This is a genomic window from Arthrobacter subterraneus (genome assembly GCF_900099735.1).
In the GTDB taxonomy this organism is placed as follows: domain Bacteria; phylum Actinomycetota; class Actinomycetes; order Actinomycetales; family Micrococcaceae; genus Arthrobacter_D; species Arthrobacter_D subterraneus.
Map to the genome: position 1 here is coordinate 57,182 of NZ_FNDT01000002.1, position 115,343 is coordinate 172,524.

Below are 115,343 nucleotides of genomic sequence, written 5' to 3' on the forward strand. Positions count from 1 at the left end.
CTGGCTGGCTCCGGTCCAGGTCCGCGCCATCCCGGTGGCGGACGCCTTCAATGACTACCTGTTCGACGTTGTGGACAAGCTCAAGGCAGAGGGCATCCGTGCGGAGGTCGACATCACGTCCGACCGCTTCCCGAAGAAGATCCGCACCGCCAGCAAGGAGAAGGTGCCCTTCGTCCTGATTGCCGGCGGTGACGACGCCGACGCCGGTGCCGTGTCCTTCCGCTTCCGGGACGGAAGCCAGGAGAACCAGGTCCCGGTCGACGAAGCCGTGAAGCGGATTGTCGAAGCCGTCCGCAACCGGGAACAGTAGGGGCAGATGCAGGACGACGCAGGAGCTGTCGGGCAGCATCACAGCGATGGGGACGTCACGGACGGCTTTGAGCTGGCCGGTGTGCCCGACGCCTTCCAGCGACTGTGGACACCGCATCGGCTCGCGTACATCAAAGGCGGGCAGGGGCAGTTCAACAAGCAGGAGGACTGCCCCTTCTGTACGGCGCCCGGACGGTCCGATGACGAGTCGCTCATCGTCCACCGGGGCCGGAGCGCCTACGTTGTCCTGAACCTGTTCCCCTACAATCCCGGGCACCTGCTGGTGTGTCCGTACCGCCATGTGCCTGACTACACCGACATCACCCGTGAGGAGACCGTCGAGATCGCGCACCTGACACAGACCGCAATGCATGCGCTGCGCAGCGTCGCACGGCCCACCGGCTTCAACCTCGGTATGAACCAGGGCGTCACCGGCGGAGCCGGAATCGCCGCCCACCTGCACCAGCATGTGGTGCCGCGGTGGAGCGGGGACGGAAACTTCTTCCCGATCATCGCGCAGACGAAGGCCGTGACGCAGACCCTCGGCGAGGTGCGGTCGCAGCTTGCAGCGGCGTGGGATGAAGCTGCCTCGACAAGCTCGGAGGCGGGTCATGCTGAATAAGTACGCGCGGTCCTTCTTCACGTCGCTGTTCACGCCCCTGGCAACGCTGCTCCTGAGGTGGAAGGTGTCGCCTGACGCAGTCACCGTGGTCGGAACCCTCGGTGTGGCCGGCGGTGCGCTCGTGTTCTACCCCCTGGGGGAGCTGTTTTGGGGCACCGTCTTCATCACGCTGTTTGTCTTCTCTGACGTGGTGGACGGCATCATGGCGCGGATCCAGGGCCGTAGCGGATCGTGGGGGAGTTTCCTCGACTCCACCCTTGACCGGATTGCGGACGGCGCGCTCTTTGCCGGCGTCGCCATCTGGTTTTTCCTGGGCGGCAACAACAGCGCAATCGCGATTGCCGCTCTGGCCTGCCTGGTGCTTGGGATGATCGTTTCCTATGCGCGGGCCAAGGCGGAGTCGCTCGGCTTCACCGCAAACGTAGGCATTGCGGAACGGGCCGAGCGCCTCGTCTCGGTGCTGACCGTGACCGGTCTGACCGGACTGGGACTTCCGGAGGTTGTGCTGCTGGCCGTCCTGATCCTGCTGGCGCTGGCCAGTGTCATCACGATCGTCCAGCGCGTCATGACGGTGCGGGTACAGGCCGCAGCACCCTGAGCATTCTCCCCGATCCGTCGCGGCTGTCCGGCTGCACAACCGCAGCCAGGTGATGTTCAGTCGCTGACCGGTGTTTCGGCCGTTCCGGCGGGCTATCATTGATTGTCATCTTTATCTCTACCCGAGGGGCCAAACTGTGTCCACTGTTGAAGAAGCTTCCACCACGGCGCCCGTGACCGGCAGCAGCCGCGTCAAGCGCGGGATGGCGGAAATGCTCAAGGGCGGCGTCATCATGGATGTTGTCACCGCGGAGCAGGCCCGCATCGCCGAGGATGCCGGCGCTGTCGCCGTCATGGCGCTTGAGCGCGTCCCCGCCGACATCCGCGCCCAGGGCGGGGTCTCACGGATGTCCGATCCCGACATGATCGACAGCATCATCGAGGCTGTCTCCATTCCCGTCATGGCCAAGGCGCGCATCGGCCACTTTGTGGAGGCGCAGGTCCTGCAGTCCCTCGGAGTTGATTACATCGATGAGTCAGAGGTGCTGACACCTGCGGACTTCACCAACCACATCGACAAGTGGAAGTTCACCGTTCCCTTTGTCTGCGGTGCCACCAATCTCGGTGAGGCACTGCGCCGCATCAATGAGGGCGCGGCCATGATCCGCTCCAAGGGTGAGGCCGGAACCGGAGATGTTTCCAACGCCACCATGCACATGCGCAAGATCCGCGCGGAGATCGCCCGGCTGAGCTCCATGCCCGAGGACGAGCTGTACGTTGCAGCCAAGGAGCTGCAGGCACCGTACGAGCTCGTGAAGGAAGTTGCCGCGGCCGGCACGCTGCCGGTTGTGCTGTTCACCGCCGGCGGCATCGCCACCCCAGCGGATGCCGCAATGATGATGCAGCTGGGCGCCGACGGCGTCTTCGTCGGTTCAGGCATCTTCAAGTCCGGCAACCCGGCAGAGCGTGCCGCAGCGATCGTCAAGGCCACCACGTTCCACGATGATCCGGACATGATCGCCAAGGTCTCCCGCGGCCTGGGCGAAGCAATGGTCGGAATCAACGTCGACGACATCCCCCAGCCGCACCGCCTCGCCGAGCGCGGCTGGTAATACCGCCTGCGGCAAGTCACTACAGCGAAGGGCCGGACATTGCGTCCGGCCCTTCCCCATCGGCGCGCCGTCCGCCAGGGCGCCTTCTGACAGCGGTTGTCCTTCGGCGCTAGGCTGGCCGGGTGAGCGGTCGCAGCGCACAAGCCATCCGGGCCGCAGCACTCGCGGTGCTGCTGCTGACATCCGGATGTTCGGGCTCTGAAACCAGCCCGCCGCCGGCGGAATCGGCGAGCGGCCGCCCAGTTCCGTCGCTGTCGCCCACACCGTCGTCCAGTCCGGCCGCCCCGACGGCCGATCCACTTGATTCACCGTCCCCGGCGACAGCCCGCCCATCGCTCAGCGTGGTGCTCACCGGAGACCTGCTGCTCCATGAAGGACTGTGGGAACAGGCTGCGCTCGACGGCGGCGGCAACCCTGACTTCGGGCCCATGCTCGCAGCGCAGGCCGAGTATGTGACCCCCGCAGACCTCGCCGTCTGCCACCTGGAAACGCCGCTGGCAGAGCCCGGCGGGCCGTTTTCCGGGTATCCCGCGTTCAACGTTCCTCCGCAGATTGCCGAGGCCGTCGCGGCGCTCGGCTACGACGCGTGCACCACCGCGAGCAACCACACACTCGACGCCGGCACCACTGGGCTCAACCGCACCCTTGACACGCTCGACAGCTCCGGGCTGGGACACACCGGCTCCTACCGCACGCAGGCGGAAGCAGCTGAGCCTCTCATCATGGATACGGGCAAGGCCAGGGTCGCGGTGATCACGGGCACCTATGCGCTCAACGGGGTTGTGCCGGAGTTCGGCTGGCAGGTGGATCAGCTGGATCCGGCGGCGATGATCGCCAGGGCGGATGCAGCTCGTGCGGCGGACGCCGACGTCGTACTGGCTGCGGTGCACGCCGGCGACGAGTACGCCGACTACGCCAATGCCCAACAGCAGGACGTTGCACACGCGCTGGTGGACAGCGGCCGGTTCGACCTGGTCTACGGACACCACAGCCACTCGGTGCTGCCCATCGAGAAGTACAACGGTGTGTGGATTGTCTATGGTCTCGGCAACACCATTGCCGCCCACCTGACCCCGGATATCCGCAACACTGAGGGCCTCCTTGTCCAGGCGGATTTCCGGCAGAAGGACGACGGCGGCTGGGAGGTCGGTGAGCTTCGCTGGCTCCCTGCCACCTGGAACGGGCCGGGACACCGCTGGTGCCCGGTGGCGGGCTTCAACCTTGAGCGGATGGCCGCGGCGGAAGTCTCCTGCGTCTCCGCCGCGGAGGATGCCGCAAGCCGCGCCCGGACCAAGGCGACGGTCGAGTCGATGGGCGCGGCTGAGGCGGACGCCGTCGAGTGGCCGGGGGAGTGAAACCGGTCAGGGCAGCGTGAGCCACCAGGTATGTCCTCGGCCGATGAGCTCAAAGCCGCGGCGCAGGTATAGCTTGTAACCCTCCGGCGTGGCATTCAGCGCCAGTTCCTCGGCCCCGGCCGCAGCAGCCTGGCGTGCCACCGCGGACAGCAGTGCCGTCCCCACTCCCTGGCGCCGGAATGCAGCCTGCACCTCCATATTGAAGATCCCTCCCAGCGCACGGGGGTTGTCTATTCCGTCGTAGAACGAATACGCGGCGCCCGCCAGGCCGCCCTCCTTGCGGGCAACCGCGTGCCATGCGCGCACGGGCTCCTCGCGGGCAACGGCCAGTTCCGCTGCCGGCGGCCCCGAATACTCAGGCACCTCAACCGTGACGGTGGCGCAACCGGGATCGTATCCGGTGACGGAGCCTACCGCCGCGCTCATCCACCACGGCTGCCACCCCGGCTCAAACCCGAAGCCGGTGAGCTCCTGCGCGCGGACGGCGCCGTTCAGCCAGACGCCGACGGTCCGGGCGCCCAGCCGGACACCCTCGGCGAGACCCGGGCGCAGTCCTGCCGCGGAAATGGACGTAGGGAACATCAGCATCAGCTCACTGCGCGCAGGCAGCCAGATCCAGTCGCATTCGTGGGTGGAGAAAGTACGGCCGCCGGTTGCCTGCGCAAGAGCGGCGAACCAGGCCCGCTGCAGCCGCTGGCAACCGGCGATGGTGGTCATGACTGGTCGGCCAGGCCGCGCCGCTCGAGCAGCGGTTCGAGGCGCGCGGCGCGTCCGCGGAAGGAAGCGAAAGCCTGGAGCGGGTCCACACTGTATCCGCGGGAGAGCAGTTCGCGGCGGAAGTGCTCCCCGTTTTCGCGGGTGAGCCCGCCCGACTCCCTGAACCATTCCACGCTGTCCGCGTCCAGGACCTCGCTCCAGATGTAGGCGTAATAGGCCGCAGCGTAGCCGCCGGCGAAAATGTGTTTGAAGTAGCCCGTCCGGTAGCGCGGGGGCACCGGCGCATAGTCCACCCCGGCGTCGTGCAGTGCCTGATTCTCGAAGGCTGGCGGGTCCTCGACGGCGGCCCCGGGAGGCAGCTCATGCCAGGCCAGGTCGAGCAGGGCCGCACCGAGGTATTCGGTGGTGGCGAATCCCTCACCCCACTGCCGGGCGGCGACGAGCCTGTCGATTGTCTCCTGGGGAAGCGGTTCACCGGTCTGGTGGTGCCGCGCGTAGTTGCTCACCACTTCGGGCCAGAGCATCCACATCTCGTTGACCTGCGAGGGATACTCCACGAAGTCCCGCGGCACGCTGGTGCCGGAGAACAGCGGGTAGGTCACGTTGGAGAAAAGCCCATGCAGCGCATGCCCGAATTCATGGAAGGTGGTGCGGACCTCGTCGAAGGTCAGGAGGGTGGGTTCACCGGCCGGCGGCCGGGAGATGTTCAGGTTGTTGACGACCACCGCCTGTGTCCCCGCGAGCCGTGACTGCTCCACGAAGGAGTTCATCCACGCGCCGCCGTTCTTGGTCTCGCGTGTGTAGTAATCGCCGAGGAACAGCCCGAGCCCGGTACCGTCCTCCTCACGGACCTCCCAGACACGCACCTCCGGATGGTAGCCCTGCAGGTCGCTTCGCTCGTGGAAGGTCAGGCCATACAGCTTGTTCGCCGCGAAGAAGACCCCGTCCTGCAGCACCCGGTCCAGTTCGAAATACGGGCGCAGCGCAGCGAGGTCAACGTCATACTTCTCCGCCCGGACCTTCCCGGAGTAGTACGGCCAGTCCCAGGCCTCGATCGGGTGGCCGGCCGCTTCCTCAAGCTGGCGGGCCTCTGCACGGGCGTTCCGGACGGCAGGCTTCGCCAGGCGGCCCAGCAGGTCGTGGATGGCGTCCAGTGACGGGGCAGTCTGATCATCTGTGGCGAGTTCCGCATGGTTGGCGAAACCAAGCAGCGCTGCCCGCTCGGCGCGCAGCGCGGCCATGCGGGCGGCAACGCCGACGGTGTTGTTCTCGTTGTCCCGGAATCCGCGGTTGATGGAGGCCTCGTGCAGGCGACGGCGGGTTTCCCGGTTGGCCAGGGACTCCAGCGCCGGTTGTGACGTCGGCAGGATGAGGGTAAGGAGGTATTTCCCGGGATGGCCGGCAGCCTCTGCGGCCCCTGCGGCGGAGGCGATGTCGTCAGCGGACAGACCCTCGAGTTCGGACTCGTCGTCGAGCAGGAGCGCGGAGGCGTTCGTGTCCCGGAGCAGGCGCTGGCTGAACTCGGTGCCCAGGCGGGACAGTTCCCCGTTCAGGTCGCGCAACCGCTGCTGTGCGGCGTCGTCAAGCTGGGCCCCGGCGCGGATGAAGCGCTGCCGGTATTCCGCGGCGAGGCGGGCTGACTCGGCATCGAGTCCGGAGACCTCCACCGCGCTCACCCTTTCGAAGAGCGCCTTGTTGAGATAGATGTTGTCCTCATGGGAGGCCAGGCGCGGCGCAATCTCCTTCTCCACCGCCTGAATGCCTTCGGTGGAGTGTGCCGACGAGTTGTTGTGGAACACCAGGGCAACCCGGCGGAGGCCCTGACCGGCGCGCTCCATTGCCAGGATCGTATTCTCGAAGGACGCGGGATCCGGATTCGAGACGATCGCTTCGATATCAGCCAGGTGCTCGTCAATGCCGCTGTCGAATGCCGGCAGGAAGTCCTCCTCGCCGATCTGCCCGAAGGGCGGCAACTGGTACGGCAGCGTGCTCGGTGCAAGAAAAGGGTTGCTCATGGAAACCAACCTTGGCATAACGCCGCGCACGGCGACGGAAGGCAAGGCCGTGTGCAGGCGTGTTGCCGGCGCCGGCTCACCTATCATGGAGTGTCATCATCAAGGGGAGGTTGCTGTGTCTGCACGTTCGCTGATTCGAGGCAGGTGGGCGGCGATGTTCCTGGCGCTGGCGTTTGCCTGCTCCGGCTGCGTAGGCGTCGGTGAGGGCCGCACCACCGGTGGTGCAGAACCAACGACGACGGCGGCACCTGCCTCATCGGCTCCGGCCACCTCTGCGGCGCCGGAACCAACACCGGAACCGAGCCCTGAACCGACGCCGGGCAAGGGGCCCGACTGTCCCACCGACCGGTGCTTCTCCCTTCTGGCCTCCGGTGACCTGCTGGTGCACCCGCAGCTGTGGGACCAGGCCGCGGTCGACGCGCAGCAATCCGGCAACGGATCCCTCGACTTTGAACCGCTTCTGGCGGGGCAGCGCCCGTACATCGAGGCGAGCGACCTGGCGATCTGCCACATGGAGACGCCGGTGGCCACCCCGGAAGGGCCCTTCAGTGGTTACCCGCAGTTCAACGTTCCGCCGCAGATCCTCGATGGTGCGAAGGCTGTGGGTTACCAGGCGTGCACCACGGCCAGCAACCACACGATCGACGCCGGGACCGAGGGGCTGGTACGCACCCTGGATACCCTCGACCGGCTCGGGCTTGAGCACACCGGCTCCTACCGCACGGAGGCCGAAGCCCAGGAACTGATGATCCTCGAGACGCCCGCTGCCCGGGTTGCGGTCATCGAAGCCACCTACGGACTGAACGGGCTGATCCCCGACTTTCCCTGGCAGGTGGACATTCTCGACGGGCCGGCCATGATCGCGAAGGCGGAACGCGCCCGCGAGGAGGGCGCCGACGTCGTGATTGCAGCCATCCACGCCGGGGACGAGTACGCGTCGCTGCCCAACCAGCAGCAGATCGACCTGGCCCATGCGCTGGCGGACAGCGGCGCCGTGGACTTCATCTACGGCCACCACACGCACTCCGTGCTGCCCATCGAGTTTTACAACGACACCTGGATTGTCTACGGGCTGGGGAACGGCGTCACCGAGTTGTCCCCGGTGTATGACGTCAACAACGAGGGGCTGACCATCCGGGCGCAGTTCGCCGCCGATGAATCGGGGCAGTGGTCGGTCAGCGACCTCGCCTGGGTGCCCTCGGTGATTGTCCGTGACCCCTACCGCTGGTGTTCCCTGGCGCCGGATAGGGAACCCGGCTCATGCTCGACCCCGGAACATGAGGCGGCGGTCAAGGCCCGCACGCTGGCAACGGTGGAAGCCTATGGTGCGTCCGACGACGGCGCCCACCAGTGGCTGGTGTCCGAGGAGGACTAGGGAAGGCTCAGCGCACAGTCAGCGCGGGCGCGCTGCGGCGTGCCGCCGGGCGAGTTCCGCGATGCTGTCATCGATCGTCCCCGGCTCAAAGGAACCGTATTTCCGGGTGACTGCCTCACGGATCAGGAAGTCGGCGATCGCCGGGTTCTTGGGGAGCAGGGAGCCGTGCAGGTAGCTGGCCACAATGTTGAGGTGCCGTGCTCCCTCATGGTCCTCTTTCGCATTGTTGCCCTCTCCCTTGGAGACGGTGGCGAGCGGCCGAACATCCGGGCCGAGGAAAGTCTGGCCGCTGTGGTTCTCGTAACCGTGGATGTCGCCGAACTCCTCGCTGCGGGCCACCACGTTGCCGATCAGCCGTGCATCCCCGCCGTGGGTCTCGATGTCCAGGATTCCGATTCCGGGGATCACCGTGCCGTCGTGGGTCTTGAAGAACCTGCCGAACAGCTGGTAGAGCCCGCAGATCGCGAGCATCGGCGTGCCGTCCTCGGCGAGGGCACGCAGGCGTGCCGCGTTGGACTGCAGGTCCTGCTGGATCACCACCTGCCCGCTGTCCTGACCTCCGCCGCCGATCAGGATGTCGACGTCCGCCGGGAAGTCATCACCGGCGTTGTGCTCGAGGATGACGGCGTCATAGCCGTGCCAGGCAAGGCGCTGCTTCAGCACCAGCACGTTGCCCCAGTCCCCGTAGATGTTCATGTCCCGCGGATAGAGCTGCAGGATGCGCACGGTGCCTTTGCTCGCGGCGGCGTCGGGGCTCATGAGACCACCTTCACGTCGGTAATTCTGGACAGGTCCCTGCGGATGGCGAGCATCGCAGTGTAGGTGCAGAAGATCCGCTTGGGTTGGCCCGCGGAACTGCGAATGAAGGTGTGCAGGGCTGATCCGGTGTCCGGGTCGATCTCCCGGGCCGCGACGTCGTCATACTGCAGGCGCAACGCCATGTCATAGGCCCGGACGCCGCTGACCATGTTCACCCCGCCGTTCTTCAGGCTGTCGAAGTCAACGTCCCAGAGCCAGGACATGTCCCTGCCGTCGGCGTAATTGTCATTGATGGCGATCATCGTGGCGTATCCGGCGGCGTCGAAAGACTTCAGTCCCAGCCTGAATCCGCTCGGATTCTTCACCAGGACAAGCTCCAGCGGCTGACCGTCCACTACCAGCGACTCACCGCGGCCGAACGCCGGCTCAACCGCCGCAAGCGATCGGAGCAGAGCCTCGCGGTTGGCGTGCCCGCCCAGGATGATCCGCGCCATGGCCAGCGCTGCGGCGGCATTGAAGATGTTGTAGACCCCGCGGAGGCTCAGTTCCACGGTGCTCGATTCGCCGTCCATCAGGAACCTGGCGGTGTTCGAATTCACGGACTCAAGCACGACGTCGGCAGGCAGGCTTGAGGCGGGTGCCGTTCCGGTGGCGCCGCGCAGGTCATCGTCGCTGGGGAAGGTGTCCCGAAGGGATTCGTCCAGTCCGAAATAGGCAACCGAGGCAGTGCGGACCGATGATGCGATGGAGGCGACCCGCGGGTCTTCCCGGTTGAGTACAACAGTCCCGGTGGTCTTCACGGCGATCTGTTCAAGCAGCCGCGTGGTCTTGTCGATCTCGCCGAACCGGTCAAGCTGGTCCCTGAGGACGTTCAGCAGGAGGCAGTGGTTGGGCGGAACCAGATTGACGAAGTGCACAGCGTGCGCCTCGTCGAGTTCGAGGACCGCAACGTCGGCGTCCAGCCGCCCGCGCCAGTTGACCTCGCCGAGGAGCGCGGCGGCAACGCCGCGGGTGAAGTTGCTGCCGGTCCGGTTCGTGAAAACCCTCAGGCCCTGGCCCTCCAGGAGTTCGACCACCATTTTGGTGGTGGTGGTTTTCCCGTTGGTGCCGCTGACGACGATGACGCCGTGCGGCAGGTTCCGCAGGGCCCTTGCCATGAATCCGGGATCAATGCGTTCAACCACGAGTCCGGGGAACGCGGAACCACCGCCGCGCAGGCGGGAGAGCGCCCGCACTGCTTTGCCGAGGGGCACGCTTACACCAGACAGACCAGACATGGGGTCTAACTTATCGCGATTTGATTGCGGTGCCGCTATGGCTGCGGGGGAGGCTCCGCGGTGCACCCCGGACCAGGCCGATTCGGTAGGAAGGCCCTGCGCCAAACTAGAATGGGCCGGTGACTTCCACCATTCCTGATCAGAACCCGGCCGTGCGCGTGGGCGTCCTGGCGGTTCAGGGCGACGTACGCGAACACATCCGGGTGATCGAATCCCTGGGGGGCAAGGCCTCTCCCGTGCGTCGTCCCAGTGAGCTCGACGCGGTTGAGGGGCTGATCATTCCGGGCGGCGAATCGACCACCATGGACAAGCTGACGCGTGCCTTCGACCTCGCCGAACCCCTCCGCGAACGTATCCGCGACGGATTTCCGGTGTACGGGTCCTGTGCCGGGATGATCATGCTCGCCGACACCATTGCGGATCCGTCCGTGGACCTGCAGGGTAACCCGCAGCAGACGCTTGGCGGGCTGGACATCGTGGTGCGCCGCAATGCATTCGGGCGGCAGCGCGAGTCCTTCGAAACCGATCTTGCATTTGCGGAGCTTCCCGGGGGCGGGCCGGACGTCCACGCGGTGTTCATCCGCGCGCCGTGGGTGGAGAAGGTGGGCGAGTCGGTGAAGGTCCTCGCCCAGGTCGACGCGCCGGATACGCCGCCGGCCGAACACGGCGTCGGGCGCTCCACCGCGGGGCCGGTCGCTAGAATTGTTGCAGTTCGTTCAGGAAACCTGCTGGCCACCAGCTTCCATCCGGAAGTGACCGGTGAGCACCGCATCCATGAGCTTTTTCTCACGATGATCGCAAAAAGAAGGGCAGAGCATGTCGGGGCACTCTAAATGGGCTACCACCAAACACAAGAAGGCCGTGATTGATGCCAAACGCGCAAAGTCCTTCGCCAAGCTGATCAAGAACATCGAGGTGGCCGCCCGGGCAGGGGGTGCGGACATGTCCGGCAACCCCGCCCTGGAACTGGCAGTCCAGAAGGCCAAGAAGACCTCGGTGCCCAATGACAACATCGACCGCGCCATCAAGCGCGGCGCCGGGCTCACCGGCGAGGTGGTCGACTACTCGGAGATCATCTATGAAGCACGCGGTCCGCAGGGTTCCGCGCTGCTTATCGAATGTCTCACCGACAACAAGAACCGTGCGGCCTCCGAGGTCCGGGTGGCGATCACCCGTAACGGCGGAACGGTAGCCGACCCGGGGTCGGTGGCCTACCTGTTCGCCCGCAAGGGCGTTGTCTCGCTCCCGAAGAACGATCTGTCGGAAGATGACGTCCTGATGGCGGTCCTCGACGCAGGCGCCGAAGAGGTCAAGGAGTCCGGGGACAGCTTCGACGTACACTCCGAACCCACGGACCTGCGCGCGGTTGTCGCAGGCCTTGAGGAAGCCGGCATCGAATACGAGACCGACGAGGTTGAATTTGTACCCTCGATGCAGGTGGAACTCGACGCGGATGCCGCCCGCAAGTTCCTCAAGCTGGTGGACGCTCTCGAGGAACTGGATGACGTGCAGAACGTGTACTCGAACGCCGAGCTGAGCGAGGACGTCAGGGCGCAGTTGGAGAGCGACGATTAGTCCGGCTGCCGGCGCGCCCGGCGGATCCCCGTGACCCTGCGTGTCATGGGGGTCGACCCCGGCCTCACCCGCTGCGGGCTGGCCGTGGTGGACGTCGAACCCAACCGCCGCGCAACCCTGGTGGCCGTCGGCGTGGTGGGGACGCCGGCGGACCACAGCCTGGACCGGCGGCTCCTGATGATCGCGGAGTCGGTGGACGCCTGGCTGGACCTCCACACTCCGGCGGTCCTCGCCGTCGAACGTGTCTTCAGCCAGCTCAATGTGAGCACCGTGATGGGGACGGCGCAGGCATCGGGAGTGGTGATCGCGGCCGCCGCGCGCCGGGGGATCCCGGTTGCACTCCACACACCTACGGAGGTCAAGGCGGCGGTGACCGGAAACGGCCAGTCGGACAAGGCGGCGGTGACCAAGATGGTCACGAAGATCCTCAGGCTCACCACCGCGCCCACCCCGGCCGACGCCGCCGACGCCCTGGCACTGGCCATCACCCACGCCTGGCGCACCGGATCCTCCGCTTCGGTACGGACCCAGGGCGGCACCGGGCAGACAGCAGCGCAGCGGCTCTGGGCGGACGCGGAAGCCAAAGCCCGACGACGCCGGTAACCGCCCGCTCGTGGGCGCCCGGTCCGGTGATCCAGCGGACACGGTGTGGCGGGCACGGAATTGTCGGGTACACGCCGTACGCTGATTCGTAGATATGTTCGGTGATATTCCCTTCGATCCTCAGCCCCTGGAGCCCAGCGCATGATCAGTTCACTGACCGGCACAGTCAGCCATGTCGGCCTGCACTCGGCCGTTCTCGACGTCAACGGTTTCGGTATGCAGGTGCAGGCCACGCCGCAGACGCTGTCCACCCTCCGCGCGGGCAACCAGGCCAGGGTTTTCACGTCGATGATCGTCCGTGAGGACTCCATGACACTGTTCGGGTTCACTGATCCCGAAGAGCGCGAAGTGTTCGAGACGCTTCTCGGAGTCAGCGGCGTGGGCCCGCGGCTGGCCCTTGCTGTCCTCGCGGTGCACCCGCCCGCCGCCATTCGTGTCGCAGCGTCGTCGGGGGACGACAAGGCGTTCAGCAAAGTGCCGGGTATCGGTCCCAAGGGCGCGCGCCGCATCGTGCTCGAGCTTGCCGACAAGCTCGTTCCGCTGGAATCAGACACACCGGGAACCGCAGCGGATGCCTGGCAGTCGCAGGTTCTCGCCGCGATGATGGGCCTTGGGTGGTCGGAGAAAGACGCCGGCAGCGCCATCGAGGCGGCGGTGAAGGAATCGCCCGAGGTTGCTGCCGCCGGTGACGTCGGGTCGATTCTCAAACTGACCCTTAGACGTCTGGGCCAGGACGGTGCACGCAGCTCGGCCCGGGCATCGGTGAACTGATGGCGGCGGATCAGGAACAGCCGCTGGTCTCGGCGGCAGTCGACCCTGAGGACAGGGCCGTAGAAGCAGCCCTGCGGCCGAAGAACCTTGATGACTTCGTTGGTCAGGCCCGGGTGCGGCGCCAGCTGTCCCTGGTGCTCGAAGCCTCGCGGATGCGCGGCCGGAGCGCCGACCACGTGCTCCTTTCCGGTCCGCCGGGACTTGGAAAAACCACCCTGGCGATGATCATCGCCGCGGAAATGAACGCCCCCCTGCGCATCAGTTCGGGGCCGGCAATCCAGCACGCAGGAGACCTCGCTGCGATTCTCTCCTCCCTCACCGAAGGGGAAGTGCTGTTCCTCGATGAGATCCACCGCATGTCACGTCCGGCGGAGGAAATGCTCTACATGGCGATGGAAGACTTCCGCGTCGACATCATCGTGGGCAAGGGGCCCGGTGCCACCGCCATCCCGCTGGATCTTCCGCCGTTCACCCTGGTCGGGGCGACAACCCGCGCGGGTCTGCTTCCCGGACCGTTGCGTGATCGCTTCGGCTTCACCGGGCACCTTGAGTTCTACTCAACGGGCGAACTCGAGCTGGTGCTCCGGCGGTCGGCCATGATGATGGACATGCGTGTCAATTCGGCCGCGTTCGCGGAAGTGGCCGGCCGGTCCAGGGGCACCCCGAGAATAGCCAACCGGTTGCTGCGGCGTGTCCGTGACTGGGCGCTGGTGCACGGGGTGGACGTCATCGACGCCAGGTGCGCCGGCTCGGCGCTGGACATGTACGAGGTGGACGCAAAAGGGCTCGACCGGCTGGACCGCGCCGTGCTCACCGCACTGGTCACAAAGTTCAACGGGGGGCCGGTGGGTCTGTCCACGCTCGCTATTGCCGTGGGGGAGGAGCCCGAGACCGTTGAGACAGTGGCCGAGCCGTACCTGGTGCGGGAGGGGATGCTTGGCAGGACCCCCCGCGGGCGGATCGCGACCGCGGCTGCGTGGGAGCATCTGGGTCTCGTCATGCCTCCCACCGTCGCCGCAGCCATGCCGGAAGACCTCTTCTCCGTCTATCAGGATGATTCTTCCTCCGGGCTGGAAGATAGCCGCCGAAGCGAAACGGAATGGAGCAGTCGGGAAGGCTGATGCGAAAATCGGGTCCCGTTCCGGCGTAGACTGATATGGCGTGTGGCACACTTCTGCCCGGCCGCGCCAAACCAATATAGGAACGGATCTTCTCTGTGCTCGCAAATGTAGTTGCCCAAACCACTCAGACAACGGGCGGCGGCTTCGACGTCTTCAGCCTTCTTCTCCCGCTGGCCCTGGCCTTCCTGATCTTCACGATGTTCCGCAAGCAGCGGAAGATGAAGCAGCAGGTTGCCGAGCAGCGCACACAGATGGTTCCCGGTACCGAAGTCATGACCAACTTCGGTCTGTTCGGCACCATCGTTTCCCTCGACGAGGACAACAACAAGGCCCTCCTGGAAATCTCACCCGGTGTCACCGCCACCGTTCATACCCAGGCGTTGAGCAAGGTAGTCTCGCCGGAGCCGGTTGCCGAGGAGCAGCCGATTGCTGGAGACAGCGGACACACTGTCCCTGACGACGCCTCATCGCTTACCGACCCGCAGGCGTCTGCCGACCGTCCGCTTCGCGAGGAGACTCCTGAAGAGAGCGTCGACCGGCTGAACCGGGAAAACTCCCGTGACCGGAACGACAAAGACCAGTAGCCTGCGCTTCGGCCCTGTTCTGACGGTCAGCAAGTCTCACGTTTCAACACCCTAAGGATTCACGCACCATGGCACGAACCGGCCCGGGCTCCGCCGCGAAAAGAACACTCGTATGGCTCGGAGTAGTCTTTGCACTGCTCGCCCTGCTGCTCGGCGGCGGCTCGCTGTGGAGCACCGCGAGCTGGGCTCCGAAGCTCGCCCTTGACCTTGAGGGCGGAACCCAGATGATCCTCTCGCCGCAGGTGCAGGGCGGCGGCGAGGAGATCACCCCCGAGCAGCTCGACCAGGCGGTCGAAATCATCCGGCAGCGAGTCGACGGCAGCGGAGTTGCCGAGGCTGAGATCAGCACCCAGTCGGGTCAGAATGTGATTGTCGCCCTCCCGGGAATCCCGGAACCGGAGACCCGGGAACTGATCCAGGCGTCGGCGCAGATGGAATTCCGGCCGGTCCTCTTCGGTGGTCCCGGACTCGCACCCGCAGCCGAGACGCCCACACCGGAGGACCAGCTCCCCACACCGAGCGCCGAGCCCACGGACGCCAGTGACCCCAACTGGATCACGGCCGAGTTGCTGCAGGAATTCGAGTCCACCGACTGCACCAGCCCGGAAGCCCTGCAGCCCGCGGTGGAACCTGCACCGGCCGACCAGCCGATGATCGCCTGCGAGCCGGACACCCAGGGGAAGTACATTCTCGGACCCGTCGAGGTCCGCGGTACGGACATCGAGTCCGCCGATTACGGCATGGCACGCAGCGCCCAGGGCCAGACCCTGAATGAATGGGTCGTGAACATCGACTTCAACGACGCAGGTACGGAGACCTTCCGTGGGGTGACCGAACGGTTGTTCGCCATCGGATCGGGCGATCCGAGGAACCAGTTCGCCATCGTGCTCGACGGCGTGATCGTCTCGGCGCCGACCACAAATGCTGTGATCCCCGACGGCCGTCCGCAGATCAGCGGCAGCTTCACCGAGGAATCGGCTGCCGCGCTGGCGGAGCAGCTGAAGTACGGTGCTCTTCCGATCAGCTTCGAGATCCAGAGCGAACAGCAGATCTCCGCCACTCTCGGTGCCGACCAGCTGCGCCTCGGCCTGATCGCCGGCGTGATCGGTTTGGTCCTCGTCGCGGTGTACTCGCTGTTCCAGTACCGCATGCTGGGCCTGGTGACCATCGCCTCCCTTGTGGTGGCCGGCGGGCTCACCTATCTGGCGATCTGCATCCTTGGCTGGACGGAAAACTACCGTCTGTCCCTTGCCGGCGTGGCGGGCCTGATCGTCGCGATCGGCCAGACAGCGGACTCCTTCATTGTCTACTTCGAGCGCATCCGGGATGAGCTCCGTGACGGGCGCGGCCTCGTATCGGCTGTCGAGAACGGCTGGCGACGAGCAAAGCGGACCGTTCTGGCCTCGAAGGCAATGAACCTTCTCGCCGCCGTCGTGCTGTATTTCGTGGCGGTAGGCAATGTGCGCGGTTTCGCCTTCACGCTGGGCCTGACAGCAATTGCGGACCTTGTGGTGGTATTCCTGTTCACCCATCCCATGATGCGTCTGCTCGCGATGACCCGGTTCTTCGGTGAAGGGCACCGGTGGTCCGGACTTGACCCCACCCGCCTTGGCGCGCTCCCGCTGTACCGCGGTGCAGGGAAGGTGCGGCACAAGCCGGTGGAGCGGCCCGCGGTTGAGCTGCGCGGCCGGAACAAGGCTGCCGGCCGTGAGGCGGAACGGCGGATGACCATCGCCGAACGGCGCCTGGCCGAACAACGGAAAGCCGCCGAAGAACAAAAGGCTGAAGAACAAAAGACCGTCGGAGCCCAGGCCCGCGGATCCAAGGAAGGAGACAACCGATGAGCCGTTTCAGTTTCGCCGAATTCGGAAATGAACTGTATTCCGGCAAGCGGTCCTACCCCTTCGTGGGCAAGAGCAACCTGTGGTTCGCCATTGCAGGTGCCGCAATTCTGCTCTCACTCCTCATCCCGGTCATCAAGGGTGGGTTCAACCTCGGCATCGACTTCCGCGGCGGCTCCGAATTCACCGTGTCCAATGTCGAGGACACGGACATTGCAGCCGGCGAGCAGGCTGTCACCAACGTAGTGCCGGAAGCAGTGCCCCGGGTGACCAACATCGCTCCTGAGACCATGCGGATCCAGACCGAGCGCCTGAGCGACGATGAGACGCTGAACGTGCGCGATGCGCTCATCGGCGCCTACGGTGTCACCGAGGAGGATGTCACCTCGAACTTCGTCGGACCGACCTGGGGTGAAGACGTCAGCCGCCAGGCCATTATCGGCCTGATCGTTTTCGTGGTGCTTGCCGCTGCACTGATGGCGCTCTACTTCCGCACCTGGAAGATGTCCGTTGCCGCAATGGCAGCGCTGGTGGTTGTCATGATCACCTCCGCCGGTATCTACTCGCTCAGTGACTTCGAGGTGACGCCCTCGGCGGTGATCGGCTTTCTCACCATTCTGAGTTATTCCCTGTATGACACCGTTGTGGTGTTCGACAAGGTCCGGGAAAACACCGCGGATCTGGACGTCTCCAGTAAACGGACCTTCGGCGAACAGGTGAACCTTGCGGTCAACCAGACGCTGGTCCGGTCGATCAACACCTCGGTGGTCGCCGTGCTGCCCGTTGCGGCGATCCTCTTCATCGGGGCAATGCTCCTTGGCGCAGGAACCCTGAGGGACCTCTCACTGGCCCTCTTCGTCGGAATCATCATCGGTACGGTGGCCACCGTCTTCATCGCTGCTCCGATGTACGCGAGGCTGCGGATGAATGAGCCGGACATACGGAAGCAGGAGAAGCGCGTGCTGCACCGCCGGGCTCTCGAAGCCAAGGAAGCAGAGGGCATCCCAGCCCAGTAGTTCGCCGGCGTCAGCGCCGTTGAGCAGCAGGGAACGGCCCGGCACGGTAAGTGCCGGGCCGTTGTGCATCCTGGGCCCGGCGCCGGGAGTACCGCGCGCACGAACTGCCGTCAAACATGCGCGGACGGCTTCACTGGCGGATAAACTTGGAGAGTCAACCAGGTGTGTGGCATGTTGTACCCTTACCCGTCCCGGTGGGGTTGGTAGGAACTGCAACGGAAGTGGGGTTTTGGGTGGCTGAAGCCAGTGGTCCCGGACGCCCGTCCGGGACCGGACCATCGTCGGCAGCGGGCATTGAACCGCGCGTGCAGCATGCCCGCGCGGCCGCTCCTGTCCAGGCGCCGCCGGCTCCTGCCGAAGGGCCTACCGCTCCCGGCCGCCGGGAGCGGACCCGTGCGCGCCTGGCCCGCCTTGCGGGCCGCGGCGCCGCCGACTATTCGCCCATTCTGGAACCGTTGCTGCGCACGGTACGCGCCAACAACCCCAAAGAGGACCTGGAATTCATCAAGCGCGCCTATGAGGTAGCGGAGCGAAGCCATGAAGGACAGAAACGCAAGAGCGGCGATCCGTACATCACCCACCCTGTCGCGGTAGCCACCATTCTGGCCGAGCTCGGCATGACCGGGACAACGCTCGCCGCCGCACTCCTCCACGACACCGTCGAGGACACCAGCTGCACGCTGGAGGACATCCGCCGCGACTTCGGCCAGGAAGTCGCCATGCTGGTGGACGGCGTCACCAAACTGGACAAGGTGTCCTTCGGGGACGCCGCACAGGCTGAGACGGTCCGGAAGATGGTCGTCGCAATGGCGAAGGACATCCGCGTCCTCGTCATCAAGCTGGCAGACCGGCTGCACAATGCCCGGACATGGCGCTTTGTCTCACCGGAGTCCTCAGCCCGCAAGGCGCGGGAAACCCTTGAGATCTTCGCACCGCTGGCACACCGACTCGGTATGAACACCATCAAGTGGGAGTTGGAGGATCTCTCCTTCGCGGCGCTCCACCCGAAGGTTTATGAAGAGATCGTCCGGATGGTCGGTGACCGCACCCCTGAGCGGGAAAAGCACCTCAACCTCGTTCGGGACCAGATCGGAGAGGATCTGCGCTCGGTGAAGATCAAGGCGACCATCACCGGGCGGCCGAAGCATTATTACTCGATCTACCAGAAGATGATCGTCCGGGGCAAAGACTTCGACGACATCCATGACCTGATGGGCGTGCGGGTCCTCGTTGATTCGGTACGCGACTGTTACGCGACCCTTGGCCAGCTGCACGCGCGGTGGAACCCCCTGCCCGGCAGGTTCAAGGATTACATCGCCATGCCCAAGTTCAACATGTACCAGTCGCTGCACACCACGGTCATCGGACCCGGCGGACGGCCGGTTGAAATCCAGATCCGGACCCATGACATGCACCGGCGTGCGGAATACGGTGTCGCTGCCCACTGGAAGTACAAGAACCAGGGTGGAGCGGGAACCAGCGGAGCCCCTGACAACAGCGACATGGGCTGGCTGCGCAGTCTGGTGGACTGGCAGCAGGAGACGTCGGATCCGGACGAGTTCCTCGACTCCCTCCGCTTCGAGATCAATGCCAGGGAAGTCTTCGTGTTCACGCCGAAGGGCGAGGTGATGGCGCTGCCTGCCGGCTCCACGCCGGTGGACTTCGCCTACGCCGTTCACACGGAAGTGGGCCACCGGACCATCGGCGCCAGGGTCAACGGCAAACTCGTTCCGCTCAACAGCGAGCTGAACCACGGTGACTGGGTGGAGATCTTCACCTCCAAGGCGGAGGGCGCCGGGCCGAGCCAGGACTGGCAGGGATTCGTCAAGAGCCCCCGTGCGCGCAACAAGATCCGGCAGTGGTTCACCAAGGAACGCCGCGAAGAGGCAATCGAGAAGGGCAAGGACCAGCTGACGCGCACCATGCGGAAGCAGAACCTTCCCCTGCAGCGCATGATGACGCACGATGCGCTCATGGCGGTGGCGCAGGAGCTCCGCCACGCGGACATCTCGGCGCTGTATGCCGCAGTGGGTGACGGCCACACCTCCGCCCAGAACGTCATCGAGCACCTTGTCGCACTCATGGGCGGTCATGCCGGGGCTGAGGACGACATCGCCGAGGCGACCGTTGCAACGCAGCCGCGGCGTCCCAAGTTCTCCGACTCGGGCGTAACCGTGCGCGGTGTCGGGGATGTGTGGGTCAAGCTGGCACGCTGCTGCACGCCGGTCCCTCCGGACCCGATTGTGGGCTTCGTAACGCGTGGGTCCGGTGTCTCGGTCCACCGGAACGACTGCCGAAATGTTCAGGAACTGCGGGACCAGCCGGACCGCATAGTCGACGTCGAATGGGCTCCCACCCAGTCGAGTGTTTTCCTGGTGGAAATCCAGGTCGAGGCGCTGGACCGCAAGAGCCTGCTCTCGGACGTCACTCGGGTGCTCTCCGAAAACCACGTGAACATCCTGGCCGCAAGCGTGAACACGTCGACGGACCGGGTGGCGATGTCGCGGTTCGCCTTTGAAATGGGTGACCCGAAGTACCTCAGCCACATTCTGAGTGCGGTACGGCGCATCGACGGGGTCTTCGACGTGTACCGCACCACCGGCTCACAGCGGCGGCTCTAGCGGCCGGTCCGCATGGCCTCCCGCAACCGGGCCAGGGCGCGAGCCTTGCCCGGCACGCGGGCTGCGTGCTCCAGCGACAGCACCACGAGGTGCAGCGGGCAGCGGAGTTCCGGCGCCGCAGCGATGTTCCTCAGCGCGTCCACCGCCCAGGAATCCTGTCCGTGGATTGCGACGTCGAGAGCCGTCCGCAGGGGCGAAGTCACTTCCACTCCTCCGATGGTGGAGAGATCACACGGTCCCAGGGTGACCTGGTGCATGACGGCCGGGCCGGACAGGGGAAGCGCAGTGGTCCGACGCCGGTGGTCGGTGACCAGGCTGACCACGGACGGAGCAGGAGCACACCCGTAAACCCAGGCGGCGGTCTGCCGGGCGAGCGCCACCCGCCGGTGCAGTGACCTCGGGACAGCGTTGAGCGCCGACTGGGCTCGGATGGCCGGAGTGGTCGGCTGGTCGGTGCGCACATAGGATTCCCCGCACACATGGACCATCAGGCCGTCGAGGCGCATTGCCTGAAGCTCAACGTGGCTGAAGATGGTTCCGCCGTGGAACAGGACTCCACCGGTGGAGTTGATGGCAAGGTTGCGGCGGGCACTCGGCTGCCCCTGCGCGGTGGATCCTTGCGTGGCTGGCATGCGTCAAGCTTCCCCAATGCGCCGGCAAAGGGAAAGTCCCGGCCGGCCCGTTGTGGATAACGGGCCGGCCGGGACTCACCTTCACACGGCTACGACGCGGGGGAACACGTTGGCGCTAGGAGAAGTCCTGTGCGGATTTCTGCAGCATGTCCAACCACTGCCTGCGTGCTTCCAGCGCCTCCCGCGCGGCGGAAATCCGGCGGGCGTCTCCGTTTTTCTCCGCGGCGGCGAGATCATCCTCGAGGGAGGCGATAGTACTCTCGAGCTGGCTGAGCGCGCTGTTGGTGCGTGCCTTGGTCTCGGGGTTGGTGCGCTGCCAGTGCTCCTGCTCGGCCGCCTGCACAGCGTCTTCAACCTCGCGCAGCCGCGCCTCAACTCGTCCCATGTCAGCCCTGGGGACCTTTCCGGCGTCTTCCCAGCGGTCGCGGATGGACTGCAGCGCCTTCCGGGCGGCAGCGACGTCCTTGACCGGCAGGAGCTGACGCGCTTCAGCGAGGAGGGCTTCCTTCACCACGAGGTTGGCTCCGTACTCCTCGTCGATGGCCTCGTTCGCCGCCTTGCGGGCAGCGAAGAACCTGTCCTGGGCGGCCCGGAACCGGGCCCACAGGGCGTCGTCATCCTTGCGGCTTGCGCGCTTGGAGGCTTTCCACTCGTCCATGAGCCGGCGGTATTCTGCAGCTGTATGCCCCCAGTCGGTGGAGGTGGAAAGTTCCTCCGCACGGCTGATGAGAGCTTCCTTGGCGCGCTTCGCGTCGGCGTTCTCGTTGTCGAGCTGCGAGAAGAAGGCCCTGCGGTGGCGGTCAAAGACGGTGCGGGCGGAGCGGAACCTCTTCCACAGCGCATCCTCCGTGCCGCGGCCCAGCCGCATGCCGGACTTCTGTGCGTTTTTCCACTGCTCGAACAGCTCGTTCATGCGGTTGCTGCTGGCTTTCCACTGCACGGTGGACGGATCCCGGCCGGCAATCTCCTCAGCTTCCGCCACAATTGCCTCACGTGCTTCCAGTTCCCGGGCCCGCGCGGCGTCCTGCTCCGACTTCTCGGCAGACTCAAGTTCCGCGATGTGCGTTGTCAGTGCATCCAGCCTCGCCTCCAGCGCCCGGACGTCCCCGACCATCTTGCGCTCGGCAACCTGTTCAGCGAGATGCGCTGCCGTCTTCCGCATGTCCGTGGTCGGTGCCTTGGCCTGGACCCGCTGCTCAAGCAGCGTGATCTGGCCTGCGACGTCGTCGTACTTGCGCACAAAGTAACCGAGCGCTTCCTCGCGGGAGGCATCCGGATACTGACCGACGGGAAACTCCTCCCCGTCGACGAGCAGGAACACATGCCCGTCTTCCTCCACCCGGGCAAATTTCTCTGCCTCCTCCAGGGGAGTGGAGTGGATCGGGGGAGCGGCGACAACCGCTGCAGCCGCCGGACCGCTGGGCCGGGGAGCCATGGCGGCCGGTGTGGGACGGGGCCGAGCCGCCTTGGCGGGTGTCGGAGCCGGGGCTGCAGGCAACGGGTCGGCTGCAGGCTGCGCCGGGGCCGGGGCGGGGGCCGGGGTGGAGGCAGTGGCAGGGGCCGGGGTGGCAGACTCCTGTTCCGTGGCCTCCCCGGAGGCAGGCGGCTCCGCGACGGTGTCCGGTGGGACGGTCCCGGCTGTGTCGGTTGCAGGCGTTTCGTCGGATTTCTGACTGTTTGTCACCGCTAGAAGTCTTTCGCTCGATGGACGGCGCTAACGGCCGTATCCCGTTTATTTACTGCAGGGTTAATGAGTCTATCGTCACAGGCGTGGCCGGGGTTCCGTCCTCGCTGCCGCCTTCCACACCGGCTTCGGCGACCTGCCGGACAACGTCCAGGCCGGAAGTCACCGAACCCATGATGGTGTACCCGCCGGTGTTCTGTGGAATCTGCGACTCCTTGTAGACGATGAAGAACTGCGTGCCGTTGCTGTCGGTGCTCGCGCCGCGCGCCACAGCGATTGCCCCCGCGGGGTAAACGCCGTCCTCCGGAGTGTTCTCCACGGGCCCCCACTGGTAGGCCGGGTCACCCGCGCCGTCCCCGTTGAGCGATCCGCACTGCAGTACCCCCATGGTCTCGGCCGTGGTGAGCCGGTGGCACGTCTTGCCCTCGAAGAAACCGTCCTCGGCGAGTGAGGTGAACACGGCGACAGCCTGCGGCGCCGCCGTTCCGTCAAGCTCCACGCCGATATCCCCGGCGCTGGTGGCAAGCATGCCCGTGAAGACCTTCCCCTCCGCGATGGAGGGATCCGGGATGTTCGCGCCGTTGGGTGCCGGTTCCGCTTCAGCGCTCTCGGCAACACCTGGTGCATCCTCCAGGGCGGCCATCTCGGCGGCCGTCGGATTGGAGCTGAACCAGAAGACCTGGAGTGCGACGGCGAGAGCCAGGACCGCTGCTGCCGCACCGCCAGCAATGGTGCTGTCCTTCCGGCGTCGGCTTTCCTGTGCGCGCTTCAGTTCGCGCTTCGCCTCGATCTGGCTGATATGGCGGCGCATTTCGCGTCCGCGCCGGTCAACGGCCACGGAACCTCCTGTGTCCGACGGTGGATCTGGGCGCTGCCCAGATATATCCGGGCACGCGCCCGGCCGGTTAGCAACGGCCTGACGCGTTCCCCTAAAATGAGTGCCGCAGACAGTGTAGGCACAGTGCGCTCCCGCCTCACGCTTCACCGCAGGATCCCCGGCCGACCGGTGGGGACACAAGCGATTCCAAGGAGAGTTCCTTACATGGCACGAAAGTCCTCGCTGTCCGGGTTTCCCGAATGGCTGCCTCAGGAGCGCCTCGTGGAGCTGCACGTCCTGGATACGCTGCGGCGTACCTTCGAGCTTCACGGATTCTCCAGCGTGGAGACGCGTGCCGTTGAAACGGTTGGCCAGCTGCTGCGCAAGGGCGAAATCGACAAGGAGGTCTATGCCGTATCGCGGCTGCAGGATGAGGACGCCGGAGCGGCCGGTGACGATGCCCTCGCGCTCCACTTCGACCTCACGGTTCCCTTTGCGCGTTATGTGGTCGAGAATGCGGGCCACCTTGCCTTCCCGTTCCGCCGCTACCAGATCCAGAAGGTCTGGCGCGGTGAACGCCCCCAGGAGGGCCGTGCCCGCGAGTTCACCCAGGCCGACATCGATGTGGTCGGTGACGGATCCCTGCCGTTCCGCTATGACGTTGAGCTGGCGCTGGTCATCGCGGAGGCGCTCGGCGCCCTGCCCATTCCCGAGTTCCAGCTGCGCATCAACAACCGGAAACTCGCGGAGGGGTTCTACCGCGGCATCGGCCTGACCGACACCCCGGGGGTGCTGCGCAGCATCGACAAGCTGGAGAAGATCGGTGCCGGGAAGGTTGCGGAACTCCTGAAGTCGGAACTCGGTGCCACCGACGAGCAGGCCCGCTCAGCCCTGAGCCTCGCAGCGATCCGCACCGAAGACACCTCGTTCGTGGAACAGGTGCGTGCACTCGGAGTGTCGGATCCGCTGCTGGACGAGGGCCTGGCCGAGCTCGAGCAGGTCATCGCCGAGGCAGTCAGGCGGGTGCCCGGGAGGGTTATCGCGGACCTCAGCATCGCCCGCGGCCTGGACTACTACACCGGAACCGTCTACGAGACTGTGCTCGTGGGCCACGAGTCCCTCGGGTCCATCTGCTCCGGAGGCCGCTACGACGCGCTGGCGAGCAAGGGCAACCGGACCTTCCCCGGCGTCGGGCTTTCCATCGGGGTCACACGCCTGGTGACGCGCATCCTGAACCAGGATTTCGCAGCGGCGTCCCGTCAGGTTCCGACGGCGGTGCTGGTCACCCTCGCCGATGACGATTCCTGGTCCGCCGCACAGGACGTCGCTGCCGCCCTGCGCGGCCGCGGCATCCCGGTGGAGGTGGCCGCCTCGGCGGAAAAGTTCGGAAAGCAGATCAAGTTCGCCGACCGCCGCGGCATCCCGTTTGTCTGGTTCACCTCAGCGGACGGGACGCACGAGGTCAAGGACATCCGGTCCGGCGAGCAGGTCCCTGCCGATCCGCTGTCCTGGAACCCGCCGGCGGGCGACCGGTGGCCGGCGGTTCTCCCGCGGGCCTGAACCGTCCCCGCTAGGTCTGGTGCCGGCGTCGTCGCATCAGCACTGCGGCGGCACGGCCAAGCAGTCCGACCAGAAGGATGGCCGTCATGGTCAGCACCGACTGGACCGGAAGGGTGAACGCGAGCACCAGGCACCCGACCAGGCCGAGAACATTCAGTGCCCGCGGCGCGTACCAGGGACGCGAAGACAGCGTGAGCGCTGAGAGGTTGGCCACCGCGTAATAGAGCAGAACGCCGAAGCTGGAGAAGCCCACTACAGTCAGGATGTCGGTTCCGAGCAGCAGCGCAATCACGACGACGGCGGTCGCCAGTTCAGCGACGAACGGCGTGGCGCGGCGAGCCGACACCGAGCTGAACGCACGCGGCAGGTCGCCTTCGCGCGCCATTGCGAGCGTGGTGCGGGCGATCCCGCTAATCAGGGCGAGTAACGCGCCGAGACTCGCCAGGGCAGCGGCAATCGAAACGGCAAGGAGTGGGACCGAGTCGTCGCTCAGGAACACCTCGGTCAGGGGAGCCGACGAGGCCGCGAGCTTCTCCGGGCCCACCGCCCGAAGCAGACCGACTGCGAGCAGCGTGTACAGCGCGAGCGTGAACCCCAAAGCGCTGAAGACGGCGCGCGGGATGTTGCGCGCGGGCTCGCGCACCTCCTCGCCCATCGTGGCAATGCGCGCATACCCGGCGAAAGCGAAGAACATCAGCCCTGCGGCCTGCAGGACGCCGGTGGGACCGGCAGGGGAGGCACCGCCGTCGTCTGTGGATTGCGCGAAGGCGACCACGATGACAAACGCGAGCACCGGCACCACCAGCGAAACGATGATCCGCGTCATCATGGCGGTACGCGTGATTCCCAGCAGGTTCACCACGGTGAGCGCCACCACCGCTGCGACTCCCGCAGCTTTTTCGAAGCCGGGGGCAGCGTAGAGTCCGAAAGTGAGCGCCATCGCCGCGCACGATGCGGCCTTGCCGGTGATGAAACTCCAGCCGGCGAGGAAACCGGGCCATTCACCGAGCTGGCGCCTGCCGTAGGTATAGGTACCGCCGCTGACCGGGTGCACTGCCGCCAGCTGGGCGGATGCGGCGGCGTTGGCGTAGGCAACCGCCGCGGCAAGGGCGACGGCGAGGGGCAGGAGGGATCCGGCCGCGGCAGCCGCAGGGGAGAAGACCACAAAGACACCGGCCCCGATCATCGAACCGATGCCGACCGTTGTGGCGTCGAACCCGCCCAGTTGTCTGTTCAGCGCCTGCGGCATGCGCGGGTCCCCGTCCCGTGAATGGTGTGGCCGGGAGTGCAACTCATCCGGCGGTAAACTCGAACCTAGCGATTCAATTCAGCGATCTAATCCACTGATCCTAACCACACCGGAAGGAATGCTGTGCTGCGCACACATGACCTTGGTTCCCTGCGGACCGGGCACATCGGACAAACCGTTACTCTTGCCGGATGGGTGGCCCGCCGTCGTGATCACGGTGGCGTGGCCTTCCTGGATCTGCGTGACGCCTCGGGCGTGGCCCAGGTGGTGGTCCGGGAAGAGGACGTGTTCGCTTCCCTGCGCAACGAGTACGTGCTGCAGATTACCGGCACCGTCGAAAAGCGGCCCGAGGGCAATGAGAACCCCGCACTTGCCTCCGGTGAAATCGAGGTCATCGCCGAGCAGGTGACCATCCTCAACACCTCCGATCCGCTGCCCTTCCAGATCGATGAGCACGTAGAGGTCGGGGAGGAAGCACGCCTGAAGCACCGCTACCTCGACCTCCGCCGTCCCGCCCCGAACGCAAACCTCCGCCTGCGCTCCGAAGCGAACCGCGTGGCCCGTGAGCTGCTGCACGGAGACGGGTTCGTCGAGATCGAAACCCCTACGCTCACCCGCTCCACCCCTGAGGGCGCCCGCGACTTCCTGGTCCCGGCCCGGCTGGCGCCCGGCTCCTGGTATGCCCTACCGCAGTCCCCGCAGCTCTTCAAGCAGCTGCTGCAGGTGGGCGGGTTCGAAAAGTACTACCAGATCGCGCGCTGCTACCGCGACGAGGACTTCCGGGCAGACCGCCAGCCCGAGTTCACGCAGTTGGACATCGAGGCCAGCTTCGTTGAGCAGGACGACATCATCGCGCTCGGCGAGGCGCTGGTGAAGGCACTGTGGAAGCTGATCGACGTCGAGATCCCTACGCCTATCCAGCGGATGACCTATGCCGACGCCATGGCCCGCTACGGCTCGGACAAGCCGGACCTGCGCTTCGGCCTCGAGCTCACCGAACTGACCGAATACTTCAGGGACACCGGCTTCGGTGTCTTCAAGGCGCCGTACGTGGGCGCGGTAGTCATGCCCGGCGGAGCCTCCCAGCCGCGCCGTCAGCTTGACGCCTGGCAGGAATGGGCCAAGCAGCGCGGCGCGAAGGGCCTGGCGTACGTCCTCATCGACGACGACGGCAGCCTGCGCGGTCCGGTGGCCAAGAACCTGACGGACTCCGAACGGGACGGTCTGGCCGCTGCCGTAGGCGCGAAGCCGGGCGACTGCATTTTCTTCGCTGCGGGCGAGAAGTCTCCATCCCGTGCGCTGCTGGGTGCCGCCCGGGTGGAAATCGGTCACCGGACCGGGCTCATCGATCCGGAGGCGTGGGCCTTCGTGTGGGTTGTGGACGCACCCATGTTCGAGCCCGCGTCGGTCGCTGTCGCGGCAGGCGACGTTGCCGTGGGAACCGGCGCCTGGACGGCCGTGCACCACGCCTTCACCTCCCCGAAGCCGGAGTTCCTTGACTCCTTCGACACGGATCCGGGCAGCGCGCTGGCCTACGCCTATGACATCGTCTGCAACGGCAACGAGATCGGTGGCGGCTCGATCCGTATCCACCGCCGTGACGTGCAGGAGCGGGTCTTCGCGGTCATGGGGATCAGCCCCGAGGACGCGCAGGAGAAATTCGGCTTCCTGCTGGAGGGCTTCAAGTACGGCGCACCTCCCCACGGCGGAATCGCCTTCGGCTGGGACCGCGTGGTCGCACTCCTCGCGGGCAGCGATTCCATTCGCGACGTCATCGCCTTCCCCAAGTCCGGCGGTGGTTACGATCCGCTCACCGCGGCTCCGGCTCCGATTACGCCGCAGCAGCGCAAGGAAGCCGGCGTCGATGCAAAGCCCGAGACCAGGGCCGCTGCCAGGGCCGAGCCGAAGGCGGAAGCCAGGGTCTAGCCACCGTCGGTCGGGTGCCCGGAGAGGGAAATGCAGGTGCGGTTCCCGCGCTATCCGAGTACTCAACGGTGGGCGCCCCGTGTTACGGACGCTTTCGGGTGCGCAGAAAAGTTGTGGAAGAATAAGCGTCGTACAACGTGCTCCGGGGTCGGTGTAATTCCGAACCGGCGGTTATAGTCCGCGACCCGCGCGCTGCCCCTGCGGCAGCAAGCGGTTGAACCGGTGAAATTCCGGTACCGACAGTTAAAGTCTGGATGGGAGAAGCGCGTGCAGCTTTGGCTGTGCCCTGTCGTCGGCGTCCTGCGCGCCCTTGGCAGTGCCGGCCCTTCCTGTCGATCCCCCGGAGCCCTAGAGCCAGGTGAGGGATACGACATGGGATTTTCTGCCGGAGCTTCCGGGTGGAGGCTGCCATGACCGGCGCCAGCCAGCCCTTGACCGCGCAGGAAATGATGGCGATGGAGCACGCGCTGCTCCTTGCCGGGCAGGGTGTGCGCGGCGCCAATCCGCTGGTGGGCGCCGTGATTCTCGACGACGACGGCGCCATGGTCGCCTCCGGTGCGCACCTGGGTGCCGGGACGGATCACGCAGAAGTGGCCGCCCTGAAAAACGCGGTCCAACAGGGCATCGACCCGGCCGGCTGCACGATGGTGGTCACCCTTGAGCCCTGCAACCACACCGGGCGTACCGCACCCTGCACCGAAGCGCTCCTGGCGGCTGGAATCTCCCGCGTTGTCTATGCGGCAGCTGACCCCAACCCCGAAGCAGCCGGAGGCGCCGCGCGGCTGGCCGGTCAGGGTATCGACGTCGCAGGCGGCCTCCTGGCCGATGCCGCCACTGAACTGAACCGCCGCTGGCTTGCCGCCGTCCGTGCCCGGCGTCCCTTCGTCACCGTCAAGGTCGCCCAGAGCCTCGACGCGCAGTCCGCCGCGGCTGACGGTTCCAGCCAATGGATCACCGGCCCGCACGCCCGCGCGGACGGACACTCGATCCGCGCCCGGGTCGATGCCGTCCTGGTGGGTACCGGCACGGTGCTGGCCGACAATCCGCGCCTCACCGCCCGGGCTCTTGACGGTGCCGACGCCGCCCGCCAACCGCTGCGCGTCGCCGTCGGGCTCCGCGATGTGCCGGCCGATGCCGCCATGCGCGGCGACCGGTTTGTGCACCTGTCGACCCACGATCCCGTTGCCGCCCTCGATGACCTGTACCGCAGGGGAGTCCGGCATGTCCTGATCGAGGGCGGACCGCAGCTGGTGGGCGTCTTCCTCATGGCGGATCTTGCCGATGAGCTTTTCGCCTACGTTGCGCCGATGCTTCTCGGCACCGGTGTGCCCGCGTTCCAGCGACTCGGCGTGGCCACACTCGCCGACGCTCACGTGTGGCGCCTCGATCCGGATGGCGCGGCGGCCGTCACCCAGCTCGGAGACGACGTCCGTCTCCATTTCAAGCCCATTGCGCCGGCCCCGGCGCACGTCGAGAAAGGCCATTGAGTGTTTACAGGAATAGTTGCCGGACGGGGTACCGTGACGTCCCTGCAGCGCTCCGCTGACGGTGACAGCGCGGTGCTGGTGTTCGACGCCGGAGCCACCGGATCCGGACTGGAGCCCGGCGGGTCCATTGCCGTGGACGGCGTGTGCCTGACTGCCACCACCATCCACGGCACCAGCATCAGTGTTGATGTGATGGGGGAGACCCTCGTCCGTACAACGATCGGGCGGCTGGAAGAGGGCGGATCAGTGAACCTTGAACGCTGCGTCCCGGCCGCGGGCCGGCTCGACGGCCACGTTGTGCAGGGCCACGTGGACGGGGTCGGAACGCTCCTTGAGCGCGAGGACCTCGGCTCCTGGGAGCGCCTCCGGTTCAGCGTCCCCGTACCGCTGGACCGGTATGCCGCGGAGAAGGGCTCCGTCGCCGTGGACGGCGTCTCACTCACCGTGACCGCCGTCAGCCAGCCGGGTGCGTCCGAGCCCTGGTTCGAGGTCGGGCTCATTCCGACCACCCTGTCGGAAACGGGCCTCGGAGCAAAGAGCATCGGGGATCCGGTGAATCTCGAGATGGACGTCCTGGCCAAGTACGCTGAGCGGCTCCTCTCGTTCGCCGGACACGGGCGCGCACAGCAGGGAGCGGGCGTATGAGCCTTGATGGTAACGCCCAGGCGGCCGGGGAACAGGGCGGTATAGCGCTGGACATCCGGCTGGACCCGGTGGAGGCGGCTGTCGAGGCCATGGCGGCGGGACGCGCCGTCGTCGTCGTCGACGACGCCAACCGTGAAAATGAAGGCGACATCATCTTCGCCGCCCAGTTCGCCACTGCCGAGCTGACCGGGTGGACCATCCGGTACACCTCCGGCGTGCTCTGTGTACCGGTGACCGGGGAAACCGCTGACCGGCTGGCGCTGCCGGCCATGGTACTCAACAACCAGGATTCGAAGCAGACCGCCTACACCGTCTCCTGTGATGCGGCGGTCGGCGTGAGCACTGGAATCAGCGCGGCGGACAGGGCATTGACCGCGCGCGTGCTCGCCTCCGCGTCTTCCACCCCGTCCGATCTCACCCGGCCGGGCCACATGTTCCCGCTCCGGGCGGTGGACGGCGGGGTGCGGGAGCGGCGGGGACACACCGAAGCCGCGATCGACCTCTGCCGGCTGGCCGGCGTCGAGCCGGCTGCCGTCATTGCCGAGGTCACCCACGACGACGGCGGCATGATGCGCCTGCCCGCGTTGCGGGAATTCGCCACCCGCTTCCAGGCGCCGCTGATTTCGATCGAGGACCTCGCGGCCTATCTGGCTGCGAGGGAAACCGGAGCTGCGGAATGAGTGCGGTGGTTGGCGGCCCGGTGGTCAGCATCCCGACGGCATTCGGATCCTTCCGCGCGCAGGCCTGGGTGGACACGGCGTCCGGTGTGGAGCACCTGACCATGTCCTCACCGGGCACCAACGTTGCCGACGGCGCACCGCTGGTCCGGATGCATTCGGAGTGCCTCACCGGCGATGTGTTCGGCTCCTACCGCTGTGATTGCGGTGAGCAGCTGGAACAGGCCCTCGGACTGATCCAGGAGCAGGGCGGAACGGTGGTCTACCTGCGCGGGCAGGAGGGCCGCGGAATCGGGCTCGCAAACAAGCTGCGGGCCTACGCACTGCAGGAAAACGGCGCCGACACGGTGGAGGCGAACGAGCAGCTGGGACTGCCCGTCGACGCGCGGGACTACCAGGCCGCAGCCGAGATCCTCACGCACCTGGGAATCACGACGGTCCGGCTCCTGAGCAACAACCCGGTAAAGCGCGAGCATCTTGAGCGGTACGGCATCGCCGTGGAATCGATGGTTCCCTCCGAGATTCCGTCGCGGCTGGAGAACCAGCACTATCTTGAGACCAAACGCGACCGCCTCAACCACCAGCTGTCCCACCTCGAGGAGCGGTTCCACCAGCGCCCCCAGGAAAAGATCGTCCAGCAGAGCTGACGCCTGCTCTTCCAATTCCCGAATATCCCTACCGAAGGAGAACCATGGCCGGACACGGCGCGCCCACCATCGACATCAGCGGCATCGGCCGCGAGCAGCCGCTCCGGCTCGCCGTCATCGCGGCCAGCTGGCACACCGCCATCATGGACGGACTGCTCGACGGCGCCCGCCGGGCGGCAGCGGACGCCGGCGTCGAACCCGATGTGATCCGGGTTCCCGGCAGCTTTGAGCTTCCGGTCGCTGCAGCGCGGCTGGCACCGCACTATGACGCCGTCGTCGCGCTCGGTGTGGTCATCCGGGGCGGAACGCCCCACTTCGAGTACGTGTGCCAGGCCGCGACGTCGGGACTCACGGACGTCAGCGTCCGCACCGGCGTGCCGGTGGGCTTCGGTGTGCTGACCTGCGATACGGAAGACCAGGGCCTGGACCGCGCGGGGCTGGCAGGATCCAGCGAGGACAAGGGCTACGAGGCCACAGCCGCCGCGCTGGCCACGGCATCCGTGCTGGCGCCGTGGAACCGGTGACCGTGCGGCCGTGCAGCATAGAGATTCGTCACACACAATGGGCGCGATACGGCGGATCCCGTGCAACCCAGTAACCTTGACAGAGTGAAATCCTTCGACACCCTGTTCGCTGAGCTGAGCGAGAAAGCTGCCGCCCGCCCGGCCGGGTCCCGCACCGTGGCCGAACTGGAGTCAGGCGTGCACGGCATCGGCAAGAAGGTGGTCGAGGAGGCCGCCGAGGTGTGGATGGCTGCGGAGTATGAGTCCAATGAGGCGGCCGCCGAGGAAATTTCCCAGCTGCTGTACCACCTTCAGGTGATGATGATCGCCAAGGGGCTCACGCTGGAGGACGTCTACAAGCATCTGTAGCCGCGCGCCCGGATCCCGGGAACAATCCACGCGCGGCACGCCGCCAGCCTAAGGAAACCCTCCTCATGCAAGGAAACCCATGCTTCGAGTAGCAGTCCCCAACAAAGGATCCCTGTCAGAATCCGCCTCCGCCATGCTCAGCGAGGCGGGATACCGCCAGCGCCGCGACACCCGCGAACTGGTGATGGTGGATCCGGAAAATGAAATCGAATTCTTCTTCCTGCGCCCGCGCGACATCGCGGTGTACGTCGGCTCCGGAACGCTCGACGTCGGAATCACCGGCCGTGACCTCTTCCTCGACGCCCAGGTGGACGCCGAGGAACTCCTTCCCCTCGGCTTCGGAGCGTCAACCTTCCGGTTCGCCGGGCCGGTAGGGCACTTCGCCTCCGTCGCCGAGCTCGAGGGACGCCGGCTGGCCACCAGCTACGACGGACTGCTGCGCGCGTTCCTGGCCGAAGAGGGCGTCGCGGCGACAGTGGTGCGCCTCGACGGTGCGGTGGAATCGTCAGTACGGCTCGGCGTCGCCGACGCAATCGCCGACGTCGTGGAGACCGGCAATACGCTCAAGGCCGCCGGCATGGAGATCTTCGGCGATCCGATCCTGCGCAGCGAAGCGGTCCTGATCGGTCGCCGCGGGTCCGCTCCGGCAGGGCTCGACATCCTGATGCGCCGCCTCCAGGGAGTGCTCGTGGCGCGCCAGTACGTCCTGCTCGACTATGACATCCGCAAGGAACTGGTCGACCAGGCCGCCGCCCTGACACCCGGCCTCGAATCGCCCACCATCTCACCGCTGCGCGACTCCGAGTGGGTGGCGGTGCGGTCCATGGTGAAGCGCAACAGCACCAACCGGATCATGGATGAGCTCTATGACCTCGGCGCCCGTGCCATTTTGGTCAGCACCATCCACGCGTGCCGGATCTAGGGCGGGTCAACCAATGAGTGTGGCAATCCGCGTGATTCCCTGCCTCGACGTCGATGCGGGCCGTGTGGTCAAGGGCATCAACTTCGAAGACCTCCGCGATGCCGGTGACCCGGTTGAACTGGCGCACCGCTACGACCGCGCCGGAGCCGACGAACTCACGTTCCTCGACGTCACCGCGTCTTCCGGGAACCGCGCCACCACCTTCGACGTGGTCGCGAAGACCGCCGAGGAGGTCTTCATCCCGCTCACCGTCGGCGGCGGGGTCCGGGAGATTTCCGACGTCGACCGGCTGCTGCGTGCCGGCGCGGACAAGGCTTCCATCAACACCGCAGCGGTCGCACGCCCGCAGGTCATCGACGAGATCACGTCCCACTTCGGATCGCAGGTCCTGGTGCTCAGCCTCGACGCGAGGCGCACGCATGATGGTTCAACGCCGTCGGGCTTTGAAGTCACCACGCACGGGGGCCGGAAAGGCACCGGGATTGACGCGGTTGCCTGGGCGCGTGAGGCTGCAGAGCGCGGGGTGGGGGAGATCCTGCTGAATTCGATCGACGCCGACGGCACCCGTGAGGGCTTTGACCTGGAGATGATCCGGGCCGTCCGCGCCGCTGTGAAGGTTCCGCTCATTGCGTCCGGCGGAGCCGGCGAGCCGTCCCACTTCCCACCGGCGGTCGCAGCGGGCGCCGACGCGGTGCTCGCCGCATCGGTCTTCCACTTCGGTCCGGTCGATGCCATCGCCGAGGTCAAGCGGGCCATCCGGAACGCCGGATTCCCCGTTCGCTGACTCCCGGGCACCGCAACGGTGCGCTGAGTTCCTGCCCGGCGGGCCCGGTCAGAGGCCGACTTCCGCGCTTTCGAGCAGGGCGACGGCGTCGGGCTGCCCCTCAAAGGTGACGAGCGCATGACGGGTGCGTCCGTGAGCGTGCATGAGCAGTTCGCCGGGCTCACCGACAATCGCCACTGAGACAGGCGCACGCTTGGCCACGTGCCGCGGCCCGTCGGGACGTACCAGGACAATTCCCAGGTCCACGCCGCGGTAGAGAATGGCTGCGCGTTTGATCAGCTCATCCCAGAGCGCGTTCGAGTAGTCCTCATCCAGCGCGCGCGGCGCCCACCGGCTCGTTGCCCGGCGCACGTCTTCCGTGTGCACGAAGTACTCGATGAGGTTGGTGCTGGTGTCAAGCGACGGCAGGCGCATCGGAGAGTAGAACGGGTGTCCCTTGCGGAAATCGTTGACCAGCTTTTCATAAGCCTGGGTGGACGAGCATTTCGCGGCCAGCGACCGGGTGGCTTTCTCCGACACCACCGAGAGCGGCTTGATGAGCGCGCCGATTCCGACGGCGGGCCGATGACCGCGCAGGTAGAGGTGCGCAGCGAGCTCCTTGGTCTGCCAGCCGTCGCACAGCGTGGGTGAGTGAGGCCCGGCCGCCAGCAGGGTTTCGGACAGGACTTCACGGGAAGGATCAACGAAATGCATCACTGCTGAAAATAGCATGACGGACGCCCTGCGCGCGCGGTTCCGGCACCGGCCGCCCTCAATGCAGCGGCCCGTCGCGGCACGACTAGAATCAGTTGCGATGTCACAACACCCCGAACCCGCCGCACTGCCCGAGCCCAACGAGGCACCCGAACTCGACCCCGCCGTCGCCGGGGCGCTCAAGCGGGATGCCGCCGGCCTTGTCGCCGCGATCATCCAGGCCCACGACACCGGTGAGGTGCTGATGCTGGGCTGGATGGATGACGAGGCGCTCCGGCGGACCCTCAACAGCGGCCGGGTGACGTTCTACTCGCGGTCCAGGCAGGAATACTGGCGCAAGGGAGACACCTCGGGCCATGTGCAGTATGTGAAATCGGTCGCACTGGACTGTGACGGGGACGCGCTGCTGGTCCGCGTGGACCAGGTGGGCGCCGCATGCCACACGGGCACCCGGACCTGCTTCGACGGCAGGGACCTTGCCGCCGTCGTCGGGTCCGCATAAACGCCGCCTGCGGCGTAGTAAACCACCAGCCCGTCCGCGCTCAGGCCGGACGCGAGGATTGAGGAAATGCATCTCATGGACGAGCTCGGAGTAATCAGTCCCAGCCTGGAGGAGTTCCGGGCCCTGGCACGGGACCGGCGGGTGATCCCGGTCCGCCTGACGGTACTGGATGATGCCCATACGCCGATCGGCATCTACCGGAAGCTGACCGACGGCCACCCCGGAACCTTCCTCATGGAGTCGGCCGCAGAGGGTGGGGTCTGGTCGCGGTACTCGTTCATCGGCGTCAATTCCCGGGCGACGCTGACCACCAGGGACGGCGAGGCATGCTGGCTCGGCGAGCCGCCGGCCGGGGTGCCCGTGGACGGTAACCCGGTCGAAGCCCTTCGCCGGACCGTGGAAGCACTCCAGACAGCCCGCTTCGACGGCCTCCCGCCCTTTACCTCCGGCATGGTCGGGTTCATCGGCTGGGAGTCCGTCCGCCACTGGGAACGGCTTACCTCCCCGCCGGAAGATGACCTGGACCTGCCCGAGCTCGCCATGAACCTCGTCACCGATATGGCCATTCATGACAACGCGGGCGGCAAGGTCACCCTCGTGGCCAATGCCATCAACTACGACAACTCGTCCGAGCGGGTCGACGAGGCCTGGCACGACGCCGTCGGGCGCCTCCGGAGCATGCTGCAGCGTCTCGCCGGCGCATCCCATCAGCCGGTGTCGGTACTGGCTGACGGTGCCGCGGACACCGCCTCGCTGATGTCTCGTGTCCGGGAACGGTGGGACCGCGACCGCTACCTCGCCGCGATCGAGCGCGGTAAGGAGGCAATCGTCGACGGCGAGGTGTTCCAGGTGGTTATTTCGCGCCGGTTCGAACTCGATTGCGAGGCATCGGCGCTGGACGTCTACCGGGTGCTGCGCACCACCAATCCGAGCCCCTACATGTACCTTTTCAGCCTTGAAGACACGGCTGGGCGTCCCTATTCCATTGTCGGTTCATCTCCGGAAGCGCTCGTCACGGTCAACGGTTCCGAAGTGATTACGCACCCGATCGCCGGTTCCCGTCCGCGGGGGAAGACCGGTGAACAGGACCGCCTGCTCGCCGAGGAACTCCTTGCCGATGAAAAGGAGCGCGCCGAGCACCTCATGCTGGTGGACCTCGCGCGCAACGACATCTCCAAGGTGTGCCGGCCCGGCACGGTGGACGTCACGCAGTTCATGGAAGTCGAGCGGTTCAGCCACATCATGCACCTTGTCTCCACCGTCGTCGGGCAACTGGATCCGGCGCGCACGGCATACGACGTGCTGGCGGCCACGTTCCCCGCGGGTACCCTGTCCGGGGCGCCCAAGCCGAGGGCGCTGAGGCTGCTCGACGAACTTGAACCCCATAAACGGGGAATCTATGGGGGAGTGGTGGGCTACTTCGACTTCGCAGGGGACATGGACATGGCCATCGCCATCCGGTCGGCGCTGCTGCGCGACAACCGCGCCTACGTACAGGCCGGCGGCGGCATTGTCGCCGATTCCGAGCTGGAAGCCGAAGCCCTGGAAACGGTCAACAAGGCCGCCGCGCCCTTGCGGGCGGCCCTGATGGCAAGGAGCCTCCGCCCGGTGTCCGGGCCCGGCACGGGCACAGCGTGAGTTCCCGACCGGCGTCGGACCCGCCGGCTGCCCCCCGCACACCGGCACTGCGGCGCCGGGGCGTCGTCGTGCTGGGAACCGTGGTCGCCGCCCTGGCCGCCTTCGGCAGCACCACCCAGACCTGGCTTTCGGTGACCCTGCCGCAAACCGCCGTCCAAACCCCCGCCATTCAGGTTCCGGGCTCGGAGGCCGCGACGGCGGTGACCGCCTTTGCACTGGTGGGCCTGGCTGCCGCGCTGGCGGCGTCGATCGCAGGCCGGGTGGCGCGGTTCATCATCGCGGCCATTCTGACCGTGGCCGGTGTGGGCATAGCCTTCAGCAGCATCGCTGTCGCCACTGATCCGGCGTCCTCTGCGGCGCCGGCCATCGGCGAGGCACTGGGCGTCACGGGCCAGGACGGGGTATCGGTTGCCGGCACCGCCATGCCGTGGCTGGCCGCGCTGGCAGGCACTGCCCTGGTGGTGTGCGCGGTGTGGCTGATTGTCGCCGGCCGAAGCTGGCGCACCGCCCGCCGGTACCAGAGCGGGAAGGAACAGCCGGTCACCCCGGAGGGGGCGGCAAAGACCGATGCGAACGGTGACGAGATAGACAGCTGGGACAGCCTCAGCCGGGGTGAGGACCCCACCGGGTGAGCGTGCACCGCTGACCAGCCGCGCCGAATCAGTCCGCCGCCGAATCAATGGCAGAATGGACTGCAGACCACAGCACAAGGAGATACGCCATGGCCAAGACCGCGCCTGAAACCGGTACCAACGACACCCCTATGGTTGAGCATTCCGCGGCCCATGATGAAACCATCGGACACGGCAACAGCCCCGCAGCGTGGACCGCGGTCTTCGTGATGCTGGCCGGCGCCGCCCTGTCCTCTTTCGCATTCATCTTCGCCAGCACGGAAGGCAACAAGGACGCCGGCACCATTCTGTTCTGGATCGGCGTCCTCATCATGGTGATCGGCCTCGCGCTCGGAATCATCCTGAAGAAGGCTGGATTCGGCGTCGGCGGCCACCGGCTCAAGAACTCCGGGGACTAAGTGAGCGTTCTCGACGACATCATCGCCGGCGTCCGGGAAGACCTCGACGTCCGCAGGCAGAAGCTCTCCCTCGATGAGGTGCAGACCCTGGCCCGTCAGGCGCCGGCGCCCCGGGATGCGCTCGCGGCGCTCACGCCGCGGGCTGGAGGAGTACGCGTCATCGCCGAGGTGAAGCGGAAGAGCCCCTCAAAGGGGGACCTTTCAGCCATCCAGGATCCAGCGGAACTTGCCGCAGCGTATGAGCGCGGCGGCGCTGCGGTGATCAGTGTCCTGACCGAGGAACGCCGTTTCGGCGGATCCCTGGCAGACCTTGACGCAGTCCGCGCAGCAGTGGATCTTCCACTGCTGCGGAAGGACTTCACCGTCGATGAGTACCAGATCTGGGAAGCCCGCGCCCACGGCGCCGACCTGATCCTCCTCATCGTCGCCGCGCTCGACGACGCCACGCTGGACTCCTTCCTGAAGCTCACGGAACGCCTCGGCATGCACGCCCTCGTCGAAACGCACACGCCCGAGGAAGTGGAACGCGCCGTTGCCGTCGGAGCCAGGATCATCGGCGTCAACGTGCGCAACCTGAAAACCCTCGAGATCGACCGCTCGGTTTTCGCTGCGCTGGCGGGGCTCATTCCGGCCGGTGCGGTAGTGGTCGCGGAGTCGGGCGTCCGGGACATCGCTGACGTCGAGACCTTCGTTGCCGACGGAGCGCAGGCCGTCCTCGTCGGGGAAGCACTGGTCCGCCACTCCAACCCCGAACTCACGGTCGGCGAGTTCGCGCGGGCCGGCAGCGCATTGCATCACTGAGGTTGTCGCCCACGGGACGGACAGCCGCACACCATACGACAGGACAGCAGGTTCATGACCGACACCCCACAGCCCCAGTCCGTGACTGAGGGCGCTGCAGAGGCATTTCTGGCTGGAGGATCATTGCGCCACGCGCAGGGTCCGTATTTCGGGGCCTATGGCGGACGCTGGATGCCCGAATCGCTGATCGCGGCGCTGGACGAGCTCGAGGACACCTTCGAGAAGGCCAAGTCGGATCCCGAGTTCCTGGCGCAGGTCGCAGAGCTCAACCGGACCTACTCCGGCCGGCCGTCGCTGCTCACCGAGGCCCGCCGGTTCGCCGAGCATGCCGGCGGAGTGCGCGTGTTCCTCAAGCGTGAGGACCTGAACCACACCGGCTCCCACAAGATCAACAACGTGCTGGGCCAGGCCCTGCTCGCCAAGCGCATGGGCAAGACCCGCGTGATCGCCGAAACGGGCGCAGGCCAGCACGGCGTGGCGAGCGCCACCGCCGCAGCCCTGCTGGGACTCGAGTGCGTTGTCTACATGGGGGCGGAGGACTGCCGGCGTCAGGCGCTCAACGTTGCCCGCATGCAGCTGCTCGGTGCGGAGGTCATCCCGGTGACCAACGGATCCCAGACGCTGAAGGACGCCATCAATGACGCCCTGCGGGACTGGGTGGCCAACGTCCAGACCACCCACTACCTGTTGGGAACAGCGGCCGGCGCCCACCCCTTCCCGGCCATGGTCCGGTACTTCCACGAGGTCATCGGCGAGGAGGCACGCGAGCAGATCCTCAGCGCGACCGGCAGGCTTCCCGACGCCGTCTGCGCCTGTATCGGCGGCGGCTCCAACGCCATCGGGATCTTCCACGGCTTCCTCGACGACCGCGAGGTCGCCCTGTACGGGTTTGAGGCGGGCGGCGACGGGGTCGATACCGGCCGGCATGCTGCCACCATCACCCTCGGCCGCCCAGGCGTCCTCCACGGCGCACGCTCGTACCTGATGCAGGACGACGACGGCCAGACCATTGAATCCCACTCCATCTCGGCGGGCCTGGACTACCCGGGCGTCGGCCCGGAACATGCGTTCCTCGCGGATATCGGCAGGGCCAGCTACGAGCCCATCACCGACGCTGAAGCGATGGAAGCATTCCGTCTCCTCTGCCGGACGGAGGGCATCATCCCCGCCATCGAATCCGCGCACGCGCTTGCCGGAGCACTGAAGGTGGGGCAGCGCCTGGCGGCGGAGCCGGGCGATCCCGCAGAAAAGATCATCGTCGTGAACCTTTCAGGCCGCGGCGACAAGGACGTGGCAACTGCGGCGGAGTGGTTCGACCTGCTGCCCGAAGACAGTGCCGAGGCCGAAATCGGCGCCGAAGGGGAACAACTGTGAGCACCGAAACCCTGAGCAAGTCCGCCGCCGCGATCGAGCGGGCCCGCGCCCAGGGACGCACCGCCCTGGTGGGTTATCTGCCGGCGGGCTTCCCCGACGTCCAGACCACCATTGACGCAGCCGTTGCGATGGCGGAAAACGGCGTGGACCTGATCGAGATCGGAATTCCCTACTCGGACCCCGTGATGGACGGGACCGTGATCCAGGAGGCAACCGTCGAGGCTCTCCGGAACGGTTTCACCGTGCGGCAGATCTTCGATGTTGTCGCCGGGATCACCAGCCGCACCGATGCGGCGGTCCTGGTCATGACCTACTGGAACCCGGTCATGCGCATGGGCGTCCGCGAATTCGCGAGCCGTCTTGCCGAAGCCGGCGGCGCGGGCCTCATCACACCGGACCTTATTCCTGACGAGGCTGCAGAATGGCTTGCGGTGTCCGACGAGTTCGGCCTGGACCGCGTCTTCCTCGTCGCCCCCTCCAGTTCCCCGGAGCGCATGCAGTCCACCGTGGACGCCACCCGCGGATTCGTCTACGCGGTGTCCATCATGGGAATCACCGGTGCGCGCTCCTCCGTGAGCTCGGCAGCGCGTGAGGTTGTCGCAGCCGCTCATCGTGCCGGTGCAGAACGGGCCTGCGTGGGACTCGGGGTTTCAACCGCGGAGCACGTCCGGGAAATCGGAGCCTACGCCGACGGCGTCATTGTCGGCACCGCACTGGTTGCAGCCCTGCGCGACGGCGGCGTCGAAGCCGTGGCTGCCCTGGCGAAGGACCTGAGTACCGGAACCCCGAAGGGCTGAGATGATCCCCGCGAGTATTCCCAGCCCGCCTGCGGAGTGGGCCAGTTTTTCGATCGGCCCGGCCACCATCCACGCCTACGCACTGTGTATCCTCGCCGGGATCATCGTTGCCCTGCTGCTGACCTCTGCCCGCTGGAAGCGCTACGGCGGTAACCCCGACGTCGTCTGGGACATTGCCATCTGGGCTGTCCCTTTCGGCCTGATCGGCGGCCGTCTCTACCATGTGTTCTCCTCGCCGGATGCCTACTTCGGCCCCGACGGCGACCTCTCCCGCATACCCCGGATCTGGGAGGGCGGCCTGGGCATCTGGGGCGCCGTCGCACTCGGAGCGGTGGGAGCCTGGATAGCCTGCCGGCGCGCCGGAGTTCGCCTGGCGGCCTTCGCCGATGCTGCGGCGCCCGGCGTGCTGCTTGCCCAGGCAATCGGCCGCTGGGGCAACTGGTTCAACCAGGAACTGTTCGGTGCTCCCACCGACCTGCCCTGGGGCCTCGAAATCGACCCGGACAACGCCAACTTCCCCCCGGATGCCGATCCGGGGACGCTGTTCCATCCCACCTTCCTGTACGAGTCGCTCTGGAACCTGGCCGGTGTTGCCCTGCTGCTGCTTCTGGACCGCAGGTTCTCCCTGCGCGGCGGACGGATGTTCTGGCTGTACGCCGCGTACTACACCGCCGGCCGGGTATGGATCGAGGCGCTGCGCATTGACGACGCCGAAATGATCTCCATTCTCGGCGTGACCCAACGCCTGAATGTCTGGACCAGCGTGCTGGTCCTTGTGGTCTCCCTGGCGATCTTCTGTTACCTCTCCGTGAAGCAGCGTGGCGCGACGGAGCACTCTGTCTACCTTCCTGGCCAGGCACCTGTTGACACCGGTGACAACGAAACTGCAGCGGTTCCGGTTGATAACAGATCGGGCGCAGACGTCCATAGTCCGGACACTTCCGCTGGGAAAAGTCCGGATCGTGGTAATCTTCCAGAAATAAAAGATGCCTCAGGTACGTCCGCGTCCGCGGAAACAGCCCCCGAGGATCCCCGGGAATCAGACTCCCGGAAATAGTGTCCAGCGGGGCTACCGCCCCAATGCAGGGACACCGTCACAGCGTCGTGGCTCTGCTCGGTTCATCAAGCTGGCTCACAGGCCTCGCGCAGTACCGGGATTGACCAGGCCGCACCGCCCGCACGCCATGTCCGCAAGCCATGCAGGCGTGGAGGGTGCCGGCTCTACAATGTGCACTAGGAAATGAAGCGCCTCCCTCGATGGGGACAAGCGCGCCTCGGGGCCGAAGCCGTCCCCTCCCGACGCTCCATCATGGGGGAAGGACTCTATCTATGACTGCACCCACTACCGGCATCCTGTCGGCAGAGACCCGCGCGGAATCACCGTTCACGCGCTTTGCCTCGTACCCGGAGGCATCCGGCCTGTACAGCCCGGAAAACGAGAAGGACGCCTGCGGACTGGCTGTCATTGCCACACTCCGCGGTGAACCAGGGCACGACATCGTCGACGCGGCCCTCACTGCGCTGCGCAATCTCGAACACCGGGGCGCCGTCGGCGCTGATGAGGGCACCGGCGACGGCGCGGGGCTCCTCACGCAGGTCCCGGACGAGTTCTTCCGTGCCGTCGTCGACTTCGACCTCCCGGCGCCGGGGAGCTACGCCGTCGGAACTGCGTTCCTGCCCGCCGAGGCGGGCGAAGAGGCAACGGCCCGCGCAGGGATCGAGACCCTTGCCGAGTCCGAGGGCCTGGCTGTCCTGGGCTGGCGAGAGGTTCCCGTGACGGCCGATCTGGTCGGTTCGATGGCACGGGCGTGCATGCCGCACTTCGTGCAGCTCTTCATCGCGCCCGTGGACGGTGCCACCCGGGACCTCGACGCCAAGGCGTTCCGGTTGCGCAAGCGCGCCCAGAACAAGTACGGGGTCTACTTCCCCTCGTTGTCCTCCCGGACCATGGTCTACAAGGGCATGCTGACCACGGCGCAGCTGGAGCCTTTCTACCCTGACCTCTCCGATCCGCGGTTCAAGACCAAGCTCGGAATTGTCCACTCGCGTTTCTCCACCAATACGTTCCCCTCGTGGCCTCTGGCGCAGCCCTTCCGCACCATTGCGCACAACGGCGAGATCAACACGGTCAAGGGCAACCGCAACTGGATGCGGGCACGGCAGTCGCAGCTTGCCAACCCCCTGCTAGGCGATTCGCCGGAGGAATTGTTCCCCATCTGTACGCCGGGAGCCTCGGACTCCGCCTCGTTCGATGAGGTTGCGGAACTGCTGATGCTGGCCGGGCGCCCGATCACCCACGCGATCATGATGATGATTCCGGAGGCCTGGGAAAACCACACCTCCATGGACCCCGCCCGGCGGGCCTTCTATCAGTACCACTCAATGCTGATGGAGCCCTGGGACGGCCCGGCTGCCGTGTCCTTCACCGACGGACGCCTCGTCGGAGCGGTCCTGGACCGCAACGGCCTGCGCCCTGCCCGGTACTGGGTCATGGAAGACGGACTCGTTGTCCTTGCCTCCGAGGTGGGCGTCATCGACGTCGAGCCCTCCAAGATCGTGCGCAAGGGGCGAGTGTCGCCCGGCAAGATGTTCCTCGTTGACACCGAGGACGGGCGCATCATCGAAGACCAGGAAGTCAAGGCCGAAATTGCGGCCGCGAACCCCTGGGGCGAGTGGGTCAAGGAAAACCTGATTGACCTCAAGGACCTCCCCGAGCGCGAGCACGTAGTGCACACCAAGGCGTCCATCAACCGCAGGCAGCGCACCTTCGGCTACACCCAGGAAGAACTGCGTATCCTGCTCGGCCCCATGGCCAGGGCCGGCGCGGAGCCGCTCGGCGCCATGGGTTCGGACACCCCGATCGCTGTTCTCTCAAAGCGGCCGCGGCTCCTGTTCGACTACTTCGTGCAGTCCTTCGCACAGGTCACCAACCCTCCGCTGGATGCCATCCGCGAAGAACTGGTCACCTCGATGGGCGTGACCATCGGTCCCGACGGCAACCTGCTGTCCTCCAGCCAGGTGCATTCCAAGCAGATTGCCCTCACCTTCCCGGTGATCAACAATGATGAGCTTGCGAAGATCGCCAACCTGGAGTCCGACGACGGCGACCGCCTCACCGTCCGTGTGCGCGGCCTCTACCGCGTCGACGGCGGCGAAGCCTCCCTGCGGGCGCGGCTCGCGGAGATCTGCGAGCAGGTCTCGAGCGCCATCAACCGCGGCATCCAGTATGTGGTGCTCTCCGACCGCGACTCGAACGCGCAGTGGGCGCCGATTCCATCGCTGCTGCTCACGAGCGCCGTACACCACCATCTGCTCAAGAGCGCAACCCGCACCAAGACGTCCCTGGTGGTGGAGGCCGGCGACGTCCGCGAAGTCCACCACGTCGCCGTGCTGATCGGTTACGGCGCTTCGGCCATCAACCCATACCTCGCCATGGAGAGTTGTGAGGAACTGGTCCGCAACGGGGACATCTCCGGAGTCTCTGCGGAACAGGCAGTAGCCAACCTGATCAAGGGACTCGGCAAGGGCGTCCTCAAGATCATGTCCAAGATGGGCATCTCCACGGTCAGCTCTTACTGCGGCGCCCAGACCTTCGAAGCCCTCGGTCTCGCACAGGACCTGGTGGATGAATACTTCCACGGCACGCAGACCCAGCTTGGCGGCGTCGGTCTCGACGTGGTTGCCGCTGAGGCAGCCGCCCGCCACGAGTACGCCTACCCGCAGGACGGCATCGAGGACCCGTACCGCACCCTCGACAACGGCGGCGAGTACCAGTGGCGCCGCGAGGGACCGCCGCACCTGTTCAACCCTGAGACGGTCTTCCGCCTGCAGCACGCCACGCGCGAGCGCCGCTACGACATCTTCAAGGCGTACACCAAGGGCGTCGATGACCAGTCCCGCGAGCTCATGACCCTGCGTGGCCTGCTCGGGTTCAGGGACGGGCTCCGCCAGCCGGTGCCGCTCGAGGAAGTCGAATCGGTCTCCAGCATCGTCAAGCGCTTCTCCACCGGGGCCATGAGCTACGGCTCGATCTCGCAGGAAGCGCATGAGACCCTCGCCATTGCCATGAACCGTCTCGGCGCCAAGTCGAACACGGGCGAAGGCGGCGAGGACGTGGACCGGTTGCTTGATCCCGAGCGGCGTTCGGCCATCAAGCAGGTCGCCTCCGGCCGGTTCGGGGTCACCAGCCTGTACCTGACCAACGCTGACGACATCCAGATCAAGATGGCCCAGGGTGCCAAGCCCGGCGAGGGCGGCCAGCTGATGAGCCAGAAGGTCTACCCGTGGGTGGCCCGCACCCGGCACTCCACCCCCGGCGTAGCCCTGATTTCCCCGCCGCCGCACCACGACATCTACTCGATCGAGGATCTGGCCCAGCTCATCTACGACCTGAAGCGTGCCAATACCTCGGCGCGTGTCCACGTGAAGCTGGTCTCCGAAGTGGGGATCGGCACGGTGGCGGCCGGCGTCACCAAGGCGAAGGCCGACGTCGTCCTGATTTCCGGCCACGACGGCGGAACCGGCGCCAGCCCGCTCAACTCGCTCAAGCACGCCGGTGTGCCGTGGGAGCTGGGTGTCGCTGAAACGCAGCAGACCCTCATGCTCAACGGCCTGCGCGACCGCGTGGTGGTCCAGGTGGACGGCCAGCTCAAGACCGGACGCGACGTGGTGATTGCCGCGCTGCTCGGTGGTGAGGAGTTCGGTTTTGCCACCGCGCCCCTCGTGGTGTCCGGCTGCATCATGATGCGTGTCTGTCACCTGGACACCTGCCCCGTCGGTGTCGCAACCCAGAACCCTGAGCTGCGCAGCCGCTTCACCGGCAAGCCGGAGTTCGTGGTGAACTTCTTCGAGTTCATCGCGGAGGAGGTCCGCGAACTGCTGGCGGAACTCGGCTTCCGGTCCCTGAATGAAGCGATCGGCCACAGCGAGGTGCTGGACGTCAAGCGCGCCGTCGACCACTGGAAGGCTGACGGCCTTGACCTGGATCCGATCCTGCGCGGCAACGAGTTCGGCGAGGATGCTCCGCTGCGGAACATGTTCGCCCAGAACCACGAGCTGGATCAGCACTTCGACAACAAACTGATCGACATGAGCAGCGACGCGCTCAACCACCGCGCGCCGGTCCGCATCACCCTCGACGTCGTGAACACCGACCGCTCGGTCGGCACCATGCTGGGCCACGAAGTCACCCGCAGGTTCGGCATCGAGACTTTGGCGACGGACACCATCGACGTCACACTGACCGGTCACGCCGGCCAGTCGCTCGGGGCGTTCCTCCCGGCGGGAATCACCCTGCGGCTGCTGGGAGACTCCAACGACTATGTGGGCAAGGGCCTCTCCGGCGGACGGATCATTGTGCGCCCGGACCGGGCAAACGTCTTCGCCGCGGACCGCAACGTGATCGCCGGCAACGTGATCGGCTACGGCGCAACCAGCGGCGAGATCTTCCTGCGCGGCCAGGTAGGGGAGCGGTTCCTCGTACGCAACTCCGGGGCCACGGCCGTGGTTGAAGGTATCGGCGACCACGGGTGCGAGTACATGACCGGTGGCCAGACGCTCATCCTCGGCCGCACCGGCCGCAACTTCGGCGCCGGCATGTCCGGCGGTACCGCGTACGTGCTCGATCTCGATGAGACCCGCGTGAATGTCCAGGCACTGAGCAGCGGTGAGCTGAAACTGGAGGAACTCGACGCGGAAGACATCGATATTGTCCGCCAGCTCCTCCTGAGGCACCAGGAGGAAACAGAGTCGCCCCTCGCGGCCAAACTGCTCGAAGATTTCGAGTCCACCGTGCCGCGCCTGACAAAAGTGCTGCCGCGGGACTACGCACGCGTTCTCGATACCCGGGCCGCCGCCATCGAAGAGGGCCTCGACCCCGACGGCGAAGAGGTCTGGACCAGGATTTTGGAGGTTACCGGTGGCTGATCCACGCGGATTCATGAAGGTGCGCGAGCGGCAGACGCAGCCGCGCAGGCCCGTCCCGGTCCGGATCATGGACTGGAAGGAAGTCTACGAGGCGCAGGAGAAGGGCGTCCTGAAGAGCCAGGCGGGGCGCTGCATGGACTGCGGCATTCCGTTCTGCCACCAGGGATGCCCGCTCGGCAACCTCATTCCGGAATGGAATGACCTCACCTGGCGTGACAAGGGCCGCGAGGCAATCGACCGGCTCCACGCCACGAACAACTTCCCGGAATTCACCGGCCGGTTGTGCCCCGCACCCTGCGAGGCGTCCTGCGTGCTCGGAATCAACCAGCCGCCGGTGACGATCAAGCAGGTCGAGGTCTCGATCATCGACGAGGCCTTCGACAACGACTGGGTCCATCCGCACCCGCCGGAGCGGCTCACGGGCAAGACCATCGCCGTGGTCGGTTCCGGTCCGGCAGGCCTCGCGGCCGCCCAGCAGCTGACCCGGGCGGGGCATACCGTTGCCGTCTACGAGCGGGACGACCGCATCGGCGGTCTGCTGCGCTACGGAATCCCTGATTTCAAGATGGAGAAGATCCAGCTCGACCGCCGCCTGGACCAGATGAAGGCCGAGGGCACCCGCTTCCGTGCCGGAGTGGAAGTGGGCCGGGACATCAGCTGGGACCAGCTACGCCGCCGGTACGACTCCGTGGTCATCGCCACGGGAGCAACCGTGCCGCGCGACCTGCCCATTCCCGGCCGCGAGCTCGACGGCGTGCACTTCGCCATGGAGTACCTCGTTGAGGCCAACAGGGTTGTCGCGGGCGAGGAGGTCGAGGACCAGATCCACGCCGAGGGCAAGCACGTGGTCATCCTGGGCGGCGGCGACACCGGCGCCGACTGCATCGGAACCGCGCACCGGCACAAGGCAGCCTCGGTCACCACCCTGGCGATCGGGCAGCAGCCTCCGCTCGAGCGGGCTTCGAACCAGCCGTGGCCCACCTTCCCGACGCTGTTCGAGGTTGCCAGTGCGCATGAAGAGGGCGGCGAACGCACCTACCTTGCGTCAACGGTGGAATTTGTCGGCGAGGACGGAAAGCTGACAGCTGTCCGGGTCGCCGAGACCGAGTTCGTCAACGGGAAGCGGCTGCCCAAGGCCGGCACGGAGCGGGACATTCCCGCAGACCTGGTGCTGCTGTCACTCGGCTTCACCGGGCCGGAACCGGCGGGCATCGCCGAACAGCTCGACGCAGCCTTTGACGGGCGCGGTAACGTTGAGCGTGACGGATATTACATGACCAACACGCCGGGCATCTTCGTGGCAGGCGACGCAGGACGCGGCCAGTCCCTCATCGTATGGGCGATCGCGGAGGGCCGGGCATGTGCTGCAGCGGTTGACCAGTGGCTTATGGGCCACACCAAACTGCCTGCGCCGGTGGCACCGACAGACCGCGCTCTCAACGTCCTGTAATTCCCCAGGGACGCCGGAGCGCACAGCAATCCACTACACGACACGACAGGCAAGGTTTTATGAGACGCGCAAAGATAGTGGCCACTTTCGGCCCGGCAATCGCGAGCTATGAAAACACCCTCGCAGTACTTGAGGCCGGGGTGGACGTCGCCCGCATGAACATGAGCCACGGTGACCACTCCGTGCACAACCAGACCTACGAATTCGTCCGGAAGGCGGCCGAGGAGCTTGGCCGTCCCGTCGGCATCTTCGCGGACCTCCAGGGCCCGAAGATCCGCCTGGGCCGGTTCGTTGACGGACCGCACGTACTGCTTCCCGGTGACACATTCACCATCACCACCGAGGAAGTCGAGGGAACGTCGGAGATCTGCTCCACCACCCACAAGGGACTGCCGCAGGACGTCAACGTCGGCGACACCCTCCTGATCGACGACGGCAAGGTGGCCATGCGCGCCGTGGCGGTCGATGACACCACGGTCACGGCCGAGGTAACCGTGGGCGGCGCGGTTTCCAACAACAAGGGCATCAACCTGCCCGGCGTTGCCGTCAACGTTCCCGCACTCAGCGACAAGGATGAGGAAGACCTGCGCTGGGCGATCCAGCGCGGCGTGGACATGGTGGCGTTGTCGTTCGTCCGGAACGCCGCCGACGTCGACCGGGTGCACGAGATCATGGACGAGGAAGGCCGGCGCGTACCGGTCATCGCGAAGATCGAGAAGCCCCAGGCGGTCGATGCGATTGAGGAAATCATCGATGCCTTCGACGCCATCATGGTGGCGCGTGGCGATCTCGGCGTTGAACTGCCGCTGCAGGACGTCCCCATTGTGCAGAAGCGCGCCATCGAGCTCGCACGCCGGTGGGCCAAGCCGGTCATCGTCGCCACCCAGGTGCTTGAATCGATGATCGACAACCCCCGTCCCACCCGCGCGGAAGCCTCCGACTGCGCCAACGCCGTTCTCGACGGCGCCGACGCGGTCATGCTTTCCGGGGAGACCAGCGTGGGCAAGTACCCCATCGAGACCGTGCGCACCATGGCGGACATCATCGAGTCCACGGAAAAGCACGGGCTCGACCGCGTGCCGCCGCTGGGAAGCAAGCCGAAGACGCGCGGCGGTGCCATCACGCGCGCTGCCGTGGAAATCGCCGACCAACTGGACGCGAAGTACATCTGTACCTTTACCCAGTCCGGGGATTCCGCGCGTCGCCTGTCGCGACTGCGCCCGACGAAGCCGGTCTTCGCCTTCACCCCGGTGCAGTCGACGCTCAACCAGATGTCCCTGATCTGGGGTGTCCAGCCGCTGCTGGTTGAGTACGCCGAGCACACTGACCAGATGACGGCACAGGTGGACCGCGTGCTGTTCGAGCAGAAGCTGGTGGAGCTGAACGACCTCGTGGTCATCGCCGCCGGATCCCCTCCAGGCCAGGCAGGGTCCACCAACTCGATCAAGGTTCACAAGGTCGGCGACATCGCCGATGCGGGCCAGCTTCCCCAGGGCTACACGCCCAGCAAGGAGAAGGTCGGTCCCTGGCCGGTCAAGAACAAGCACAAGTAGTCAGGCACCGCCAGTCAGGTACTGCCGAAACTGAAGGACCCCGCCACGGCGGGGTCCTTCAGTTTTTTTGCCTGGATTTTCATCCGCCGGCAGCTAAGCCGACGACGGCGGGAGACTGCCGCCGTCGTCGTCTGCGGTGGGTCAGTTGACCTGGTTGATGATGGTTTCCGCGACCTCGCGCATGCTGAGGCGCCGGTCCATGGAGGTTTTCTGGATCCAGCGGAAAGCTTCCGGCTCGGTGAGGCCCATCTTGGTGGTGAGCAGGCTCTTGGCACGCTCAACCAGCTTGCGGGTGGCGAACTGTTCCTGGAGGTCCGTGACTTCGTTTTCCAGCGCCTTGATTTCCTCATGGCGGGAGAGGGCGATTTCGATCGCGGGAACCAGATCCGCGGGGGTGAACGGCTTGACAACGTACGCCATGGCGCCGGCATCCCGGGCACGCTCCACGAGTTCCTTCTGGCTGAAAGCGGTCAGGAGGACCACAGGAGCGATGCGTGCCTTAACGATCTGTTCGGCGGCCGAGATGCCGTCCATGACGGGCATCTTCACATCCATGAGCACGAGGTCCGGCTTGTGTTCATGGGCCAGCTCAACGGCTTTCTCGCCGTTGTCTGCCTCGGCGACGACGTCGTAGCCCTCTCCGCGCAGGATCTCCACAATGTCGAGGCGAATGAGGGTTTCATCCTCAGCGACGATAACGCGCCGTGCCGGGCTCGAGTTCGCTGAGTCGCGGTTCTGGGACACTGAGGCTCCTTGGTATGCGTTCATTGATTTTTGTGCTGTGCCTGCGCGATGGCGCTGCCCGGGGGCAGCCTGCGCCGGTGCACTGCAACAGCCTATCGGCATGTAGAGTAGATTCGCGCACCCGCACGTTCATGAGTCATGGAACTCACGTCGGTGCGCCGCCCGGCCCGAATGGCGGAATTGGCAGACGCGCTGCACTCAAAATGCAGTATCGAAAGGTGTGTGGGTTCGAGTCCCACTTCGGGCACCAGCCGGCCCCGTTCGCCGTAGCGGCGACATTTTTGGGGCGAGGTGCGCCTGATGCCGTCTAATGGAGACATGTCGATCTCCTCCTACCTCGCGTTCTGCGGGTTATGCGTAGTGCTCGCGGTGACACCGGGACCGGACAGTTTCCTTATTCTCCGGTTCAGTCTGCGGAAGGTTTCCTCGGGTGTGGCGGCGTCGTTCGGGTCAGCGGTGGGTTACCTGGTCTGGGCCGTGCTTGTCGCCGTTGGCCTCGCCGCCCTCATAGAACAGTCGGCGGTTGCCTACCGCGGGCTCAAGATTCTCGGCGGGATCTACCTGGTGTACCTGGGGTTCAAGGCGATCCGCGGAGACCGGTCGGCTGGGGCGTCCGTGCCCGATAGCGCTGCGCTGGTCGGGGCGCGGCCCTGGAATTCAGGGGTCTCGGGGCTTCTGTCGACCATGCTGAATCCGAAGGTCGGCCTGTTCTTCCTCGCGGTGGTTCCGCAATTCCTGCCGCGGGACGGATCAGTCTTCGGGGTGACCATGCTCCTCGGGGCAACGCTGGGGACCATCGTGCTCATCTACCTGGCCGGACTGTGCCTTGTTGCGGCCAAAGCCAACGCCTGGTTGAACCGGCCCCGCGTCACACGAAACCTGGAGATCTCCTCCGGCGGGATCCTCGGCGTGCTGGGAATCGGAACCGCTGCCTCCGCAGCGCACGCCTGACTCCGCTTCCCCAGTTGACTAGCGCGAGTCCCGGATGAGGTTGGTGATGCGGGCAGTGGAAAGCCGCCGGCCCTCCTCATCGGTCATGACCACCTCGTGGGTGGCAAGCGTGCGGCCGAGGTGGATTGCCGTGGCGGTCCCCGTCACGAGGCCGGACGAGGCCGACCGGTGGTGGGTGGCGCCGATCTCGATCCCGACCGCATGCCTTCCCGGGCCGGCATGGATTCCGGCAGCGAAGGAGCCGAGTGTCTCGGCGAGCACCAGGTGCGCGCCGCCGTGGAGGATTCCCGCCACCTGCTGATTTCCGTCGACGGGCATGGTGGCCACCATCCGCTCCGCGCCCATCTCCCGGAAGACGATCCCCATCTTGGCGGCGAGCCGGCCGATGCCGTGGCCGCGAAGCCACTCATGCATCTCCGCCGGTACGCCCGCCTCGGTCAGTTCCGCGAGGAAGGGGTGGCCGTCGTCGGCCCCTGGGGCCGGAGTGAATTTGTCATCCATGGGAACTAGGCTGGCACCTGTGAGCCAAACAAACCAAACCGTGCAGATTGACGATCCAACCAGCGCTCAGGGCAGCGCCGGGGCCGCGGCTGAGACCGCCGCCGCACCTGCCCCGCTGGACACGCTGGAACGTTCCCGCCTGCTGGTTGTTGACGGACACTCCATGGCGTTCCGTGCGTTCTACGCACTCCCGGCCGAGAACTTCTCCACGGATACCGGCCAGCACACCAACGCGGTGTACGGGTTCACTGCCATGCTGATCAACCTGCTGCGGGACCAGAAGCCCACGCACGTCGCGGTGGCCTTCGACCTGGACACCCCCACCTTCAGGGATACCGAGTACTCCGAATACAAGGGTGGGCGCTCCCGCACGCCGGAGGAGTTCCATGGCCAGATCGACCTGATCATCAAGGTGCTTGAGGCCATGCGCATCCCGACACTGTCCATGGAAGGGTTTGAAGCCGATGACGTCCTGGCCACGCTGGCCGTCGACGCCGCAAACCGGGGCTGGGATGTCCAGGTGGTCAGCGGTGACCGTGATGTTTTCCAGCTGGTCAATGACCGTGTCACGGTTCTGTACCCCAAACAGGGCGTAACCAACATCCCGCAGATGGACGCCAAAGCGGTGGAGGAGAAGTACTTTGTTCCGCCGCACCTCTACTCGGACCTGGCCGCCCTCGTGGGAGAGACCGCCGACAACCTGCCCGGCGTGCCGGGCGTCGGCCCGAAAACGGCGGCCAAGTGGATCCTGAAATACGGGGGGCTGGACGGCATCCTGGAGAATCTAGACTCCATCGGCGGCAAGGTCGGCGGTGCCCTCCGCGAGAACATCGAGAACGTCAAGCGCAACCGGCGCCTGAACCGGCTCCTGACCGACCTGGAACTCCCTGTCAATCTTGAGGCCATGGCGGCGCAGCGCCCCGACCGTGACACCGTCGAAGACCTTTTTGATGCCCTGCAGTTCAACGTGCTGCGGAAGCGGCTCTTCGATCTGTTCGGCGAGGAGGAGCCGGACGTCCCGGGGCAGGAGATGGCACCCCCTGAGCATCAGGTCCTCACCGATGCCGCCGAATTGAAAGGCTGGTTCAACGGAACTAACCAGGCCACCGCCGCCGTCCAGGTTGTCACCCGCGCCACGAGCGGGGGAGAGGAAGCCGTCGGCGTAGCGCTGGTCACCGACACCGCGGCGATCTACGTTCCGTTCGAGGAACTGGATGCCGACGCCGAGCGCGTCGTGGGGGACTGGCTGCAGGACCTCCACGCACCCAAGGTGGTGCACGATTTCAAGGCGGCCTACAAGCTGCTCTCCGCCCGCGGTTTCACCCTTGCGGGCGAGGTGGATGACACCGCCATCTCCGGCTACCTCATCCAGCCCGACCGGCGCAGCTACGAGCTCGCTGACCTCAGCCAGGTCCACCTGAAGCTCACGCTCGCCACGTCCACGGCAGCAGCGGGCGGCCAGCAGGCACTGGCGCTGGAGGAGGAGGACGTCGCAACTCCCGCCGTTGCCGCCGCCTTCGCCGCACTGGAGCTCAGCAGGCACTTCGCGGGACAGCTGGTGGAGCGCGGCGCCAACCAGCTGCTCGCCGGGCTGGAGCTCCCGCTTTCCGAGGTGCTCGCGCGCATGGAACTGACCGGGATCAGCGTCGCCGTCGACGGACTCGACCGTCTCTATGACGATTTCTCGGCGACCATGGCAAACACCAGCGCCGAGGCATTCAGGATCATCGGCAAGGAGATCAACCTCGGCTCGCCCAAGCAGCTCCAGGCTGTGCTGTTTGACGAGCTCGCCCTCCCCAAGACCAAGAAAATCAAAACCGGTTACTCCACCGACGCGGATGCGCTCACGGATCTCATCGTGAAGACCGGACACCCGTTCCTGGAGCAGCTGCTGGCGCACCGTGACGCCTCCAAGCTCCGTCAGACGGTGGAAGGGCTCCGGAAATCAGTGGCCGACGACGGCCGGATCCACACCACCTATGTCCAGACCATCGCGGCAACCGGACGCCTGTCATCGATGAACCCCAATCTCCAGAACATTCCGATCCGCTCTGACGAAGGGCGCCGGATCCGGGAGGCATTTGTGGTCGGTCCCGGCTACGAGTGCCTGATGACCGCAGACTACTCGCAGATCGAAATGCGGATCATGGCCCACCTGTCCGGCGACGAGGGGCTGATCCAGGCCTTCAGGGAGGGAGAGGACCTCCATCGCTTCGTCGGCTCCTCCATCTTCCATGTGGCACCCGAGGACGTCACCACCGCCATGCGCTCGAAGGTCAAGGCCATGTCCTATGGGCTGGTGTACGGGCTGAGCTCCTTCGGGCTCTCGAAGCAGCTTGCGATCAGCGTCGATGAAGCCAGGACCCTGATGGGCGACTACTTCGACAGGTTCGGCGCCGTCCGGGATTACCTGCGGGGGATCGTGGAGCAGGCACGCAAGGACGGCTTCACATCAACCATCGAGGGCAGGCGCCGGTACCTGCCGGATCTGTCCAGCGACAACCGCCAGCTGCGGGAAATGGCGGAGCGGGCAGCGCTGAACGCCCCGATCCAGGGTTCGGCGGCGGACATCATCAAGAAGGCAATGCTCGGTGTCGATGACCAGCTGCGCTCCCGCGGCCTGGTCTCGAGAATGCTGCTGCAGGTGCATGATGAACTCGTGCTGGAAGTCGCTCCCGGAGAACGCGAGGAGGTTGAGCGGATCGTGCGCACCGAAATGGCGGGTGCGGCGGACCTCTCTGTTCCGCTCGATGTCTCCGTCGGCACCGGTACCAGCTGGCATGAGGCAGCGCACTAGCAGCCGCCGCGGGTGCATGGCCCACCGGTTCCCGGAGGGCTAGGCTGGGTTCTCGTGAGCATGCACACCCAGGCCGAGACCGCAGCACCGCCCATTCGCATTGAGACCTTCTCCGTCGGTCCGGACACCGACACCTCCGCGGACAGCCCGCTTGCGGCCTGGTTCGAGGGCGTGAGCTTCGGCTTCCACGAGGGGCGGCTGGAGGCGGAGGATCTGCCCAGACTCGCGGAGGCCTATGCGGCGGACGGCAGGATCCTGTGGGGCGCGTACGACGACCATCCCGGCCCGCACGCCTGGAACCCGCGCATCCCCGTGGCAACCTACGGCACCATGGTGAACTCGCTGAACGTCGGCGGCGGAAGGTTCCTCGACGCCCACCTGATCACCGCCGTCACGGTCCGGCCCACGCACCGGCGGCGGGGGCTGCTCCGCCGGATGATCACGGCGGATCTCCAGGCGGCAGCCGACCGCGGCCACGCTATTGCCGCCCTGACGGCATCGGAGGCGACCATCTATGGGCGCTTCGGTTTCGGCACAGCCACCCACACCACGTCCATCGAGGTGGATGTCAGGGAACGGTTCGCCGTCACCGCTCCGCCCTACGGGCGCATGGAGGTTGTGGAAGCGGACGCCGCCGTCGGACTGACGCAGGAGGTCTTCGCCGCATTCCATGCCCGCTCACCCGGATCGGTCGGGCGCCAGTACGCCTACGCCCGGCGCTCCGCCGGCCTGTGGGGCGAGGAGCGCCCGCAACCTGACAAGGCGCTGCGCACGGCAGTCCATTACGACGACGACGGCACACCGGACGGCTTTGTGTCCTACTCGTTCGCGGGCTGGGAGAAGACGCCGTACACAATGCGGGTGAAGGACCTGGTGGCTGCCTCGGAGGCCGCCTACCTGGAGCTGTGGCGCTACCTCGGCTCCCTCGACCTGATTGAGCGCGTCACCTTCGGCATGGCCCCCGTCGAGGACCCGCTGCCCTGGGCGCTGACCGACCGGCGCTGCCGGGTGCTGACGTCGGACGAGGACGTCCTGTGGCTGCGCATCCTTGACCCGGTAGCCGCTCTGGGCGGCCGCTCCTACCAGCACGACGGCGTCCTGACCCTCTCCGTCACGGACCCGCTCGGCCATGCTGCGGGTACCTTCGAGCTCACTGCTGCCAACGGCGCCGGTTCGGTGCGTACGCTTGACGACGGCGCTGATCCGGACATTGCGATGGATGTATCCGCCCTCGGTTCGATGTACCTCGGGGGAGTCGACGCGCGCATCCTCGCCGCCGCCGGCCGGTTGACGGAGTGTTCTCCGGGCGGGGTGGAGCGCGCCGCCCAGCTCTTCACGGCGGCGCGGGCACCGTATTGCATCACCCACTTCTGAGCAGTGCGTCCGGCGCGCCCAGCGCGCTTTGACCCGCATTGCGGCGGAACGCTAGACTAGGTAGGCATGTCCCGCGCACAGTGGGCCTTGCCGTGCGTTATCCAATATCTGAATTTCCATTTGTCCGCATCCGGGCAGTTCCTCATGGTGGTGCATAAAGTGTGTGCCTTCCCGTGCGGTCCAGCAATCCGGATCAATCCATAATCCACAACGGAGCCCCAACTACATGACCATCACCACCACCGAGAAGCCAGGTGCCCCGCAGGTCGCTATCAACGACATCGGCACCGCTGAGGACTTCCTCGCAGCCATTGACGCCACCATCAAGTACTTCAACGACGGAGATCTCGTTGAAGGAACGGTAGTCAAGGTTGACCGCGACGAAGTTCTGCTCGACATCGGTTACAAGACCGAAGGTGTCATCCCTTCCCGCGAGCTTTCCATCAAGCACGATGTCGATCCGGGGGACGTGGTCTCCGTTGGTGACGAGGTTGAAGCGCTTGTCCTCACCAAGGAAGACAAGGAAGGCCGCCTGATCCTCTCCAAGAAGCGCGCTCAGTACGAGCGCGCCTGGGGCGACATCGAGAAGGTCAAGGAAGAAGACGGCGTTGTCACCGGTACGGTCATCGAAGTTGTCAAGGGTGGCCTCATCCTCGACATCGGCCTGCGCGGCTTCCTCCCCGCTTCCCTCGTGGAGATGCGTCGTGTCCGCGACCTCGCTCCGTACATCGGCCAGCAGATCGAAGCCAAGATCATCGAGCTGGACAAGAACCGCAACAACGTTGTGCTGTCCCGCCGCGCCTGGCTGGAGCAGACGCAGTCCGAGGTCCGCTCCACCTTCCTCAACAAGCTGGAGAAGGGCCAGGTCCGTCCGGGCGTTGTGTCCTCGATCGTCAACTTCGGCGCATTCGTCGACCTTGGCGGCGTAGACGGCCTGGTTCACGTTTCCGAGCTCTCCTGGAAGCACATCGACCACCCGTCCGAGGTTGTCGAGGTTGGTCAGGAAGTCACCGTCGAGGTTCTCGAGGTTGACCTGGACCGCGAGCGCGTGTCCCTGTCGCTCAAGGCCACCCAGGAAGATCCGTGGCAGACCTTCGCCCGCACCCACGCGCTGGGCCAGGTTGTCCCCGGTAAGGTCACCAAGCTTGTTCCGTTCGGTGCGTTCGTCCGGGTCGAGGACGGCATCGAGGGTCTCGTTCACATCTCCGAGCTCGCTGTGCGCCACGTCGAGCTGGCCGAGCAGGTTGTCTCCGTTGGCGACGAGCTGTTCGTGAAGGTCATCGACATCGACCTCGAGCGCCGCCGGATCTCGCTGTCCCTCAAGCAGGCCAACGAGGGCGTCGACGCCGACAGCACCGAATTCGATCCGGCTCTCTACGGCATGGCCGCTGAGTACGACGAAGAGGGCAACTACAAGTACCCCGAGGGCTTCGATCCGGAGTCCAACGAGTGGCTTGAGGGCTACGAGACGCAGCGCGCCGCCTGGGAAGCCCAGTACGCTGAGGCCCAGTCCCGCTGGGAGTCCCACAAGAAGCAGGTTGTCCAGCACGCGTCCGACGACGCCGCTGCCGCCAATGAGCCTGCTGACTCCGGCACCACCAGCTACTCTTCGGAGCCGGCTCCTGAGGTCAACCAGGCAGGGTCCGGTACCCTCGCCTCGGATGAGGCTCTCGCCGCACTGCGTGAGAAGCTGACCGGCAACTAAGGTCGTATTCCCTCAGGAAGCCCCTGCCCACGTGAAGTGGGCGGGGGCTTCCCGCGTTAACCGGTGGTGCTGAGTGGCCGGAATGGGAGGGCACGGCCGTAATCCGGACGTCAGCCGGTGCGCGCGGACACCGTCACCGTAAATCGGGGGTTGCGCGCGACCTGCCGGGTGGGACCGACGAGCCGCTCCAGCGCACCGCGGTACTGGAGGTGGCTGTTCCAGACGGTCCACAGCTCCCCGCCCGGTGAGAGCACCCTTCCTGCCTCGGCGAAGAGTTTCAGCGCGATCCCGGCATGGACTGTGTGCCCGGAGTGGAACGGCGGATTCAGGACAATGAACCGGTCTCCATGATCCGGCCGGGCCGACAGCCCGTCGTCGCGTACGACGGCGACCCGGCCGCCGACACCGTTGGCTTCGGCGGTCGCCCTCGTCGCCGTCACCGCCGCCGCCGAGGTATCGGTGGCCGTCACTGTGATGCCCGGACGGGTCAGCGCCAGGTACGCGGCGATGGAGCCGTTCCCGCAGCCGAGGTCCACGGCCTGGCCCGCAGGACGGGCGTCGCGAAGGTGCGGCAGCAGGAACCGGGTGCCGGGATCCAGCTTCGCGCCCCCGAAAGTTGCGCCGTAGGCGCGCAGCCGCAGCGGAAGGGGGAGGCGGACGTCGTACTCCGCTTCGAGGGGGAACGGGCAGGGACCCGGCGAAAGGGAGCCCGAAGCGGTGAGCACCCGTGACTTCTGCCGGGCCAGACCTGCCGTCACCGTGTCGAAATACCGGTTCAGGACCGTTGTCATCGCAGGCGCCATGTGCTTGACCCTCCCGCCGGCCAGGACGGTGACGCCGGGGTCGGCCTCCGCAGCAATGTGCCAGGCGATCTCCTCCAGTGCCTCAAGTGACCGGGGAAGCTGCAACAGCACCAGCCGGACACCGCTGAACAGATCGGCACCAAGACCGGAGGAGGTGAACCGCCCGTCGAACCCGTTCGTGCGGGCGTTCGCAGCGAGCGCCCGCTCACCGGTCAGCGAATCCTGATGGACCCGCACGCCCTCGGCGCCCGCGTGCAGCGCTCCGAGCGTGAGCGCGCCGTGCGTGTCACCCACGACTGCCACCTGGCCGGCGGAGGAGGTCTGGAGCGCGGCGGACGCCGTGTCCAGGAGCAGCCGGTCCGTGGCGTCGACGGCGTACAGGTTGTCCGCCTCGACATCGGGCCATCGGCGCAGCGCGTCAAGGTTGAACTCAGGCACGGTCCACCCACTCGCGTCCGATGGGCAGCGCAGTCAGGGTTCCCGATGTCAGTCCGGCAATCCGGCCGGAGAAGGCCTCCACGACGGCGGGCTGATCATCGACCGCCACCGTGAGCCTTACGTGCTCCGTTTCGTACTTCACTGCCAGGACCGGAGTACCCAGAGCACGGAGTTCATTCTCAAGGCGGCCGGCCGTCGCGGGCGGCGCCAAAATCTCCAGCACCCGGCGTCGTTCCCGGATGATCACCGGTGCGCTGTCCAGCGCCTGGGAAACTGAGTCCGAGTATGCCCGCACCAACCCGCCGGCGCCCAGCAGCGTCCCGCCGAAGTAACGCACAACGATGGCAGCGATATCACTCAGGTCGGCGCGGCCGGGCGAAGACTCGCGCCTGGTGAGAGCCTCCAGCATCGGTTGCCCGGCGGTCCCGGAGGGCTCGCCGTCGTCGTTGGCACGCTGGATCTCGCGGCGGGGACCGAGGACAAATGCGCTGCAGTGGTGCCTGGCATCGGAGAACTCGCGGCGGAGCTTCCCGAGGAGGTCGCGGACCTCGTCTTCGGTCTCCACCCGCTGCAGCACCGTAATGAAGCGTGAACGCCGGATCTCCAGTTCATGGCGATGCTGACCGGCGATCGTCGTGTAGCGCGTTGCCGCAGCGGCCGTCCCAGTCACCTACCCAGTGTAGGCAAGCCGGATGGCAGCCGAGGCCCGCACCGGTAGCCTTGCACTCATGTTGAGGGTTGGATTGACGGGCGGGATCGCGGCGGGCAAGTCGCTGGCGGCATCGACGCTGCAGGAGCTCGGAGCCGTGGTGATCGATGCCGACCGGCTCGCCCGGGCGGTGGTGGAACCGGGCACCGACGGCCTGGAGGAGGTTGTCGCCGCTTTCGGGAACGGGGTGCTTCTCCCCGACGGATCGCTGGACCGGCCGGCGCTCGGTGACCGGATCTTCGCGGACCGGGATCTGCGCGCTGCCCTCAACGCAATCATCCACCCCCGGGTCCGGCGGGAGGCAGCGAAAGCGGAGGCGGCCGCCCGCGCAGCGTCTCCTGACGCCGTCGTCGTGCATGATATTCCGCTCCTCGTGGAGACCGGCCAGGAAGACAGTTTCCATCTTGTCGTTGTCATTGATGCTCCCACCACCCTGCGGGTGCGCCGTATGGTGGAACGCCGAGGGATGACCGAGCAGGAGGCGCAGGACCGCATCGGTGCGCAGGCAGATCCGGCCACGCGGAACGCAGGAGCCGACGTCGTGCTGGACAATGCCGGACAGCCCGGGGATCTGGTCGCGGCAGTGGCGGATCTGTGGGCTGCGCGCCTGCTTCCTTTCGCGCGCAATATCGGCCGGCGGCAGGCAGCGGAACGCCGCGGCGGGCCCGTCCTCGGCCGGAACGCGGACTGGCCGCGGCAGGCTGACCTCCTGGCCCGGCGGCTGGCGAAAATCGATCCCCGGGTGCTCGGCGTCGACCATATCGGCTCCACCGCCGTGCCCGGACTGCCCGCCAAGGATGTGCTGGACCTCCAGCTGACGGTCAGCTCACTCAGGGACGCCGACGATCTCGTCGATCAGCTGACTGCGGCGGGGTTCCCACGGCTTCCCGGGAACTGGCAGGACACACCGACCACGGAAACACCGGACGCGGAACAGTGGCAGAAACGGCTGCACTGCAACGCCGATCCCGGGCGTCCGGTAAACCTGCACGTCCGTGCGGCGGGCTCGCCGGGCTGGGAATTTGCGCTGGCATTCCGTGACTGGCTGCGGGCGAATCCGGAGATCGCCGCGGCGTATGCGGCGGAGAAAAAGCGTTGCGCGGACCTGCACCAGGAGGAGACCACCACGGCCGGCTACGCGGCCTGCAAGGAGGATTGGTTCACCTCGTTCGCGGCCCCCCGGCTGAGCACCTGGAGGAACGACGCCGGCTGGTCGCCGCAGCACCCACCTGCACCGTAGGAGACTTTCAGCCTCCAGCAAAGAGGACCGCTCGCGGACTGTGGCTGTCCGGGTGTGGCGGTAACGTAAGACTATGAGTCTTGCGCAGGAGATCAACCGTGTTGTCGCGCCTTTTGAGGTGATCAGCGAGTATCAGCCGGCCGGTGACCAGCCTACTGCCATCAAGGAACTCGCCGGGCGGATCAACGCCGGTGAAAAGGACGTGGTGCTGCTCGGCGCCACCGGTACCGGCAAGAGCGCAACCACGGCGTGGCTCATCGAGCAGGTACAGCGGCCCACGCTGGTGATGGTGCAGAACAAGACCCTCGCAGCACAGCTCGCCAACGAGTTCCGGGAACTGCTGCCCAACAACGCGGTGGAATACTTCGTCTCCTACTACGACTACTACCAGCCCGAAGCGTACGTGCCGCAGACCGATACCTTCATCGAGAAGGACTCCTCCATCAACGAGGAAGTGGAACGGCTCCGGCACTCGGCCACCAACGCACTCCTAACGCGGCGCGACGTCATCGTGGTCGCAACGGTTTCCTGCATCTACGGCCTCGGAACCCCGGAAGAGTATGTCGCCGCCATGGTGACCCTCCGGCAGGGCCAGGAGATGAACCGCGATGACCTGCTCCGGCAGTTCGTTGCCATGCAGTACGTCCGCAATGACATGGACTTCCACCGCGGAACGTTCCGCGTGCGCGGAGACACCGTGGAGATCATTCCCATGTATGAGGAGCTCGCGTTGCGCATCGAATTCTTCGGTGACGAGGTTGAGCGGATCTACACGCTTCATCCGCTCACCGGGGAGGTGGTGCGCGAGGAAACGGAAATGTACGTGTTCCCGGCTTCGCACTACGTGGCTGGCCCTGAACGCATGAGCCGTGCGATCACCCGGATCGAGGATGAGCTGCGGGAACGGCTGGAGGAGCTCGAATCGCAGAACAAGCTGGTTGAAGCCCAGCGGCTGCGGATGCGCACCACCTATGACCTCGAAATGATGCAGCAGATGGGTTTTTGTAACGGCATCGAGAACTACTCAAGGCATATCGACGGTCGGACCAGGGGCAGCGCACCGCACTGCCTGATCGATTATTTCCCCGACGATTTCCTGCTGGTGGTTGACGAGTCGCATGTGACCATCCCGCAGATCGGCGCCATGTACGAGGGGGACATGTCGCGCAAGCGCACCCTCGTGGATCACGGCTTCCGGCTGCCCTCCGCCATGGACAACCGGCCGCTGAAGTGGGATGAGTTCCTGGAGCGCATCGGCCAGACGGTCTACCTCTCGGCCACCCCGGGCAAATACGAGCTCAGCAAGTCCGATGGCTATGTCCAGCAGATCATCCGGCCCACCGGCCTGGTGGATCCGGAGGTCATCATCAAGCCCAGCAAGGGGCAGATTGATGACCTGCTGGGAGAAATCCAGACGCGCGTCGAGCGGAACGAGCGGGTCCTCGTCACCACCTTGACCAAGCGCATGGCGGAAGACCTCACGGGGTACCTGCTGGAGCACGGCGTCAAGGTCGAATACCTCCACTCCGACGTCGATACCCTGCGCCGCGTGGAGCTCCTTCGCGAACTCCGGATGGGAACCTTCGATGTCCTGGTGGGGATCAACCTGCTGAGGGAAGGCCTCGACCTGCCCGAGGTTTCCCTGGTCAGCATCCTGGATGCAGACAAGGAAGGGTTCCTCCGCAGTTCAACCTCACTGATCCAGACCATCGGCCGTGCCGCCCGAAACGTGTCGGGCCAGGTGCACATGTACGCGGACCGGATCACCGATTCCATGGCGAAGGCCATCGAGGAGACCAACCGCCGCCGGGACATCCAGATCGCCTTCAACAAGAAGAACGGCGTGGATCCGCAGCCGCTGCGCAAGCGCATCGCGGACATCACCGACACCCTGGCCAAGGAGGACGCAGACACGCGCGCGCTCCTCGAAAAAACAGCGAAGGCTTCCAGGGGCAAGGGTAAGGGCAAGGTCTCCGTGGTGCGGCGGGACGGACTCGCCGCGGTTCCTGCTGAGGACCTCACAGACCTGATCAGCCAGCTGACGGAGCAGATGCATGCTGCGGCAGAGGAGCTCCAGTTCGAGCTCGCTGCACGCCTTCGCGACGAGGTGAGCGACCTGAAAAAGGAGCTTCGGCAGATGCAGTCCGCCGGGCACGCCTGATCCATGGGCGAGCAGGGTGCTGCCCGCAGCAGGTCGTTCACCGAGATCCGGGTTCACGGCATCGGAGACCACGAGTACTACACGAGCCTCGGGCTGCCGGTTGAGAAACGGCTGAACGACTGGGTGCAGGTTGCCGCGCCGCCGCCGCTGCCGGATCACCGGTTGCGGATAGTGAACTGGTCCCGGTCCCGCCGCCTGAAGACAGGGTTCCTCTGGTACCTCGCTTTTCCTTTCACCCTGGCCAACGTCGCCGGGCGCATGGAGCCCGTGGGAGCCGGTTGGGCCCGGACGGCTGCCCTCCGGGCCGTCGTCGGATGCGTTGCAGCCGTCCTGACCCTCTCGCAGCTTGCCTGGCTGATCGTCCTGGGCGAAACTGTCCTGCGCTACCTGGACCTCCAGCCGGGCGTCCTGCGGGCTGTTCCGCTGGCTGCAGCGGCCCTGCTCACGGCCTGGCTGGTGCATCGTTACCGCACGGTGGTCAAACCCCAGTCGGGCCAGCACCGCCCGTACCTGCGGCCACTGGTCCACGGGGTGCTCGTCGTGTGCGCCGGTGCACTTCTCAGCCTCGCACCGCCCGCCCAGCTCCTCAATGACGGATGGCCGTCCACTCCGATGCCCGAAGGTGCGGCCCGACTGGATGCCATGGCCCTGTGGATAGCGCTGAGCACTGGCATTGCGTTCGCTGCGGCGCTCATCCTGTCGGTCTGCAGCGCCGGGTCCAACAGCGCCGGTTCCAGTGGCGCCGGTTCCGGCAGCGCCGGTCCCGGCAATCCGGCCGCGTGCGAGGGCCGCCGTGCGCCGCTCGCCGCAGCAGGTGTCCTGCTCGCCGTCGCCGTTCCCCTGATGCATGCGGTCACGGCGCTGGTCCGCATGGTCCTGGACAATCTGCTGGGTTACGTCACCGGTCTTTTCGGGTGGGTGCGCGCGCCGCAACCGCACTCCGGGATCCTCCTTCCCTATGACAACCCGGCCGATCCCGGGGACAGCCGGCTCGATCTCTTTCCCTTTCTTGCCCTCATCGCCGCGGCCGCCGCTCTCGTGGCCACCGCCGTCGTGCTGGCATCCCGCGCAGGCCCGGGGCTGCCGCCGCTTGGCAGCGGCAAGGCAGCGCGCGGCCGCTGGTGGCATCAGGCCTGCGCGGACGCGCCGCGCCTGTTGCCCCGCATCCTCCCGCTGGCCGTCAGCCTTGCGCTGGCGGCGATGGCGACGGCGGTTGTCCTCGGTGAGGGCAGGCTCGGCGGTCCGTGGCTCGCCCTGGCGATCCTGGTGCTGCAGATCACGGGCGGGGTGGTGGTGCTGGTGGTACTGCTCGGCCAGTTGCGGGCCCTGCGCGAGGTGCTCGGGAAGATCGCTGACGTCGCGGGCTTCTGGCCCGTGAGTGACCACCCGCTGGCCGGATCGTCCTACCGGGATGCAGCTCTTGCGGGAATCACCGAACTGGTGGACCGCCATGGCCGCGGGGAAGTGGCCCTGGTGGCGCACAGCCAGGGATCCGTGTTGTGCGCCTGGCTTGCCGCAGACGCTGGGACCGGCGCCCCGCGTCCGCACCTGGTCACCTCCGGATCACCGATCAGTTCGGTGTACGCACGGTTTTTTCCTGCTACCTTCTCACCGGAGCTGCTGGCCGCCGCCGCGGCGGGGTCGCGAAGCTGGACCAATTTCTGGAGGGATACCGACCCGGTCGGGTTTCCCATCGCCCAGGCCGAAAACCGGCACCTGCCGGATCCCCGTGCTGACGGAATCGTCCGCAGCCACAGCGACTACTGGACCGAACCGGCGATCATCGCGCACGTCGCCGCGCTTGCCCGGCGCCCGTCCTGACCGGCGGCTCATTTCCCCTGACCATCCCGCCGCGGGTACGATGGTGCGAACGTAGGGGAGTATCCTTCAGCGCTACGAACGTCAACACGCGGGCCGACGACGGCCGGCCGGGCGTAGCGGTCGCACCTTCCGGTTGCGTCGGAGAGACTTGCGAATCCCGTTGTACCTTCGAAAGGGTCCCCTGTGCTTGAACTGCCCGCTGCCTTTCAGATAGGCACCTTCGTCGTTCTGGGCCTCGTGCTCCTGTTCGACCTCCTCCTCGTCGTGAAGCGCCCGCACGAGCCCAGCATGAAGGAAGCCGGCTTGTGGGTCTCCTTCTACGTTGCGCTGGCGCTCGTTTTCGCGGGCATCATGTTCGCCGTCACAGGTCCGGAATTCGGCGGCCAGTTCGTCGCCGGCTGGGTCACCGAATACAGCCTGAGCATCGACAACCTGTTCGTCTTCATCATCATCATGGCCAGGTTCTCCGTGCCCAGGAAGTACCAGCAGGAAGTGCTGATGGTGGGCATCATCATCGCCCTGATCCTGCGCGGAATTTTCATCCTGCTCGGCGCTGCCCTGATCAGCAACTTCTCCTGGATCTTCTACATCTTCGGCGCCTTCCTGCTGTGGACCGCGTACCACCAGGCCAAGGATTCCGGTGAAGAGGAAGAGGAGAAAGAGAACAAGCTCATCGGCAGGCTGCGTAACGTGCTGCCGATGTCCGAGCACTACGACGGCAACAAGATCCGCACCGTGGTGGACGGCAAGAAGGTCTTCACTCCGATGATCATCGTGTTCATCACGATCGGACTGACTGACTTGTTGTTCGCCGTGGATTCAATTCCGGCGATCTTCGGACTGACCCAGAGCCCCTTCATTGTGTTCACGGCCAACCTGTTCGCTCTGATGGGCCTGCGCCAGCTCTACTTCCTCCTGGGTGGCCTGATGACCCGCCTGATCTTCCTGAAGCACGCTCTGTCAATCATCCTGGCCTTCATCGGCGTGAAGCTGATCCTGCATGCAATGCACGAGAATGAGCTGCCGTTCATCAACGGCGGCCAGCACATCGAGTGGGCGCCCGTGATCCCGACCTTCGCGTCGCTCGGCTTCATCGTCGCAACCATCGTTGTTGCTGTGATCGCCAGCCTGCTGAGCCCCGCCGGCAAGCAGGCAAAGATCGACGCCGAACTCGCGGCGGACGCCGAAAGCGCACGGACCGGCGGACCCGAGCACTGAACCTGACCCGACCGTCAGCGCGGAAGGCGCCGGCCCCTGCAGGGACCGGCGCCTTCCGGCGTTAAGGGAAGGTCAGGGGGTCATGGCGAGGAGGCGCGTGAAGATTGCCTCGCCGTCGTCATGGATGCCGTCATGGTGGAACTCCGAGGTTTCCCAGACCTGCAGGCCCCGAACCAGTGCCGCAGTCTCCAGGGAGAGGTCCCTGTCGACGTAGATGTCGTCGCTGTAGACCGCGGCGGCTGCAGGCACCGTGCTGGCGGCCAGGCGGTTCCTGTCATAGAGCGGCCCCCAGTCGTCCGCTGCTGCAAGGAGGTGGGCGGTCTCCTTCAGCGGCACCAGCGCGGGATCCTCGTCGAAATACCAGGGGTAGACCATTTCACCGGTCAGCAGCGGCTCGTCAGCGCCGGGCGCGAATTCAGGAAACTCCTCCAGCACCCGCCAGGCGGCCCAGTCGGACGCCCCGCCCTGGCAGTAGATGGACTCGTGCAGGAGCGCATAGAGCGGATTCGAGCGGCGGCTGACCACGCCCTGGAGCTGATCGAGGAAGGCGGGCGAGAGGCGGGGACTGCCTGATGTTTCGCTGAAGGCGTCCTCCAGCAGATAGTGGAGGGCGTCAATCCGTGTGTTGCCGCCGAGGAATGATCCGGCCATCTGGAACCGCTGCGCTGTGAGGCGTTCACCGCTCGGCAGGTACTCCTCCACCCGATCAAGGTGCCGCATGATGCCTGTGACCCTGGCCCGGTCCTCCGGGTAACGGGCGAAGTACTCGGCATTGCGTTCCGCGACGCGCGGGTAGGTGGCACGGTAGACCCGCTCCGGCGGACCCTCGAGGGGCGGCAGCCCGCCGGTGATGAGGGCGCGCTTGACCCCCTCGGGTGCGAAGGAGAGGTAGGAGAGCGTACAGAACCCGCCGAAGCTCTGCCCGAAGACGGTCCAGGGCTCCGATCCCAGTGCGGAACGGACCAGCTCAGCATCGGCAACAATGGAGTCCGCCCGGAAATGGCGGAGGTAGGCCGCCTGGTCAGCCGGGCCACCCCGCCCGGGCAGGGTTACCAGGTCCGCCGGACCCGAGAGTCCCGTCCCGCGTTGATCGAGCATCAGAATGCGGAAGCTCCGCGCGGCGGCCTTCATCCAGCCTGAGAGCTGGGTGACGCGGCTACCGCGCACGCCCGGTCCGCCCTGAAGAAACAGCAGCCACGGAAGCCGGGCTGCATCCTGCTCATCATGGTCCGTGGAACTGTACTCGCGGGCGAAGATCGAAAGGTGCGCCCCAGCCGGATCACGGTGATCCAGAGGCACCGTGAACCGGTGCGGCACCGTCCGCAGGCCGCGCATCACGCGCATCGGTCCGGGCCGATGCGCCGCCGGTCTCACGCCCCGGTTCCCGCGAACCCGGCCAGCGGCGCTCCGGACAGCCTGAAGGTGGTCCACTCCTCCTGCGGCCGGGCCCCGAGGCTGCGGTAGAACTGGATCGACGGTTCATTCCAATTCAGGACCGACCACTCGACCCGGGCGTACCCGCGCTCCGCGGCGATGCCGGCAAGCGTCTGCAGCAGGGCTTTGCCGTAACCGGCGCCGCGCGCTTCGGGGCGCACGTACAGATCCTCAAGGTAGATCCCGTGGACGCCTTCCCAGGTGGAGTAGTTCAGGAACCAGAGCGCAAAACCCTGAACGCCGCCGTCGTCCTCCGCCACGTGCGCAAAGATACGGGGATTTGAACCGAACAATGCCTCCTCAAGCCCTTCGGGCGTGTTGCGGACTGCGTCGGGTTCCTTCTCATAGACCGCGAGGTCGTGAATCAGCTGCAGAATGATGGGCACGTCGTCGCGACGGGCTTCACGGATGGCTTTCATGCGATCCAGCCTACTGCGCCGGCCCCTGCGGCAAGAGTCAGGGTCCGCCGACGGAGGTGACGGCAACAACGGGGAATCCCGCCTCGTCCGACGCGGCAAGGTCGACGACCGCGTTGATGCCCCAGTCCTGGTCACCGGACGGGTCCTTGAAGATCTGCCGAACCTCCCAGCGGCCCGGAAGCTGCCGGATGATCAGCAACGCGGGCCCTCGTGCGTCCGGACCGTCGTCGATGTCGTCATGGGCGTCGAAATACCCGTCGAGCGCCTCCGCCCAACGGTCCGCATCCCACCCGGAGGCTTCGTCCAGCCTGCCGAGCGCGGCATCGTCTTCCGCTGCGAAGAGCTGGACGCGCTGGAACATTTCATTGCGCACCATCACTCGGAAAGCGCGCTCATTGGACGTCACGGAGTCGGGCTCCGGCGGCAGATCGACAGACGCGGAATCCGATGACGCCGCCCCGGCTGCCAACTGCTCCCACTCATCGAGCAGGCTTGAGTCAACCTGGCGGATCATTTCACCGAGCCATTCGATAATGTCAGTGAGGTCCTCGCGAAGCGCATCTCTCGGGACAGTCTGACGCAGCGCCTTGAAACAGTCGGCGAGGTACCGCAGGAGGATGCCCTCCGACCGGGCGAGCGAGTAGAACGCAATGTACTCGCCGAAGTTCATCGCCCGTTCATACATGTCCCGCACAACGGACTTCGGGGTGAGTTCGAAGTCCCCGAGCCAGGGGGCTCCCGAGCGGTAGGTCTCAAATGCATGCTGCAGCAACTCCGCGAGCGGCTGCGGGTACGAGATTTCCTCGAGGTGCGCCATCCGCTGGTCATAGTCCAGACCGTCAGCCTTCATGGCGGCGATCGCCTCGCCGCGCGCCTTTTTCTCCTGGGCACTCAATACCTGCCGCGGCTTCTCGAGAGTTGCCTCGATGACGGAGACAACGTCGAGTGCGTAGGCCGGGCTTTCCGGGTCGAGAAGCTCCAGGCTGGCCAGGGCGAAGGGGGAGAGTGGCTGGTTCAGCGCGAAGTTGGCCTGCAGATGGACCCTGAGCCGCACCGTGCGCCCTTCCTCGTCCGGCTCCGGAAGCCGTTCCACGATTCCCGCCGCCACGAGCTCCCGGTAGATGCTGATCGCCCGGCGAAGGTGTGCGTACTGCCGCGCCGGCGGTTCATGGTTACTGCGCAACAGGTTCTGGACTGCGCGCAGCGGGTCACCCGGCCGCTCGAGCAGGTTCAGCAGCATCGAGTGGCTCACGGCGAAGCTTGACGCAAGCGGTTCCGGGGTGCCCTCCACCAGGCGGTCATAGGTGGGCCTGCCCCAGGAAACGAAACCCTGCGGCGGCTTCTTGCGCACCACCTGCCGCAGCTTCTTCTGGTCATCCCCGAACTTCGCGGTGGCCTTGGCCATCGCCCTGGTGTTCTCGACGACGTGGTCCGGCGCCTGCACCACGACGGTGCCGGAGGTGTCGTACCCCGCACGTCCCGCCCGCCCGGCGATCTGGTGGAACTCCCGTACATTGAGCAGGCGGGTGCGCACGCCGTCGTACTTGCTGAGGGCGGTCAGGAGCACGGTGCGGATGGGCACGTTGATGCCCACGCCGAGTGTGTCGGTGCCGCAGATGACTTTCAGGAGTCCTGCCTGCGCGAGTTGCTCCACCAGGCGCCGGTACTTCGGCAGCATGCCCGCGTGGTGGACACCGATTCCATGGCGGACCAGCCGGTTGAGGGTCTTGCCGAAGCCGGACGAGAACCGGAAGTGGGCAATGAGCGCCGCGATCCGGTCCTTCTCCTCCCGGGTGCAGACGTTGATGCTCATCAGGTTCTGGGCACGCTCGATGGCTTCAGCCTGGCTGAAGTGGACTACGTAGACGGGCGCCTGATGGGTGGACAGCAGCTCCTCGAGGGTCTCCTGGAGGGAATTCTCGGAGTAGTAGAAGTTGAGGGGGATCGGCCGGTCCCCGGAACTGACCAGCACTGTGGGACGGCCTGTCCGGTTCGTCAGGTCCTTCTCGAACCGCTCGACGTCGCCGAGCGTCGCGGACATCAGGAGGAACTGGGCCTGCGGCAGTTCCAGGAGCGGGACCTGCCAGGCCCAGCCGCGCTGGGGATCCGCGTAGAAATGGAACTCGTCCATGATGACTGTGCCGACCTCCGCGCGGTCACCTTCGCGCAGGGCAATGTTCGCCAGGATCTCCGCGGTACAGCAGATGATGGGAGCATCCTGGTTCACGGCAGAGTCACCGGTGACCATCCCGACGTTCTCAGCGCCGAAGACGGCACAGAGAGCGAAGAACTTCTCGGATACGAGCGCCTTGATCGGAGCGGTGTAGTAGCTCCGGCGCCCCTCGGCGATCGCGTGGAAATGCCCAGCGACCGCAACCAGCGACTTGCCTGAGCCTGTGGGGGTCGCGAGGATCACGTTGTTGCCGGACACGAGTTCCAGAACTGCCTCGTCCTGGGCCGGGTACAGGGTGATTCCCGTGTCGGCAGACCACGAATGGAAGGCGGTATAGACGGCGTCGGGATCGGGCGCGCCCGGCCGCTCGGTGTGGGGGAGATGCTCCTGGATGCTCATGTCCTCCCAGCCTATCCGCTGGAGCGGCGGACGCTCAGCTCACCAGCCGCGGGACCGCCACTCGGGCAGGGAGGGGCGTTCCGCACCCAGCGTGGTGGATTTGCCGTGTCCCGGATGCACAACGGTGTCGTCACCGAACCTGTCGAAAATCCGTTCGACGACGTCGTTGTACAGGGATTCGAACCGGGCGGCGTCCCCGCCGGTATTGCCGAGTCCTCCCGGAAAGAGCGAGTCGCCGGTGAACAGGTGCGCGGGGCCGCCGGGATCCCGGTAGGCCAGGGCGATGGAGCCGGGGGTGTGGCCGCGCAGCGCAATGGCTTCCAGGCTGAAGCCCTCGAAATCCTCGACATCGCCGTCGGAGAGCGGCACATCGGTGGGCACCGGGATGTCCCCGATGTCCTCGCGGCCCGCCGCGGTGCGCGCGCCCGTGGCCCTGACGATGTCCGCCAGCGCACGCACGTGGTCCCAGTGGGAGTGGGTTGTCACAACGAGGGCGAGCTTTGCCGGTACCCCGGCGTCCGCCGCCCCGTCGGCGAGCAGCCGCAGAATGCCCGCGGCGTCATCGGCCGCGTCAATGAGCACCTGGGCACCCGTGGCTTTCGCCGTGATGAGGTAGACGTTGTTATCCATCTCGCTGACCGGGATACTGCGGATGGTCACCTCGGAAAGATCATGCATGGTTGCCACTCTAGTGCCGATGGTGATGCAACATACTGCGTGGCAGAATGTGAGCACCCGTCCACCGTCGTCCAGGAGCGCCCGTGAATTCTGATGTATCGGCGTGGCTGCGGATCGACGCCAACAGTTCGGTGCCGCCGTACGAGCAGCTGCGCGTCCAGATCCTGGATGCCGCCAATGACGGCTCCCTTCCCGTCGGTACCCGCCTTCCCCCGGTCCGAACGCTTGCCGGCCACCTGGGCGTGGCCGTGAATACCGTAGCCAGGGCGTACCGGGAACTGGAGCAGGCGCATATTGTTGTGACGCGCTCGCGTGCTGGAACCGTCGTTGCCGCCGCCGGTGACGAGGCGCGCCGCAAGGCCGCGGAGGGGGCGGCCGAGTACGCCCGGCTCATCAAGGCGAACGGCCTGACCGAGGAGGAAGCGGTGTCCTACCTGCGCGCGGCTCTGCGCCGTCGGTGAACATTCTCCGCGACACGCCGGGAATACCCGCATTCGAATAAATGTTCGAGAGAAGTTTCCTCTAAAGTGAAATGGTGTCTATAGCAACCTCCGTGGATTCCGGCCTCTCCTTCCCTGACAAGATGCCGCAGGACCTGTCCCGGCTCATCGTCAAGGGCGCCCGGGAACACAACCTGCGCAACATTGACCTGGACCTGCCGCGGGATGCCATGATCGTCTTCACCGGCCTGTCAGGATCCGGCAAGTCCTCCCTGGCCTTCGACACCATCTTCGCCGAGGGCCAGCGCCGGTACGTGGAGTCGCTCTCCGCCTACGCCCGGCAATTCCTGGGGCAGGTGGACAAGCCGGACGTCGATTTCATCGAGGGCCTGTCTCCTGCGGTGTCGATCGACCAGAAGTCCACCAGCAAGAACCCCCGCTCCACTGTCGGAACCATCACGGAGATCTATGACTACATGCGCCTCCTGTGGGCGCGCGTAGGCAGGCCCCACTGCCCGGTGTGCGGGGAGGCGGTAACCAAGCAGACTCCCCAGCAGATCGTCGACCAGCTGATGGAACTCGACGAAGGCACGCGCTTCCAGGTACTTGCCCCGGTGGTGCGGGGGCGGAAAGGCGAGTTCGTCGATCTCTTCCAGGACCTCGCGTCGAAGGGCTACTCCCGGGCACGGGTCGACGGTGAGCTGATTCAGCTGACGGATCCGCCGAAGCTCGGCAAACAGTACAAGCACACCATCGAGGTTGTCGTTGACCGCCTTGCCAATAAGGCAGGCGTCCGGCAGCGCCTCACCGATTCGATCGAAACGGCGCTCACGCTTGCCGAGGGGCGTGTCCTGGCTGATTTTGTCGACCTCGACTCCGGGGACCCGCACCGACTGAGGGCCTTTTCCGAAAACCTGGCCTGTCCCAACGAACACCCGCTTGCCATTGACGAGATCGAACCGCGGTCCTTCTCGTTCAACAATCCCTTCGGCGCCTGCCCTGCCTGCACGGGTATCGGAACCAAGCTCGAGGTGGACGAGGAACTGGTCGTTCCGAACCCCGATCTCTCGCTCCGGGAGGGCGCCATTGCGCCCTGGGCGCTCGGCACGGCCACGCTGGAGTACTGGACCCGACTGCTCGAGGGACTGTCGAAAGAACTCAACTTCTCCATGGATTCACCCTGGAAGAAGCTGCCTGCGCATGCCCGCGATGCGGCCCTGTACGGCAAGGACCACAAAGTGGTGGTGCAGTACCGCAACCGGTTCGGCCGCGAGCGGAAGTACAGCACCGGGTTCGAGGGTGCCGTCCAGTACATCCACCGCAAGCACCTCGAGACGGAATCCGATTACGCCCGGGACCGCTACGAGGAATACATGCGCCAGGTCCCGTGCCCGGAATGCGGGGGAGCGAGGCTCAACCCGGCGTCGTTGTCCGTCCTGATCAACGGGCGGTCCATCGCCGAGGTCGCAGCAATGCCCATGCGGGACTGCAGCGACTTCCTGAACAACCTTGTCCTCACCGGACGCGAGGCGCAGATCGCATCCCAGGTTCTCAAGGAGATCCAGGCAAGGCTCCGCTTCCTGCTGGACGTCGGGCTCGAGTACCTGAATCTTGAACGGGCGGCGGGCACCCTCTCCGGCGGGGAGGCGCAGCGCATCCGGCTCGCCACGCAGATCGGATCCGGCCTGGTGGGCGTGCTGTATGTCCTTGACGAACCCTCCATCGGGCTCCACCAGCGTGACAACCGGCGACTCATTGAAACCCTGACCAGGCTGCGGAACCTGGGCAACACCCTGATCGTCGTTGAACATGACGAAGACACCATCAACGAGGCCGACTGGATCGTCGACATCGGACCTGGGGCCGGCGAACACGGAGGGCAGGTTGTCCACTCCGGTTCCCTGGAGGATCTCCTGAGAAATGAACAGTCCATCACGGGGGACTACCTCTCCGGGCGGCGCCGGATCGATCCGCCGGCCAAGCGCCGGAAGATCGACCGCTCCCGGCAACTGAAGGTCGTAGGCGCCCGGGAGCATAACCTGAAGGGCGTCGACGTCACCTTCCCGCTGGGCGTACTCACCGCCGTGACGGGCGTCAGCGGCTCCGGGAAATCCACCCTGGTCAATGAAATCCTGTACAAGGTCCTGGCCAACAAGCTCAACGGCGCCAAGCAGGTAGCCGGACGCCACCGCCGGATCGACGGACTGCAGCATCTGGACAAGGTCATCCACGTGGACCAGGGCCCGATCGGCAGGACCCCGCGGTCGAATCCCGCCACCTACACCGGCGTCTTCGACAATATCCGCAAGCTGTTCGCTGAAACCACGGAAGCAAAGGTGCGCGGCTACCTTCCCGGCAGGTTCTCCTTCAACGTCAAGGGCGGCCGCTGCGAGGCATGCTCGGGAGACGGCACGCTGAAGATCGAAATGAACTTCCTGCCGGATGTCTACGTGCCGTGCGAAGTGTGCCATGGCGCGCGGTACAACCGGGAAACCCTTGAGGTCCACTACAAGGGCAAGACAATCGCCGACGTCCTCGATATGCCGATCGAGGAGGCCGCCGAGTTTTTCGCTGCCTTCGCGCCGATCGCACGCCACCTGACCACGCTGGTCGACGTCGGCCTCGGCTATGTGCGTCTCGGACAGCCAGCCACTACCCTCTCGGGCGGCGAGGCACAGCGCGTGAAGCTCGCCAGCGAGCTGCAGAAACGGTCAAACGGTCGCAGCGTCTACGTCCTGGACGAGCCCACCACCGGCCTGCACTTCGAAGATATCCGCAAGCTGCTGCAGGTACTGCAGGGGCTCGTGGACAAGGGGAATACCGTCATCACCATCGAACACAACCTGGACGTCATCAAGAGCGCGGATTGGGTGATCGACCTCGGGCCCGATGGCGGCTCGGGCGGCGGCGAGATTGTTGCCACCGGCACACCGGAGCAGGTCGCCGTCGCGGAGGGAAGCCACACCGGCACCTTCCTCGCCGAGGTCCTCAAGCCCTAGGGCTTATATTCCCCTTTTGGAATGCAATTTCGGGGGCGGCCGGTGCTATGGGAAACTTGCCCGGTGAAGAATACGCGGCTCCTCGTCCTGTTTGACCTGGATGGCACCCTGGTGGACCCGGCAGGAGCTATCACCGGCGGGATCGCAGGTGCGCTGCGTACGGTGGGGCTGACGGTTCCCGCTCCCGGGGACATGCGGCGGATGGTCGGGCCCGCGCTGGTCCGGTCGTTGACGGATATCGCCCGGGTTCCACAGGACCGGGTTGACGAGGTCATCGCGGTGTATCGGGCGGGTTATCGTGCACGCGGCATGCAGGAGAGCCGGCCCTACCCCGGGATTGCGGACACTGTGCTCTCGCTCAGCGACCTCGGCCACACTGTTGCCGTCGCCACCCAGAAACCCCAGCGCCTGGCCCGGGAACTTCTCGACGTGCAGGGCATGACTGCACTGTTCGCCTCGATCCACGGAGCGCCGGATGACGAACTGGCCGCGGCGCTGCTCGACGGAAAGCGGACAATCATTGCTGCGGCCCTGGCTCAGCATGCGGGCCGCTATGAGCGCGCCGTGATGGTCGGCGACCGCTCGCACGACATTGAGGGGGCCGCTGCAAACGGCCTTGAGTGCGTCGCGGTGGACTGGGGGTTCGGCAGCGCGGAGGAGTTTGACCGTACCCGGCCCGCCGCCGTCGTATCTTCGGCAGGAGCGCTGCTTGACCGACTGCTCGCGTATGCCGAGCCCGTCCCGGCGGTGACGCATGGGCGTCTATGACCTGACGCGCAGCAGCACCCGCGGACTGATCGCGGGGCTCTGCCGGCCGACCGTCGTCGGGCTCGAAAATGTGCCGCCGAGCGGCGGGTTCATCGTTGCTCCGAATCACCTGTCGTTTCTCGACAGCGTGCTGGTGCAGGCGCTCATGCCGCGCCCTGTCGCGTTCTTCGCCAAGGCCGAGTACTTCACCGGGACCGGTGTGAAGGGCGCTCTCATGCGTTCGTTCTTCGAGGGAGTCGGATCCATCCCCGTGCAGCGCGGCCAGCAGGCGGCCAGCGTGCAGGCGCTCAAGACCCTGCTCGAAATGCTGGAGGCGGGGGACGGCGTCGGCATTTATCCCGAAGGGACCAGGTCACGTGACGGGCTGCTGTACCGGGGGCGGACCGGCGTTGGTTGGCTTGCCCTGACTACCGGAGCGCCGGTGGTTCCGGTCGGACTGCTCGGCACGGACCGGTTGCAGCCCGCGGGCAGCCGCTGGATCAGGCCGCAGCACTTCACCATGAAGATCGGTGAACCGCTGTATTTCGAGCGGACCGGCCCCGACCACTCGCTGCCGGCGCGCAGGCAGGCAACCGACACCATCATGGACGCCATAGCCGCGCTGACCGGCCAGGACCGGGCGGCGGGCTACAACAAGGGCCCCACCGAATAACCACCCTTCCGGCCGGCGCAGCGGTGCGGGGTGGGCGCGCGTCCACCGGTAGGATATTGGGGTGGCAGATCCAGCAACATACCGCCCGAGGACCGGCGAAATTCCGCAGGACCCAGGCGTGTACCGGTTCCGCGACCAGCACCGGCGGGTTGTGTATGTCGGCAAGGCGAAGAACCTTCGCTCCAGGCTCAACTCCTACTTTGCCAATCCCCGGGGACTGATGCCCCGTACCCGGGCCATGGTGCACACCGCGGCCAGTGTTGAGTGGACGGTGGTCGGCAGCGAACTTGAGGCACTCCAACTGGAGTACACCTGGATCAAGGAGTTCAATCCGCGGTTCAACGTGATGTTCCGTGACGACAAGTCCTACCCATACCTCGCGGTCACCCTCGGGGAGAAGTACCCGCGGGTGCAGGTCATGCGCGGCGACCGGCGCAAGGACACGCGCTACTTCGGCCCGTTCTACCCGGCGAAGGCAATCCGCGAGACGGTGGACACCCTACTGCGGGTCTTCCCCGTGCGCACCTGCAGCGCAGGAGTGTTCAAGCGCGCGGAGCGTTCCGGGAGGCCGTGCCTGCTGGGCTACATCGACAAGTGCTCCGCCCCCTGCGTCGGACGGATCTCACCCGAAGACCATCGGGAACTGGCAAACCAGTTCTGCGACTTCATGTCGGGTCAGGCCAACCGATTCATCCGTGAACTGGAACAGAAGATGTCCGCCGCCGTCGCCGGGCTGGACTACGAGTCTGCTGCACGCATCCGGGACGACATCGCCGCACTCAAACGCGTCTTCGAACGCAACACTGTCGTGCTCAGCGAGGATACCGACGCGGACGTGTTCGCCCTCGCGGAGGATGAGCTGGAGGCCTCGATCCAGGTCTTCCACGTGCGTGGGGGCAGAATCCGGGGCCAGCGCGGCTGGATGGTCGAGAAGGTCGAGGACATGAGCACCGCCGATCTCGTCGAGCACCTCCTGCAGCAGGTCTACGGCGAGGGCAACAGCAGCAACAACCGCATCCCGCGGGAGGTCCTCGTACCGGAAATGCCCAGCAACGAGGAGCAGATGCGCGAGTGGCTCCGGCGGCTGCGCGGCGCCGCCGTCGACATCCGCGTGCCCCAGCGGGGGGACAAGGCCACCCTGCTCGGCACCGTCGCGCAGAATGCCGCCGACTCGCTGAGACTGCACAAGAGCCGCCGCGCCGGAGACATCACCACCCGGTCCGCCGCGCTGCAGGAGCTGCAGGAGGCGTTGGAGCTTCCCATGCCGCTGATGCGGATTGAATGCTTCGACATCTCCCACGTCCAGGGCACCAATGTGGTGGCGTCCATGGTTGTCGTCGAGGACGGGCTCCCACGTAAATCGGACTACCGCAGGTTCTCGATCTCCGGGGACGCGGCCCGGGATGACACGTCATCGATGTATGACGTCATTTCGCGCCGGTTCCGGAATTACCTCGCCGAGCGGAATCCGCTGGATTCACTGCCGGGCGACGACGACGGCGGCAGCGGCCCCGTCGAACAGGAGCCGAAGATGCCTGCCCGCCAGAAGTTCGCCTATCCTCCGAACCTGGTGGTCGTGGACGGCGGACAGCCCCAGGTGCGTGCGGCCGCCCGTGCGCTCGAAGACCTTGGCATCGACGATGTCTTTGTCATCGGGCTGGCGAAGCGGCTGGAGGAGGTATGGCTCCCCGAGGGAGACTTCCCCGTGATCCTTCCCCGCGCCTCCGAGGGGCTGTTCCTGCTCCAGCGCATCCGCGACGAAGCCCACCGGTTTGCTCTCGCCTACCACCGGCAGAAGCGCGGCAAGTCCATGACCGTCTCCGTTCTGGACGAGGTGCCCGGGCTCGGTCCGGCCAAACGCCGGGCGCTGCTGAAGCATTTCGGCTCCGTCCGGAAGCTGAAGGCGGCGAGTGTTGAGGAGCTGCAGGAAGTACCGGGTGTGGGGCCGGCGCTGGCCGGGACCATCCGGCGTCAGCTGGCGGAAGGCAGCGGGGAGGGAACCGACCCGGCGCCCGCACCGGCGGTCAATATGATGACCGGCGAAATACTCGATTCTTAGTTAGGGTAGACGTGGACGCCGGCCGCGGGTCGGCCGACAGGAGCTCGACAGCTGTGTGCAAACGGTGGGACGGAAAACTTACATATGAACCAGACTGACGGTCTAACGCCGGTCAAACCTGCCGAGTCCGAACTCCTCGTGGTCACGGGCATGTCGGGTGCGGGCCGCAGTACGGCAGCCAATGCGCTGGAAGACCACGGCTGGTACGTCGTGGAGAATCTCCCGCCCCAGATGCTCGGCACCCTCACCGAAATCGTGTCGCGGACCCCGGAATCCATTCCGAAGCTCGCCGTCGTCATTGACGTGCGGAGCAAGGAACTGTTCCGCAATATCCAGGGTTCCCTGGCGGCTTTGCGGGCTGCGGGCATCACGTACCGGGTGTTGTTCCTGGACGCGGCAGACGACACCCTCGTCCGCCGCTTCGAGCAGGGAAGGCGCCCCCACCCGCTGCAGGGGGATGGCCGTATCCTGGACGGGATCTCCGCCGAACGGGACGTGCTGAAGGAACTCAAGCACGCCTCGGACGTGGTGGTGGACACCACCCAGCTCAACGTGCATGCGCTCGCCACCACCATCACCGAACTCTTTTCCGATTCCGGGCCCATCGTGCTGCGGCTGAACGTCATGAGCTTCGGATTCAAGTACGGGCTGCCGGTCGACGCCAACTTCGTCGCGGATGTCCGGTTCATCCCGAACCCGCACTGGGTGCCCGTGCTCCGTCCGCAGACCGGGCTCGACGGGCCTGTCCGGGACTATGTGCTGGACGCGAGCGGCGCCTCGCAGTTCATCGACCGGTACGTCAGCGCCCTTGAACCCGTCCTTGAGGGCTACCGCCGCGAGAACAAGCACTACGCAACGATCGCCGTCGGCTGTACGGGCGGCAAGCACCGCTCCGTCGCGGTGACCGAGGAGATCGCGCAGCGTCTCGCGCAGCTCCCCAGGGTGGAGGTAGCCGCCCACCACCGCGATCTCGGGCGGGAATAGTGGCAATCCTCACCGGATCACTGCCGCTGATACCAGCTACCTCGGCCGCGCGGGCCGGCGCGGGTACGCAGGACAACGCGCCGTCGGTGGTGGCGCTAGGAGGCGGTCACGGACTGTCCGCTTCACTGTCCGCCCTCCGCCTGCTCACCTCTGAGCTCACCGCTGTGGTGACGGTGGCCGATGACGGCGGCTCCTCGGGCCGCCTCCGCCGGGAACTTGGGGTGCTGCCGCCGGGCGACCTGCGGATGGCGCTGGCGGCGCTGTGTGATGACACGGATTGGGGGAGAACCTGGCGTGACGTGATGCAGCACCGCTTCGCCTCGCGCGAGGGCGTTCAGGGTTCCCTCGACAACCACGCCCTCGGTAATCTCCTCATCGTCACGCTGTGGGAACTGCTGGGTGACCCGGTTGCAGGGCTCCAGTGGGCCGGTGCCCTGCTCGGGGCGAGGGGCAGGGTGCTCCCCATGGCCAGCGTGCCGCTCACCATTGAGGGCGATGTGCTCACCGAGGTCGACGGCGGCCTCCGGATGCGCAGGATCAGCGGCCAGGCCCAACTCGCCATGGCCGGAAGCTCGGGAAACGTCAACAAGGTCCGGCTGCTTCCCGAGGACGCCCCGGCGTGCGTCGATGCGCTGAATGCGATCGAACTGGCGGACTGGGTCATTCTGGGGCCGGGTTCCTGGTACACCTCGGTGCTGCCTCATCTCCTCCTGCCCGAGCTGCGCGATGCGCTGTGCACCACCACGGCGCGGCGCTGCCTGACCATGAACCTGAGCAATGACACCAAGGAAACCCAGGGGATGAGCGCCGTCGACCATCTCTCGGTGATCAGGCGGTACGCTCCGGAATTCCGCGTCGATGCAGTGATTGCCGACCCGTCGGTCGTCTCCGACCGCAATGAGTTCGAAGCTGCGGTAGCTGAAATGGGCGGGCGTGCGTTCTTGGGTAAAGTAGGCTCTTCAAGCGGCGGACCGGTTCATGACGCGTTGCGCCTGGCAACGGCCTACCAAGACATGTTCGGCGAATTTTAGGAGGATGTCTGTGGCGCTGACCGCGGATGTGAAAGAGGAACTCTCACACCTCGACGTCAAGAAGTCGTCGGTACGCAAGGCTGAGGTTTCCGCACTCCTGCGCTTCGCCGGCGGCCTGCACATTATCTCCGGGCGCATTGTCATCGAGGCGGAAGTGGACCTGGCGTCGACCGCGAGACGGCTGCGTGCGGCCATCGCGGATGTCTACGGGCACAACAGCGAAATCATCGTGGTGTCAGGGAACGGTCTGAGGCGCGGCAACCGTTACGTGGTGCGCGTGGTCCGCGACGGGGAGTCGCTTGCCCGGCAAACCGGCCTGCTCGACAACCGCGGAAGGCCGGTGCGGGGGCTGCCGTCCGTCGTCGTCAATGGTTCCGCGGCGGATGCGGAGGCCGTCTGGCGAGGCGCCTTCCTGGCCCATGGGTCTCTGACCGAGCCGGGCCGCTCGTCAGCTCTGGAGGTCACGTGCCCCGGGCCGGAGTCCGCGCTGGCACTTGTCGGTGCCGCGCGGCGACTCGGTATCACCGCGAAGGCCCGGGAGGTCCGTGGGGTTGACCGCGTGGTCATCCGGGACGGGGATACCATCGCCGCCCTCCTCACCCGCATGGGAGCACACGACGCCCTGATGGTGTGGGAGGAGCGCAGGATGCGCAAGGAGGTCCGCGCCACCGCGAACCGGCTTGCCAACTTCGATGACGCCAACCTTCGGCGGTCCGCGCAGGCAGCCGTGGCAGCGGGCGCCCGCGTTGAACGGGCCCTGGAGATCCTCGGTGAGGAAGTCCCGGACCACCTGAAGTACGCGGGTGAACTCCGTGTGGGGCACAAGCAGGCAAGCCTCGACGAGCTGGGTCGGATCGCGGATCCGCCCATGACCAAGGACGCCATCGCCGGTCGCATCCGGCGCCTGCTCGCCATGGCGGACAAGCGTGCGGCGGAACTGGGGATCCCGGGAACCGATGCCAATGTGACTGCAGACATGCTGGATGACTGAATACGTGCTTAGGATGGGACTTCAAGGGGTTCCGCGTGCCGTCAGGGTGGCGGGGCCTCACCTGGAGAACCGCAACAGCCGGGCGGCAAGCCCGGAACAGCAATACAGGACCTGGAGGATTTCGTGAGCGAATACGTACTGCCCGAACTCAACTACGACTACGCCGCCCTTGAGCCGCACATCTCTGCGCGGATCATGGAGCTCCACCACAGCAAGCACCATGCTGCTTACGTCAAGGGAGCCAATGACGCCCTCGCGCAGCTCGCCGAGGCCCGCCAGAACGGGGACTTCACCAATATTCCCAAGCTGTCCAAGGATCTTGCCTTCCACACCGGCGGCCACGTGAACCACTCGGTTTTCTGGAACAACCTCTCGCCGGACGGAGGCGACAAGCCGGAAGGTGAGCTGGCCGCTGCGATCGACGATGCGTTCGGCTCATTCGACGCATTCCGCGGACACTTCAATGCCGCCGCACTGAGCCTCCAGGGATCAGGCTGGGCGCTGCTTGCCTGGGAGCCCATCGGCGGCAACCTCGTGATCGAGCAGCTTTACGACCAGCAGGGCAACGTTCCCGTCGGAACCACCCCGCTGCTCATGCTCGATATGTGGGAGCACGCCTTCTACCTTGACTACGTCAATGTCAAGGCTGACTACGTCAAGGCCTTTTGGAATATCGTGAACTGGGCCGACGTCGCCCGCCGCTTCGAGGGCGCCCGCGCAAACGCGAGCGGGTTGATCACCCTGTCATAACCCCTTCCACCCGCATCGGCGTAACCTTTCCTGCCTGACCGGGCAGGAAAGGTTCCCGATGCGTAAGATGATTCCTGTCGCCTCCGTCACATTCCACGGGGCTGCAGCCATGAACGCTTTACAAACGCGCACAGTGCGGTGCATTGATTTCAGACGCCGGACCGGTCCGCCTTTTTAAGGGCAACAGCCGCCGGCAGCAACCCCTATCAAGGAGATAGAAACTGTGACTACCCGTATAGGAATCAATGGGTTCGGGCGCATTGGGCGCAACTACTTCCGCGCGGCCCTCGAACAGGGCGCGGACCTCGAAATCGTGGCCGTCAACGACCTCACCAGCCCCGAGGCGCTTGCCCACCTGCTGAAGTACGACTCCGTGACCGGCCGGCTCGGCGTCAGCGTGGAGGTTGCCGACGGCGGACTCGTGGTGGACGGCAAAACCATCAAGGTCCTCGCCGAGCGCGACCCTTCGAACCTGCCCTGGGCGGACCTGGGCGTCGACATCGTCATCGAGTCGACCGGTTTCTTCACCAAGGCCTCGGATGCACGTAAGCACATTGACGCCGGCGCCAAGAAGGTGCTCATCTCCGCTCCCGCATCCGACGAGGACATCACGGTTGTACTCGGCGTCAACGACGACCAGTATGATCCCGAAAACCACCACATCATCTCGAATGCATCGTGCACCACCAACTGCCTCGGGCCGCTGGCGAAGGTACTCAATGACGCCTTCGGCATCGAGCGCGGTCTCATGACCACCATCCACGCCTACACCGCTGACCAGAACCTCCAGGACGGGCCGCACAAGGACCTCCGCCGGGCGCGCGCAGCGGCCATCAACATGGTTCCGACCTCCACCGGTGCTGCGAAGGCCATCGGTCTGGTTCTGCCGGAGCTGAAGGGCAAGCTCGACGGCTACGCCATCCGCGTCCCGGTCCCCACCGGCTCCGCCACTGACCTCACCGTCACCGTCGGCCGCGAGGTTTCGGTCGAGGAAGTCAACGCTGCTTACAAGGCCGCCGCAGCGGACGGACCGCTCAAGGGCTACCTCACCTACACCGAGGATCCGATCGTGTCCTCGGATATCGTCACCGACCCGGCGTCGTCCATCTTCGACTCCGGACTCACCAAGGTGATCGGTAACCAGATCAAGGTGGTTTCCTGGTATGACAACGAGTGGGGTTACTCAAACCGGCTCGTTGACCTGACCGAAATCGTCGCGGCAAAGCTTTCCTAGGGAAACCGTGAGCTACTCCTCCCTGGATGAACTGCTGAACGAGGGCGTCCGCGGGCGGCGTGTTCTGGTCCGGTCGGACCTCAACGTGCCGCTCGAGGGCGACCTCCCCACCCTGCGGGTGACGGACGACGGCCGCATCCGCGCCTCGCTCCCGGTGCTGCGCAAGCTCACGGAGGCCGGTGCCGCCGTGATTGTGATGGCCCACCTCGGGCGTCCCAAGGGCGCCCCGGAAGAGAAGTATTCGCTGAAACCCGCCGTGGACCGGTTGTCTGAACTTGCCGGCTTCGACGTGGCGTTCGCTGAGGATGTCACCGGGGACAGCGCGCGTGAGCGTGCCCAGGCACTCTCGGAAGGGAGCGTCCTCGTCCTGGAGAACGTCCGGTTTGACCCGCGCGAGACAAGCAAGGACGACGCCGAACGGGCATCTTTCGCAGACGAGCTGGTGCAGTTGACCGGTGAAAACGGCGCCTACGTGGATGACGCGTTCGGAGCGGTTCACCGCAAGCATGCGAGCGTCTACGACGTGGCCTCGCGACTGCCTGCCTATCAGGGCGACCTGGTGAAGGCGGAGGTTGATGTGCTGCAGCGGCTCACCACTGACCCGGAGCGGCCTTTTGTGGTGGTCCTCGGCGGTTCAAAGGTCTCCGACAAACTTGCAGTCATTGAAAACCTCCTCGGTACAGCTGACCGCCTGCTGATCGGTGGCGGCATGGTGTTCACCTTCCTGGCAGCCCAGGGTCACCAGGTCGGCTCCAGCCTGCTGGAGGAAGACCAGCTGGACACGGTACGGGGCTACCTCGCCCGTGCCAGGGAGGCCGGAACGGAATTTGTGCTGCCCACCGACATTGTGGTGGCAGAGAAGTTCGCGCCCGACGCCGGCCATGAGATCCGTCCGGCTGACGCAATGGAGTCAGGGGAGTTCGGTTCCTCCGGGCTGGGACTGGATATCGGCCCGGACTCCGGTGCAGCCTTCGCGCGGGAGATCGGGCAGGCACGCACCGTCTTCTGGAACGGCCCCATGGGAGTCTTCGAGTTCGACGCCTTCGCAGCAGGCACGAAGGCGGTTGCGCAGGCACTGGCCGAAGCCACCGCTGCCGGCGCACTCACGGTGGTAGGTGGCGGCGACTCCGCTGCGGCGGTCCGGGGACTCGGATTCGACGAATCCAGCTTCAGCCACATCTCCACCGGCGGCGGAGCCAGCCTGGAATACCTTGAGGGCAAGGAACTCCCCGGCCTGACCGCTCTGCAGCGCTGACATCCATCCGCAGTACTTCTAGAACTGGAGACTCCATGACTTCCTCGACGAACGGAACATACGACCGTCGTCCGCTCATCGCCGGCAACTGGAAAATGAACCTGGACCACGTCCAGGGCATCACCCTGCTGCAGAAGCTCGCGTGGACCCTCGACGACGCGAAGCACGATTACTCGCGGGTGGAGGTCGCGGTCTTCCCGCCCTTCACTGATCTGCGGGGCGTGCAGACGCTGGTCAAAGGCGACGACCTCGACATCGTGTACGGCGGACAGGACCTCTCGCCGGAAGACTCGGGCGCCTACACCGGCGACATCTCCGGGCAGTTCCTTGAGAAGCTCGGATGCACCTATGTGCTGGTTGGCCACTCGGAACGCCGGACCATCCACAACGAATCCGATGAACTGTTGAACCGGAAGGTCCAGGCAGCATACCGGCACAATCTTGTACCGGTACTGTGCGTCGGTGAAGGGCTCGAGGTCCGTCAGGCCGGAACCCACGTCGAGCACACTCTGGCCCAGTTGCGCCAGGACGTTGCCGGTCTGGACCCAGAGCAGGCCGGCGAACTCGTTGTGGCCTACGAGCCCGTGTGGGCCATCGGAACGGGAGAAGTCGCAGGGCCGGCTGATGCCCAGGAGATGTGCGCGGCCATCCGCGCGGAGCTCGCGGCACTGTTTGACGAGTCGGTCGCAGCCCGCGTGCGCCTGCTCTACGGAGGATCGGTCAAGGCTTCCAATGCGGCGGCGATCCTCAAGGAGCGCGACGTCGACGGCGTGCTCGTCGGCGGAGCGAGCCTCGACGTCGATGAGTTTGCTAACATTGTCAGGTTCGAGCACCATCTGGTGACCGGTTAAGGTCACACTGAAAGGTCACCGTGGAAATTCTCCGTATCATCCTGTTGGTACTGCTGGGTATCACCAGCCTGCTGCTGACACTGCTCATTCTGCTCCATAAAGGCAGGGGCGGTGGCATGTCCGATATGTTCGGCGGAGGTATGACCACCAGCATGGGATCGTCCGGAGTTGCCGAGCGCAACCTTAACCGGTTCACGGTGGCGCTTGGGCTCGCCTGGGGTGTAGTCATCGTGGCACTGGGCCTGATCCAGCGTTTCGCCGGGGATTCCTGACACCCGGCGGCCGGTGAAATCGGTCTCGGTCCAAAGCGGCACTGTGAGCCGCCAAAGCTATCCCGCGTCCACCACATCAGGGCGTACACTGAACCTCGAACGCAGGTCGTGTGCGGTACTGATGGGAGAAATCCATGGTGAACGCGGGACACGCTTTTAAGGGAACGCGCGTCGGGTCAGGCTACAGCGCCGGGTCCTCCGGGCACCTCGATGCTGAGCGCAGGCGCGGCGTCGTCGACCGAACCGTTGTCAGCTACTGGTGTCTTGAGGGACACGAGACAAGGCCGACCTTCGCGAAGCTGAACGAGACCGAAATCCCGGAGGTGTGGGAGTGCGGGCGTTGCGGCAGTCCCGCCGGACGCTCACCCGGGGTGGACCTCAACATTGACGGGGACGAGCCCTTCAAGAGCCATCTCCAGTACGTCAAAGAACGCCGCACCGAAGCGGAAGCGGCCAGGGTGCTGGAGAATGCGCTGGCGCAGTTGCGCCGGCAGCGCTCCGTCTAGACCGCGTCCGTGTCGCCGTTATCGATCAGGCGTCCGGGGAGCTGGCTCGCCGCTTCCTGATCAATCAGCCATAGGGTCTTTTTCCGGCCACGCGCGCCCGCCGCAGGCACCTGCACAGGGCCCGCTCCTGCAAGAGCGAGACCGACCGCTCCGGCCTTGTCCGCGCCCGCTACGGCGAGCCAGACTTCCTCGGCCGAGTTGATTGCCTCGAGGGTGAGGCTGACGCGCTCCGGCGGCGGCTTCGGAGCGCCGCTGACGCCCACCACCGTCTGCCCCTTGGTGCGGATTCCTGACATTTCAGGGAAGAGGGATGCCACATGCGCGTCCGGCCCCACACCGAGCAGCAGGATGTCGAACCTGGGCAGCCGCGGATCGGAGAGCTCAAGGCCCAGGGCCGCCTCCTTCCGGGCCGCCTCCTGGAGCCGGGCCGCATAACCGGCAGCGGCGTCATCCTGGCTGTTGAAGGCATCGGAGCTTCCGAACTCATGAACGCGCTCGTCGGAAACTCCGAGCTGGTCCAGCAGTGCAGCCCTGGCCTGATCGGCGTTGCGGTCCTGGTTCCCGGCGGGCAGGAACCTCTCGTCTCCCCACCAGAAGTCGACGGCAGACCAGTCGACGGCGGACCGTATCGGCGACTCTGCGACGGCGCGGAGGGCGCCGATGCCCAGGGTTCCACCGGTGAGGACCACGGTTGCTGTGCCGCGTTCATTCTGGATATCCACCAGGCGCGTCAGGAGCCGGGCCGCCACGGACGCTGCCAGGAGGCCCGCATCAGGATGGATACTGACTTTTGGTTCAGTGTTCACTGGTCCGTACGCTCCTCAGGTTTGTCCGTGCGAGCCCTTCGGTGATGACCTCCCCGAATACATCATCAGGGTCAAGCCGCCGCAGCTCCTCTGCGAGACAGTCTTTCAGGCTGCGGCGGGGGAGGGAAATTCGTTGCACCGGCTGGTCGGGCTGGTGCAGCTCGGCCACCGCCCGTCGTGGACGGTCCAACTGGACGTCTCCGGCCGGGCGTGAAAAGCGGACGCTGTGCAGACCGGTTCCCGGTTCACCGGCTTCGATGGACACCGGCGTGTCAAGCGCCAGAGTGAGCCACGCCGCGAGGAGGACCGTGCTGGGTGAATCCGAGGCTCCCTCGACCGTCACAGCCGTGATGGGGGAGCCGTCCAGCTGCTCCAGCACGGCGGCAAGCTGGATCCGCCAGTTGGTCAGCCTTGTCCAGGCGAGGTCCGTGTCGCCGGCCTCATACGTGCGCCGGATGTTGAACAGGGCGGCGGTGGGGTCCGCCTCATTGGCAGAGTCGGTGATGCGGCGGTGAGCAATACTGCCGATCGATGTCCGCGCCGCCGCTTCCGGGACGCCGTGCGGCCACCAGGCGACGATGGGTGCGTCCGGGAGGAGCAGCGCGGACACGAGCGACTCACTCTCGCCTGCGAGCTCGCCGTAACCCGTCAGTACAATCACTTCCGAGGCGCCCGCGTCGCCGCCAACGCGAATCTGTGCATCAAGGCGGGTTTCTCCGGAGTCCTTGCCCTCCGCCAGCACGATGATGCGGCAGGGGTGTTCCCTGCTGGCTTCATTCGCCGCGAGGATGGCCTCCTCCTCGTGGCCCGAGCGGGTGATGACCACGAGCGTGAGCACCCGTCCAAGGGCAACGACACCGCCCTTGTCGCGCATGGTCATGATTTCCTTGGAGACCTTGGAGGTCGTTGTATCGGGAAGATCGACGATCATGGCCGCCTCCAGGTCCTTCCATCGCGGGCAAGCAATTCATCGGCAGAGGGCGGTCCCCAGCTGCCGGGGACATATTTCTCCGGTGGATCGGCAAGCGTGGACCAGTACTCCTCGAACGGGTCGAGGATCTTCCACGAAAGCTCCACCTCCTCGTGGCGGGGGAAGAGCGGCGGCTCGCCCAGCAGAACGTCGAGAATCAGCCGTTCATAGGCTTCAGGACTCGACTCGGTGAAAGAGTGGCCGTAACCGAAGTCCATCGTCACATCACGCACCTCCATCTGCGTGCCCGGAACTTTCGAGCCGAAGCGGATCGTGGCGCCCTCGTCCGGCTGAACCCGGATAACAACGGCGTTCTGGCCGAAGTCGCCCTCGTTGTGGTCGAGGAACAGCAGGTTCGGTGCCCGCTTGAAGACGACGGCGATCTCGGTGACCCGGCGGCCCAGACGCTTGCCGGCGCGGAGGTAGAACGGCACGCCGCTCCAGCGGCGGGTATGGATATCCAGCCTGACCGCCGCATAGGTTTCGGTCGTGGAGTCGGCCGGGATCCCATCCTCGTCCAGGAAGGCATTGACCAGCTCACCGCCCTGCCAGCCGCCGTCGTACTGTCCCCGCGCTGAGTGGGTGGACAGGTCCTCGGGAAGCTTCACCGCGGCCAGCACTTTTTCCTTCTCGGCCCGGAGGTCCTCCGCATTGAAGGAGATCGGTTCCTCCATCGCGGTCAGTGCCAGCAACTGGAGCAGGTGGTTCTGGATGACGTCCCGTGCGGCGCCGACGCCGTCGTAATAGCCTGCACGGCCGCCGATGCCGATGTCCTCAGCCATGGTGATCTGGACGTGGTCAACGTAGTTGGCGTTCCAGAGCGGTTCGAAAAGCTGGTTCGCGAACCTGAGCGCAAGAATGTTCTGGACGGTTTCCTTGCCGAGGTAATGGTCAATACGGAAAACCGCATCCGGCGGAAAGACCTGCTCCACAATGGCGTTCAGCTCGCGCGCTGATTCCAGGTTGTGGCCGAAAGGCTTCTCGATAACCACGCGGCGCCATTTGCCCTCTTCGGGCTGGGCGAGTCCGTGTTCGGAGAGCTTCTGACAGACAAGCTCGAACGCCTTCGGCGGGATGGACAGGTAGAACGCGTGGTTCCCGCGCGTCCCGCGCGTCGAATCCAGGTCTTCGACCGTTTTCTTCAGCTCCACGAAAGCTTCGTCGTCGTCGAAGTTTCCCTGGACAAACCGGATGCCCTGGGAGAGTTGCTCCCAGACCGACTCGTCGAACGGGGTCCTCGCGTACTGCTTGACGGAGGACAGAACTTCCTGCGCAAACTCCTCGTCGCTCCAGTCCCGGCGGCCGAAACCCACCAGCGCGAAGCTGGGCGGCAGGAGTCCGCGGTTCGCCAGATCGTAGACGGCGGGCATCAGCTTCTTGCGGGCCAGATCGCCTGTCACCCCGAACAGGACCAGGGACGCGGGACCGGCGATCCGGCTGAGCCGCCGGTCCCGCGGGTCCCGTAGCGGATTTCTGGACTTGGTGCTGTTCTCAGGCATTTACCCGTTTCCGTTTTCAGCTGATTGACCGGACAGGTGGCTGATGACGTCCTGAAGCTGCCGCAGTCCCTCTGCACGGTCGGCAAGATGCAGCCTCAGGACCGGGCGGCCCGCGTCCTGGAGAACCTGTGCGTCTCCCGCGGCCTGGGCCGTGATCAGCTCACCGAAGCTGAACGGGCGTTCCGGGATGGCGAGGTCCTCGGTGGTGGCGCCCGTGATCTGCAGGAAGACGCCGACAGGCGTACCACCCTTGTGGAACTGGCCGGTGGAGTGAAGGAACCGCGGTCCCCAACCGAACGTCACCGGACGGCCCGTGATTCCGGCCAGGGCAGGACGGATCCCGGCCAGGGGTGCTTCTGCGATGCGGTCAAGGTAGGCCTGCACCGCGAGATACCCGTTGGATTCCAGTGCGCCGAACAATGACTCAAGTGCTTCGCCGAGGGTGGAGGCTGTGCCGAGAAGAGCAGTGCTTCCGCGCACCTCAACCGCTCCGTCCACGAAGTTGGCCGGCACGGACTCGGGCTGTGCATCGAGCAGCCCACGGGCAGCCTGCTTGGCTGCCTCGACATCGGGCTGGTCAAACGGGTTGATCCCCAGGAGCCGGCCGGCCACGGCAGTGGCGAACTCCCAGGCCAGCAGTTGGCTGCCGAGGCTGCCGCCGACGGCGATCGAGTCGCCTTCGGGCTCCGTGGTGGACTCCGGCGAGACGAGGTGGACCGCGAGCACGTCGGGGGCGCCGGAGGACAGTTCCGGCGCATCCTGCTCCACCACGACGGGAAGGACTCCCGTACCCAGTTTGCCCGTCGACTCAGCGATGAGCTGTTCGACCCAGTCGCCCAGGCCGACAATCCCGGAGCCCTCGTCCGCAAAGACGATCTTGTCCCGCAGGGGAAGTGTGCCGCCGAGGACGGCGCCGAGGCGCAGCCCGACGTTGCCCGCGTCGTCATCGGTCAGGAACTCGGAGATTGACTCAGCATCGTCAAGCAGCGAGGCGAGGTCCGCACCGGCCAGGCCGGAGGGCACCAGCCCGAAGGCCGTCAACGCGGAGTACCTGCCGCCGACGGTCGGATCCGCAGTGAAAACAGCGCGGTAGCCTGCCGCGCGGGCGGACTCGTCCAGCGGGGAGCCCGGATCGGTGACGATGATGATCCGGCTCTTCGGGTCCACTCCGGCGTCTGCGAACGCCTGCTCAAAGGCCCGGCGCTGTGAGTCGGTTTCAACCGTGGAACCCGACTTCGAGGACACAACGACCGCCGTGCTCCCGATGCGGTCTGCCAGCGCTGCGCGGACCTGGGCCGGATCGGTGGAGTCGAGCACAGTCAGTTCCACTCCTGCCGACCGGGTGATGACCTCCGGTGCCAGGGAAGAACCGCCCATACCGCACAGCACAATGTGGTTCACCCCATCGCCGTGCAGGTCGCTGCGGAGCTGCGCAATGTCCGGAAGAAGCGCGCGTGACGCTTCAATGAGGTCGACCCAGCCGAGACGGACCGAGGCCTCGGACTCCGACTCGGGACCCCAAAGGGTGGAGTCCTTCGCCATGATCCGTGATGCAACCCGCTCCTCAACCAGCTCCGGCATGGCGCGCTCGATCGCTTCGGCGGCGGCTCCGGATGCATTGACAAAAAGGGTAGCCATGGACAATCAGCCCTTCGCGGAGTCGAGCGCCGCGGTGACGGTCTCGAGGAGCTCGTTCCAGCTCACAACGAACTTGTCGAGTCCCTCTTCCTCGAGAAGGTGCACGACCTCCTTGTAGGAGATGCCGATGTTTTCGAGGCGGTCGAGGACCTCATTTGACTCGGCATAGGTTCCGGTCACCGTATTGCCGGTGATTTCACCGTGGTCAGCCGTGGCCTCCAGGGTCTTTTCCGGCATGGTGTTGACGACGCCCTCGGCGACAAGGCCAGTGACGTACAGGGTGTCCGGGTACGCCGGATCCTTGACGCCGGTCGAAGCCCACAGAGGACGCTGCGGGTGTGCTCCGGCGGAGGCAAGGACCTTCCAGCGCTCGGAGCTGAATGCTTCCTGGTAGACCTGGTAGGCGAGACGGGCGTTTGCGAGCCCGGCCTTGCCGCGCAGTGCGGCGGCCTCATCGGTGCCGAGGGCATCAAGGCGCTTGTCAATCTCTGCATCCACGCGGGAGACAAAGAAGGAAGCGACCGAGTGGATGGTGGCGAGATCATGTCCGTTCTCCTTCGCCTGCTCAAGGCCCAGCATGAAGGCGTTGATGACCTCGCGGTAACGCTCGAGGGAGAAGATCAGGGTCACGTTCACGCTGATACCGGCAGCAAGGGTTGCAGTGATTGCCGCAAGCCCCTCAGCGGTTGCCGGAATCTTGATGTGGACGTTGGTCCGGCCCACTGCGTCGAACAGGTGGCGCGCCTCGGCGATGGTGCCCTCGGTGTCCCGCGCAAGCCGGGGGTCAACCTCGATCGAGACGCGTCCATCGACGCCGTCGGTCTTCTCGGCGACCGGAGCAAAGATGTCACATGCCTGAGCAACATCGGTGGTGGTGATCTCGAAGACGGCGGTGTCGACGTCGGCGCCGTTTGCAGCGAGCTGCTTGACCTGGGCCGAGTAGGATTCGCCGTTCTTCAGCGCTGCGGCGAAGATGCTCGGGTTGGTGGTGACGCCTACGACGTTCCGTTCGGTGATGAGCGCCTTGAGCGTTCCGGTGGTGATCCGCTCACGGGAGAGGTCATCCAGCCAGATGGATACGCCGGCCTGGGAAAGTGCGGCGGTAGGGGTGGGAGTCATGGGTGTTCTCCTTGAACCAGATGGGTTGTGCTGTTCGGTGGGCACTGCTAGAGACGGTCGCCGGTAGCCGAGGCGGAAGCACCGGCAGCCGCAGCTGTCCCCTCGGGAGCGTTGCGGGTTGCGGCAGCCGCAAGGGAGTCGCGAGCGGCTTCCACGACGGCTTCGGTGGTGATGCCGAACTCTCGGAAGAGGGTCTTGTAGTCTGCCGATGCCCCGAAGTGTTCCAGCGAGACGGAACGGCCGGCGTCTCCGACGAGCTCCCGCCAACCCTGCGCCACGCCGGCCTCCACGGAAACCCGCGCACGGATTCCGGAAGGCAGGACCGACTCGCGGTAGGCCTCGTCCTGCTTGTTGAACCACTCCAGGCAGGGGAGCGAGACAACGCGTGCAGCGATGCCGTCCTTCTGCAGGGCAGACCGTGCCTCAACGGCAAGCTGGACTTCCGAGCCGGTTGCAATCAGGATGACGTCCGGCTCCCCGTCAGGGGCTTCGGCCAGCACGTAGGCGCCCTTCGCCACTCCCTCGGCCGAGCCGAAGGTGTCACCGGACGCTGCGCCGTCTCCGCGTTCCCAGGTGGGGATGTTCTGGCGGGTGAGGACGATTCCGGCGGGGTTGGAGGTGTTCTCAAGGATGGTGCGCCAGGCGACGGCGACCTCATTTGCGTCACCGGGGCGGACGACGTCGAGTCCCGGGATGGCACGCAGGGAAGCCAGCTGCTCAACCGGCTGGTGCGTGGGGCCGTCTTCGCCGAGGCCGATGGAGTCGTGGGTCCAGACGTAGATGGCCGGGACTCCCATCAGCGCGCCGAGCCGGATGGCGGGCCGCTGGTAGTCGCTGAAGATCAGGAATGTTCCCGAGAAGGCGCGGGTGCTGCTGTGCATGACGATGCCGTTGACGATGGCTGCCGCAGCGTGCTCACGGATTCCGAAGTGCAGCACGCGCCCGTAAGGGTTCCCGGACCAGGCATCGGTCTGCTTGCCTACCGGGACGAACGACGGGGAGCCCTCGATCGTGGTGTTGTTCGATTCGGCGAGGTCGGCGGAACCGCCCCAGAGCTCGGGCAGCACGGGACCGATGGCGCTGAGCACCTTGCCTGATGCGGCGCGGGTGGACATGTCCTTGCCCGCCTCGAACTCAGGCAGGCTTGATTCCCAGCCCTCGGGGAGTTCCCGGGCGGAGATGCGCTCGAGAAGTGCAGCACTGTCCGGATTCGAGGCCTTCCAGGCGCTGAATGAATCCTCCCAGGAGGTGCGGGAGTCCTGCCCCCGCTCCACGACCTTCCTCGCATGCGCCAGCACTTCGTCGTCGATCTGGAAGTCCTTCTGCGGATCCAGGCCGAGCGTGGTCTTCAGGGCTGCGACCTCGTCCTTGCCAAGGGCCGAGCCGTGGATCTTGCCGGTGTTCTGCTTGTTCGGCGCGGGCCAGCCGATGATGGTGCGCAGGGAGATGATCGAGGGGCGGGAGGTCTCTGCCTTCGCGGCCTTGAGCGCACTGTACAGCTCGGCGACGTCCTCGACGTACTCGCCCGTCTTCGTCCAGTCGACCCGCTGCGTGTGCCAGCCGTAGGCGGCATACCGCCCGAGCACGTCTTCGGTGAAGGCGATGTCGGTGTCGTCTTCGATGGAGATGTGGTTCTCGTCGTAGATCACTACGAGGTTCCCCAGCTCCTGGTGCCCGGCGAGCGAGGACGCCTCGGAAGTGACGCCTTCCTGAAGGTCGCCGTCAGAAGCAATCACCCAGATGGTGTGGTCGAACGGGCTCTCACCCTGGGGCGCCTCGGGATCCAGCAGTCCGCGCATGCGACGCTGGGCGTAGGCGAACCCGACGGAGGACGCCAGGCCCTGCCCGAGGGGGCCGGTGGTGATTTCCACGCCGGCGGTGTGGCGGTACTCCGGATGCCCGGGTGTCTTTGAGCCCCAGGTGCGCAGCGACTTCAGGTCGTCGAGCTCAAGGCCGTAGCCGGAAAGGAAGAGCTGGATGTAGAGCGTGAGCGAGGTGTGCCCGGGAGACAGGACAAAGCGGTCGCGGCCGGTCCACTCCGGGTCCGTCGGATCGTGGCGCATGAACTTCTGGAACAGAAGGTATGCTGCCGGCGCGAGGCTCATCGCCGTTCCGGGGTGGCCGTTACCCACCTTCTCGACGGCGTCTGCGGCGAGTACGCGTACTGCGTCTACTGCGCGCTCATCCAGTTCGTTCCAGTCCAGTTCCTGATTTTCCAGCTGTGGCACGTTCACCGGGCCCCTCTCTTTACGTCACGGCCAGCACCGCGGCGCCGAGTGGGACTGCGCCACGGAAGCGAAAATCCCCGCGGCCAGCCGGCCGTTCACCGTTGAAATCTTGAATACTGCTGAGTTTCGACCAAACCGGATCCGCGCAGATCCCCAGGGCGGGGGCAAAGCTTCCGAAGGATGGTCCCTCCGGGCTTTTGCCTATGTCCCGGGGAGCGGGAGTGATCCAGGCGATACATGCCACCTTAGCGCTTTCGGCTGCGGATGCGCGTGGGCTGACTCTTTGTGAAGGGTCACACAACGACACGAACGACGTCGTCCTGACGGGATGGAGCGCAGGCCGCGGACTTTCTACGAGCTGTAAAAAAGGAGGATCGAGCGGGTATGATGGCTAAGGATTTCAGCCCCCACTTCAGAAGCAGAGCATCCTCACGTGAATTTCGACCAGGCGGCAGTGGCTACCAGCGTGCCCCGGACCGGCGGCGCCGTTTCCCGCAAGCTGCGGGCCTATCTGGCTCTGACCAAACCCCGCGTGATTGAGCTGCTGCTGGTGACCACCCTGCCCACCATGATTTTCGCGCAGGGAGGCTTTCCGCCGCTGGGCCTGGTTCTTGCCACCATGATCGGCGGCGCGTTCGCCGCCGGCAGCGCGGGAGCTTTCAATTGCTACCTCGATCGTGACATCGACCGGGTCATGAACCGCACGCTCAACCGCCCGCTGGTGACCGGTGAGGTGACACCCCGCGAGGCTCTGATTTTCTCGTGGGCACTGGGCGTTGCGGCGGTCGCAATCCTGTGGCTGGGCGCCAACCCGCTTGCCGCCTGGCTGGGAGTGGCGGCCATCTTCTTCTATGTTGTCGTCTACACACTCATTCTGAAGCGCCGTACGGCGCAGAACATTGTGTGGGGCGGCGCCGCCGGCTGCATGCCGGTACTCATCGCCTGGGCCGCGGTGACCGAAACGGTCGAATGGCCGGCTATCGTGCTCTTCCTCGTGATTTTCCTCTGGACTCCGCCGCACTACTGGCCGTTGTCCATGAAGTACAGCGATGACTACAACGCGGCCAACGTGCCGATGCTCGGTGCCATTGCCGGAGCCGGCATCGTATCCGTCCAGGTGGTTCTGTACGCGTGGGCCACCGTGATCTGCTCGCTCCTCCTTGTCCCGGTCGGCGGTGCAGGCTGGGTCTACACCATTGCTGCGCTGCTGAGTGGAGGATGGTTCCTCCTCGAGTCCCACAAACTGCACGCAGCGGCCCGGGCGGGCACGGCGACCGGCAAGGGCGCCATGAAGGTCTTTCACGGCTCCATCAGCTACCTGACGGTGCTGTTCCTGGCGCTGGCTATCGACCCGTTTGTCGGTCAGGCGATCTTCGCCGTCTAGCAGGAGCCCGGTCCACCTAGGATGGTGGCATGGTCTTCACTGGAGTAGTTGCGTACCCTCTGACACCCTTCCACGCAGACGGCGGGGTGAATTCCGCTGAGCTCAAGCTCCTGGTCGACCGCCTCGCGCTGTCGGGGATCGACTCCATCACGGTGCTGGGGTCCTCGGGCAGCTTCGCCTACCTTGATGCGGATGAACGCAGGCAGGTTCTCGCCGACGCAGTGGAGGCCGCCGGCGGCCGTGTGCCGGTAGCGGCCGGAATCAGCGCCGTGGCAACGCGGGAAGTGGTGGCCGGAGCGCGTGCCGCCGAACAGGTTGGGGCGGACGGCGTGGTTCTGTCCCCGGTGTCCTACCTGCCGCTTACCGACGATGAGCTCATTGTCCTGGTGGAGGAGGTTGCCGCGGCAACCACGCTGCCGATCTGCCTCTACAACAATCCGTCGACCACCCAGTTCTCGATCGACGTCGACCTCGTGGCCCGCATGGCACATGTGCCCACCCTGGTGGCGTTCAAGGACACCGCTGCAACCCCGGCGGAGTTCGCCGAACGCGCCGCCCGCCTGCGGGAGGTACTCGACCGGCCGATCAGCCACGGCGCGAGTTCCGACCCGCTGCTTGCGACCGGTGAGGTTGCCGCTGATGCCTGGCACACCGGACTCGCCGCGCTCCTGCCTGCCAGTTACCTGGCCTTCCGGGCCGCAGTGCTCGACGGCGACGCCGCCCGGATCTCGGCCGAACGCTCCCGGCTGGTTCCGGTGGTGCAGGCCGTGCACCGGCTTCGGAAGCTCAGCGGTCTGCACGCCCTGGGCCGGGCCTGCGGGATTGATGCAGGCGATCCGCGCCATCCGCTGCTACCGATCGCAGGCAGTGAACAGCGCGACCTCGCCCGGCTCGCGGAAGCGTTCGACGACGTCGAGGACGGCGTTCTGCGCTGACCCGCTTCCGGCAGGCTAGGCCTGGTCCGCCCGCCGCCGGGTGAAACCCACGTAGACCGCATGTGCCGTCGCGGCGGTCAGCAGGGACGCCCCCAGCATGTGCAGCGCGACCAGGGCCACCGGCAGGTGGAGGAAGTGCTGCAGATAGCCCACGGCGCCCTGGGCGAGCACGACGACGGCCAGCAGCACCAGCGCACCGCGCAGCCGCGGCGCAACGCGGAGCCGGTAGGCAGCCACGACCAGCAGCACCACCGTCAGCACCAGCAGGTACACCGGCGCGGCATGGATCCGGGTCATCAGGTCCGGGTTGAGGTTGTTCCGTGCGGCTCCCGAGTCCCCGGCGTGCGGCCCGGACCCCGTGACCACCACTCCAAGAAGCACCGCGGCTGCCACCAGGCCCGCTGCGGCGACCAACAGTTGACGCAGCAGGGGTGCCGCGCGGGGTTCGGTGTCCACCCCGGTTTCCGCATCGGTGAGCCGGGCCCGGTTCACCAGGACGGTTGCCACCACTATGAGAATCATCGAGATGATGAAATGCCAGCCGACAACCCACGGGTTGAGCTGGGTCAGGACGGTGATTCCTCCCACCACAGCCTGCGCCGGGATCCCCGCCAGCAGCACGACGGCGGGAATGAACAGATCGCGACGGGTCCTGCGCATATTCCAGAGCGAGACGAGCATGGCGATCGCAATCGCGGTGAGGACGAACGTCAGCAGGCGGTTACCGAACTCGATGACACCGTGCATGCCCATCTCGGGGGTTGCGACCATGGATTCGGCCGTGCAGCGGGGCCATTCGGGGCACCCTAGCCCGGACGCCGTGAGCCGCACGGCGCCTCCGGTGACCACGATGAGGATCTGGGAGACCAGGGAGGCGAGCGCCAGGCCGCGGACCAGCGGTGTGACCGTCCGGGGCAGCCGCGCAGCGAAGCGGGCGGGGGAGAGTTGAGTCATGTTCCTAACTCCATTTGAACCAGCGGACGGCGGCCACTGACGCGACGGCGGCCCAGCCGCACAGCAGCGCGAATGAGGACAGATCGAAGGTGCCGGATGCGAGGGCAGCGCGCAGCCCGTCCCCGAGGGCTGCCGACGGCAGCAGTGCGACCACGGGCTGGATTGCTTCGGGGAGTCTGTCCCCGGGAATGATGGTGCCGCCGACGGCGGCAAGCAGCACCCACACGAGGTTTGTGACCGCGAGCGTGGCTTCCGGCCTGAGGGTGCCTGCGATCAGCAGTCCCAGCGCCGTGAAGGCCGCGATCCCGGGAATCAGCATGGCGAGTGCGGGAAGTATTCCGCCGGGAGGGGGCTGCCACCCAAGCAGGACCGCCGTCGTGCCGATGACTGCGAGCTGGAGGGAGAGCACGGCGCCCACCGCGAGGATCTTGCCCAGAATCAGACCGCTGCGCCCGAGAGGCGTGGTGGAGAGGAAGCGGAGTACACCATAACGGCGGTCGAAGCCGGTTGCGATGCCCTGCCCCGTGAAGGCCGTGGACAGCACGCACAGGGCAATAACTCCCGGTGTGCCTGTCTCAAGCCGGGGGCCGCCGAAGGCGTCGAAGAAGGGAGTGAAGGCAATGGCGCTCAGGGCCAGCAGCGGCAGCACAATCGCGAGGACAAGCTGTTCGCCGTTGCGGAGCATCGCGAGGGTCTCGTACCGGCCGTGCTGGAGGACGCGCACGGGCAAGGCGGCTGCGCTCATCGGATGTTCCGTCCGGAAATGTCGAGGAAGACGTCCTCCAGCGAACGCGACGTCAGAGCGATCGAGGCCGGCAGGATGCGCTCCTCGGCCCACCAGGCCGCGAGGACAGCCAGGTCTTCCGGCGTCAGCGGTCCGCTCACCCGGTACCGGCCGGGGGTCGGTTCCGTGATTGTGAGGTGGGGCAGGCGTGCAGAGGGGAGCCGCAGATGCTCGGCAGCCTCAAAATGCAGTTCACGTACTGCGTCGGCAGCATGCCTGGTGAGGTCCGGGACTGTCCCGTGCCGGACCAGCCGGCCGTGGTCGATGATGTAGACGTAGTCAGCGAGTTTCTGGGCGTCATCGAGCAGGTGCGTGGTCAGGACGATCGCCAGGCCTTCCGCGCGAAGCTCGTTGATCAGCTCGAACACGATGTTCCGGGACTGCGGATCGAGCCCCGCACTGGGCTCGTCCAGGAAAAGCACCTCGGGGTTTCCCACGAGGGCGCAGGCGAGCGCCAGCCGCTGCTTCTGGCCTCCCGAGAGCCGCCGTACCGGGGTCCTGGCAAAGGAATTGAGGCCCAGCCGGTCCGCAAGACCGGGCACGTCCCGGGGCGCTGCGTACATGCCTGCGACATGCTGCAGGAGGGCAAGGGGACGAACCGCCGGGGGCAGGCCGCCTTCCTGCAGCATGATGCCCACGCGGCTGCGCAGTGCGGCGCCTGCGCGCCAGGGATCCTGCCCGAGCAGGCGGACGCTGCCGCCGCTGGGCTTCTGCAGGCCCTGGGCGCACTCCAGAGTAGTGGTTTTGCCCGCTCCGTTGGCTCCCAGCAGCGCGGTGACGCGGCCGGTCTCCGCCCGCAGACTCACGCCGTCGAGCACCCGGACCATTTTTCCGTCCAGCGAGGACACGGGCCCGAAGTCCTTGACGAGCCCGCACACTTCGACGGCAGGGGAGGAGGAAGGCACCGAATAATTCTACGCTAGGTAGTAGCCCGTTGTGCCTGCCCGCCGGGCACCCGATGGGTAGCCTCGCCTTACTGGAAGCGGCAGGCAATGTGGAATAGATTAAGTCACGGTTATGTTGTCTTAATTGGCCGTCCACTTTGCGGCCGGTTCCCCGCGTACCCTGAAGGAGGCCCCGCGATGTCCCATCCCGTTGCGCCCGGGCAGACCAGGGCGCACACCCCCTACGAGGGGACCGACGACGCCGAGTATCCACGCGTAGTCGACGAGCGGACCAGAGACAAGGTGCTCGCCGCCGTGCTGGAACACGGGCCCGTGAGTGCCGCTGAACTGGGAGATCTGCTCGGCTATACGCCCGCGGCTGTCCGGCGTCACCTCGACGCCCTGTCCCGTGACGGACTGATTGAAGTCAAGGGCATCGGCAGCCCGTCTCCCGGAGCCGGACGCCCGGCCCGGCGTTATGTACTCAGCCAGCGCGGACAGACGCGCCTCGGCAACGACTACCTCCACATTGCCCAGGCCGCCCTGGGGCAGCTGCGCGAAGTGGCAGGGCCCGACGCCGTCCGCCAGTTTGCAGCGGGCAGGTTCGCCGACATGGAGGAGCGGTACCGCCCCATCATCGAGTCCGCGGGCGAGCGGCTGGAGGACCGGGCAGCGGCACTGGCCGAAGCGCTGAGCCTTGACGGCTTTGTCGGTTCCACCAGGGAGATCGGCCGCAACGCACCCAATGCAGCAATGCTGAGCGTGCAGCTCTGCCAGGGACACTGCCCCATCCAGGAACTCGCAGCGGAATTTCCGGATTTCTGTGAGCAGGAGACCGGGGTTTTCGCCAGGCTGCTCGGCGTGGACGTGCGCAGGCTCTCCACCCTGGCAAGCGGCGGGCACGTGTGCACCACCCATATACCGATCGGCAGGGTGGCGCGCGCAGCACCCGAAGCCGCTCCAAACACGGACGCCGTCCCCCCGGCTCCGCAAACGTACGCAACTTTCGTCTCCAACCATCAGCAAGGAAGGCCGTGATGACGGATCAGACAGATCAGAAGGCATTGGTTCCCGACGCCGTGCCCGCTTCAGTGATCAGCGACATCCTCGAGAGGAACCCCGAACTCCACGGTATCGGCACCTACGAGTACGGCTGGTCCGACAAGAATGATGTCGGCGCCAACGCCAAGCGTGGTCTCGACGAGGAAGTTGTCCGCGACATTTCCTCAAAGAAGAGCGAGCCCCAGTGGATGCTCGATATGCGGCTCAAGGGCCTGAAGTACTTTGACCGCAAGCCCATGCCGACCTGGGGTGCGGACCTCTCGGGGATCGACTTCGACAACATCAAGTACTTCGTCCGGTCCACCGAGAAGCAGGCGGGCAGCTGGGAAGAACTTCCCGAGGACATCAAGAACACCTACGAGAAGCTCGGTATCCCCGAAGCTGAGCGCAACCGCCTCGTCTCGGGCGTCGCAGCGCAGTACGAGTCCGAGGTTGTCTATCACCAGATCAACGAGGAACTCGAGCGCCAGGGTGTCATCTTCATGGACACCGATACGGCACTGCGCGAGCACCCGGAGTTCTTCGAGGAGTACTTCGGATCGGTCATTCCGGTCGGAGACAACAAGTTCGCGTCGCTGAACACCGCGGTGTGGTCCGGCGGATCGTTCGTGTATGTCCCCCCGGGAGTACACGTGGAGATCCCGCTGCAGGCGTACTTCCGGATCAACACCGAGAACATGGGCCAGTTTGAGCGCACGCTGATCATCGCCGACGAGGACTCCTACGTGCACTACATCGAGGGCTGCACCGCCCCGATCTACACGTCGGACTCCCTGCACTCCGCCGTCGTCGAAATCATCGCCAAAAAGGGTGCCCGCGTCCGCTACACGACCATCCAGAACTGGTCCAACAACGTGTACAACCTGGTGACCAAGCGCGCCATCGCACACGAGGGCGCCACCATGGAGTGGATCGACGGCAACATCGGTTCCAAGGTCACCATGAAGTACCCGGCTGTCTACCTGGTCGGCGAGCATGCCAAGGGCGAGACCCTGTCGATCGCCTTTGCGGGTGAAGGCCAGCACCAGGACACCGGTTCCAAGATGGTGCACATCGCACCGAACACCAAGTCCTCGATCATCTCCAAGTCGGTTGCCCGCGGCGGCGGACGCGCGGCGTACCGGGGGCTCGTCCAAATCCGCGAAGGCGCCTCGCACTCGGCGAACACGGTCCGCTGCGACGCCCTTCTTGTCGATTCGATCTCCCGTTCGGACACGTACCCGTACGTGGACATCCGTGAAGATGACGTGACCATGGGCCACGAGGCTACGGTCTCCCGCGTCAGTGAGGAACAGCTGTTCTACCTGATGTCCCGCGGCATGCCCGAGGATGAGGCGATGGCGATGATCGTCCGCGGATTCATCGAGCCGATCGCCCGGGAGCTCCCAATGGAGTATGCCCTCGAACTCAACCGCTTGATCGAACTCCAGATGGAAGGAGCCGTAGGCTGATGGCCGAAACTTCACAATTGAGCCCCGGACTGACCGACGAAAAGGCTCGCGTCGGAGCGCCCTCCGATGAGGAGAAGGTAGCCATTGACGGTTTCACCGAGGAGGGCGAAAACCTTTCCCCGCTGAACACCGGAACGGAACAGCACGGTGCACGGCGGCACAGCCACGGCGATGAGCCTGTGGTGCCGGAGGCCTCGCGCGGCGAGCGCCTCAAGTCCTACCGTCTGGCCGATTTCGCCCCGCTGACCGGCCGCGAGGAGGACTGGCGGTTCACTCCGCTCAAGCGTCTCCGCGGATTGCACAGCGAGCCGTTGTCCGGTCAGGCCCCGGCGGTCACGGTGACCGGCGCATCCAATATCCAGGTTGAGACTGTCGGCCGGGACGATGCCCGCTTCGGTTGCGCCGCTGTCCCCGAGGACAGGGTGTCGGCCGCGGCCTGGGAAGCAGTGACCGCCGCCACCGTCATCACCATTCCTGAAGAGACGGTCGCTGACTGCGAAGTGACCGTCAGCGTGCGCGGCACCGACAGCGCCGCAGCGGCGCAGCACATCATCATCGACGCGCGCCGGTTCTCTCGGGCAGTGGTGGTTCTTGACCACCAGGGCAGCGCCGTGCTGTCACAGAACGTCGAGATCCTGGTTGGCGACGGCGCTGAACTCACCGTCGTCAGCGTCCAGGAATGGGACGACGACGCCGTTCACGTCTCCTCCCAGCAGGCAAAGATCGGCCGCGACGCGCGCTTCAAGCATGTTGTGGTCAGCCTCGGCGGCGACCTCGTGCGTCTCACGCCGTCGTCGTTCTTCACCGCCCCCGGCGCGGAGGTGGAGATGTACGGTCTCTACTTCGCGGATGCCGGGCAGCATCTCGAGCAGCGGCTGCTCGTTGACCATGCCGTTCCGAACTGCAAGTCCCGCGTGACCTACAAGGGCGCGCTGCAGGGCCAGGGCGCGCATACCGTGTGGGTCGGCGACGTCCTGATCCGCAAGGAAGCCGAAGGCACCGACACCTACGAGGTCAACCGCAACCTGGTGCTCACCGATGGAGCGCGCTCCGACTCGGTGCCCAACCTCGAAATCGAAACCGGACAGATCGAAGGCGCCGGACATGCCAGCGCTACCGGCCGCTTCGATGACGAGCACCTGTTCTACCTGATGGCCCGCGGGATCGACGAGAAGACCGCTCGCCGGCTGGTGGTGCGTGGATTCCTCAACGAGGTCATCCAGCAGATCAAGGTTCCGGTTCTGGAGGAGCGCCTCACTGAAGCAGTGGAGCGCGAGCTGGCCGCAGGAAACCTCTGATGGGCGAAGCATCACCGAACGGCATGCCGCAGGGCGAGCTGGTCTGCAACGTGAATGACATCCAGGTCAAGCAGGCTCTGCGGATCCTGATCGATGACTATCCCGTTGCGATCGTGAAGGACTCCGACGGCGGTATCCACGCCATCGGGGATACCTGCTCCCACGCCGACATTTCCCTCTCGGAGGGTGACGTCGAGGGGTGCAGGATCGAATGCTGGGGGCACGGTTCCCAGTTCGATCTGCGCAGCGGCATGCCGCTCCAGCTTCCCGCCTACGAACCGGTTCCGGTGTTCGCGCTCGAGATAGTCGGCGACGAGGTCTACGTGGACATCACCACGGTGACCAACTCCGCGCCGGTTCCCGACCGCGGCTGAACCAGTCCGAAGCCCCAACTTTTCGAACATTTGAGCGATCCTGCTGGAGCAGGATGCAAAGGAGAACCACAGATGTCCACTCTTGAAATCAAGGACCTGCACGTCAGCATCAACACTGAGCAGGGCAACGTCCCCATCCTCAAGGGCGTCACGCTGACCATCAACACCGGTGAGACCCACGCCATCATGGGTCCCAACGGATCCGGCAAGTCGACCCTCGCGTCGACCATCGCCGGGCATCCCCGATACATCGTTGACAGCGGCTCCATCACCCTGGACGGCGAGGACGTTCTGGAGATGAGCGTCGACGAGCGCGCCCGGGCCGGCCTCTTCCTGGCCATGCAGTACCCGGTCGAGGTTCCCGGCGTCACCATGACAAACTTCCTGCGCACCGCCAAGACGGCACTGGACGGCAAGGCTCCGAGCCTCCGGCACTGGACCAAGGACGTCAAGGAGGCAATGACGCAGCTGCGCATCGACGCAGACTTCGCACAGCGCAACGTGAACGAGGGGTTCTCCGGCGGTGAGAAGAAGCGCGTGGAGATCCTCCAGCTGGAACTGTTCAAGCCGCGCTTCGCCATCCTGGACGAGACCGACTCGGGTCTCGACGTTGATGCGCTCAAGGTTGTCTCCGAAGGGGTCAACCGCGAGCACGGCAAGGGCAACATGGGCACGCTGCTCATCACCCACTACACACGCATCCTCCGGTACATCAAGCCCGATTTCGTGCACGTATTCGTCGACGGACGGATTGCCGAGGAGGGTGGCCCCGAACTCGCCGACCGCCTCGAGGAAGAGGGCTACGACCGCTTCCTGGTTCCCGGATCCGCAACCGCCGGCGCCTGATTCCCGGATCCTGAAAGAGAAAGGCTCCTGCACATGAGCGATGTGAATGCAGCACAGACGTCCCTTGAGGATGTCGAAGAGTCGCTGAAGGACGTCATCGATCCCGAGCTCGGCGTGAACATCGTCGACCTGGGCCTGCTGTACGGCCTGAAATACGCCGACGACGGCGCCCTGCTGATCGATATGACCCTCACCACCGCGGCCTGCCCGCTCACCGACGTCATCGAGGAGCAGGTCGGGCAGGCTCTTGACGGAGTCGTCGATGACTGGCGGCTCAACTGGGTATGGATGCCGCCGTGGGGCCCCGAGCGCATCACCGAGGACGGCCGCGACCAGATGCGTGCCCTCGGGTTCAACATCTAGCAGCAGCCTGTCCGGCACCCCGGGTCAGCTGAGGGGACTGGTTTCTCGCGAAATCAAGTCGCCTCAGCTGACCCGATGCCGTTTAACGGCCGCGCGTTCAACAGCGTGCGGGTTCAGGGGCGCGCCCGCCGGAAGATCTCAGCCATTCTGTCGGAGAACAGGACGAAGCGGACCAGCCGGACGCGGCCGTCGTAATCCGAGACGGTCCGAAGTGCGATCCGGGCCACCTCTTCCGGCTCCCAGCCGTAAATGCCCGCGCTGATGGCGGGAAAAGCGACGGACTCCGCTTCAAGGTCCGCGGCGAGCGCCAGGCTGCGCCGGAAACAGGACTCCAGCAGCGCCGGGTCCGTCTGGCCGGCATGACGGTTCGGTCCCACCGTATGGATCACCCACCGGGCCTGCAGCCGAAAACCCGGTGTCGCAACCGCCTGCCCCACCGGCAGCCCGTCCGGAAGCGAATCCCGCCGGACGGCGCGGCAGGCCTCAAGAAGATCCGGCCCGGCAGCCGAATGGATGGCGCCGTCCACCCCGCCGCCGCCCAGCAGCGATGAATTGGCCGCATTGACGACGGCGTCGACCTCCTCGGTGGTGATGTCGCCCTGAACAATTTCCACCTCAGCTGCCATGGGTACTCCGTCCGGTACGCGCCGGGACAAACCCCGGCGCCTTCGCAGGTGCCGATTCTGCGCACCAATGTACTAGCGTGAGGGGTACCGCGATAAGAGGGAGCTTCCCTGGCCCATGCCCTTCATCAACCGCCTGCTCCACTGGGCACGCACATCACCGGAGCGTGCCGCCGTCGTCGTCGGTGACCGGGAACTGACCTACGGTGAGCTGGCTGCCCGGGCATCCCGCAGTGAACTGCCCGCAGGCGGCATGATCGCCATGCAGTTCGAGGACCCCGTGGATTTCGCAGTCGCGTTCACCGCGGTGGTAGGCCAGGGCCGCTGCGCGGCCGTGCTGGACCCCGTCTGGCCCGCGGCGCAGCTGGCCGAGGTCCTCGAGGGTCTCGGGCCTGATGCCGTTCTCGCGGGGGAGCTCTGCCCGGAGGCTTCCCGTCCATCCCAGCTCGCGGACCCTCCGCCCGACGCGCGTTTCTACTGCGGCTTCACCTCCGGGACATCGGGCATGCCGAAGGGCTTTGTCCGTACCGTCGGCTCCTGGTCACGCTCGCTGGAGCGCAGCGTCGACTGGTTCGGGGTCACGCCGGGCCTGCGCGTCTTCGCACCCGGACCGCTGGCAGCAAGCCTGAGCCTCTACGCGCTGGCCGAATGCCTCTACGCCGGCGCCACGTTTTACGCACCCGCTCCGGAAGCTGTTGCGGGGCGGGCCGCGTTCTTGGAGATTCTCCGGTCCGGACACATCGAACACCTCGTCGGCGTGCCGTCCGCCCTGCGCCTTGCGCTGGAACGCGCCGAGACCGCCCTGCCGCACCTGCGCACGGTAGTCTCCGGAGGTTCCCGGCTGTCAGCGGCGGAAGCCGGCATGGTGCTGCGGGCCGCACCGGCTGCCCGCGTCTTCGAGTACTACGGCGCATCGGAGCTCAGCATCGTGACGGTCCGGCGGGTCGACGGCTCTGCCGGGAGCGACGTCGGGCACCCCTTTGCCGGGGTTCAGATCCGGGTGCACGCGGATGGCAGGACAGCTGGGCCCGGTGAGGAAGGGACAATCCACGTACGCACGGACACCGCGATCGAGGGTTATCTGCTCGGCGACGACGGCCGCTCCTTCCAGCGGCACGGGGATTGGGTCACCGTTCAGGACACGGGCTGGATCGACGACGACGACGCCCTGCACCTGACGGGCAGGCATGGAGACATGGTGGTGGTGGCCGGCACCAACGTCTATCCGTCCGAGGTGGAAGCCGTTCTGGCGGGAGCGGGCTACCCGGCGTCCGTCGTGGTGGGTATCCCCGATCCACGGCGGGGCGCCACGCTCGCTGCTGTCATCGAAACCCCGCCGGGAACCGACCTTGATGTGCCCCGGCTCCGCTCGTTCCTGAAGAAACAGCTGCCTCCGCCGAAGGTTCCGCGCCGGATGTACCGCACAGTGCGCCTGCCGCTGACACCGGCCGGGAAGCCCGACCGCGCGGCTCTGGAGGCGATGGTGCGCACGGGAGGTGAGGTGCATGAACTTCCCGCCCGATGAACGTCCGCCCGGCAGGCGGCCGGCGGTGGTGCTCTGCCGGCGTACCCCGTTCGGCCGCCTGCGTGGCGCCTTCGCAACGGTTGAGGTCCACGATCTCCTTGCGGGTGTGCTGGCCGCCGTCCTGCGGGATGCGGAGCTGCCGGCCGGGGAGATTGATGACGTCATCATCGGCAACGCCGCCGGGGGCGGAGGGAATGTCGCACGGCTGGCCGCACTCACTGCGGGCCTCCCGGCAACGGTGACCGGCATCACCCTCGACCGGCAGTGCGCCTCAGGCCTGGACGCCATCGTGCATGCCTGCCGGCTGGTGGAGTCGGGGGCCGGCTCCTGGTATCTGGCCGGGGGAGCGGAGAGCTGCAGCACGGCACCGCTGCGGGCACACCGGTTGACCTCCGTGCCGGATGCCCCGGACTTCTATACGCGCGCGAGGTTCGCTCCGGACTCGCACGGCGATCCCGACGCCGGTGAGGCGGCTGAAAATGTTGCCGCCGCCTTCGGTATCGGGCGCCCGGAGCAGGACGCGTTTGCCCTGCGCAGCCACAGCCGCACGGCGGCCGCACGGGGGCTGATGGCAGCGGAGATAGTTCCCGTGAACGGATACGGAACGGACCAGACCGGGCGCCGCGGCATGTCAGCCCAACTGCTCGGCCGTTTCCCGCCGGCCTTCCGCGCAGATGGAACCGTCACGGCGGGCAACTCCTGCGCCGACGCGGACGGCGCGGTGGTGGCCCTCGTCACCAGTACTGAAAGGGCCGCCGCTGCGGGCTTCACCCGGGTTCTGGAGTTCCACGGTTCAGCCAGCGCGGGCAGCGAGCCCGCACTGTTCGGCATCGCCGGGGCGCATGCGGTGGGGAAACTCCTCGGAGGGCTGCAGCTGAGCCCCGGCAACATCACCGGCTGGGAATACAACGAGGCGTTCGCCGCACAGGTTCTCGCCTCTGCCCAGCTCATCGGCATCGCTCCCGAGAAGCTCAACCTGCACGGCGGAGCATTGGCCTACGGCCACCCGTACGGAGCGTCCGGCGCCATGCTCGTGGCCAACCTCCTCCGCCGCGTATCAGTCCCGGGCGGCAGGCCGGACGGCGTCGGCTGGTCCGTCGCGGCGGTCAGCGCTGCGGGCGGCGTGGGTACGGCCGCGGCCTTCCGGCCGCTGACGCTCCGGTAGGGCTGACGCTCCGGTTGGACGGTTCTGCAGCGGCTCCCCGCTTCCCCCTGCGGGAGGATCCTGTCGGACAACTGCGGCCGGGCAATTAGCCCCGGAAGGCATCCGGCGCGTCACCGGGGAGTGCGCCGTCGTCGTCGTGTTCCGGGTCGGCGAGTCCGCGAGCCGCCAGTGCCTCGCCCGTCTGCTGGGCATAGGCCACCGCACCGATGAAGACCGGAAGGATCAGCGCACGCGGACTGCGCTCCAGGCCGCGCGCCCTGGCGGCGTCCCGGGAATCCTCTGCCGCACCGACCAGGTAGGGAATGCTGCGGAGCATCAGTGCGACGGTCAGTCCGAAACGTTCAGGATCCGCACCGAACCGCTTCAGCGGGTGGGCCAGCAGCACCAAGCCGTCGAGGAGCCGCTGGCTCTCGGTTGTGAGGGTCACCAGCAGGGCGGCAAGGACACACACCACGATGTTCCCCACCACGATGAACGCGGTCAGGGGGCCGGCGTTGAACCACTGGAAAGCGCCGAGAATGAGGATCAGCGGCCACATCCGGGCGAGCGGCCGGACCAGTTCCCGCACGGTCAGGCGGGCGCCGGCCAGGTAGGCGAGGATCACCAGGCCGAGAGCCCCGAGGGTGACCCACGGCGACCACAGGGTGAGCACCAGGACCGAGAGCACCGCCACCGGGATGAACTTTGCCCACAGCGGCGCAGCATGGAGCACCGACGTCCGCTCAACGTAGGCGCCGAGGAGGCTGGCGTGTCCCCTCACCGCCGTCCCTCTGCGGCTGCCCCGTGGAGGCTGAGTTCCCGGTACGCGGCCACCGCGTCGGCGGGCGCGCCGTCGAAGACGATCCTGCCTGAGTCCACCACCAGGGTTCGCTCGGCCTCCCGGGCGAACTCGAGTGAGTGGGTCGTGAAAATGACCTGCTGGTCGAGGCTGCGGAAAAGGCTGCGCACCCGCGCTTCATTCCGGAGATCCAGGAGGGTGGTGGGTTCATCGGCAACCAGGACCACAGGGTCGCAGGCCAGCACCACCGCCAGCGCGAGGAGCTGGCGTTCACCTCCGGAGAGATCGTAGACGCTTTGGTCCGCCAGATGGGCGAGGCCGAACCGTTCCAGGACCTTTTCCGCCGCCGCGCGCCGTTCTCCCCGGTGCCGGTGGCGTCGGCGCAGGGAAAGCTCGACGTCCTCACGCCCGGTGGGCATGACGAGCTGGGACAACGGGTCCGTGAACATGAACCCCACGCTGCGGCGCACGGCGGAACCGCGCCGCGCAGTGTCGAGGCCATTCACTGACACGCGCCCCGAGGTGGGCAGCACCAGCGAGTTGATCAGCTTGAGCAGGGTCGACTTGCCCGAACCGTTAGCCCCGATGATGCTGATGCGCTTCTCGCCCAGGAACAGGTCCAGCGGGGCAAGGATCTGCCGTGTTGCCGGATGCTCGGCCTGGACGGCTGCGCCGTCGAACTGGATCATGCGGATCAGGACCGGCGTGCCGGACGGGACTGAAGCCGCGGGAACGCCTTGACGACGCTGAGTCCGATCGCGGCCGCTGCCAGATTTTTCAGGATGTCCCCGGGAAGGAAGACGACGTCGGCCGCTACGGCAGCCGCGAGATCCAGCTTTGCGTTGATCATCATGCCGACAATGCCGAACGGATGCGTAATGAGGAGGCTGGTGGCGGTGCAGGCTGCAAAGAGGGCAAGGAAGCGGAAGCGGTCAAAGCGTCGGAAAACGATGCGCGCGAGGAAACCCACTGCGAACGCGGCGATCGGGAAGGCGATGATGTAACCGGCGGAAGGGCCGAACAGGACTCCGATGCCGCCGCGGAACTGGCTGAAGATCGGCAGCCCGGCCAGGGCCACGGCCACATACAGGCTCAGGGCGGCACCGGCCCGCCACGGACCGAGCACAATTCCAGTCACCATGATGGCCAGGGTCTGCAGGGTGATGGGCACCCCCACCTGGCCCACCGGGATAGCGGGTAGGATGGCACTGGCCGCCACAACGGCTGCGAACACCGCGATCAGCGACAGATCGGTCGCATTCCAGGACGTGCGGGCCCGGGCCGGAGTGCCGGCGGGTGTGGGGTGCGGAGCCGGATTGGTCTGTTGCATCGTGAAGCTTTCTGTGGGATCTACACAACGGTGAGCTGCTACTTACCGAGATTAGTGCCGAAAGAACCAAACGCTTTTGTAGGGTTCCTACAATTTTGAGGCCCGGCCCATGATGCCGGAACAGGGAAAGGCCCAGTCACTGTGATTACCGTGTCGAATCTTGAACTGCGCGCGGGCGCACGGCTACTGATGGACCAGGTGTCCTTCCGGGTAGACCGGGGAGACAAGATCGGACTCGTCGGCCGCAACGGAGCCGGCAAGACCACCCTCACCCGTGTTCTCGCCGGTGAGGGACTCCCGGCTGCGGGCTCGGTGACCCGGACCGGCGAGATCGGCTACCTGCCGCAGGACCCCCGGACGCCCAACATGGAGCAGCTGGCCCGCGACCGGATTCTCTCGGCCCGCAACCTGGACGTTGTGGTGGGGAAGCTCAGGGAGACGCAGGACCAGATGGCCAGCGAGGACCCGAAGGTTCGAGACAAGGCGATGGGCCGCTACGACCGCCTGGAAAGCGAATTCCTGGCGCACGGCGGGTACGCCGCAGAAGCGGAGGCCGCAGCGATTTCCTCGAATCTCGCCCTGCCCGAGCGCATCCTCAACCAGCCGCTGAAGACCCTCTCCGGTGGTCAGCGCCGGCGGGTCGAGCTCGCCCGCATCCTCTACTCCGGTGCGGAGACCATGCTCCTGGATGAGCCGACCAACCACCTGGATGCGGACTCCATCACCTGGCTGCGCGACTTCCTGAAGAACCACCAGGGCGGCCTCATCGTCATCAGCCACGACGTCGACCTGCTCGAGGCGACCGTGAACAAGGTCTTCCACCTGGACGCCAACCGCTCCACGATCGACCTCTACAACATGGGCTGGAAGCGGTATGTGCAGCAGCGTGAAACCGATGAACGCGCGCGGAAGCGCGAGCGGGCCAACACCGAGAAGAAGGCCCAGGTACTGATCGACCAGGCCAACAAGATGCGAGCCAAGGCCACCAAGGCCGTGGCGGCGCAGAACATGGCCAAGCGCGCCGAGCGGATGCTCTCCGGCCTGGACGCCGTGCGCGCCTCCGACCGGGTTGCCGCGCTGCGTTTCCCGGAACCTGCACCCTGCGGGCGTACTCCGATGACCGCGGAGGGCCTGAGCAAGTCCTACGGCTCGCTGGAGATTTTCACCGACGTTGACCTGGCCATCGACCGGGGATCCAAGGTGGTGATCCTCGGGCTCAACGGTGCGGGCAAGACCACGCTGCTGCGCATGCTCGCGGGCGTCGACCAGCCGGATACCGGGAAAATCGTCCCGGGACACGGACTGAAGGTGGGCTACTACGCTCAGGAGCATGAAACCCTCGATACCGAGCGGACGGTCCTGGAAAACATGAGGTCCTCAGCACCGGACATGCGCGATGCCGAGGTGCGCGGCATCCTCGGATCGTTCCTCTTCTCAGGCGACGACGTCGACAAGCCGGCCGGAGTACTCTCCGGCGGTGAAAAAACGCGCCTGGCACTGGCAACCATCGTGGCGTCCTCGGCCAACGTGCTGCTCCTCGACGAACCGACCAACAACCTGGACCCCGCCAGCCGTGCGGAAATCCTCGGAGCGCTGCGGAACTACTCCGGCGCCGTTGTCCTTGTCAGCCACGATGAGGGAGCCGTGGACGCGCTCAACCCGGAACGGGTGGTGCTGCTGCCCGACGGCGTCGAGGACCTCTGGAACGACGATTACCTCGAACTGGTGACCCTGGCCTAGAGGCCCCGGGCATCGAGAATGGCGTCCTCTTCCTCTTCGGATGAAGGCCGCCGTCGTGCCCGTGCGGGCACCGGGGGTGCGCCCGCGTCTTCATGGTCGATGAGGTACTGCTGACGGGCTGCATAGCCCAGTCCCACGAACAAGAGGACGCCGAACGCAAACCACTGCATCGAGTAGGACAGATGCGGTCCGAGGTCGATGGCGGGCTTTGCCGGTGCAACCGGCGCGGTTGCGGGGGCGGGTGTTTCGCTGGCCAGCAGCCCGTAGGCGGCGGTGGACACCGGGTACCCAAGCTGTTCCCTGTACTCGGCCAGGTCGATCGAGGCCAGTTGCCCGGCGGGCGCTGAGCGGTCAAGGGCGGGCTCTGCCGGCCGGATGCGCGCGACGACGGTGACCTCGCCGTCCGGTGCCGGTGGAACGTCGTCGGGGCGGCCGGCCTGATCATTGCCGATGGGCAGCCACCCACGGTTTATGACGACGGCGGTGCCGTCCTTCAGCTTCAAGGGAACCAGCACCTCGTACCCGGGACGGCCGTTGAGCGGACGGTTGCGGACAATGCGCTGTCCGGCGGAGTCATATTCCCCTACAAGGGTGACCGGGGTCCATTCGGCGTTTTCCTCGAAGGCCTCGAAGAACTCCGGGGAGTAGGGGACAGGGGTCCGGTCATAGTTGGCCTGTACCGTGTTGACGGTCGCAGCCGCCTGGTCACGCCGGTCCAGCTGCCACAGCCCCAGCGCGGTGCAGGCGGCAGCAAGGACCAGCACAAGCGCCAGCCAGCCGAACCAGCGGGGTGTCGCCAGATATCTCAGGATGTTCACGGTGCGGCCGGACTGCCTTCCAGCGGCAGCGTCTGCTTCCATAACCCCCGCGTGGTCAGATACTCCTGGAGCCACTCACGGTGCTCGGAGCAGGCCAGCCACACCTTCCGGCGTTCCGGTGTATGGATGCGGGGGTTGTTCCAGAGGAGCTGCCAGGACGCGCTCTGCCGGCAGGCCTTCCGGGAACACACGGGGGCACCGGGTTCGCCCGCTGCGGGGGAGGGCTTTGCACCCGGGAGCTGATCGAAAATGCTCACGCCGCTCCTTCCTTCCTGCCGGTTTCCGTATCCGAATGCGTACCCGTATCCGGTTGCCCACCCTGTTCCTCGACGATTTCGCCCTGGAGCGTGACTGGTTCCCCTGCCTGGGCAGCGCCGGGGGCCGGCGCCTCGAGTTCGGGCGCAGGTGCGCGGTCCAGCAGAGAGTCGCTGTGCGCGAGGTTACTGGTGTCGCTTCCGCCGTTTGCGATGATCACCGCAAAGTAGGGCAGGAAAACGGCCCCGGCAATCATGACCCACTGCAGCCAGCCCTCCACCACGAACACCAGGATCAGGCACACCATCCGGATACCCATGGATACGGAGTACTTGATCATCCGCTGGCGCATCTCATCACTGTGCGCCTCGCGGGCATCACTGATGTTATGGATTTCCGGGCGGCGCTTTGACTGATGGCTCAGCTTGATCATCACACTCCAAGGGGACTCTTCCATTGTCTCACTCCGTCAGCCGTTGTTAAAGTTCCCGCCCTCGCCGCTAGGATCGTACGGATGCAGGCACCGCTGACTGACGAAAGGACCCTCCATGCAGGAAAACACCGCCGCTGGAACGCCAGAACAGAAGACCGGGCGAAGCGTCCTGGTGACGGGCGGCAACCGCGGGATCGGGCTGGCCATCGCGCAGTCCTTCCTCGCCAACGGCGACCGGGTAGCCATCACCCACCGCAGCGGTGACGTTCCGCCCGGCATGCTCGGGGTGAAGGCTGACGTCACGGACACCGCGCAGATCGATGCTGCGTTCGCGGAGGTCGAGGAGGCGCACGGGCCGGTGGAGGTGCTCATTGCCAACGCCGGTATCACGCGGGACACCCTCCTGCTGCGCATGAGCGAGTCGGACTTCACCGACGTGGTCGACACCAACCTCACCGGTGCATTCCGCGTCATCAAGCGCGCCAGCAGGGGAATGATCCGCCTGCGCAAGGGACGCATCGTGCTCATTTCCTCCGTTTCCGGTCTCTACGGCGCACCGGGCCAGATCAACTACTCCGCCTCGAAGGCGGGCCTGGTGGGTATTGCCCGGTCACTCACCCGTGAACTCGGATCGCGGGGGATCACCTGCAACGTCGTCGCACCCGGCTTCATCAACACGGACATGACGGCCGCCCTCCCGGCTGAAACCCAGCAGAACTACCTCTCCTCGATTCCGGCGGGACGGTTCGCCGAGTCGGATGAAGTGGCCAACGTGGTCCGCTGGGTCGCCAGCGATGAGGCGGCGTATATCTCTGGCGCGGTCATCCCCGTTGACGGCGGCCTCGGAATGGGCCACTGACGCAGAGCAATTCACCGACCTACCCCAGCAGGACCAACAGAATCAAGGAGACACCCACCCATGGGCGCACTGGACAGCACAACGGCAATCGTCACGGGATCATCCCGCGGAATCGGCGCGGAGGTGGCGCGGCTGCTCGCTGAGCAGGGTGCCGCCGTCGTCGTCAATTACCGGCAGAAGGCGCCGCGGGCCAAGAAGGTGGTCTCCGGTATCGAAGCAGCCGGCGGCCGGGCCGTTGCGGTGGGCGCCGACCTGACCTCACCGGACGGCGCGCAGGCACTGGTCGATGCTGCCGTGCAGAATTTCGGCGGGCTCAACCTGCTGGTCCTCAACGCCTCCGGCGGCATGGAGACCGGTCTGGGCGAGGACTACGCGCTCAAGCTCAACCGCGACGCCCAGGTGGGCATGCTCCAGGCGGCACTTGAGGTGATGCCGGTCGGATCCAGGGTTGTGTTCGTCACCAGCCACCAGGCCCACTTCATCAATTCAGTGGCCACCATGGACGCGTATGAGCCCGTTGCACGCAGCAAGCGCGCCGGTGAGGACGCACTCCGGGACCTGATTCCCGCCCTGACCGAACGCGGCATCAGCTTCGTGGTTGTTTCAGGGGACATGATCGAGGGCACGGTCACCGCCACGCTGCTGGACCGTGCTGCTCCCGGCGCCATCGAGGCCAGGAGGCAGGAAGCCGGCCGGCTCTACTCGGTGGAGGAGTTCGCGGCGGAAATCGTTGCCATGGCCACGGCGGACGTCCCCACCGGCCACACCGAGTACGTCGGCGGCGCGGAGCACTTCACCCGCTAGCGACACCATCCGGGCCGCTGCGGTCCCCGCAGCGGCCTACAGCCGCACGAAGTGGCGCACAACGTCCAGGTACGGGAAGTTCACCGCCACGTCGGCGGCGGCACGCACGGCGGGCTTGGCGTTGAAGGCGACGCCAAGCCCTGCCGCGGCCAGCATGTCGAGGTCGTTGGCGCCATCGCCCACAGC

The 115,343-nt window shown here is 66.0% G+C and carries 105 protein-coding genes, 1 tRNA gene and 1 riboswitch (2 of these 107 running past the window's edge); of the genes, 72 read left to right on the forward strand and 34 right to left on the reverse strand.

The annotated features are described in order from the left end of the window. The 5 genes from thrS to BLS52_RS03545 form a co-directional block, all read left to right on the forward strand. Positions 1–310: the 3' end of a threonine--tRNA ligase gene (gene thrS, locus BLS52_RS03525; RefSeq protein WP_090584552.1), read on the forward strand. 1,706 nt of this gene lie to the left of the window's left edge; only the last 310 of its 2,016 coding nucleotides appear in the window; its start codon lies beyond the left edge, outside the window; the stop codon is at positions 308–310. Positions 311–316: 6 nt separating this feature from the next. Beyond that, positions 317–931 (forward strand): HIT family protein, encoded by a 615-nt coding sequence (locus BLS52_RS03530; RefSeq protein WP_026543704.1) that lies wholly within the window; start codon positions 317–319, stop codon positions 929–931. Further along, the gene (gene pgsA / locus BLS52_RS03535) at positions 921–1,529 is read left to right on the forward strand and encodes a phosphatidylinositol phosphate synthase (RefSeq protein WP_090584553.1); all 609 of its coding nucleotides are present in this window, start codon (positions 921–923) and stop codon (positions 1,527–1,529) included. The genes BLS52_RS03530 and pgsA overlap by 11 nt, the downstream gene beginning before the upstream one ends. Before the next feature lie 136 nt (positions 1,530–1,665). Further along, entirely contained in the window at positions 1,666–2,580 is a 915-nt protein-coding gene (gene pdxS, locus BLS52_RS03540) for a pyridoxal 5'-phosphate synthase lyase subunit PdxS (RefSeq protein WP_026543702.1), read from the forward strand. Positions 2,581–2,702: 122 nt separating this feature from the next. Next, on the forward strand, positions 2,703–3,935 hold the full coding sequence (locus BLS52_RS03545; RefSeq protein ID WP_245702680.1) for a CapA family protein: 1,233 nt from the start codon (positions 2,703–2,705) through the stop codon (positions 3,933–3,935). A gap of 6 nt (positions 3,936–3,941) precedes the next feature. On the opposite strand, the gene BLS52_RS03550 is transcribed toward BLS52_RS03545, so the two are convergent. Next, positions 3,942–4,652 (reverse strand): GNAT family N-acetyltransferase, encoded by a 711-nt coding sequence (locus tag BLS52_RS03550; RefSeq protein ID WP_090584554.1) that lies wholly within the window; start codon positions 4,650–4,652, stop codon positions 3,942–3,944. Next, entirely contained in the window at positions 4,649–6,667 is a 2,019-nt protein-coding gene (locus BLS52_RS03555; RefSeq protein WP_090584555.1) for a M3 family metallopeptidase, read from the reverse strand. Before BLS52_RS03555 ends, BLS52_RS03550 begins: the two co-directional genes overlap by 4 nt. A gap of 115 nt (positions 6,668–6,782) precedes the next feature. Here BLS52_RS03555 and BLS52_RS03560 point away from each other — a divergent pair, with 115 nt between their 5' ends. Further along, a complete protein-coding gene (locus BLS52_RS03560; protein ID WP_245702681.1) occupies positions 6,783–8,042 on the forward strand; it encodes a CapA family protein in 1,260 nt (419 codons plus the stop codon). An 18-nt stretch (positions 8,043–8,060) separates the two neighbouring features. Here BLS52_RS03560 and BLS52_RS03565 read toward each other — a convergent pair whose 3' ends face one another. Beyond that, positions 8,061–8,801, reverse strand: coding sequence for a type 1 glutamine amidotransferase (locus BLS52_RS03565; protein ID WP_090584557.1), 741 nt, complete (start codon positions 8,799–8,801; stop codon positions 8,061–8,063). Further along, a complete protein-coding gene (locus BLS52_RS03570; protein ID WP_090584558.1) occupies positions 8,798–10,078 on the reverse strand; it encodes a Mur ligase family protein in 1,281 nt (426 codons plus the stop codon). Before BLS52_RS03570 ends, BLS52_RS03565 begins: the two co-directional genes overlap by 4 nt. Before the next feature lie 119 nt (positions 10,079–10,197). On the opposite strand from BLS52_RS03570, the gene pdxT reads away from it, so the two are divergent. The 9 genes from pdxT to BLS52_RS03615 all read left to right on the forward strand — a co-directional run bounded on the left by pdxT (position 10,198) and on the right by BLS52_RS03615 (position 20,210). Next, positions 10,198–10,911: a pyridoxal 5'-phosphate synthase glutaminase subunit PdxT gene (gene pdxT / locus BLS52_RS03575; protein WP_026543697.1), complete on the forward strand. Its 714-nt coding sequence runs from the start codon at positions 10,198–10,200 to the stop codon at positions 10,909–10,911. Beyond that, complete coding sequence (locus tag BLS52_RS03580) at positions 10,895–11,653, forward strand: YebC/PmpR family DNA-binding transcriptional regulator (RefSeq protein WP_026543696.1); 759 nt, start codon at positions 10,895–10,897, stop codon at positions 11,651–11,653. The genes pdxT and BLS52_RS03580 overlap by 17 nt, the downstream gene beginning before the upstream one ends. Before the next feature lie 30 nt (positions 11,654–11,683). Continuing rightward, positions 11,684–12,256, forward strand: coding sequence for a crossover junction endodeoxyribonuclease RuvC (gene ruvC, locus BLS52_RS03585; RefSeq protein ID WP_026543695.1), 573 nt, complete (start codon positions 11,684–11,686; stop codon positions 12,254–12,256). Positions 12,257–12,397: 141 nt separating this feature from the next. Beyond that, positions 12,398–13,027, forward strand: a complete 630-nt coding sequence (gene ruvA, locus BLS52_RS03590; RefSeq protein WP_026543694.1) for a Holliday junction branch migration protein RuvA — start codon at positions 12,398–12,400, stop codon at positions 13,025–13,027. After that, entirely contained in the window at positions 13,027–14,148 is a 1,122-nt protein-coding gene (ruvB, locus tag BLS52_RS03595) for a Holliday junction branch migration DNA helicase RuvB (protein WP_035777386.1), read from the forward strand. The genes ruvA and ruvB overlap by 1 nt, the downstream gene beginning before the upstream one ends. Positions 14,149–14,243: 95 nt before the next feature. After that, complete coding sequence (locus BLS52_RS03600; protein ID WP_026543692.1) at positions 14,244–14,732, forward strand: preprotein translocase subunit YajC; 489 nt, start codon at positions 14,244–14,246, stop codon at positions 14,730–14,732. A gap of 68 nt (positions 14,733–14,800) precedes the next feature. After that, complete coding sequence (secD, locus tag BLS52_RS03605) at positions 14,801–16,576, forward strand: protein translocase subunit SecD (protein ID WP_090584559.1); 1,776 nt, start codon at positions 14,801–14,803, stop codon at positions 16,574–16,576. Beyond that, positions 16,573–17,589, forward strand: coding sequence for a protein translocase subunit SecF (gene secF, locus BLS52_RS03610; protein WP_026543691.1), 1,017 nt, complete (start codon positions 16,573–16,575; stop codon positions 17,587–17,589). Before secD ends, secF begins: the two co-directional genes overlap by 4 nt. 305 nt (positions 17,590–17,894) lie before the next feature. After that, on the forward strand, positions 17,895–20,210 hold the full coding sequence (locus tag BLS52_RS03615; protein WP_400583498.1) for a RelA/SpoT family protein: 2,316 nt from the start codon (positions 17,895–17,897) through the stop codon (positions 20,208–20,210). Here the strand turns inward: BLS52_RS03615 and BLS52_RS03620 are convergent. The 3 genes from BLS52_RS03620 to BLS52_RS03630 form a co-directional block, all read right to left on the reverse strand. Further along, positions 20,207–20,842: a hypothetical protein gene (locus tag BLS52_RS03620; protein ID WP_090584560.1), complete on the reverse strand. Its 636-nt coding sequence runs from the start codon at positions 20,840–20,842 to the stop codon at positions 20,207–20,209. The genes BLS52_RS03615 and BLS52_RS03620 overlap by 4 nt on opposite strands. 115 nt (positions 20,843–20,957) lie before the next feature. Next, positions 20,958–22,526, reverse strand: coding sequence for a DUF349 domain-containing protein (locus tag BLS52_RS03625; RefSeq protein ID WP_175460079.1), 1,569 nt, complete (start codon positions 22,524–22,526; stop codon positions 20,958–20,960). 52 nt (positions 22,527–22,578) lie between these two features. Beyond that, positions 22,579–23,364, reverse strand: a complete 786-nt coding sequence (locus BLS52_RS03630) for a peptidylprolyl isomerase (protein WP_342707415.1) — start codon at positions 23,362–23,364, stop codon at positions 22,579–22,581. 204 nt (positions 23,365–23,568) lie between these two features. Between BLS52_RS03630 and hisS the strand changes: the two genes are divergently transcribed. Beyond that, positions 23,569–24,903 (forward strand): histidine--tRNA ligase, encoded by a 1,335-nt coding sequence (gene hisS / locus BLS52_RS03635; RefSeq protein ID WP_090584562.1) that lies wholly within the window; start codon positions 23,569–23,571, stop codon positions 24,901–24,903. A gap of 10 nt (positions 24,904–24,913) precedes the next feature. Here hisS and BLS52_RS03640 read toward each other — a convergent pair whose 3' ends face one another. Further along, on the reverse strand, positions 24,914–26,152 hold the full coding sequence (locus BLS52_RS03640) for an APC family permease (protein ID WP_090584563.1): 1,239 nt from the start codon (positions 26,150–26,152) through the stop codon (positions 24,914–24,916). A 123-nt stretch (positions 26,153–26,275) separates the two neighbouring features. Between BLS52_RS03640 and aspS the strand changes: the two genes are divergently transcribed. The 9 genes from aspS (at position 26,276) to hisF (ending at position 34,112) form a co-directional block, all read left to right on the forward strand. After that, positions 26,276–28,078, forward strand: coding sequence for an aspartate--tRNA ligase (aspS, locus tag BLS52_RS03645; RefSeq protein ID WP_090584564.1), 1,803 nt, complete (start codon positions 26,276–26,278; stop codon positions 28,076–28,078). A 134-nt stretch (positions 28,079–28,212) separates the two neighbouring features. Next, positions 28,213–28,348: riboswitch (FMN riboswitch) on the forward strand. A 140-nt stretch (positions 28,349–28,488) separates the two neighbouring features. Further along, complete coding sequence (ribD, locus tag BLS52_RS03650; protein ID WP_035777380.1) at positions 28,489–29,565, forward strand: bifunctional diaminohydroxyphosphoribosylaminopyrimidine deaminase/5-amino-6-(5-phosphoribosylamino)uracil reductase RibD; 1,077 nt, start codon at positions 28,489–28,491, stop codon at positions 29,563–29,565. Further along, a complete protein-coding gene (locus BLS52_RS03655) occupies positions 29,566–30,210 on the forward strand; it encodes a riboflavin synthase (protein ID WP_090584565.1) in 645 nt (214 codons plus the stop codon). It abuts the gene before it with no gap. Further along, positions 30,207–30,890 carry a 3,4-dihydroxy-2-butanone-4-phosphate synthase gene (gene ribB, locus BLS52_RS03660; RefSeq protein ID WP_090584566.1) on the forward strand — a complete coding sequence of 228 codons (684 nt, stop codon included), beginning with the start codon at positions 30,207–30,209 and terminating at the stop codon, positions 30,888–30,890. The genes BLS52_RS03655 and ribB overlap by 4 nt, the downstream gene beginning before the upstream one ends. Continuing rightward, positions 30,887–31,534 (forward strand): GTP cyclohydrolase II, encoded by a 648-nt coding sequence (ribA, locus tag BLS52_RS03665; protein WP_090584567.1) that lies wholly within the window; start codon positions 30,887–30,889, stop codon positions 31,532–31,534. Before ribB ends, ribA begins: the two co-directional genes overlap by 4 nt. A gap of 44 nt (positions 31,535–31,578) precedes the next feature. Beyond that, on the forward strand, positions 31,579–32,058 hold the full coding sequence (gene ribH / locus BLS52_RS03670) for a 6,7-dimethyl-8-ribityllumazine synthase (RefSeq protein ID WP_090584568.1): 480 nt from the start codon (positions 31,579–31,581) through the stop codon (positions 32,056–32,058). Positions 32,059–32,142: 84 nt separating this feature from the next. Next, complete coding sequence (locus tag BLS52_RS03675) at positions 32,143–32,406, forward strand: phosphoribosyl-ATP diphosphatase (RefSeq protein ID WP_026543680.1); 264 nt, start codon at positions 32,143–32,145, stop codon at positions 32,404–32,406. A gap of 79 nt (positions 32,407–32,485) precedes the next feature. Next, a complete protein-coding gene (hisG, locus tag BLS52_RS03680) occupies positions 32,486–33,328 on the forward strand; it encodes an ATP phosphoribosyltransferase (protein ID WP_026543679.1) in 843 nt (280 codons plus the stop codon). A 13-nt stretch (positions 33,329–33,341) separates the two neighbouring features. Further along, complete coding sequence (gene hisF / locus BLS52_RS03685) at positions 33,342–34,112, forward strand: imidazole glycerol phosphate synthase subunit HisF (RefSeq protein WP_090584569.1); 771 nt, start codon at positions 33,342–33,344, stop codon at positions 34,110–34,112. A gap of 48 nt (positions 34,113–34,160) precedes the next feature. Here hisF and BLS52_RS03690 read toward each other — a convergent pair whose 3' ends face one another. After that, positions 34,161–34,805, reverse strand: coding sequence for a TIGR03085 family metal-binding protein (locus BLS52_RS03690; RefSeq protein WP_026543677.1), 645 nt, complete (start codon positions 34,803–34,805; stop codon positions 34,161–34,163). A 100-nt stretch (positions 34,806–34,905) separates the two neighbouring features. Here BLS52_RS03690 and hisI point away from each other — a divergent pair, with 100 nt between their 5' ends. The 11 genes from hisI to pyk all read left to right on the forward strand — a co-directional run bounded on the left by hisI (position 34,906) and on the right by pyk (position 49,875). Beyond that, positions 34,906–35,307, forward strand: a complete 402-nt coding sequence (gene hisI / locus BLS52_RS03695) for a phosphoribosyl-AMP cyclohydrolase (RefSeq protein WP_175460080.1) — start codon at positions 34,906–34,908, stop codon at positions 35,305–35,307. 75 nt (positions 35,308–35,382) lie between these two features. Continuing rightward, complete coding sequence (locus tag BLS52_RS03700) at positions 35,383–36,945, forward strand: anthranilate synthase component I (RefSeq protein WP_090584570.1); 1,563 nt, start codon at positions 35,383–35,385, stop codon at positions 36,943–36,945. Next, the gene (locus BLS52_RS03705; RefSeq protein WP_090584571.1) at positions 36,942–37,577 is read left to right on the forward strand and encodes a Trp biosynthesis-associated membrane protein; all 636 of its coding nucleotides are present in this window, start codon (positions 36,942–36,944) and stop codon (positions 37,575–37,577) included. Before BLS52_RS03700 ends, BLS52_RS03705 begins: the two co-directional genes overlap by 4 nt. A gap of 89 nt (positions 37,578–37,666) precedes the next feature. Further along, complete coding sequence (locus BLS52_RS03710; protein ID WP_245702682.1) at positions 37,667–37,975, forward strand: HGxxPAAW family protein; 309 nt, start codon at positions 37,667–37,669, stop codon at positions 37,973–37,975. Beyond that, positions 37,976–38,776 carry an indole-3-glycerol phosphate synthase TrpC gene (gene trpC / locus BLS52_RS03715; RefSeq protein WP_090584572.1) on the forward strand — a complete coding sequence of 267 codons (801 nt, stop codon included), beginning with the start codon at positions 37,976–37,978 and terminating at the stop codon, positions 38,774–38,776. 54 nt (positions 38,777–38,830) lie between these two features. Next, the gene (gene trpB / locus BLS52_RS03720; protein WP_090584573.1) at positions 38,831–40,150 is read left to right on the forward strand and encodes a tryptophan synthase subunit beta; all 1,320 of its coding nucleotides are present in this window, start codon (positions 38,831–38,833) and stop codon (positions 40,148–40,150) included. Beyond that, a complete protein-coding gene (trpA, locus tag BLS52_RS03725; protein ID WP_090584574.1) occupies positions 40,147–40,947 on the forward strand; it encodes a tryptophan synthase subunit alpha in 801 nt (266 codons plus the stop codon). Before trpB ends, trpA begins: the two co-directional genes overlap by 4 nt. A gap of 1 nt (position 40,948) precedes the next feature. Beyond that, entirely contained in the window at positions 40,949–42,004 is a 1,056-nt protein-coding gene (gene lgt, locus BLS52_RS03730) for a prolipoprotein diacylglyceryl transferase (RefSeq protein ID WP_090584575.1), read from the forward strand. A 272-nt stretch (positions 42,005–42,276) separates the two neighbouring features. Further along, positions 42,277–46,872: a glutamate synthase large subunit gene (gene gltB, locus BLS52_RS03735; RefSeq protein WP_090584576.1), complete on the forward strand. Its 4,596-nt coding sequence runs from the start codon at positions 42,277–42,279 to the stop codon at positions 46,870–46,872. Continuing rightward, positions 46,865–48,322 carry a glutamate synthase subunit beta gene (locus BLS52_RS03740; protein WP_090584577.1) on the forward strand — a complete coding sequence of 486 codons (1,458 nt, stop codon included), beginning with the start codon at positions 46,865–46,867 and terminating at the stop codon, positions 48,320–48,322. Before gltB ends, BLS52_RS03740 begins: the two co-directional genes overlap by 8 nt. Positions 48,323–48,381: 59 nt before the next feature. Next, positions 48,382–49,875, forward strand: a complete 1,494-nt coding sequence (gene pyk, locus BLS52_RS03745) for a pyruvate kinase (protein WP_026543667.1) — start codon at positions 48,382–48,384, stop codon at positions 49,873–49,875. 141 nt (positions 49,876–50,016) lie between these two features. Here the strand turns inward: pyk and BLS52_RS03750 are convergent, their stop codons facing one another. After that, a complete protein-coding gene (locus tag BLS52_RS03750) occupies positions 50,017–50,643 on the reverse strand; it encodes an ANTAR domain-containing response regulator (protein WP_051470325.1) in 627 nt (208 codons plus the stop codon). A gap of 141 nt (positions 50,644–50,784) precedes the next feature. Between BLS52_RS03750 and BLS52_RS03755 the strand changes: the two genes are divergently transcribed. Both BLS52_RS03755 and BLS52_RS03760 read left to right on the forward strand, forming a co-directional pair. After that, positions 50,785–50,869, forward strand: a tRNA-Leu gene (locus tag BLS52_RS03755). Between the two features lie 68 nt (positions 50,870–50,937). After that, a complete protein-coding gene (locus BLS52_RS03760) occupies positions 50,938–51,570 on the forward strand; it encodes a LysE family translocator (RefSeq protein WP_090584578.1) in 633 nt (210 codons plus the stop codon). An 18-nt stretch (positions 51,571–51,588) separates the two neighbouring features. On the opposite strand, the gene BLS52_RS03765 is transcribed toward BLS52_RS03760, so the two are convergent. Further along, a complete protein-coding gene (locus BLS52_RS03765; protein WP_026543664.1) occupies positions 51,589–52,071 on the reverse strand; it encodes a hotdog fold thioesterase in 483 nt (160 codons plus the stop codon). Positions 52,072–52,234: 163 nt separating this feature from the next. Between BLS52_RS03765 and polA the strand changes: the two genes are divergently transcribed. From polA to rpsA, 3 genes are all read left to right on the forward strand, one after another. Further along, positions 52,235–54,868, forward strand: coding sequence for a DNA polymerase I (polA, locus tag BLS52_RS03770; protein ID WP_245702694.1), 2,634 nt, complete (start codon positions 52,235–52,237; stop codon positions 54,866–54,868). Positions 54,869–54,928: 60 nt separating this feature from the next. Beyond that, entirely contained in the window at positions 54,929–56,242 is a 1,314-nt protein-coding gene (locus BLS52_RS03775; protein ID WP_090584580.1) for a GNAT family N-acetyltransferase, read from the forward strand. A 226-nt stretch (positions 56,243–56,468) separates the two neighbouring features. Continuing rightward, the gene (gene rpsA, locus BLS52_RS03780; RefSeq protein ID WP_026543661.1) at positions 56,469–57,947 is read left to right on the forward strand and encodes a 30S ribosomal protein S1; all 1,479 of its coding nucleotides are present in this window, start codon (positions 56,469–56,471) and stop codon (positions 57,945–57,947) included. Positions 57,948–58,057: 110 nt separating this feature from the next. On the opposite strand, the gene BLS52_RS03785 is transcribed toward rpsA, so the two are convergent. Continuing rightward, positions 58,058–59,188 (reverse strand): class I SAM-dependent methyltransferase, encoded by a 1,131-nt coding sequence (locus tag BLS52_RS03785; protein WP_090584581.1) that lies wholly within the window; start codon positions 59,186–59,188, stop codon positions 58,058–58,060. Further along, positions 59,181–59,858 carry an IMPACT family protein gene (locus BLS52_RS03790; RefSeq protein WP_090584582.1) on the reverse strand — a complete coding sequence of 226 codons (678 nt, stop codon included), beginning with the start codon at positions 59,856–59,858 and terminating at the stop codon, positions 59,181–59,183. The genes BLS52_RS03785 and BLS52_RS03790 overlap by 8 nt, the downstream gene beginning before the upstream one ends. A 58-nt stretch (positions 59,859–59,916) precedes the next feature. Between BLS52_RS03790 and coaE the strand changes: the two genes are divergently transcribed. The 4 genes from coaE (at position 59,917) to BLS52_RS03810 (ending at position 66,337) form a co-directional block, all read left to right on the forward strand. Then, the gene (gene coaE, locus BLS52_RS03795) at positions 59,917–61,137 is read left to right on the forward strand and encodes a dephospho-CoA kinase (protein WP_090584834.1); all 1,221 of its coding nucleotides are present in this window, start codon (positions 59,917–59,919) and stop codon (positions 61,135–61,137) included. A gap of 73 nt (positions 61,138–61,210) precedes the next feature. Next, positions 61,211–63,298 (forward strand): excinuclease ABC subunit UvrB, encoded by a 2,088-nt coding sequence (gene uvrB, locus BLS52_RS03800; protein ID WP_026543657.1) that lies wholly within the window; start codon positions 61,211–61,213, stop codon positions 63,296–63,298. A 3-nt stretch (positions 63,299–63,301) separates the two neighbouring features. Next, positions 63,302–65,119, forward strand: a complete 1,818-nt coding sequence (locus tag BLS52_RS03805) for an alpha/beta hydrolase family protein (protein ID WP_090584583.1) — start codon at positions 63,302–63,304, stop codon at positions 65,117–65,119. A gap of 183 nt (positions 65,120–65,302) precedes the next feature. Beyond that, complete coding sequence (locus tag BLS52_RS03810) at positions 65,303–66,337, forward strand: TerC family protein (protein ID WP_090584584.1); 1,035 nt, start codon at positions 65,303–65,305, stop codon at positions 66,335–66,337. A 72-nt stretch (positions 66,338–66,409) separates the two neighbouring features. Here the strand turns inward: BLS52_RS03810 and BLS52_RS03815 are convergent, their stop codons facing one another. The 4 genes from BLS52_RS03815 to BLS52_RS03830 are packed head-to-tail and all read right to left on the reverse strand — an operon-like array spanning position 66,410 to position 71,440. Then, on the reverse strand, positions 66,410–67,681 hold the full coding sequence (locus BLS52_RS03815; RefSeq protein ID WP_090584585.1) for an alpha/beta fold hydrolase: 1,272 nt from the start codon (positions 67,679–67,681) through the stop codon (positions 66,410–66,412). A gap of 26 nt (positions 67,682–67,707) precedes the next feature. Next, the gene (locus tag BLS52_RS03820; RefSeq protein WP_090584586.1) at positions 67,708–68,190 is read right to left on the reverse strand and encodes a GNAT family N-acetyltransferase; all 483 of its coding nucleotides are present in this window, start codon (positions 68,188–68,190) and stop codon (positions 67,708–67,710) included. A 37-nt stretch (positions 68,191–68,227) separates the two neighbouring features. Then, positions 68,228–70,762: a DEAD/DEAH box helicase gene (locus BLS52_RS03825; protein WP_090584587.1), complete on the reverse strand. Its 2,535-nt coding sequence runs from the start codon at positions 70,760–70,762 to the stop codon at positions 68,228–68,230. Between the two features lie 39 nt (positions 70,763–70,801). After that, on the reverse strand, positions 70,802–71,440 hold the full coding sequence (locus BLS52_RS03830) for an MBL fold metallo-hydrolase (RefSeq protein WP_090584836.1): 639 nt from the start codon (positions 71,438–71,440) through the stop codon (positions 70,802–70,804). An 83-nt stretch (positions 71,441–71,523) separates the two neighbouring features. On the opposite strand from BLS52_RS03830, the gene BLS52_RS03835 reads away from it, so the two are divergent. From BLS52_RS03835 to BLS52_RS03900, 14 genes are all read left to right on the forward strand, one after another. Beyond that, the gene (locus BLS52_RS03835) at positions 71,524–71,901 is read left to right on the forward strand and encodes a GntR family transcriptional regulator (protein ID WP_026543651.1); all 378 of its coding nucleotides are present in this window, start codon (positions 71,524–71,526) and stop codon (positions 71,899–71,901) included. Between the two features lie 71 nt (positions 71,902–71,972). Further along, entirely contained in the window at positions 71,973–74,879 is a 2,907-nt protein-coding gene (gene uvrA / locus BLS52_RS03840; RefSeq protein WP_090584588.1) for an excinuclease ABC subunit UvrA, read from the forward strand. Positions 74,880–74,942: 63 nt separating this feature from the next. Then, positions 74,943–75,647, forward strand: a complete 705-nt coding sequence (locus BLS52_RS03845) for an HAD hydrolase-like protein (RefSeq protein WP_245702683.1) — start codon at positions 74,943–74,945, stop codon at positions 75,645–75,647. Then, the gene (locus tag BLS52_RS03850; RefSeq protein ID WP_090584590.1) at positions 75,634–76,299 is read left to right on the forward strand and encodes a lysophospholipid acyltransferase family protein; all 666 of its coding nucleotides are present in this window, start codon (positions 75,634–75,636) and stop codon (positions 76,297–76,299) included. The genes BLS52_RS03845 and BLS52_RS03850 overlap by 14 nt, the downstream gene beginning before the upstream one ends. Before the next feature lie 61 nt (positions 76,300–76,360). Then, positions 76,361–78,358, forward strand: a complete 1,998-nt coding sequence (gene uvrC, locus BLS52_RS03855; protein WP_090584591.1) for an excinuclease ABC subunit UvrC — start codon at positions 76,361–76,363, stop codon at positions 78,356–78,358. 84 nt (positions 78,359–78,442) lie between these two features. After that, positions 78,443–79,342 (forward strand): RNase adapter RapZ, encoded by a 900-nt coding sequence (gene rapZ, locus BLS52_RS03860; RefSeq protein WP_026543646.1) that lies wholly within the window; start codon positions 78,443–78,445, stop codon positions 79,340–79,342. Beyond that, positions 79,342–80,373, forward strand: coding sequence for a gluconeogenesis factor YvcK family protein (locus tag BLS52_RS03865; RefSeq protein ID WP_090584592.1), 1,032 nt, complete (start codon positions 79,342–79,344; stop codon positions 80,371–80,373). The genes rapZ and BLS52_RS03865 overlap by 1 nt, the downstream gene beginning before the upstream one ends. Positions 80,374–80,383: 10 nt before the next feature. Further along, complete coding sequence (whiA, locus tag BLS52_RS03870) at positions 80,384–81,364, forward strand: DNA-binding protein WhiA (protein WP_026543644.1); 981 nt, start codon at positions 80,384–80,386, stop codon at positions 81,362–81,364. A gap of 123 nt (positions 81,365–81,487) precedes the next feature. Then, positions 81,488–82,114 carry a superoxide dismutase gene (locus BLS52_RS03875; protein WP_090584593.1) on the forward strand — a complete coding sequence of 209 codons (627 nt, stop codon included), beginning with the start codon at positions 81,488–81,490 and terminating at the stop codon, positions 82,112–82,114. A gap of 223 nt (positions 82,115–82,337) precedes the next feature. Then, positions 82,338–83,348: a type I glyceraldehyde-3-phosphate dehydrogenase gene (gap, locus tag BLS52_RS03880; protein ID WP_090584594.1), complete on the forward strand. Its 1,011-nt coding sequence runs from the start codon at positions 82,338–82,340 to the stop codon at positions 83,346–83,348. Between the two features lie 7 nt (positions 83,349–83,355). Beyond that, positions 83,356–84,603: a phosphoglycerate kinase gene (locus BLS52_RS03885; protein WP_090584595.1), complete on the forward strand. Its 1,248-nt coding sequence runs from the start codon at positions 83,356–83,358 to the stop codon at positions 84,601–84,603. A 35-nt stretch (positions 84,604–84,638) separates the two neighbouring features. Continuing rightward, on the forward strand, positions 84,639–85,454 hold the full coding sequence (gene tpiA / locus BLS52_RS03890; RefSeq protein ID WP_090584596.1) for a triose-phosphate isomerase: 816 nt from the start codon (positions 84,639–84,641) through the stop codon (positions 85,452–85,454). Positions 85,455–85,474: 20 nt separating this feature from the next. Continuing rightward, positions 85,475–85,726, forward strand: coding sequence for a preprotein translocase subunit SecG (secG, locus tag BLS52_RS03895; protein ID WP_026543639.1), 252 nt, complete (start codon positions 85,475–85,477; stop codon positions 85,724–85,726). 134 nt (positions 85,727–85,860) lie between these two features. After that, positions 85,861–86,232, forward strand: coding sequence for an RNA polymerase-binding protein RbpA (locus BLS52_RS03900; protein WP_175460081.1), 372 nt, complete (start codon positions 85,861–85,863; stop codon positions 86,230–86,232). Here BLS52_RS03900 and pgl read toward each other — a convergent pair. Genes pgl through tkt form a run of 6 tightly spaced genes read right to left on the reverse strand, consistent with a single transcriptional unit; the run spans position 86,229 to position 94,483 of the window. Next, positions 86,229–87,038, reverse strand: coding sequence for a 6-phosphogluconolactonase (pgl, locus tag BLS52_RS03905; protein WP_090584597.1), 810 nt, complete (start codon positions 87,036–87,038; stop codon positions 86,229–86,231). The two genes, BLS52_RS03900 and pgl, sit on opposite strands and share 4 nt — an antisense overlap. Beyond that, positions 87,028–87,969 (reverse strand): glucose-6-phosphate dehydrogenase assembly protein OpcA, encoded by a 942-nt coding sequence (locus BLS52_RS03910; RefSeq protein ID WP_090584598.1) that lies wholly within the window; start codon positions 87,967–87,969, stop codon positions 87,028–87,030. Before BLS52_RS03910 ends, pgl begins: the two co-directional genes overlap by 11 nt. Next, entirely contained in the window at positions 87,966–89,507 is a 1,542-nt protein-coding gene (gene zwf, locus BLS52_RS03915; protein ID WP_090584599.1) for a glucose-6-phosphate dehydrogenase, read from the reverse strand. The genes BLS52_RS03910 and zwf overlap by 4 nt, the downstream gene beginning before the upstream one ends. Then, complete coding sequence (locus BLS52_RS03920; protein WP_090584601.1) at positions 89,508–91,145, reverse strand: glucose-6-phosphate isomerase; 1,638 nt, start codon at positions 91,143–91,145, stop codon at positions 89,508–89,510. A 6-nt stretch (positions 91,146–91,151) separates the two neighbouring features. Next, positions 91,152–92,264 (reverse strand): transaldolase, encoded by a 1,113-nt coding sequence (gene tal, locus BLS52_RS03925; protein ID WP_090584603.1) that lies wholly within the window; start codon positions 92,262–92,264, stop codon positions 91,152–91,154. A gap of 47 nt (positions 92,265–92,311) precedes the next feature. Then, complete coding sequence (gene tkt / locus BLS52_RS03930; protein ID WP_090584839.1) at positions 92,312–94,483, reverse strand: transketolase; 2,172 nt, start codon at positions 94,481–94,483, stop codon at positions 92,312–92,314. Between the two features lie 442 nt (positions 94,484–94,925). Between tkt and BLS52_RS03935 the strand changes: the two genes are divergently transcribed. Together BLS52_RS03935 and BLS52_RS03940 are read left to right on the forward strand one after the other, a co-directional pair. Continuing rightward, on the forward strand, positions 94,926–95,876 hold the full coding sequence (locus tag BLS52_RS03935; protein WP_051470323.1) for a heme o synthase: 951 nt from the start codon (positions 94,926–94,928) through the stop codon (positions 95,874–95,876). 29 nt (positions 95,877–95,905) lie between these two features. Continuing rightward, on the forward strand, positions 95,906–96,811 hold the full coding sequence (locus BLS52_RS03940) for a dihydrodipicolinate synthase family protein (RefSeq protein ID WP_090584604.1): 906 nt from the start codon (positions 95,906–95,908) through the stop codon (positions 96,809–96,811). A gap of 15 nt (positions 96,812–96,826) precedes the next feature. On the opposite strand, the gene BLS52_RS03945 is transcribed toward BLS52_RS03940, so the two are convergent. Genes BLS52_RS03945 through BLS52_RS03955 form a run of 3 tightly spaced genes read right to left on the reverse strand, consistent with a single transcriptional unit; the run spans position 96,827 to position 99,454 of the window. Next, positions 96,827–97,765 carry a COX15/CtaA family protein gene (locus BLS52_RS03945; RefSeq protein ID WP_090584606.1) on the reverse strand — a complete coding sequence of 313 codons (939 nt, stop codon included), beginning with the start codon at positions 97,763–97,765 and terminating at the stop codon, positions 96,827–96,829. A 4-nt stretch (positions 97,766–97,769) separates the two neighbouring features. After that, positions 97,770–98,510 carry an ABC transporter permease gene (locus BLS52_RS03950; RefSeq protein ID WP_026543631.1) on the reverse strand — a complete coding sequence of 247 codons (741 nt, stop codon included), beginning with the start codon at positions 98,508–98,510 and terminating at the stop codon, positions 97,770–97,772. Continuing rightward, entirely contained in the window at positions 98,507–99,454 is a 948-nt protein-coding gene (locus BLS52_RS03955; RefSeq protein ID WP_026543630.1) for an ABC transporter ATP-binding protein, read from the reverse strand. The genes BLS52_RS03950 and BLS52_RS03955 overlap by 4 nt, the downstream gene beginning before the upstream one ends. 177 nt (positions 99,455–99,631) lie before the next feature. Here BLS52_RS03955 and BLS52_RS03960 point away from each other — a divergent pair, with 177 nt between their 5' ends. The 6 genes from BLS52_RS03960 to BLS52_RS03985 all read left to right on the forward strand — a co-directional run bounded on the left by BLS52_RS03960 (position 99,632) and on the right by BLS52_RS03985 (position 104,827). Beyond that, positions 99,632–100,471, forward strand: a complete 840-nt coding sequence (locus BLS52_RS03960) for a helix-turn-helix transcriptional regulator (RefSeq protein WP_090584608.1) — start codon at positions 99,632–99,634, stop codon at positions 100,469–100,471. Continuing rightward, positions 100,471–101,946, forward strand: coding sequence for a Fe-S cluster assembly protein SufB (gene sufB, locus BLS52_RS03965; protein WP_026543629.1), 1,476 nt, complete (start codon positions 100,471–100,473; stop codon positions 101,944–101,946). Before BLS52_RS03960 ends, sufB begins: the two co-directional genes overlap by 1 nt. Then, positions 101,946–103,244 carry a Fe-S cluster assembly protein SufD gene (sufD, locus tag BLS52_RS03970; RefSeq protein ID WP_090584610.1) on the forward strand — a complete coding sequence of 433 codons (1,299 nt, stop codon included), beginning with the start codon at positions 101,946–101,948 and terminating at the stop codon, positions 103,242–103,244. The genes sufB and sufD overlap by 1 nt, the downstream gene beginning before the upstream one ends. Continuing rightward, entirely contained in the window at positions 103,244–103,618 is a 375-nt protein-coding gene (locus BLS52_RS03975; RefSeq protein ID WP_026543627.1) for a non-heme iron oxygenase ferredoxin subunit, read from the forward strand. The genes sufD and BLS52_RS03975 overlap by 1 nt, the downstream gene beginning before the upstream one ends. A gap of 72 nt (positions 103,619–103,690) precedes the next feature. Further along, positions 103,691–104,464, forward strand: a complete 774-nt coding sequence (gene sufC / locus BLS52_RS03980; protein ID WP_026543626.1) for a Fe-S cluster assembly ATPase SufC — start codon at positions 103,691–103,693, stop codon at positions 104,462–104,464. 33 nt (positions 104,465–104,497) lie between these two features. Continuing rightward, positions 104,498–104,827 (forward strand): metal-sulfur cluster assembly factor, encoded by a 330-nt coding sequence (locus tag BLS52_RS03985; protein WP_026543625.1) that lies wholly within the window; start codon positions 104,498–104,500, stop codon positions 104,825–104,827. 113 nt (positions 104,828–104,940) lie between these two features. On the opposite strand, the gene BLS52_RS03990 is transcribed toward BLS52_RS03985, so the two are convergent. Then, positions 104,941–105,453, reverse strand: coding sequence for an O-acetyl-ADP-ribose deacetylase (locus BLS52_RS03990; RefSeq protein WP_090584612.1), 513 nt, complete (start codon positions 105,451–105,453; stop codon positions 104,941–104,943). Positions 105,454–105,568: 115 nt separating this feature from the next. On the opposite strand from BLS52_RS03990, the gene BLS52_RS03995 reads away from it, so the two are divergent. Continuing rightward, on the forward strand, positions 105,569–106,975 hold the full coding sequence (locus BLS52_RS03995) for a class I adenylate-forming enzyme family protein (RefSeq protein WP_090584614.1): 1,407 nt from the start codon (positions 105,569–105,571) through the stop codon (positions 106,973–106,975). Continuing rightward, positions 106,956–108,140 carry a thiolase family protein gene (locus BLS52_RS04000; RefSeq protein ID WP_090584615.1) on the forward strand — a complete coding sequence of 395 codons (1,185 nt, stop codon included), beginning with the start codon at positions 106,956–106,958 and terminating at the stop codon, positions 108,138–108,140. The genes BLS52_RS03995 and BLS52_RS04000 overlap by 20 nt, the downstream gene beginning before the upstream one ends. Positions 108,141–108,225: 85 nt before the next feature. On the opposite strand, the gene BLS52_RS04005 is transcribed toward BLS52_RS04000, so the two are convergent. The 3 genes from BLS52_RS04005 to BLS52_RS04015 are packed head-to-tail and all read right to left on the reverse strand — an operon-like array spanning position 108,226 to position 110,248. After that, complete coding sequence (locus BLS52_RS04005) at positions 108,226–108,900, reverse strand: energy-coupling factor transporter transmembrane component T family protein (RefSeq protein ID WP_090584617.1); 675 nt, start codon at positions 108,898–108,900, stop codon at positions 108,226–108,228. Next, a complete protein-coding gene (locus BLS52_RS04010) occupies positions 108,897–109,607 on the reverse strand; it encodes an energy-coupling factor ABC transporter ATP-binding protein (protein ID WP_090584619.1) in 711 nt (236 codons plus the stop codon). The genes BLS52_RS04005 and BLS52_RS04010 overlap by 4 nt, the downstream gene beginning before the upstream one ends. Before the next feature lie 5 nt (positions 109,608–109,612). Continuing rightward, entirely contained in the window at positions 109,613–110,248 is a 636-nt protein-coding gene (locus BLS52_RS04015) for a biotin transporter BioY (protein WP_026543621.1), read from the reverse strand. 141 nt (positions 110,249–110,389) lie between these two features. Between BLS52_RS04015 and BLS52_RS04020 the strand changes: the two genes are divergently transcribed. Then, positions 110,390–111,988 carry an ABC-F family ATP-binding cassette domain-containing protein gene (locus BLS52_RS04020; protein ID WP_090584621.1) on the forward strand — a complete coding sequence of 533 codons (1,599 nt, stop codon included), beginning with the start codon at positions 110,390–110,392 and terminating at the stop codon, positions 111,986–111,988. Here the strand turns inward: BLS52_RS04020 and BLS52_RS04025 are convergent. From BLS52_RS04025 to BLS52_RS04035, 3 genes are read right to left on the reverse strand one after another with little or no spacing between them, the layout of a single operon-like run. Next, the gene (locus BLS52_RS04025; protein WP_090584841.1) at positions 111,985–112,800 is read right to left on the reverse strand and encodes an SURF1 family cytochrome oxidase biogenesis protein; all 816 of its coding nucleotides are present in this window, start codon (positions 112,798–112,800) and stop codon (positions 111,985–111,987) included. The genes BLS52_RS04020 and BLS52_RS04025 overlap by 4 nt on opposite strands. 2 nt (positions 112,801–112,802) lie before the next feature. Further along, positions 112,803–113,063: a hypothetical protein gene (locus BLS52_RS04030; RefSeq protein WP_400582621.1), complete on the reverse strand. Its 261-nt coding sequence runs from the start codon at positions 113,061–113,063 to the stop codon at positions 112,803–112,805. Continuing rightward, the gene (locus BLS52_RS04035) at positions 113,060–113,518 is read right to left on the reverse strand and encodes a DUF3099 domain-containing protein (RefSeq protein WP_090584623.1); all 459 of its coding nucleotides are present in this window, start codon (positions 113,516–113,518) and stop codon (positions 113,060–113,062) included. The genes BLS52_RS04030 and BLS52_RS04035 overlap by 4 nt, the downstream gene beginning before the upstream one ends. A 91-nt stretch (positions 113,519–113,609) precedes the next feature. Here BLS52_RS04035 and BLS52_RS04040 point away from each other — a divergent pair, with 91 nt between their 5' ends. Together BLS52_RS04040 and BLS52_RS04045 are read left to right on the forward strand one after the other, a co-directional pair. Next, positions 113,610–114,353: a beta-ketoacyl-ACP reductase gene (locus BLS52_RS04040; protein WP_051470316.1), complete on the forward strand. Its 744-nt coding sequence runs from the start codon at positions 113,610–113,612 to the stop codon at positions 114,351–114,353. A gap of 60 nt (positions 114,354–114,413) precedes the next feature. Continuing rightward, positions 114,414–115,157: an SDR family oxidoreductase gene (locus BLS52_RS04045; RefSeq protein WP_026543616.1), complete on the forward strand. Its 744-nt coding sequence runs from the start codon at positions 114,414–114,416 to the stop codon at positions 115,155–115,157. Between the two features lie 36 nt (positions 115,158–115,193). Here the strand turns inward: BLS52_RS04045 and serB are convergent, their stop codons facing one another. Continuing rightward, a protein-coding gene (gene serB, locus BLS52_RS04050; protein ID WP_425425021.1) for a phosphoserine phosphatase SerB crosses the window boundary here: on the reverse strand, positions 115,194–115,343 show its 3' end. 732 nt of this gene lie beyond the right edge of the window; 150 of the gene's 882 nt are visible here — the last part of the coding sequence; the start codon falls outside the window, past its right edge; it ends in the stop codon at positions 115,194–115,196.

What these genes read in the sequence shown, in the direction of transcription:
- BLS52_RS03530 (WP_026543704.1), top strand. Translation starts at nt 317, where the DNA reads ATGCAGGACGACGCAGGAGCTGTCGGGCAGCATCACAGCGATGGGGAC.
- pgsA (WP_090584553.1), top strand. Translation starts at nt 921, where the DNA reads ATGCTGAATAAGTACGCGCGGTCCTTCTTCACGTCGCTGTTCACGCCC.
- BLS52_RS03550 (WP_090584554.1), bottom strand. Translation starts at nt 4,652, where the DNA reads ATGACCACCATCGCCGGTTGCCAGCGGCTGCAGCGGGCCTGGTTCGCC.
- BLS52_RS03555 (WP_090584555.1), bottom strand. Translation starts at nt 6,667, where the DNA reads ATGAGCAACCCTTTTCTTGCACCGAGCACGCTGCCGTACCAGTTGCCG.
- BLS52_RS03565 (WP_090584557.1), bottom strand. Translation starts at nt 8,801, where the DNA reads ATGAGCCCCGACGCCGCCGCGAGCAAAGGCACCGTGCGCATCCTGCAG.
- BLS52_RS03570 (WP_090584558.1), bottom strand. Translation starts at nt 10,078, where the DNA reads ATGTCTGGTCTGTCTGGTGTAAGCGTGCCCCTCGGCAAAGCAGTGCGG.
- BLS52_RS03580 (WP_026543696.1), top strand. Translation starts at nt 10,895, where the DNA reads ATGTCGGGGCACTCTAAATGGGCTACCACCAAACACAAGAAGGCCGTG.
- ruvA (WP_026543694.1), top strand. Translation starts at nt 12,398, where the DNA reads ATGATCAGTTCACTGACCGGCACAGTCAGCCATGTCGGCCTGCACTCG.
- ruvB (WP_035777386.1), top strand. Translation starts at nt 13,027, where the DNA reads ATGGCGGCGGATCAGGAACAGCCGCTGGTCTCGGCGGCAGTCGACCCT.
- secD (WP_090584559.1), top strand. Translation starts at nt 14,801, where the DNA reads ATGGCACGAACCGGCCCGGGCTCCGCCGCGAAAAGAACACTCGTATGG.
- secF (WP_026543691.1), top strand. Translation starts at nt 16,573, where the DNA reads ATGAGCCGTTTCAGTTTCGCCGAATTCGGAAATGAACTGTATTCCGGC.
- BLS52_RS03620 (WP_090584560.1), bottom strand. Translation starts at nt 20,842, where the DNA reads ATGCCAGCCACGCAAGGATCCACCGCGCAGGGGCAGCCGAGTGCCCGC.
- hisS (WP_090584562.1), top strand. Translation starts at nt 23,569, where the DNA reads ATGGCACGAAAGTCCTCGCTGTCCGGGTTTCCCGAATGGCTGCCTCAG.
- BLS52_RS03640 (WP_090584563.1), bottom strand. Translation starts at nt 26,152, where the DNA reads ATGCCGCAGGCGCTGAACAGACAACTGGGCGGGTTCGACGCCACAACG.
- ribD (WP_035777380.1), top strand. Translation starts at nt 28,489, where the DNA reads ATGACCGGCGCCAGCCAGCCCTTGACCGCGCAGGAAATGATGGCGATG.
- ribB (WP_090584566.1), top strand. Translation starts at nt 30,207, where the DNA reads ATGAGCCTTGATGGTAACGCCCAGGCGGCCGGGGAACAGGGCGGTATA.
- ribA (WP_090584567.1), top strand. Translation starts at nt 30,887, where the DNA reads ATGAGTGCGGTGGTTGGCGGCCCGGTGGTCAGCATCCCGACGGCATTC.
- ribH (WP_090584568.1), top strand. Translation starts at nt 31,579, where the DNA reads ATGGCCGGACACGGCGCGCCCACCATCGACATCAGCGGCATCGGCCGC.
- hisG (WP_026543679.1), top strand. Translation starts at nt 32,486, where the DNA reads ATGCTTCGAGTAGCAGTCCCCAACAAAGGATCCCTGTCAGAATCCGCC.
- hisF (WP_090584569.1), top strand. Translation starts at nt 33,342, where the DNA reads ATGAGTGTGGCAATCCGCGTGATTCCCTGCCTCGACGTCGATGCGGGC.
- BLS52_RS03690 (WP_026543677.1), bottom strand. Translation starts at nt 34,805, where the DNA reads ATGCATTTCGTTGATCCTTCCCGTGAAGTCCTGTCCGAAACCCTGCTG.
- hisI (WP_175460080.1), top strand. Translation starts at nt 34,906, where the DNA reads ATGTCACAACACCCCGAACCCGCCGCACTGCCCGAGCCCAACGAGGCA.
- BLS52_RS03700 (WP_090584570.1), top strand. Translation starts at nt 35,383, where the DNA reads ATGGACGAGCTCGGAGTAATCAGTCCCAGCCTGGAGGAGTTCCGGGCC.
- BLS52_RS03710 (WP_245702682.1), top strand. Translation starts at nt 37,667, where the DNA reads ATGGCCAAGACCGCGCCTGAAACCGGTACCAACGACACCCCTATGGTT.
- trpB (WP_090584573.1), top strand. Translation starts at nt 38,831, where the DNA reads ATGACCGACACCCCACAGCCCCAGTCCGTGACTGAGGGCGCTGCAGAG.
- lgt (WP_090584575.1), top strand. Translation starts at nt 40,949, where the DNA reads ATGATCCCCGCGAGTATTCCCAGCCCGCCTGCGGAGTGGGCCAGTTTT.
- gltB (WP_090584576.1), top strand. Translation starts at nt 42,277, where the DNA reads ATGACTGCACCCACTACCGGCATCCTGTCGGCAGAGACCCGCGCGGAA.
- pyk (WP_026543667.1), top strand. Translation starts at nt 48,382, where the DNA reads ATGAGACGCGCAAAGATAGTGGCCACTTTCGGCCCGGCAATCGCGAGC.
- BLS52_RS03750 (WP_051470325.1), bottom strand. Translation starts at nt 50,643, where the DNA reads ATGAACGCATACCAAGGAGCCTCAGTGTCCCAGAACCGCGACTCAGCG.
- BLS52_RS03760 (WP_090584578.1), top strand. Translation starts at nt 50,938, where the DNA reads ATGTCGATCTCCTCCTACCTCGCGTTCTGCGGGTTATGCGTAGTGCTC.
- BLS52_RS03765 (WP_026543664.1), bottom strand. Translation starts at nt 52,071, where the DNA reads ATGGATGACAAATTCACTCCGGCCCCAGGGGCCGACGACGGCCACCCC.
- polA (WP_245702694.1), top strand. Translation starts at nt 52,235, where the DNA reads ATGGCGTTCCGTGCGTTCTACGCACTCCCGGCCGAGAACTTCTCCACG.
- BLS52_RS03775 (WP_090584580.1), top strand. Translation starts at nt 54,929, where the DNA reads ATGCACACCCAGGCCGAGACCGCAGCACCGCCCATTCGCATTGAGACC.
- rpsA (WP_026543661.1), top strand. Translation starts at nt 56,469, where the DNA reads ATGACCATCACCACCACCGAGAAGCCAGGTGCCCCGCAGGTCGCTATC.
- coaE (WP_090584834.1), top strand. Translation starts at nt 59,917, where the DNA reads ATGTTGAGGGTTGGATTGACGGGCGGGATCGCGGCGGGCAAGTCGCTG.
- uvrB (WP_026543657.1), top strand. Translation starts at nt 61,211, where the DNA reads ATGAGTCTTGCGCAGGAGATCAACCGTGTTGTCGCGCCTTTTGAGGTG.
- BLS52_RS03805 (WP_090584583.1), top strand. Translation starts at nt 63,302, where the DNA reads ATGGGCGAGCAGGGTGCTGCCCGCAGCAGGTCGTTCACCGAGATCCGG.
- BLS52_RS03815 (WP_090584585.1), bottom strand. Translation starts at nt 67,681, where the DNA reads ATGCGCGTGATGCGCGGCCTGCGGACGGTGCCGCACCGGTTCACGGTG.
- BLS52_RS03820 (WP_090584586.1), bottom strand. Translation starts at nt 68,190, where the DNA reads ATGAAAGCCATCCGTGAAGCCCGTCGCGACGACGTGCCCATCATTCTG.
- BLS52_RS03825 (WP_090584587.1), bottom strand. Translation starts at nt 70,762, where the DNA reads ATGAGCATCCAGGAGCATCTCCCCCACACCGAGCGGCCGGGCGCGCCC.
- BLS52_RS03830 (WP_090584836.1), bottom strand. Translation starts at nt 71,440, where the DNA reads ATGCATGATCTTTCCGAGGTGACCATCCGCAGTATCCCGGTCAGCGAG.
- uvrA (WP_090584588.1), top strand. Translation starts at nt 71,973, where the DNA reads ATGGTGTCTATAGCAACCTCCGTGGATTCCGGCCTCTCCTTCCCTGAC.
- BLS52_RS03850 (WP_090584590.1), top strand. Translation starts at nt 75,634, where the DNA reads ATGGGCGTCTATGACCTGACGCGCAGCAGCACCCGCGGACTGATCGCG.
- rapZ (WP_026543646.1), top strand. Translation starts at nt 78,443, where the DNA reads ATGAACCAGACTGACGGTCTAACGCCGGTCAAACCTGCCGAGTCCGAA.
- tpiA (WP_090584596.1), top strand. Translation starts at nt 84,639, where the DNA reads ATGACTTCCTCGACGAACGGAACATACGACCGTCGTCCGCTCATCGCC.
- BLS52_RS03900 (WP_175460081.1), top strand. Translation starts at nt 85,861, where the DNA reads ATGGTGAACGCGGGACACGCTTTTAAGGGAACGCGCGTCGGGTCAGGC.
- BLS52_RS03910 (WP_090584598.1), bottom strand. Translation starts at nt 87,969, where the DNA reads ATGATCGTCGATCTTCCCGATACAACGACCTCCAAGGTCTCCAAGGAA.
- zwf (WP_090584599.1), bottom strand. Translation starts at nt 89,507, where the DNA reads ATGCCTGAGAACAGCACCAAGTCCAGAAATCCGCTACGGGACCCGCGG.
- BLS52_RS03920 (WP_090584601.1), bottom strand. Translation starts at nt 91,145, where the DNA reads ATGGCTACCCTTTTTGTCAATGCATCCGGAGCCGCCGCCGAAGCGATC.
- tal (WP_090584603.1), bottom strand. Translation starts at nt 92,264, where the DNA reads ATGACTCCCACCCCTACCGCCGCACTTTCCCAGGCCGGCGTATCCATC.
- BLS52_RS03940 (WP_090584604.1), top strand. Translation starts at nt 95,906, where the DNA reads ATGGTCTTCACTGGAGTAGTTGCGTACCCTCTGACACCCTTCCACGCA.
- BLS52_RS03945 (WP_090584606.1), bottom strand. Translation starts at nt 97,765, where the DNA reads ATGACTCAACTCTCCCCCGCCCGCTTCGCTGCGCGGCTGCCCCGGACG.
- BLS52_RS03950 (WP_026543631.1), bottom strand. Translation starts at nt 98,510, where the DNA reads ATGAGCGCAGCCGCCTTGCCCGTGCGCGTCCTCCAGCACGGCCGGTAC.
- BLS52_RS03960 (WP_090584608.1), top strand. Translation starts at nt 99,632, where the DNA reads ATGTCCCATCCCGTTGCGCCCGGGCAGACCAGGGCGCACACCCCCTAC.
- sufB (WP_026543629.1), top strand. Translation starts at nt 100,471, where the DNA reads ATGACGGATCAGACAGATCAGAAGGCATTGGTTCCCGACGCCGTGCCC.
- sufD (WP_090584610.1), top strand. Translation starts at nt 101,946, where the DNA reads ATGGCCGAAACTTCACAATTGAGCCCCGGACTGACCGACGAAAAGGCT.
- BLS52_RS03975 (WP_026543627.1), top strand. Translation starts at nt 103,244, where the DNA reads ATGGGCGAAGCATCACCGAACGGCATGCCGCAGGGCGAGCTGGTCTGC.
- sufC (WP_026543626.1), top strand. Translation starts at nt 103,691, where the DNA reads ATGTCCACTCTTGAAATCAAGGACCTGCACGTCAGCATCAACACTGAG.
- BLS52_RS03985 (WP_026543625.1), top strand. Translation starts at nt 104,498, where the DNA reads ATGAGCGATGTGAATGCAGCACAGACGTCCCTTGAGGATGTCGAAGAG.
- BLS52_RS03990 (WP_090584612.1), bottom strand. Translation starts at nt 105,453, where the DNA reads ATGGCAGCTGAGGTGGAAATTGTTCAGGGCGACATCACCACCGAGGAG.
- BLS52_RS03995 (WP_090584614.1), top strand. Translation starts at nt 105,569, where the DNA reads ATGCCCTTCATCAACCGCCTGCTCCACTGGGCACGCACATCACCGGAG.
- BLS52_RS04000 (WP_090584615.1), top strand. Translation starts at nt 106,956, where the DNA reads ATGAACTTCCCGCCCGATGAACGTCCGCCCGGCAGGCGGCCGGCGGTG.
- BLS52_RS04010 (WP_090584619.1), bottom strand. Translation starts at nt 109,607, where the DNA reads ATGATCCAGTTCGACGGCGCAGCCGTCCAGGCCGAGCATCCGGCAACA.
- BLS52_RS04015 (WP_026543621.1), bottom strand. Translation starts at nt 110,248, where the DNA reads ATGCAACAGACCAATCCGGCTCCGCACCCCACACCCGCCGGCACTCCG.
- BLS52_RS04035 (WP_090584623.1), bottom strand. Translation starts at nt 113,518, where the DNA reads ATGGAAGAGTCCCCTTGGAGTGTGATGATCAAGCTGAGCCATCAGTCA.
- BLS52_RS04040 (WP_051470316.1), top strand. Translation starts at nt 113,610, where the DNA reads ATGCAGGAAAACACCGCCGCTGGAACGCCAGAACAGAAGACCGGGCGA.
- BLS52_RS04045 (WP_026543616.1), top strand. Translation starts at nt 114,414, where the DNA reads ATGGGCGCACTGGACAGCACAACGGCAATCGTCACGGGATCATCCCGC.